This window comes from Sorlinia euscelidii (genome assembly GCF_036452135.1).
Taxonomy (GTDB): domain Bacteria; phylum Pseudomonadota; class Alphaproteobacteria; order Acetobacterales; family Acetobacteraceae; genus Sorlinia; species Sorlinia euscelidii.
The window spans coordinates 630086-745428 of the sequence record NZ_JAWJZZ010000001.1 but is presented as its reverse complement, the minus strand read 5'-3'; the positions used below and the strand labels follow the sequence as shown (position 1 = coordinate 745428).

The 115343-nt window shown below is 57.8% G+C and carries 101 protein-coding genes, 1 tRNA gene, 3 pseudogenes and 1 riboswitch (2 of these 106 running past the window's edge); of the genes and pseudogenes, 46 read left to right on the top strand and 59 right to left on the bottom strand.

Annotated features, from left to right (window positions below):
- Positions 1-139, top strand: partial view of a double-strand break repair helicase AddA gene (gene addA, locus CGLAMM_RS03505; RefSeq protein WP_418115346.1) — the end only. It extends 3464 nt beyond the left edge of the window; the window shows 139 of its 3603 coding nt (coding positions 3465-3603); the start codon falls outside the window, past its left edge; its stop codon occupies positions 137-139.
- Between the two features lie 39 nt (positions 140-178).
- On the opposite strand, the gene CGLAMM_RS03500 is transcribed toward addA, so the two are convergent.
- Positions 179-343: a hypothetical protein gene (locus tag CGLAMM_RS03500; protein ID WP_394819291.1), complete on the bottom strand. Its 165-nt coding sequence runs from the start codon at positions 341-343 to the stop codon at positions 179-181.
- Here CGLAMM_RS03500 and CGLAMM_RS03495 point away from each other — a divergent pair.
- Complete coding sequence (locus CGLAMM_RS03495; protein WP_394819292.1) at positions 342-494, top strand: hypothetical protein; 153 nt, start codon at positions 342-344, stop codon at positions 492-494. The genes CGLAMM_RS03500 and CGLAMM_RS03495 overlap by 2 nt on opposite strands.
- Positions 495-533: 39 nt before the next feature.
- Here CGLAMM_RS03495 and CGLAMM_RS03490 read toward each other — a convergent pair whose 3' ends face one another.
- A complete protein-coding gene (locus CGLAMM_RS03490; protein ID WP_418115345.1) occupies positions 534-662 on the bottom strand; it encodes a hypothetical protein in 129 nt (42 codons plus the stop codon).
- Positions 663-806: 144 nt separating this feature from the next.
- Between CGLAMM_RS03490 and trxA the strand changes: the two genes are divergently transcribed.
- Positions 807-1133 (top strand): thioredoxin TrxA, encoded by a 327-nt coding sequence (trxA, locus tag CGLAMM_RS03485; RefSeq protein WP_394819722.1) that lies wholly within the window; start codon positions 807-809, stop codon positions 1131-1133.
- Positions 1134-1199: 66 nt separating this feature from the next.
- Here the strand turns inward: trxA and hpnK are convergent, their stop codons facing one another.
- From hpnK to CGLAMM_RS03465, 4 genes are all read right to left on the bottom strand, one after another.
- Positions 1200-2084, bottom strand: a complete 885-nt coding sequence (gene hpnK / locus CGLAMM_RS03480; RefSeq protein WP_394819293.1) for a hopanoid biosynthesis-associated protein HpnK — start codon at positions 2082-2084, stop codon at positions 1200-1202.
- A gap of 6 nt (positions 2085-2090) precedes the next feature.
- Complete coding sequence (gene hpnJ, locus CGLAMM_RS03475; RefSeq protein ID WP_394819294.1) at positions 2091-3518, bottom strand: hopanoid biosynthesis associated radical SAM protein HpnJ; 1428 nt, start codon at positions 3516-3518, stop codon at positions 2091-2093.
- Positions 3519-3641: 123 nt separating this feature from the next.
- A complete protein-coding gene (hpnI, locus tag CGLAMM_RS03470) occupies positions 3642-4814 on the bottom strand; it encodes a bacteriohopanetetrol glucosamine biosynthesis glycosyltransferase HpnI (protein WP_394819295.1) in 1173 nt (390 codons plus the stop codon).
- Positions 4815-4892: 78 nt separating this feature from the next.
- Positions 4893-5792 carry an ABC transporter substrate-binding protein gene (locus CGLAMM_RS03465; protein ID WP_418115344.1) on the bottom strand — a complete coding sequence of 300 codons (900 nt, stop codon included), beginning with the start codon at positions 5790-5792 and terminating at the stop codon, positions 4893-4895.
- A gap of 19 nt (positions 5793-5811) precedes the next feature.
- Here CGLAMM_RS03465 and CGLAMM_RS03460 point away from each other — a divergent pair, with 19 nt between their 5' ends.
- Complete coding sequence (locus tag CGLAMM_RS03460; protein ID WP_418115343.1) at positions 5812-5934, top strand: hypothetical protein; 123 nt, start codon at positions 5812-5814, stop codon at positions 5932-5934.
- Positions 5935-5966: 32 nt separating this feature from the next.
- Here CGLAMM_RS03460 and CGLAMM_RS03455 read toward each other — a convergent pair whose 3' ends face one another.
- On the bottom strand, positions 5967-6128 hold the full coding sequence (locus CGLAMM_RS03455; protein WP_418115342.1) for a hypothetical protein: 162 nt from the start codon (positions 6126-6128) through the stop codon (positions 5967-5969).
- On the opposite strand from CGLAMM_RS03455, the gene hpnH reads away from it, so the two are divergent.
- From hpnH to CGLAMM_RS03440, 3 genes are read left to right on the top strand one after another with little or no spacing between them, the layout of a single operon-like run.
- Positions 6127-7317, top strand: coding sequence for an adenosyl-hopene transferase HpnH (hpnH, locus tag CGLAMM_RS03450; RefSeq protein ID WP_394819297.1), 1191 nt, complete (start codon positions 6127-6129; stop codon positions 7315-7317). The genes CGLAMM_RS03455 and hpnH overlap by 2 nt on opposite strands.
- 17 nt (positions 7318-7334) lie before the next feature.
- Positions 7335-7523 (top strand): hypothetical protein, encoded by a 189-nt coding sequence (locus CGLAMM_RS03445; RefSeq protein ID WP_418115341.1) that lies wholly within the window; start codon positions 7335-7337, stop codon positions 7521-7523.
- Positions 7520-8812, top strand: a complete 1293-nt coding sequence (locus CGLAMM_RS03440) for a hemolysin family protein (RefSeq protein ID WP_394819299.1) — start codon at positions 7520-7522, stop codon at positions 8810-8812. The genes CGLAMM_RS03445 and CGLAMM_RS03440 overlap by 4 nt, the downstream gene beginning before the upstream one ends.
- 163 nt (positions 8813-8975) lie before the next feature.
- Here the strand turns inward: CGLAMM_RS03440 and CGLAMM_RS03435 are convergent, their stop codons facing one another.
- From CGLAMM_RS03435 to CGLAMM_RS03415, 5 genes are all read right to left on the bottom strand, one after another.
- A complete protein-coding gene (locus CGLAMM_RS03435) occupies positions 8976-10760 on the bottom strand; it encodes a GH39 family glycosyl hydrolase (protein WP_394819300.1) in 1785 nt (594 codons plus the stop codon).
- 119 nt (positions 10761-10879) lie between these two features.
- Complete coding sequence (locus CGLAMM_RS03430; protein WP_394819301.1) at positions 10880-12652, bottom strand: GH39 family glycosyl hydrolase; 1773 nt, start codon at positions 12650-12652, stop codon at positions 10880-10882.
- Positions 12653-13097: 445 nt separating this feature from the next.
- A complete protein-coding gene (locus tag CGLAMM_RS03425) occupies positions 13098-14756 on the bottom strand; it encodes a GH39 family glycosyl hydrolase (protein WP_418115340.1) in 1659 nt (552 codons plus the stop codon).
- A 370-nt stretch (positions 14757-15126) separates the two neighbouring features.
- On the bottom strand, positions 15127-16983 hold the full coding sequence (locus CGLAMM_RS03420) for a lytic transglycosylase domain-containing protein (protein ID WP_394819303.1): 1857 nt from the start codon (positions 16981-16983) through the stop codon (positions 15127-15129).
- 301 nt (positions 16984-17284) lie between these two features.
- Positions 17285-17773, bottom strand: a complete 489-nt coding sequence (locus CGLAMM_RS03415) for a uracil-DNA glycosylase (RefSeq protein WP_418115339.1) — start codon at positions 17771-17773, stop codon at positions 17285-17287.
- A 473-nt stretch (positions 17774-18246) separates the two neighbouring features.
- On the opposite strand from CGLAMM_RS03415, the gene CGLAMM_RS03410 reads away from it, so the two are divergent.
- Together CGLAMM_RS03410 and CGLAMM_RS03405 are read left to right on the top strand one after the other, a co-directional pair.
- On the top strand, positions 18247-20070 hold the full coding sequence (locus CGLAMM_RS03410) for a tetratricopeptide repeat protein (protein ID WP_394819305.1): 1824 nt from the start codon (positions 18247-18249) through the stop codon (positions 20068-20070).
- Positions 20067-20945, top strand: coding sequence for a 4-(cytidine 5'-diphospho)-2-C-methyl-D-erythritol kinase (locus CGLAMM_RS03405; RefSeq protein WP_394819306.1), 879 nt, complete (start codon positions 20067-20069; stop codon positions 20943-20945). Before CGLAMM_RS03410 ends, CGLAMM_RS03405 begins: the two co-directional genes overlap by 4 nt.
- Before the next feature lie 53 nt (positions 20946-20998).
- Here CGLAMM_RS03405 and CGLAMM_RS03400 read toward each other — a convergent pair whose 3' ends face one another.
- The 7 genes from CGLAMM_RS03400 to CGLAMM_RS03370 form a co-directional block, all read right to left on the bottom strand.
- Complete coding sequence (locus CGLAMM_RS03400) at positions 20999-22024, bottom strand: SDR family oxidoreductase (RefSeq protein WP_394819307.1); 1026 nt, start codon at positions 22022-22024, stop codon at positions 20999-21001.
- 15 nt (positions 22025-22039) lie between these two features.
- Complete coding sequence (locus CGLAMM_RS03395; protein WP_394819308.1) at positions 22040-22618, bottom strand: YqaA family protein; 579 nt, start codon at positions 22616-22618, stop codon at positions 22040-22042.
- Between the two features lie 8 nt (positions 22619-22626).
- Positions 22627-24327 (bottom strand): ATP-binding protein, encoded by a 1701-nt coding sequence (locus CGLAMM_RS03390; protein ID WP_418115338.1) that lies wholly within the window; start codon positions 24325-24327, stop codon positions 22627-22629.
- Positions 24324-25067, bottom strand: a complete 744-nt coding sequence (locus CGLAMM_RS03385) for a response regulator (RefSeq protein WP_394819310.1) — start codon at positions 25065-25067, stop codon at positions 24324-24326. Before CGLAMM_RS03385 ends, CGLAMM_RS03390 begins: the two co-directional genes overlap by 4 nt.
- Before the next feature lie 53 nt (positions 25068-25120).
- Positions 25121-26113, bottom strand: a complete 993-nt coding sequence (locus CGLAMM_RS03380; protein ID WP_394819311.1) for a cysteine synthase A — start codon at positions 26111-26113, stop codon at positions 25121-25123.
- A 185-nt stretch (positions 26114-26298) separates the two neighbouring features.
- Positions 26299-27177 carry a DUF2272 domain-containing protein gene (locus CGLAMM_RS03375; RefSeq protein ID WP_418115337.1) on the bottom strand — a complete coding sequence of 293 codons (879 nt, stop codon included), beginning with the start codon at positions 27175-27177 and terminating at the stop codon, positions 26299-26301.
- A complete protein-coding gene (locus CGLAMM_RS03370; protein WP_418115336.1) occupies positions 27092-27376 on the bottom strand; it encodes a hypothetical protein in 285 nt (94 codons plus the stop codon). The genes CGLAMM_RS03375 and CGLAMM_RS03370 overlap by 86 nt, the downstream gene beginning before the upstream one ends.
- 161 nt (positions 27377-27537) lie before the next feature.
- Between CGLAMM_RS03370 and CGLAMM_RS03365 the strand changes: the two genes are divergently transcribed.
- The 3 genes from CGLAMM_RS03365 to CGLAMM_RS03355 are packed head-to-tail and all read left to right on the top strand — an operon-like array spanning position 27538 to position 29856.
- A complete protein-coding gene (locus CGLAMM_RS03365) occupies positions 27538-28170 on the top strand; it encodes an NUDIX hydrolase (RefSeq protein WP_394819314.1) in 633 nt (210 codons plus the stop codon).
- A gap of 41 nt (positions 28171-28211) precedes the next feature.
- The gene (locus CGLAMM_RS03360) at positions 28212-29342 is read left to right on the top strand and encodes a glycosyltransferase family 4 protein (protein ID WP_394819315.1); all 1131 of its coding nucleotides are present in this window, start codon (positions 28212-28214) and stop codon (positions 29340-29342) included.
- Positions 29343-29361: 19 nt separating this feature from the next.
- Positions 29362-29856 carry a hypothetical protein gene (locus CGLAMM_RS03355; protein ID WP_394819316.1) on the top strand — a complete coding sequence of 165 codons (495 nt, stop codon included), beginning with the start codon at positions 29362-29364 and terminating at the stop codon, positions 29854-29856.
- A gap of 21 nt (positions 29857-29877) precedes the next feature.
- On the opposite strand, the gene bioD is transcribed toward CGLAMM_RS03355, so the two are convergent.
- The 4 genes and pseudogenes from bioD to CGLAMM_RS03335 form a co-directional block, all read right to left on the bottom strand.
- Positions 29878-30549 carry a dethiobiotin synthase gene (bioD, locus tag CGLAMM_RS03350; protein ID WP_394819317.1) on the bottom strand — a complete coding sequence of 224 codons (672 nt, stop codon included), beginning with the start codon at positions 30547-30549 and terminating at the stop codon, positions 29878-29880.
- Complete coding sequence (locus CGLAMM_RS03345; RefSeq protein WP_418115335.1) at positions 30539-31327, bottom strand: L-histidine N(alpha)-methyltransferase; 789 nt, start codon at positions 31325-31327, stop codon at positions 30539-30541. Before CGLAMM_RS03345 ends, bioD begins: the two co-directional genes overlap by 11 nt.
- Positions 31324-32007 carry an alpha/beta fold hydrolase gene (locus CGLAMM_RS03340; protein WP_418115334.1) on the bottom strand — a complete coding sequence of 228 codons (684 nt, stop codon included), beginning with the start codon at positions 32005-32007 and terminating at the stop codon, positions 31324-31326. Before CGLAMM_RS03340 ends, CGLAMM_RS03345 begins: the two co-directional genes overlap by 4 nt.
- Positions 32004-33184 (bottom strand): annotated as a pseudogene (locus CGLAMM_RS03335) (aminotransferase class I/II-fold pyridoxal phosphate-dependent enzyme). The gene CGLAMM_RS03340 and the pseudogene CGLAMM_RS03335 overlap by 4 nt, the downstream one beginning before the upstream one ends.
- 116 nt (positions 33185-33300) lie before the next feature.
- Here CGLAMM_RS03335 and CGLAMM_RS03330 point away from each other — a divergent pair.
- Positions 33301-34584: an adenosylmethionine--8-amino-7-oxononanoate transaminase gene (locus tag CGLAMM_RS03330; protein WP_418115333.1), complete on the top strand. Its 1284-nt coding sequence runs from the start codon at positions 33301-33303 to the stop codon at positions 34582-34584.
- Between the two features lie 89 nt (positions 34585-34673).
- On the opposite strand, the gene CGLAMM_RS03325 is transcribed toward CGLAMM_RS03330, so the two are convergent.
- Positions 34674-35135 (bottom strand): hypothetical protein, encoded by a 462-nt coding sequence (locus CGLAMM_RS03325; RefSeq protein WP_418115332.1) that lies wholly within the window; start codon positions 35133-35135, stop codon positions 34674-34676.
- A gap of 961 nt (positions 35136-36096) precedes the next feature.
- Here CGLAMM_RS03325 and CGLAMM_RS03320 point away from each other — a divergent pair.
- Positions 36097-36258: a hypothetical protein gene (locus tag CGLAMM_RS03320; protein ID WP_394819322.1), complete on the top strand. Its 162-nt coding sequence runs from the start codon at positions 36097-36099 to the stop codon at positions 36256-36258.
- A 203-nt stretch (positions 36259-36461) separates the two neighbouring features.
- On the opposite strand, the gene CGLAMM_RS03315 is transcribed toward CGLAMM_RS03320, so the two are convergent.
- The 4 genes from CGLAMM_RS03315 to CGLAMM_RS03300 form a co-directional block, all read right to left on the bottom strand.
- Complete coding sequence (locus CGLAMM_RS03315; protein ID WP_394819323.1) at positions 36462-37016, bottom strand: 6-pyruvoyl trahydropterin synthase family protein; 555 nt, start codon at positions 37014-37016, stop codon at positions 36462-36464.
- Complete coding sequence (gene queC, locus CGLAMM_RS03310) at positions 37009-37710, bottom strand: 7-cyano-7-deazaguanine synthase QueC (RefSeq protein WP_394819324.1); 702 nt, start codon at positions 37708-37710, stop codon at positions 37009-37011. The genes CGLAMM_RS03315 and queC overlap by 8 nt, the downstream gene beginning before the upstream one ends.
- A complete protein-coding gene (gene queE / locus CGLAMM_RS03305) occupies positions 37710-38351 on the bottom strand; it encodes a 7-carboxy-7-deazaguanine synthase (RefSeq protein WP_394819325.1) in 642 nt (213 codons plus the stop codon). Before queE ends, queC begins: the two co-directional genes overlap by 1 nt.
- Before the next feature lie 114 nt (positions 38352-38465).
- Positions 38466-39494 (bottom strand): aminotransferase class I/II-fold pyridoxal phosphate-dependent enzyme, encoded by a 1029-nt coding sequence (locus tag CGLAMM_RS03300; RefSeq protein WP_394819326.1) that lies wholly within the window; start codon positions 39492-39494, stop codon positions 38466-38468.
- A gap of 22 nt (positions 39495-39516) precedes the next feature.
- Between CGLAMM_RS03300 and cbiB the strand changes: the two genes are divergently transcribed.
- On the top strand, positions 39517-40497 hold the full coding sequence (cbiB, locus tag CGLAMM_RS03295; protein ID WP_394819327.1) for an adenosylcobinamide-phosphate synthase CbiB: 981 nt from the start codon (positions 39517-39519) through the stop codon (positions 40495-40497).
- A gap of 61 nt (positions 40498-40558) precedes the next feature.
- Positions 40559-41197, top strand: a complete 639-nt coding sequence (bluB, locus tag CGLAMM_RS03290; RefSeq protein WP_394819328.1) for a 5,6-dimethylbenzimidazole synthase — start codon at positions 40559-40561, stop codon at positions 41195-41197.
- An 18-nt stretch (positions 41198-41215) separates the two neighbouring features.
- Here bluB and CGLAMM_RS03285 read toward each other — a convergent pair whose 3' ends face one another.
- The 3 genes from CGLAMM_RS03285 to cobU are packed head-to-tail and all read right to left on the bottom strand — an operon-like array spanning position 41216 to position 43857.
- The gene (locus CGLAMM_RS03285; protein WP_394819723.1) at positions 41216-42682 is read right to left on the bottom strand and encodes a cobyric acid synthase; all 1467 of its coding nucleotides are present in this window, start codon (positions 42680-42682) and stop codon (positions 41216-41218) included.
- Between the two features lie 56 nt (positions 42683-42738).
- Positions 42739-43341, bottom strand: coding sequence for a cob(I)yrinic acid a,c-diamide adenosyltransferase (gene cobO / locus CGLAMM_RS03280; protein WP_394819329.1), 603 nt, complete (start codon positions 43339-43341; stop codon positions 42739-42741).
- A 21-nt stretch (positions 43342-43362) separates the two neighbouring features.
- Positions 43363-43857, bottom strand: a complete 495-nt coding sequence (cobU, locus tag CGLAMM_RS03275; RefSeq protein ID WP_394819330.1) for a bifunctional adenosylcobinamide kinase/adenosylcobinamide-phosphate guanylyltransferase — start codon at positions 43855-43857, stop codon at positions 43363-43365.
- 96 nt (positions 43858-43953) lie between these two features.
- Here cobU and cobT point away from each other — a divergent pair, with 96 nt between their 5' ends.
- Positions 43954-44964 (top strand): nicotinate-nucleotide--dimethylbenzimidazole phosphoribosyltransferase, encoded by a 1011-nt coding sequence (gene cobT / locus CGLAMM_RS03270; protein WP_418115331.1) that lies wholly within the window; start codon positions 43954-43956, stop codon positions 44962-44964.
- Positions 44961-45788 carry an adenosylcobinamide-GDP ribazoletransferase gene (locus tag CGLAMM_RS03265; RefSeq protein WP_394819331.1) on the top strand — a complete coding sequence of 276 codons (828 nt, stop codon included), beginning with the start codon at positions 44961-44963 and terminating at the stop codon, positions 45786-45788. Before cobT ends, CGLAMM_RS03265 begins: the two co-directional genes overlap by 4 nt.
- A gap of 12 nt (positions 45789-45800) precedes the next feature.
- On the opposite strand, the gene CGLAMM_RS03260 is transcribed toward CGLAMM_RS03265, so the two are convergent.
- The 3 genes from CGLAMM_RS03260 to CGLAMM_RS03250 are packed head-to-tail and all read right to left on the bottom strand — an operon-like array spanning position 45801 to position 49165.
- On the bottom strand, positions 45801-46862 hold the full coding sequence (locus CGLAMM_RS03260; protein ID WP_408906687.1) for a WD40 repeat domain-containing protein: 1062 nt from the start codon (positions 46860-46862) through the stop codon (positions 45801-45803).
- On the bottom strand, positions 46862-47824 hold the full coding sequence (locus tag CGLAMM_RS03255) for a CobW family GTP-binding protein (protein WP_394819333.1): 963 nt from the start codon (positions 47822-47824) through the stop codon (positions 46862-46864). The genes CGLAMM_RS03260 and CGLAMM_RS03255 overlap by 1 nt, the downstream gene beginning before the upstream one ends.
- Before the next feature lie 9 nt (positions 47825-47833).
- On the bottom strand, positions 47834-49165 hold the full coding sequence (locus tag CGLAMM_RS03250) for an O-antigen ligase family protein (RefSeq protein WP_394819334.1): 1332 nt from the start codon (positions 49163-49165) through the stop codon (positions 47834-47836).
- Positions 49166-49495: 330 nt separating this feature from the next.
- Here CGLAMM_RS03250 and CGLAMM_RS03245 point away from each other — a divergent pair, with 330 nt between their 5' ends.
- From CGLAMM_RS03245 to CGLAMM_RS03235, 3 genes are read left to right on the top strand one after another with little or no spacing between them, the layout of a single operon-like run.
- A complete protein-coding gene (locus CGLAMM_RS03245; protein ID WP_418115330.1) occupies positions 49496-49855 on the top strand; it encodes a hypothetical protein in 360 nt (119 codons plus the stop codon).
- The gene (locus tag CGLAMM_RS03240) at positions 49852-50364 is read left to right on the top strand and encodes an ABC transporter permease (protein WP_418115329.1); all 513 of its coding nucleotides are present in this window, start codon (positions 49852-49854) and stop codon (positions 50362-50364) included. Before CGLAMM_RS03245 ends, CGLAMM_RS03240 begins: the two co-directional genes overlap by 4 nt.
- A gap of 2 nt (positions 50365-50366) precedes the next feature.
- Positions 50367-51134, top strand: a complete 768-nt coding sequence (locus CGLAMM_RS03235) for an ABC transporter ATP-binding protein (RefSeq protein WP_394819336.1) — start codon at positions 50367-50369, stop codon at positions 51132-51134.
- 97 nt (positions 51135-51231) lie between these two features.
- Here CGLAMM_RS03235 and CGLAMM_RS03230 read toward each other — a convergent pair.
- The 3 genes and pseudogenes from CGLAMM_RS03230 to CGLAMM_RS03220 form a co-directional block, all read right to left on the bottom strand.
- A tRNA-Asp gene (locus CGLAMM_RS03230) sits at positions 51232-51308 on the bottom strand.
- A 259-nt stretch (positions 51309-51567) separates the two neighbouring features.
- Positions 51568-52176 (bottom strand): DUF1643 domain-containing protein, encoded by a 609-nt coding sequence (locus tag CGLAMM_RS03225; protein ID WP_394819337.1) that lies wholly within the window; start codon positions 52174-52176, stop codon positions 51568-51570.
- A gap of 533 nt (positions 52177-52709) precedes the next feature.
- Positions 52710-53376, bottom strand: a pseudogene (locus CGLAMM_RS03220) (lytic transglycosylase domain-containing protein); the annotation flags it as partial.
- A 217-nt stretch (positions 53377-53593) separates the two neighbouring features.
- Here CGLAMM_RS03220 and CGLAMM_RS03215 point away from each other — a divergent pair.
- Together CGLAMM_RS03215 and CGLAMM_RS03210 are read left to right on the top strand one after the other, a co-directional pair.
- On the top strand, positions 53594-54415 hold the full coding sequence (locus CGLAMM_RS03215; RefSeq protein ID WP_394819338.1) for an ABC transporter permease: 822 nt from the start codon (positions 53594-53596) through the stop codon (positions 54413-54415).
- 5 nt (positions 54416-54420) lie between these two features.
- Positions 54421-55203: an ABC transporter ATP-binding protein gene (locus CGLAMM_RS03210; RefSeq protein ID WP_394819339.1), complete on the top strand. Its 783-nt coding sequence runs from the start codon at positions 54421-54423 to the stop codon at positions 55201-55203.
- A 93-nt stretch (positions 55204-55296) separates the two neighbouring features.
- Here CGLAMM_RS03210 and CGLAMM_RS03205 read toward each other — a convergent pair whose 3' ends face one another.
- From CGLAMM_RS03205 to CGLAMM_RS03190, 4 genes are all read right to left on the bottom strand, one after another.
- Complete coding sequence (locus CGLAMM_RS03205; protein ID WP_394819340.1) at positions 55297-56211, bottom strand: class I fructose-bisphosphate aldolase; 915 nt, start codon at positions 56209-56211, stop codon at positions 55297-55299.
- Positions 56212-56280: 69 nt separating this feature from the next.
- Positions 56281-56733, bottom strand: a complete 453-nt coding sequence (locus tag CGLAMM_RS03200) for a nitrate reductase associated protein (RefSeq protein WP_394819341.1) — start codon at positions 56731-56733, stop codon at positions 56281-56283.
- A gap of 219 nt (positions 56734-56952) precedes the next feature.
- Positions 56953-59244, bottom strand: a complete 2292-nt coding sequence (locus CGLAMM_RS03195; protein WP_418115328.1) for a TonB-dependent receptor — start codon at positions 59242-59244, stop codon at positions 56953-56955.
- A 28-nt stretch (positions 59245-59272) separates the two neighbouring features.
- On the bottom strand, positions 59273-60610 hold the full coding sequence (locus tag CGLAMM_RS03190) for an Nramp family divalent metal transporter (protein ID WP_394819344.1): 1338 nt from the start codon (positions 60608-60610) through the stop codon (positions 59273-59275).
- Positions 60611-60949: 339 nt separating this feature from the next.
- On the opposite strand from CGLAMM_RS03190, the gene CGLAMM_RS03185 reads away from it, so the two are divergent.
- Positions 60950-61897, top strand: a complete 948-nt coding sequence (locus tag CGLAMM_RS03185) for a glutaminase (RefSeq protein ID WP_394819345.1) — start codon at positions 60950-60952, stop codon at positions 61895-61897.
- Between the two features lie 32 nt (positions 61898-61929).
- Here the strand turns inward: CGLAMM_RS03185 and CGLAMM_RS03180 are convergent, their stop codons facing one another.
- A complete protein-coding gene (locus CGLAMM_RS03180) occupies positions 61930-63015 on the bottom strand; it encodes a cobalt-precorrin-5B (C(1))-methyltransferase (RefSeq protein WP_394819346.1) in 1086 nt (361 codons plus the stop codon).
- Between the two features lie 194 nt (positions 63016-63209).
- Positions 63210-63440, top strand: a riboswitch (cobalamin riboswitch).
- Between the two features lie 132 nt (positions 63441-63572).
- On the opposite strand from CGLAMM_RS03180, the gene CGLAMM_RS03175 reads away from it, so the two are divergent.
- The 6 genes and pseudogenes from CGLAMM_RS03175 to CGLAMM_RS03150 all read left to right on the top strand — a co-directional run bounded on the left by CGLAMM_RS03175 (position 63573) and on the right by CGLAMM_RS03150 (position 71994).
- On the top strand, positions 63573-63944 hold the full coding sequence (locus tag CGLAMM_RS03175) for a DUF1636 domain-containing protein (protein WP_418115327.1): 372 nt from the start codon (positions 63573-63575) through the stop codon (positions 63942-63944).
- Entirely contained in the window at positions 63941-64987 is a 1047-nt protein-coding gene (gene cobW, locus CGLAMM_RS03170) for a cobalamin biosynthesis protein CobW (protein WP_394819348.1), read from the top strand. Before CGLAMM_RS03175 ends, cobW begins: the two co-directional genes overlap by 4 nt.
- A gap of 3 nt (positions 64988-64990) precedes the next feature.
- Positions 64991-68319 (top strand): annotated as a pseudogene (gene cobN / locus CGLAMM_RS03165) (cobaltochelatase subunit CobN).
- Positions 68316-69641, top strand: coding sequence for a cobyrinate a,c-diamide synthase (locus tag CGLAMM_RS03160; RefSeq protein WP_394819724.1), 1326 nt, complete (start codon positions 68316-68318; stop codon positions 69639-69641). The pseudogene cobN and the gene CGLAMM_RS03160 overlap by 4 nt, the downstream one beginning before the upstream one ends.
- A 57-nt stretch (positions 69642-69698) precedes the next feature.
- Positions 69699-70220 carry a histidine phosphatase family protein gene (locus CGLAMM_RS03155; protein WP_394819349.1) on the top strand — a complete coding sequence of 174 codons (522 nt, stop codon included), beginning with the start codon at positions 69699-69701 and terminating at the stop codon, positions 70218-70220.
- 283 nt (positions 70221-70503) lie between these two features.
- Positions 70504-71994 (top strand): carbohydrate porin, encoded by a 1491-nt coding sequence (locus CGLAMM_RS03150; RefSeq protein WP_394819350.1) that lies wholly within the window; start codon positions 70504-70506, stop codon positions 71992-71994.
- A gap of 83 nt (positions 71995-72077) precedes the next feature.
- Here the strand turns inward: CGLAMM_RS03150 and CGLAMM_RS03145 are convergent, their stop codons facing one another.
- The 3 genes from CGLAMM_RS03145 to CGLAMM_RS03135 form a co-directional block, all read right to left on the bottom strand.
- Positions 72078-73511, bottom strand: coding sequence for a chloride channel protein (locus tag CGLAMM_RS03145; protein WP_394819351.1), 1434 nt, complete (start codon positions 73509-73511; stop codon positions 72078-72080).
- 139 nt (positions 73512-73650) lie between these two features.
- Positions 73651-74568: a cation diffusion facilitator family transporter gene (locus tag CGLAMM_RS03140; RefSeq protein ID WP_394819352.1), complete on the bottom strand. Its 918-nt coding sequence runs from the start codon at positions 74566-74568 to the stop codon at positions 73651-73653.
- Positions 74565-75605, bottom strand: a complete 1041-nt coding sequence (locus CGLAMM_RS03135; protein ID WP_394819353.1) for a cation diffusion facilitator family transporter — start codon at positions 75603-75605, stop codon at positions 74565-74567. The genes CGLAMM_RS03140 and CGLAMM_RS03135 overlap by 4 nt, the downstream gene beginning before the upstream one ends.
- 218 nt (positions 75606-75823) lie before the next feature.
- Here CGLAMM_RS03135 and CGLAMM_RS03130 point away from each other — a divergent pair, with 218 nt between their 5' ends.
- The 4 genes from CGLAMM_RS03130 to feoB all read left to right on the top strand — a co-directional run bounded on the left by CGLAMM_RS03130 (position 75824) and on the right by feoB (position 81964).
- On the top strand, positions 75824-77449 hold the full coding sequence (locus CGLAMM_RS03130; protein ID WP_394819354.1) for an NAD(P)/FAD-dependent oxidoreductase: 1626 nt from the start codon (positions 75824-75826) through the stop codon (positions 77447-77449).
- Between the two features lie 162 nt (positions 77450-77611).
- Positions 77612-79450, top strand: coding sequence for a dihydroxyacetone kinase subunit DhaL (dhaL, locus tag CGLAMM_RS03125; RefSeq protein WP_394819355.1), 1839 nt, complete (start codon positions 77612-77614; stop codon positions 79448-79450).
- Between the two features lie 376 nt (positions 79451-79826).
- Positions 79827-80111, top strand: a complete 285-nt coding sequence (locus CGLAMM_RS03120) for a FeoA family protein (RefSeq protein ID WP_394819356.1) — start codon at positions 79827-79829, stop codon at positions 80109-80111.
- On the top strand, positions 80108-81964 hold the full coding sequence (gene feoB, locus CGLAMM_RS03115) for a ferrous iron transporter B (RefSeq protein WP_394819357.1): 1857 nt from the start codon (positions 80108-80110) through the stop codon (positions 81962-81964). The genes CGLAMM_RS03120 and feoB overlap by 4 nt, the downstream gene beginning before the upstream one ends.
- A 351-nt stretch (positions 81965-82315) precedes the next feature.
- Here feoB and CGLAMM_RS03110 read toward each other — a convergent pair whose 3' ends face one another.
- The gene (locus tag CGLAMM_RS03110; RefSeq protein ID WP_394819358.1) at positions 82316-82600 is read right to left on the bottom strand and encodes an HU family DNA-binding protein; all 285 of its coding nucleotides are present in this window, start codon (positions 82598-82600) and stop codon (positions 82316-82318) included.
- A gap of 907 nt (positions 82601-83507) precedes the next feature.
- Here CGLAMM_RS03110 and hemA point away from each other — a divergent pair.
- From hemA to CGLAMM_RS03085, 5 genes are all read left to right on the top strand, one after another.
- Positions 83508-84731, top strand: coding sequence for a 5-aminolevulinate synthase (hemA, locus tag CGLAMM_RS03105; RefSeq protein WP_418115326.1), 1224 nt, complete (start codon positions 83508-83510; stop codon positions 84729-84731).
- 176 nt (positions 84732-84907) lie between these two features.
- The gene (locus CGLAMM_RS03100; RefSeq protein ID WP_394819359.1) at positions 84908-87502 is read left to right on the top strand and encodes a PAS domain-containing protein; all 2595 of its coding nucleotides are present in this window, start codon (positions 84908-84910) and stop codon (positions 87500-87502) included.
- Complete coding sequence (locus CGLAMM_RS03095; protein WP_418115325.1) at positions 87412-88470, top strand: ATP-binding protein; 1059 nt, start codon at positions 87412-87414, stop codon at positions 88468-88470. Before CGLAMM_RS03100 ends, CGLAMM_RS03095 begins: the two co-directional genes overlap by 91 nt.
- Positions 88471-88567: 97 nt before the next feature.
- Positions 88568-89362 carry an acid phosphatase gene (locus tag CGLAMM_RS03090; RefSeq protein ID WP_394819361.1) on the top strand — a complete coding sequence of 265 codons (795 nt, stop codon included), beginning with the start codon at positions 88568-88570 and terminating at the stop codon, positions 89360-89362.
- 333 nt (positions 89363-89695) lie between these two features.
- Positions 89696-90502: an acid phosphatase gene (locus CGLAMM_RS03085; protein WP_394819362.1), complete on the top strand. Its 807-nt coding sequence runs from the start codon at positions 89696-89698 to the stop codon at positions 90500-90502.
- A 105-nt stretch (positions 90503-90607) separates the two neighbouring features.
- Here the strand turns inward: CGLAMM_RS03085 and cysC are convergent, their stop codons facing one another.
- From cysC to CGLAMM_RS03060, 5 genes are all read right to left on the bottom strand, one after another.
- Positions 90608-92482 carry an adenylyl-sulfate kinase gene (cysC, locus tag CGLAMM_RS03080; protein ID WP_394819363.1) on the bottom strand — a complete coding sequence of 625 codons (1875 nt, stop codon included), beginning with the start codon at positions 92480-92482 and terminating at the stop codon, positions 90608-90610.
- 2 nt (positions 92483-92484) lie between these two features.
- Entirely contained in the window at positions 92485-93279 is a 795-nt protein-coding gene (gene cysD / locus CGLAMM_RS03075) for a sulfate adenylyltransferase subunit CysD (RefSeq protein ID WP_394819726.1), read from the bottom strand.
- A 23-nt stretch (positions 93280-93302) separates the two neighbouring features.
- Complete coding sequence (locus tag CGLAMM_RS03070; protein ID WP_394819364.1) at positions 93303-94001, bottom strand: phosphoadenylyl-sulfate reductase; 699 nt, start codon at positions 93999-94001, stop codon at positions 93303-93305.
- A gap of 95 nt (positions 94002-94096) precedes the next feature.
- Positions 94097-95506 carry a siroheme synthase CysG gene (cysG, locus tag CGLAMM_RS03065; RefSeq protein WP_394819365.1) on the bottom strand — a complete coding sequence of 470 codons (1410 nt, stop codon included), beginning with the start codon at positions 95504-95506 and terminating at the stop codon, positions 94097-94099.
- Between the two features lie 137 nt (positions 95507-95643).
- Positions 95644-97119, bottom strand: coding sequence for an NCS1 family nucleobase:cation symporter-1 (locus CGLAMM_RS03060; protein ID WP_418115324.1), 1476 nt, complete (start codon positions 97117-97119; stop codon positions 95644-95646).
- 293 nt (positions 97120-97412) lie between these two features.
- Between CGLAMM_RS03060 and puuE the strand changes: the two genes are divergently transcribed.
- The gene (gene puuE, locus CGLAMM_RS03055) at positions 97413-98321 is read left to right on the top strand and encodes an allantoinase PuuE (protein ID WP_394819367.1); all 909 of its coding nucleotides are present in this window, start codon (positions 97413-97415) and stop codon (positions 98319-98321) included.
- 17 nt (positions 98322-98338) lie between these two features.
- Here puuE and acs read toward each other — a convergent pair whose 3' ends face one another.
- Both acs and CGLAMM_RS03045 read right to left on the bottom strand, forming a co-directional pair.
- A complete protein-coding gene (acs, locus tag CGLAMM_RS03050) occupies positions 98339-100249 on the bottom strand; it encodes an acetate--CoA ligase (protein WP_394819368.1) in 1911 nt (636 codons plus the stop codon).
- On the bottom strand, positions 100227-100478 hold the full coding sequence (locus tag CGLAMM_RS03045; protein ID WP_394819369.1) for a hypothetical protein: 252 nt from the start codon (positions 100476-100478) through the stop codon (positions 100227-100229). Before CGLAMM_RS03045 ends, acs begins: the two co-directional genes overlap by 23 nt.
- 94 nt (positions 100479-100572) lie before the next feature.
- Here CGLAMM_RS03045 and CGLAMM_RS03040 point away from each other — a divergent pair, with 94 nt between their 5' ends.
- Together CGLAMM_RS03040 and CGLAMM_RS03035 are read left to right on the top strand one after the other, a co-directional pair.
- Complete coding sequence (locus tag CGLAMM_RS03040) at positions 100573-101496, top strand: MBL fold metallo-hydrolase (protein ID WP_394819370.1); 924 nt, start codon at positions 100573-100575, stop codon at positions 101494-101496.
- Positions 101497-101532: 36 nt separating this feature from the next.
- Entirely contained in the window at positions 101533-103125 is a 1593-nt protein-coding gene (locus tag CGLAMM_RS03035) for a bifunctional protein tyrosine phosphatase family protein/NAD(P)/FAD-dependent oxidoreductase (protein ID WP_394819371.1), read from the top strand.
- 81 nt (positions 103126-103206) lie between these two features.
- On the opposite strand, the gene CGLAMM_RS03030 is transcribed toward CGLAMM_RS03035, so the two are convergent.
- Positions 103207-103524 (bottom strand): hypothetical protein, encoded by a 318-nt coding sequence (locus CGLAMM_RS03030; protein WP_394819372.1) that lies wholly within the window; start codon positions 103522-103524, stop codon positions 103207-103209.
- A 244-nt stretch (positions 103525-103768) separates the two neighbouring features.
- Between CGLAMM_RS03030 and CGLAMM_RS03025 the strand changes: the two genes are divergently transcribed.
- From CGLAMM_RS03025 to exaC, 3 genes are all read left to right on the top strand, one after another.
- Complete coding sequence (locus tag CGLAMM_RS03025; RefSeq protein WP_418115323.1) at positions 103769-104578, top strand: cupin domain-containing protein; 810 nt, start codon at positions 103769-103771, stop codon at positions 104576-104578.
- On the top strand, positions 104557-104976 hold the full coding sequence (locus CGLAMM_RS03020; protein WP_418115322.1) for a cupin domain-containing protein: 420 nt from the start codon (positions 104557-104559) through the stop codon (positions 104974-104976). Before CGLAMM_RS03025 ends, CGLAMM_RS03020 begins: the two co-directional genes overlap by 22 nt.
- Positions 104977-105269: 293 nt before the next feature.
- Positions 105270-106778 carry an acetaldehyde dehydrogenase ExaC gene (gene exaC, locus CGLAMM_RS03015; protein ID WP_418115321.1) on the top strand — a complete coding sequence of 503 codons (1509 nt, stop codon included), beginning with the start codon at positions 105270-105272 and terminating at the stop codon, positions 106776-106778.
- A 163-nt stretch (positions 106779-106941) separates the two neighbouring features.
- On the opposite strand, the gene CGLAMM_RS03010 is transcribed toward exaC, so the two are convergent.
- Genes CGLAMM_RS03010 through CGLAMM_RS02990 form a run of 5 tightly spaced genes read right to left on the bottom strand, consistent with a single transcriptional unit; the run spans position 106942 to position 113932 of the window.
- A complete protein-coding gene (locus CGLAMM_RS03010) occupies positions 106942-108345 on the bottom strand; it encodes a class II fumarate hydratase (RefSeq protein ID WP_394819374.1) in 1404 nt (467 codons plus the stop codon).
- Positions 108345-110006 (bottom strand): NAD-dependent malic enzyme, encoded by a 1662-nt coding sequence (locus CGLAMM_RS03005; RefSeq protein ID WP_394819375.1) that lies wholly within the window; start codon positions 110004-110006, stop codon positions 108345-108347. The genes CGLAMM_RS03010 and CGLAMM_RS03005 overlap by 1 nt, the downstream gene beginning before the upstream one ends.
- 25 nt (positions 110007-110031) lie before the next feature.
- Positions 110032-110472 carry a hypothetical protein gene (locus tag CGLAMM_RS03000; protein WP_418115320.1) on the bottom strand — a complete coding sequence of 147 codons (441 nt, stop codon included), beginning with the start codon at positions 110470-110472 and terminating at the stop codon, positions 110032-110034.
- Positions 110469-111425: a sodium:solute symporter family transporter gene (locus tag CGLAMM_RS02995; protein ID WP_418115319.1), complete on the bottom strand. Its 957-nt coding sequence runs from the start codon at positions 111423-111425 to the stop codon at positions 110469-110471. The genes CGLAMM_RS03000 and CGLAMM_RS02995 overlap by 4 nt, the downstream gene beginning before the upstream one ends.
- Positions 111419-113932, bottom strand: a complete 2514-nt coding sequence (locus CGLAMM_RS02990) for a TonB-dependent receptor (RefSeq protein ID WP_418115318.1) — start codon at positions 113930-113932, stop codon at positions 111419-111421. The genes CGLAMM_RS02995 and CGLAMM_RS02990 overlap by 7 nt, the downstream gene beginning before the upstream one ends.
- 480 nt (positions 113933-114412) lie before the next feature.
- On the opposite strand from CGLAMM_RS02990, the gene CGLAMM_RS02985 reads away from it, so the two are divergent.
- Positions 114413-115343, top strand: partial view of a YihY/virulence factor BrkB family protein gene (locus tag CGLAMM_RS02985; RefSeq protein ID WP_394819380.1) — the 5' portion only. 125 nt of this gene lie beyond the right edge of the window; only the first 931 of its 1056 coding nucleotides appear in the window; its start codon is at positions 114413-114415; its stop codon lies off the right edge, out of view.

The window sequence follows — 115343 nt, the reverse complement described above, 5'->3', positions numbered from 1 at the left end:
TGAAACCTATCGCAGGCAAATGGCCGCCTATGCGGCGATATTGCAGCAGATCTATGATCCTGCGGAGATCGTGGCCTCCCTCGTTTGGACGGAAGGGGCGCGCGTGACAATTTTACCGCCTGAAATGCTTCATTTCTGAGTGACATTCCGTAGCGCCCTTGCCCGATTGAAAAAGGACCTAGAGGCGGGAGCGGGGGCGTCGGCTGGTCGTTTTGACAGCCCACCAGAGGAGTGCCGGGATGATGAGGAAATTGCCTAGAACGACAATCATCATCACGCCGAGACTATGCGTCAGAATGATCGGGATGAGCGAAAAAATCGGGAAGAAGAGGAGAAGCAGCATGACAGCCCGACCCTTGGTGCTTTCGGGCAGCCACATGATGAATCGTTCAATCGGAAACCAGTCGCGCAAAGCCGTCATCCCGGAGCATAAAACCGCTTGTCACTCATCCCAAACGCCTGTCTGGCTTGAGACAGGCGATTTACAGGCATGAAGCCCGTATTTTAGAGAAGCTAAAAATGTCATAAGAGTTTTACATGTAAATGTCCATGATCTCACCCGCCATGACCCCCAAGGCGGCGTCGAGGTGGATCGGTAATGCGCAAGCCTGAACCTGTACCGAGACCCGTTGAGACGTTGACGGTGATGTGATTTCCATCATCGTGGATGCATAATGCCGCGATTTGAGGCGTTAGGGTATGAGGTGCTCAGGGCCCTGACCCTGCGTGGGCTTGAACTCCTCTGCCGGATTACCCATAGTCGAGGCATTGATTTTCTTTTGGAAGTAACTTTTGGAGACGCCGTTATGAGTGCCCATACCCGATCTGTTGACGATAAAAAATTTGAGGCTGACGTGTTAAAGGCGGAAGGGCCGGTCCTCGTGGATTTTTGGGCCGAATGGTGCGGGCCATGCAAAATGATTGCCCCGGCTCTCGAAGAGATCGCTTCGGAATATGGCGGGAAACTGACCGTCGCCAAGCTTAATATCGATGATAATCCGGAAGCTCCGACACGTTTCGGCGTGCGCAGCATCCCGACTTTAATCCTCTTCAATAAAGGTGAAGTCGTCGGTCAGAAGACCGGTGCGCTCCCGAAGAGCCAGCTTAAAGCCTGGGTTGAATCCCTTCTCTGAACCGGCTTCCAGGATAAAATCAGGGCGGGCGCGGGGCACCCGATGTCGCCGGGCCGTCCAGCCGGGTCACGCGCGCATCGTGGCCTGCTGGATGGCGGCGTGACCGCTCCATGTTGTTAAATTGATCCGTTCGGCCCGGACGGCATCACGAAATGCAGGTGCGAGTAGGGCATCAAGCTCTGCCGCGTGCTGGTAGTCCGGCATGGTTGAAGAAATCAGCGTGTTTTTGCCCGTCGCGGGATGAAAGTAAATCTCGGAAAGTCCCGGCGGGAGATGTGGCATCAAGGCCGCCACGCGCGATGGCGTCATGGCGCCGCTCCAGGCGAGCCCGAAGCACCAGTCATTCGTCGTCATACCTGCGCGGCGGATCTGCCAGCGCAGAACGCGACACCATTGACGCATGGCCTTCGCGCCGAACCCATCCTGATGCGGGGTAACAGCGCCAATGGGGGAAGCGGGTTCAATCGGTAAGCGAATGTGGCGCAGCCCGTATTCCGCCCCGATCCGAATCATCAATCGGCCGATTGTGGGGTGGAGGTGCATATGTTTATGCGCATTAGCATGGTCCAGCCTCAAGCCGGACGCTGTGAAAGCCCGGAACTGGGCGCGGATTTCCCGACGTAGCTCCCGCCTTGCCGCGGGGTGGAAAAAATAGCGCACACCGAGGGCTGCCTGCCGACCGTGAAATCTGGCACGCCCATCCCCCATCTCTTCCGCAATGTGGGAGACGTCCCGATAGGGGCTCATCGCATCACCTTCAACAAGGACGCAATGCAACCCGACCTGCAAGTCAGGCAGGCGGCGTGCCCGCTTGATGGCGTCAGACGCGGCAGGCCCCGCGACCATCAGGCTGGCGGTTGAAAGCAGGCCCTCCCGATGGGCGCGTTCAACCGCTTCATTGACCTCCTCGCTCAGCCCGAAATCATCAGCCGAGACAATGAGCTTCCGCATAAAGCGTTATGCCGCCCGATTACGGTCCCGCAGAAACTGGAAGAATTCCAGACCCTCCCGCAGGCGACGCTTCATCATTTGCGGGCTACGCACCATTTCATTAACGATGGAGGCGATTTTCGGCGCGCGGAAATAGAACTTCCGATAAAATTCCTCAACAGAGTTAAAAATCTCTGTGTGTGAAAGATGCGGATATTCCAGCGGTGCGATCTGCACGCCGTTTTCATCGATAAGCTCAGCCTCGGACTCATTGAACCAGCCATTTTCCGTCGCCTGCTTGTGCAGGAATGTCCCCGGATAGGGCGCGGCGAGGGAGACTTGCAAAGTGTGCGGATTAATGTCCTTGGCGAAGTTGATGGTCTCGCGAATAGTCTCTTTTGTTTCACCCGGCAGGCCGACAATGAAGGTGCCATGCACTTTGATGCCCAGCTTATGGCAATTTTTCGTGAATTCACGGGCGGTTTCGACGCGCATACCCTTCTTGATGTTATGCAGGATCTGCTGATTGCCACTCTCATACCCGACGAGGAGAAGGCGTAAACCGTTTTCCTTCATGACCTTCAACGTCTCGTAAGGGACATTGGCCTTGGCATTGCATGACCATGTGACGCCGAGTTTGCCCATTTCCCGCGCGATGGCTTCCGCCCGCGGCAGGTCGTCCGTAAACGTGTCGTCATCGAACATGAATTCCCGCACTTGCGGAAAATATTGCTTGGCCAGGCGAATCTCCGCCGCCACATGCGCCGGGCTGCGCGTGCGGTAACGATGCCCACCGACTGTTTGCGGCCAGAGGCAGAAGGTGCAGCGCGATTTGCAGCCGCGCCCTGTATAAATCGAGATGTAAGGGTGCATGAGGTAACCGATGAAGTAATCCTCAATGCGCAGGTCACGCTTATAGACTTCCGTCACGAAGGGCAGGCTGTCCATGTCCTCAATCATGGCGCGATCACGATTTGCGGTGATGACACCGTTTTTGTCGCGCCAGGTGATGCCATCCACATCCTTGAAATCACGCCCCTCGGCGATTTCCTTGATCGTGAAATCAAATTCGTTGCGCGCTACGAAGTCAATCGGCGTGCCCTTGGCCATGCTCTCATCCGGCTGGACAGCGACTTTCGCCCCGACCATGCCGATCTTGAGGTTGGGATTGACATCCTTGAGCATCTGCGCAACCCGCACGTCCGATGCGAAAGACGGGGTCGAGGTGTGCATCACGACGAGATCGCGGTTTTTCACATCCTTAAGAATAGGCTCGATACCCATGCGTGCGGGCGGCGCATCGATGAGGCGCGAATTTTCAACCATCGCCGCGGGTTGCGCCAGCCATGTCGGGAACCAGAAGGACCGAATCTCCCTTTTCGCCTGGTAGCGGGAGCCAGCACCTCCGTCAAACCCGTCAAATGATGGTGGTTGAAGAAAAAGCGTGCGCATCATGGGACAGCCAACCTCTCGAAGTCACAAAGTTGCGGTGGAGTTTTAAGCGGACCCGCCAGAAAACCGTCTAGAACCGTTCATCTAAGCATGCAGGGCGTCCGAGACAAGTCTCTTCACCCACGATCAGCCTTTCGGCCGCGCTGATGTTGCACGAACATGACGGCGTATATGCAGGTGCTTCCCGCGCCAGGCCACGCGTCTGCCGCGGAGGCTACATAGCATGATCAGCGCCGAAAACCAGTCCCGTAAGGGTAAGGTGGCGCACAGATATATGTCAGGCCGGCCCAGGGCGCGGTTGATAGCATGGGCAGCCAGCGCCCGGACCAGCCAGGTTGCAAGGAGGAACAAAACGGCACCCCATGCCAGGCCGCTCGTCACGACACACAACATCGCCCAGAAAAGGGAAAGCTGTGTTGAAGAGAGGGCATAACCTAAAGGTTCGAGGTTTTTAATGGTCCGGCCCCAACGCAATTCATGATGGAAAAGCGCGGCCCAATCCGCCTCAGCAACGGTCGTTTCCGTCAGACGGGGGGCAAGGGCGACATGCAGGCCCGCATCCTGCACCTTATGGCCCAGCACGGCGTCATCAGCGACATGCCGGACAAGCGCCTCAAGTCCGCCGACCTGCGCCAACGTCTCCCGATGCAAGGCCATTGTCGCCCCCAGGCAATCCTCCCGCCCCAATTGGCGCGATAGCAGGACGCCGGGCATGAAGAACTGGTTGATCTGCGCCGCACCGAAACGGCGTACGTAAGTTGGTGAAGCGGGCAGACCGGCATAAAGCGTGGTGACGAGGCCGGTGCCTTTGACCTGAAGAAGCTGCACGAGGGCGCGGAGATAATCGCGGCCCGCGTGAATGTCCGAGTCGGCCATGACAATGATATCGTGACGCGCGGCCGGATACATATTGATCAAATTACTGACCTTGTGATTGACCCCATGGGCGGCGGGGTTGATCACGAGGTCGATCTCAATGGCGGGAAACCGCGCCTGAAGCCTGTGCACAATGGAAATGGCGCTGTCATCATGCCCGTGCACGCCAAATACAATCTGGTAACGCGGATAATCCTGCATGCAGAATGACGTCAGAGCCGTTTCCAACATGGGTTCATCACCATGTAACGGCTTGAGAATCGTCACCCCGGGTAGATCCGCCGTTGGGATTTCGGCCCCCGTCAGATCCCGGCTTCCGATGATGAAGCGGCGCGTCAAGGCGGCACCCATCGTGGCTTGAAGCGTGCCAACGCCCGATATGGCCGCACACGCCCAGGCGAGGCTTTGCAATATCATGACCATTGACGTTGCGCCCTGCGCTCACGCAGCCTGGCGTTATGATCGGAAGGGGACATCATTGAAAAATCGTGAAATAACAGCTCAGTTTCCGAGAAAAGTCTCAGTCTTGCGGTCAAGAAGAGTCTTCAACCCTTCTGCGCCGCCACTTGCCAGACCTGCTGAAAAATCTGCCCTTTGTGCCGCAACCTGGCTGATATGTCCGTTGAGAAGCACGTCTGTGATGCGATAACCATGGGGAAGATGCTGCACGACATAATCGATTTCCGTACTGTTATCAGGTCCGGCAATCGTTGAACGGATGATCTCACCATTTCCGTAAGACGTCGCCGTACTTTGTGGCTTGATGACAAAACTTGTTTTTTTACCCTTACCGAAACTGGACACGTAGCGCGCGACGGTGAAACGTCGGAATGAGTCGAGAAGACGTTGCTGGTCCTGCGCATTGAGATTGGCGAAGCGCATCCCGACGGAATTCCGCAGAATTGTAGGCAGATCAAAAGCCGCATCGATAACGGGTGTCATGGTTTTGACACGCTGCGCGGCGCTAGAGTCCGCATTGGCCTCCAGCTTGCGCAGGCCCGCATATAGGGCTTCAACAGGTTGGGCGGCCGCGTTGGGCGCGGCAAGTTCCGCGCGGGTCGGTGTTTGCGCCACGGCGCTATTCAGGCCCGATGATACCGTCATGACGGCAGCGGCGCTCAGGAGGATATGACGGACCCACGCGCGCGCCGACGCGCTGGAACGCACGTCTTCACCGCTTGCCGTGCTCAGCTTTCGCACCGTCCCCTGTCGGATAAGGGAAGACGGGAAAAGCGCATATTTCAGCATGTCGTGTCCTCTACTTAGCACGCCATCGGCCCAAATTCTCACCTGTGGCGCGGACTGGCCAAAAATTGTTACAGGTCGCCCCAGCCAATATGGCGGGCCCTGTCCCTGATCGCGCATGCGTAACGCGTCAGGGTCGAAACTGCAATCAATCATTATCAAACTCAGGCGTAACATGAGAAAGCAGAAACCGCTTTACAATCCCGGCCATCATGTCGAGACTATCGCCATCAGGATCGCGACATGCGACTGTTACCCTAAAACCACAATCGCAACCGACCGAAAAAGGGGACGTTGAGGGACGGGTGGACCACGTTATATAGTGCAGGGTTAAATGCCAGCAGCAATGGCCTGCCATCCCGGCGGGACAGGACCCGGCGTCAAAGTGACGGCACATGTTGCAGGCGAGACATTATTTAAGAGCACCGGGGCGACGCGGCGAACCCTGACAGCGGAGATGCAGAGTCGCGGTGCAGGAGTAGAAAGTTTCATGGCCGTTCCGATAATGCAAGCTGTCCGAGTCGGGCATTACGTTGTGAAGCAGCATTTGCTGGGGCGTAAGCGCTACCCGCTCGTTTTGATGCTGGAACCGCTATTTCGGTGCAATCTGGCCTGTGCGGGGTGCGGCAAGATCGACTACCCGGCGCAAATCCTGAATCAGCGCATGAGCGTGCAGGAATGTCTTGATGCTGATGCAGAGGCCGATGCACCCGTCATCGCGATTGCGGGCGGTGAGCCCCTTCTGCATAAGGAAATGCCGCAGATCGTCAAAGGGCTGATTGGCCGTAAAAAATACGTCTATCTTTGCACCAATGCGCTCCTGCTTGAAAAAAAGCTCGACGATTATACCCCATCGCCTTTCTTTTCCTTCGATGTGCATCTTGATGGCGACGCCAACATGCATGATGCCTCCGTTTGTCAGGACGGCGTCTATGAGCGCGCCGTCGCCGCCATTCTCAACGCGAAGGCACGTGGTTTCCGCGTCTCGATCAATTGCACCTTGTTTGATGGCGCAGACCCGAAGCGCGTGGCCAGCTTCTTTGATGAAGTCATGGCCATGGGCGTGGACGGTATTATGACGGCCCCCGGTTACGCTTATGAGCGTGCGCCTGATCAGGAGCATTTCCTGAACCGGCAGAAAACCAAACAGCTTTTCAGGGATATCTTCCGGCTCGGTAAGGGCAAGAAATGGCGTTTTACGCAGTCGCCTCTCTTCCTGAACTTCCTGGCCGGTAATGAGACGTATCATTGCACGCCCTGGGGCAAGCCCCTGCGGACAGTGTTCGGTTGGCAGCGCCCCTGCTATCTGCTGGGTGAAGGCTATGCCAAAACCTACCAGGAACTGATGGATGACACAGCCTGGGAAAAATATGGCACGGGCGCCTATGAGAAATGCGCTGACTGCATGGTGCATTCCGGTTACGAGTCGACCGCCGTCATGGATGCGGTGCGTCGCCCCTGGCATATTATGAAGGTCGCGCTTTTCGGCCCTGAAACCGAGAAGCCTATGGCGCCTGAGATCTCTCTCGAAAACCAGCGTCCGGCTGAATATCGTTATGAGGAACAGGTCCACGCCCAGATTCAAAATATCGAGGCGCAGAAACCGGCGCGCGCACCGCGCGTGCGCTTCCATCGTGCTGAGACAGCGCCGGCTGAAGAAAAATCAGCGGCAACCGCCTGAAAGCAACGCGGAATCGCGTGATGCAGCCGATGGGATTTGTCATAAGCGGTCAGGGCCTGAATGGATGCGGATCATCCTTATCCATTCGGGGTGGCCCGCATCAGGGTGGCGGGCGGCCTGATCCGACCTCGGTAAAGCTGGTTGATCGCGGTGGCTGGGCGGATGATGGCCGCATGCGTCATTGGGGGCATTGCCTGTCATCATGACGGCGCCGATAATGATCGTCTGCCTTCTTATCCTCATCAATGCGATTTTCGCGATGGGGGAAATGGCGCTCGTCTCCTCCAAACGGCTGCGCCTCGCTGAAATGGCGAAGGCCAAAGTGCGCGGTGCAGCCCGCGCCCTGCAACTGGCGGATGACCCGCAATCTTTTCTGCCGACCGTTCAGGTGGGCATGACGGTGGTCTCTATTCTTGAAGGTGCTTTCGGCGGGAGTGAGATCGAGCACCATCTCGCCCGGGAAATCGCGCGTGTCGAGAGCCTGAAAAATTACGCCAACGATATCTCGATTTTCATTGTCGTGCTCATCATCACGTTGGGGATGCTGATTTTCGGAGAGCTTGTCCCCAAGCAACTCGCACTTTACCACCCTGAGCGCTACGCCGCACGCCTCTCCACCATCCTGTCCGTGACATCGGCCATTATGCGGCCCATCGTCAAGACATTGAGCGCTGCATCATCACTCATCATTCGTCTGCTCGGCGCGCGCGGGGCGGAACGCGCCTCCCTGACAGAGGAGGAATTGCGTGCCGTCCTCGTTGAAGGTGCGCGCGCCGGCGTGCTGGAGGCGGAAGAGCGCGTCATGATTGAACGGCTTCTCCGCCTTGCGGATCGGCCTGTCCGCGCCATCATGACACCGCGAAATGAGTTATTCTGGGTGGATCGCCACTCAAGCCGGGAGGCGTTAATCGTCAAACTGCGTGACTCGAAATTTACGCGTATTGTCGTTTGCGAAGGCGATGTTGACCATCCCGTTGGCATCGTTTTGGCAAAAGATCTGATGGATCGCCTGCTTCAGGGCTTGCCTCTTTCCATCGAAGCGGCGCTGAAAACGCCGGTTGTTGTTCCGGACAGTCTGAGTGCGCAGGATATGATCGAACTCATGCGCCAGAACAGCTCAGGGATTGCTTTTGTCCTTGATGAATATGGCTCGTTTGAAGGTGTCGTGACGCCGTCCGACATTTTTGAGGCCATTGTTGGTGATGAGCATCTGGAACAGAATAAGACGAAAAATGAGAAATCCGCCCTCTCCGGGGAATATGTGCTGGATGGCTTCATGCCGGCAGATGAGGTGCGGTCGCTTCTTGATCTGCCTGAACTCCCCGCTCAGGGAAGCTATCACACGCTGGGGGGGTTAATCCTGACTCTTTTGCGGCGGGTACCGTCGCAGGGTGATAAAATCATTTTCGGGCGATGGATGTTTGAAGTCACAAAAATGGATAAGAGGCGCGTTATCGAAGCCCGCGCGAGCCGTCAGGTACTCGCCGAAAATTGAGTTGATAAGACGTTCCGCCATGGGTGCGGCGAGATCGGGGTGTTGTGACGTTTCGCGCCCCGTTTTACCCCTCTCCCTCGGTACCCGTATCCCTTGTCTTGATGTGATGCGCGACGGAAGGTGTCACGTTTGACCGTGACACCCTCAAACCTTTCTCCAACAATTATCTCTTATGAGTAGGCGGCAAAGGCTGAAAACGGTGCCAGTCCCTTAAAGTGATCGTGTAAAGCGTCACCGTGCTTTCCTTCGCATTCCCGTCCTCAATGATGTAGTCATTACCGTCATACCAATAGGCCAATTCCTGTGAAACATCGGGCGGCATAACGCCACTCAGATCGCCGCCTTCATAGAGGCGATGCGCTTTTATCCCGTCGACACGCCCGGCCAGATCATTGATCACCAGATGCACGCCGCCGGCGCTTTGCGCGTAATCGCGGGTCCGGATGGGATAGGGTGATGAGGATGGCAAAGTCGGTGCCCAGGCCTGCTGGGGCACCTCGTTGTTGTTATGAAGGGTGGTTGGATCCTGGCCGCCGAACCAATGCTCCCGTGACCAATCATCGGTGATCTCCGCGAGGCTTCGACCCGTATCGACGTAATGCTGATTGTAATAAATATTGCCGACCGGGGGCGTATACATTTGCGGCAGCGACTTGTCGATGCGGTAATTTGCGACGAGGATGTTGATTTTGCCGCTGGACGACCCTGCGAGAATGCTGACACCTGTGCGTCCCGCATCTGACGTTGAGAGAAGCTGCGGCGTATCAAACATTTCATTATATAATTTGAAAGTCTGCGCGACATAGGAGCAGAATGCTTTCGCGTTCGGGATCGCAGGGTTGAATGCATCGTTAAACAGCCCGAATGCACCACCGTCACCGCGATAATAATGGGCATGGTCGACCCGGCACTTATTCATGCCGATCAACGTGGAGGCGACGAAAGCGGCGTTCTGCGCGCTCTGCACTTTGCTGTACATCAGGTAGGATGCGTAAGGGCTGACATTCCACTCTGAGCAGATACTTTCCACTTCGCTGTAGCCGTAAGCATCAAGTGCAGCGGCGACACCGTCAGCCGCGTCCAGAATATTTTGCGGATCGGCTGTCTCGCTCGGGTAAAAGTGCCAGGAGAGAAAATCGATCGGGACATTCTTTGCGCGGCAATAAGCGAGGAGCCCGTCAAGGAAGGCGCCCCCTATATTCAGCCCGAACGCGGCCCCCGCGCCCCCGATTTTGACATCGGCGTCAATGGATCTGATCTTCCGTGCGACCGTGGCGTAAAATTCGTAGTAGCGTGACACATCGTCCGTGTTCCAGAAGAAAGGAAGATCCGGCTCATTCCAGATTTCCCAGTATTTGACCTTGCGCGGAAGGCCCGATTTTGAAAGATCGCTGGAATAACGTTTGACAAGTTCACCGACGAGTTCGGCATAGATTTTGAAATTGGATGGTAATTCCCACCCACCATCATTTGAGCGCCCGATGCGGAACATGATTTCGCCGCCTGAGGCGCTGCTCGCCGCGGTATCAATGTTATCGATCGTCTGCTTCAGGTAATAATCGGTGGGTGCGTAATTTGCATCTTTCTTCGCGAGACTGCTGCTGAACTTCTTCATGCCTTTCACAGCATTCGGAAAAATAACGCGCGCATTATTGAAATCGGCAATAAAATTTCTTGCGCGGTCCTGCTGATCCTGCGGTACGTTGGGAAGGAGCTGGTTCGTATTCGCCGCGCGATTGGCGTCGAAATAGGGTTCAATGTCACAGACGCCATAAATATCGTGCATCCGAATGTGAATGAGGCCCAATTGTCTGAATTGATCCTGGAGATCGGGAAAACCCGGCATGAAGGAAATGGGCGAACCATTCACGCCATTGACCTGCCTGACCTCCGCGGACCTATTGCCGCTCGAAAGGGGTGTTTTAGGGTCAATCTGAATTCTGAACATGATGGGAATCCTCTTATTTTTCTTTTTCTGTCACGCTTTTGACAATGTTCGAGATGGTCCGACCCGCGAAGATAATTGGCGGTTGGGCCATTGAGTCTAAATGGGTACTCGAGTAATATTTACCAAATGATCGAGTAATGCGTTACCGTGTACGGAACGGCTAATGGATCGTAAATCGTGATGTTATTGCCATTATATTGTGCATTCACGCCCCCATTATTTACCGGGGGGAGCACCGCGCCGAGATCACCGCCTTGAACGATGCGACGGACCTCAAGCCTGGGCGTAAAGGTCGGCAGGCCACTGACATTCAGGACGATACCATCATTGACGGCCATGACGGCGGGGGCCGGGGCCGGGGCCGTATCCAAAGGGGGCTTTGAGGCTACCGGATCCGCGCCATCCTCATCGGTTTCCGGCGCGTCCTGATGTGCGTCGTGCGATGGCGGATGGTATTGCGTCTGGCGCAGGAGGCTGGGTTTGGACCCGCCGAACCAGTGTTCAATGCTCCAATCATCATCAATGGCGAAGAGGAGGCGGCCTGAATCCACGTAATGTTGCTGATTAAGGCCGCCGCTCGGCGTTTTTGCGCCTGCTGCCAGCCGCAAATCGGGCGTGAAATTCGAGACGAGCACGTTGACGGCATTTGTGCCGCGTCCCGCCAGAACATAGATGTCGTTGCCGGAGAGTTCAGGGGTTGCCAGAAGTTGCGGCGTGCCGAACATTTGCTTGTAAAGCCCGAAAGCCTGCGCTGCATAAGTGCAGAAAGCCTTGCTGGAGGGATCTCTCGGATTGGGGGCGTCATTGAAAAGGCCAAGGAAACCTGCATCGCCCCGGTAATAATAGGCTTTATCAACGGCAGATTTGTTCATCGTGATAAAGCTTGCGGTTATATAGGCCGCATTTTCGGCGGATTGGACCGCTGACGCGGTAACGGCTGAGGAGAGGGGCGTGATGTTCCATTCCGTGCAGATACTCTCCGCGGATGTGAAGCCAGCGCGATCCAGATTTTGTCTTTGAAGGGCGGCGCACGTCGCGAAGCGACGGGGGTCCGACGAGTTCTGGGCGTAATAATGCCAGGACAGGAAATCGAGCGGCACGCCATTATTTCGGCAATAATTGACCAGGCCGCGCGTATAGGGACCGGAACCATCATCGCCATTGGCAACGCCACTCCCACCTACTTTGGCAGAAGGGTCAATCGATTTGATTTTGCGCGCAATTTTTTCATACATGGAGTAAAATTGCGCTGGCGTTCCGGTCCAGAACAGGCCGAGATCGGGCTCATTCCAGATTTCCCAATACAGGACCTTTCGCGGGATGCCGGACATGGAAATATTCGCCGAATAACGTTCCACGGCCTGACCTACCAGATCAGCATAAATATCGAAATTCGCGGGGACCGAGCTGTCGCCTCCGTTTGAGCGTCCGATGCGAAACATCACATTGCGCTCAATATGTCCGGGATTGAGACTCTCGATATTCTCCATTGTCTTGCGAATGTAGTAATCGGTTGGCGCCCAATTGGGCGTCGAACTTGCCAGAGACTGACTGAATACGCGCATTCCCGCATTTGCATGCGGGAATATGGCGCGATCCTTCGTGATGGCAGCAACGAAAGCTGCCGCGCGCACTTTTTGTAGCGTCGGAACGGCAATCATGAGCTGGGAATTTAATTGCAGCGGGAAGACGACGTCTTCAATGTCGCCAGGCCCGAAAATATCATGGAAACGCACATGGCTGATGCCGATCTGATTAAACTGGTCCTGTAAGTCTGGATATCCCGGCATGAACGAGATCGGCGCGCCATTAACGCCGTTAATGTCTTTGACTTGACCGTTTTTACCTTGACCAAACGCAGGTTGATTTGCGTTAATACTGATCTGCTGCATGATGTACTCTTTTTCTTATTATCTCAATTGTAACCGATGTATTCGTCGTCCTCAACAATTGATTTTCGTATTTTCAGAAGGTTAGAGGGCAATCAGAGTCTATTAAGGTTTCTCCCGAAACGCACTGCACAATGCTGAGAGACTTAGGACGGCCCGTCATTGTCGATAAAGGCGTGGGATCAGATCGGTAAAAATGCCGTTATCGACATCATTCTCTGGATGACATTTCTGTTCTTTTCACGAGTTTCACGGTGGTGCGCCGTCCCGTAAGAAGGCGCACCGGGCTAAATCCAGAGAGTTCCGACCGGTCAGACATCCGGCAGGGCTGGCCAACCTTACGATCACCGCAGAAATGACCCGCTTATTTCTGTTGTGGCGGTTTGCCGTTCTTCAAGGTCGTTTCGATGGAGACGCCTTCAAGTCACGCCCCGCCCGGCAATAGAAGTCACCAGATGATTGAATAATGCGAGACTGTATAATCGGTCGCATTTGGATCGGTGATCGTGATCGTCGTTCCGCTGGTTTTCACTGTCACGCCCCGATTATCAACGACGGGAAGGATTACCCCAAGATTACCTTTATCCTTCACCCTTCTGACTTCGAGAAGGGGCGTTCTTGTCGGCAGGTTTTTCACGGTGACAACCACGCCGTTACTCGTCGCCTTGACAAAAGGTGATGCAGATACGGGGGCGGCGGGTTCGGACGCGGGATCGTCAGTCGGGGCCGCGCTGCTTGGCGTATCTCCCGACGAGGGCGGCGTGCTGTCGGCATTGTCCGCGTTCTCATCCGCTTTGACCTCGCCGAGCCAGTGCTCACGGCTCCAATCATCTGTGATCTCTTCATATTTTCGCCCGGAATCAACGTAATATTGCCGGTAATATTTCTTGTTCGGCGGCGGGGAGGCCGCTGCTGCGAGGGAAACGTCTTTACGAAAGTGCGCGACGAGCACATTGACCGCATTCGTGCCGCGACCGGACAGGATGTAAAAATCCTTGTTTGAATAATCCGGGGAGGCGAGGAGGTTTGGCGTGCCAAACATCTCCTTATAAAGTCCGAAGGCCTGGGCCGCATACGTGCTGAAACCATTATATTTGGGATTGAGATAATTGGGCTCTTCATTGAAAAGGCCCAGAAAACCTGCATCACCGCGATAATAATACGCCTTATCGACGCTGCATCTGTTCATTGTGATGAAGCTGGCCGCGATAAAAGCCGCGTTCTGCGACGTCTGGACTTTCGTGGCGTTCTCGATGGATGCAAAGGGGGTGATGTTCCATTCAGAGCAGATGCTCTCCGCCGACTTGAAGCCATATCTGTCGAGCAGGGTGCGTTGGACCTTTGCGCAGGTTGCAAACTTCCCCGGGTCTGTCGTCAAATGCGCGTAGTAATGCCAGGACAGGAAGTCGAGCGGCACGTTATTTTTCTGACAATAGGTTACAAGGCCCTTTGTATAGGCGCCCGTGCCGTTCTCGCCATCAGCGACGCCGGGGCCACCGACCTTCGCAGTCGGGTCGATCGATTTGATCTTCCTTGCGACCTTCTCATACATTTCGTAAAATGTAGCGGCGTTCCCGCCCCAGAAAATCAGAAGATCAGGCTCATTCCAGATTTCCCAATAAGCTATTTTCCGGGGTATGCCGGAAAGCGAAATATCCGCAGAATATCGTTTTACCGCCTCGCCAATCAAATCAGCATATATGTCAATATCTGCCGGAGCATTGGCCCCGCCACCGAAGGAGCGCCCGATGCGGAACATGACATCGCGCCGAATATGTCCCGGATTGAGGCTCTCGATATTTTGCATCGTTTTAGTGATGTAATAATCAGTGGGCTGCCAGTTCGGGTTCGACGCTGCAAGCGTCCCGTCATGTTTACGCATGCCCTCATGAGCATGGGGGAAAATGGCGCGTTTATTCATCATGTCAGCGATGAAGGTCGCAGCCCGTTTCTTTTCTGAGGATGGCACTGCCAGAAGTAACTGGCTGGTAGTGTCAGTTGTGGACGCGTCATTTTCAATATCGCCCGGACCGAAAATGTCATGTAACCTGACGTGGCTGACCCCGAGCTGGTTGAATTGATCCTGAAGATCGGGAAAGCCAGGCATAAAGGAAATTGGCGTGCCGTTGACGCCATTAATGTCTTTAATAAGACCGTTTCTTCCTAAATTTTTATCGGTAACATTTGCATCAATGTTTATTTGTTGCATCTATTTCTCTTTTTATTATTTTTATACTGATATTATAGTTTTATTTATAATTTATTTCAACCGCCTGATTCACTTTTTTTTAACATGTGGCGGTTTTTTTTAATCATCGGTGGGCACAGCGTGCTTCATCCGCAATCACGTCGATGACGTGCCGATCTGCAGGGGGGGGTGCGCTTCAGCGCGCCGCCCGCATCCTCCGCTGCGTGGGGATGGCGGGTTTCAAAGCGGACGGGAAATTGTCAGATCCACGCGGGACCGGGTTGCGACATCAATGAAGGGTCGGCGCAGCGAACGCGAGTTGCTGTTCCTTGGCGAATTCCGGCCAGCGTGCCTGCGCCAGAGCATTCAGGGACGGCATGGGCAGGTTCATCTTATCGGCGTAGATCCACAGATAGGTCAAAGCGTTGCGCACGTAATTCCGCGTTTCCTTGAAAGGAATGGTCTCAAGGAAAAGCAGGGGGTCCCGGGCGATGTCATCATTATGCGTGTTGTTTTCCCACCGCGCGATGGCGCCCGGCCCCGCATTATATGAGGCCAGAGTGTGCAACAGGTCTCCCCCTTCCGGCGCGGATTCGGTGCGGGCAGTCAGGGCGGCGAGATAAGTCAGGTACTTCTGCCCGATATCGAGATTAATGGCGGGGTTGCGCAACTGCCCGACCATATCAGACGGGACTTTGATGATGGCGACACCATTCGCATTGAGCGAGGGCTTTGGCCCGACGACAAAACTCGCTGTCTGGGGCTTGATCTGCATCAAACCATGTGCGCCGCCGCTTGATGCGGCTTTCGGGTTGAAATTCGATTCGATTTTCGTCAGCGCATAAATCAGCGCCGGGTCCATCCGAAAACCGTGTCGCGGCGCAAGATGGGGCATCGGAAAGCCGGGGAGCGCCGCAGGCTGCGCTTCACTCGCGGCGAGGATTGTCGCCACCTGACTCGCGAAACGCTGCAAACCAGCTGCTGAAGCGACAAGTTGCACGGAGTGGCACATCGCGCGGTCATGCTCAATGTCGCGCCACATGCGTCGCAAAACCGCTTCAGCACGGGCCGTCTCGCCAATCTGCAGCAGGGCGAATAATTGGCGTCCCTGCGGTGTGGCTTCCACGGCCTGAATATCCACTTCACCCATGACCGGCACGGGGTTGCTCATCGCCGCCCGGCCTGCATTGGAGACGATCTGATGGGGGCGGGGTGATGGGCGCTGTTTGCTCGTCTGACGCGCCAGGATACCGTAAAACGTGTCAGGCATGGCGGCGGCACGGCGCAGCCAGGCACGGGCATTTACGACGTGGCCCAGGCGTTTCTCGACGCGCGCGGCCCAGTAAGAGGCGCCTGCCTTGACCGTCACCTGAGAGAGCGGCGCATCGGCCGCCAGGTTGAAGAGCACCAGCGCATCCCGATAGCGATTATCCTGCCACGCCGCCAGTCCGGCGACGAAGGCGGCGTAACCTAACTGGTTCTTCGACGCGGCAAACCCCGCGACAGCGGTCGATAACGCGAAATCATTCTGGCCCGCACTCAAGGCGCCCAGCGCAATTTCCGCATAAAGCTGCGCACGGTAGACAGAGCTGATCCATTTTGTGGTGTCGACAATATGTCGCGCGCGCTCAAGGGCTGGTTCCGTTTTCGTGAGGCAGTCGGCAATCATCCGATCCAAAGCGGCATTGCGCCGCAGAGAGGCAGCGACCGGGTCAGGCTCCGGCATGGCGTCAATCGTGGCTTCCGTGTCGGACGGGAGGAGGGGCGAGACAAAATGTTGTAACCTGACCGTGCCTGGCGGGCTGATCTCAATCAGCCGTCCCTGAATGGCCTCCGCATCCGCGTAATTGCCGTAAGTCGCCAGCCAGAGCTTGAGCTGCGGCGCATTGGGATGAAAATCCGGGTTGAGATAGCGTGCGGCCAGCAAGTCACCCAGCAGGACCGGGTCATGCGTTGCTTCGCTATAGCGGATCGCGGAGATGAAATCACCCTGCCGCTGGGCCTGAAACGCCTTGCGCAGCGCGGCGGCATCCGCCGCCGAAAGGGGGCGCGGCAACTCATGCCCTGATCCGTGAGGACCGAAGGATTGCGGGATGGCGAAGGCGGTTTCTTCGACCTGGGATGGAACTTTGATACCGGTTTGCATCGAGGTTCTGGACGTTTGGGCCCGTGAAGGTGCAGCTGAGAAGCCCGCCAGAAATGCGACGCTCAGCACGAAGGCGCGCGCGCTATTACTCGATGCGAAAAGAGAGGTTTCTCGCATAGTGGAGCGGGGAATACGGGCTCACAGAGAAAATTGCAAGTCTAAATTTGTGGCTCAAAAGCCCCAGTCTGAGCATCTAGCCGGATTTTCTCATATATACTAGTGCGCTGATCGGTATTAAATATTTATTTCCCAATCGGGATTGCGCCATTAATAAATGATGCTTAAGGCGCTAAATTTGCGGCTATTTTCTGCTATCGACAAGCGTGAGGAGATCCCGCCAGAAATCCTGGCGCGCGCGGCTGCTTGTCAAAATCTGCAAAGGGTGACGCATGGGGAGCAGGGCATAAGTCCTGCCGAGAATATCAACGTCCATCCACTTTCCCCGCACGCTGGTCAGGGGCGTCGATTCGGCCTGGACAAGCTGCAAGGGGGTGCTGCCCATCGTCACAATCTGGCGCGGACGGATCTGGTCAATCAGGGCTTGCAACTCAGCACGGGCTGGCACGATTTCAGCGGGGTTGAGATGTCGCCCGCCGGGGGGGCGCCAGGGCAAAGCCGGCGCAAGCGAAATCTCGGCGCGTGATAAATTGACGCTGGCCAGCATTTTATCCAGAATTTCCCCTGTCTTCCCGGAGAAGACGATGCCACTTCGGTCCTCATCGGCATTTGGCACCTCGCCGATCACAAGCAGTGACGCGGAAGGCACGATCAGGGGAGTGACGACAGACATCGCCGTGCGCGCCAGACCTGCCAGAACCGGGTGACGCGCCTCATCCGAAGGCGGCCCCGTCTGCCCACTGCGCGGCGTTGGCGCCTTATGTCGGGTCTTCGCGGTCGTCGCTGTCGCAGGCTCCGGGCGCGATGTGCGATCCGGGTCCGATGGAGGGATGAACGTCGCGGACGATTCGTTCGGAGGCGCAGGGCTTTCCTGGATGGTGGCGGCAAACGGTTGTTGCGCGACCGGCTCATCCTGTAACCAGCAGGTTACGCCCCAATTTTTGTAAAAATCAAGAAGCGCCCGTATCGCCGCCGCGGAAGGGGGGGAAGCGCGGCCGCCGGGTGTGGTGACGTGTCGTGATCATCTTGCGACATGCGCGTGCTAACGACTCCCGAATTCAAGCATGGTGACGGCCTCGCGAGACGCCTCGGCAAGGGCGATCGCAGGATTTAAGTTTATCGCGTTTCAGTTTAAGATGTCTGCTTATGCAAACCAAGCTTCTTTTCCTGCGGCGGTCTCTGGCGTCTTTTCTGCTTGTCCTGCCGACCGCGTGTCATGCGGTGGGTCAGTCGGCGCAGGCGGGCCGCGCGGTCAAGCCCGGCCTGTCGCAGTCGGGCGCGCTCCTTGGTGCTTTGATCTCGATCCGCCGCAATGATGTCGCGACGGCCAGCAAAGCACTGATGGCGGCCACCCGCTCCGGCGCGCCAGAGCCATTGCGGGAACTGGCCCTGCTATACGCCCTGATTGACGCCAAGCCGGAAGCCGCGCGCGATGTGCATCGAATCGCCACGATGCAGCGAAACTCGCCGCTCGCGCATTTTACGCTGGGGACGGAAGAAATCGCGCAGGGGCAATGGCCGGGCGCGCGTGCGCAATTCACGCCACTTATGAAGGGGCCGCATTCCGTCTTTAATAATCTTGCGGCGAGCCTCGTCGCGCTGACCTGGTATGGACAGGGTGAACGCGCCAAAGCTGTAGCATCATTGCAGGAATCAGGTCGCAAGCCGGATGACTGGCTCTCGCGATTTTTGCTGATGCGCGTGATGGCGGCGGATAATCCGTCCAACCCCAAGCTTAAACCCATGTTCCAGGCGGCTGCGCGCCAGATAGACGCGGCACCGACCGTCATTCAGATCTGGTTTATCCAGTTTGAGGCCGCGTGGCAGAATGCCAATGAACATAGTGACAAGGCGCTCTCATTATTGTCACGCCTGCGTCAGCGTGATGCTTCTAAAATTTTCGCGGCAGGCTTGACGCCGGAATATCTCACCCTCCGGCCTACCGGGCAGGAAATGGCGGCGGAGATCCTGATGCTTTATGCCAGCGCCCTGAGTGAGGCGACATCTCTCGCCGCGTCCGGCGCGCAAGGCCCGTCAATTGACCCTGAGGCGCTGCAACTCGCTAAACGCTATCAGAGCGCTGTGCTCGGACGGGCGCTTTATCTTTCTCCGCATTTGACGCTCGCGCGGTTACAACTCGCCCAATTGCAACGTGACGATGCCCATCTTGGTGATGCGTCGGTAACCCTCTCCGCCGTCACGCATGATGATCCTTTTTACATCGCGGTGGCGCTGCAGAAGCTTGACCTCGCCTTAAGACGGGAAGATACGGGCGCCGCGCTGAATGAGCTGAAAGAAGTCAGCGCTGCCTTCCCGAAAGATGTGGATTTCCTCACCATGCGGGCGACGCTTGAAATGTCCCTGTCTCAATTCGGGAATGCCTTGCAGCACTGCAACATGGCGCTTCAACGCATCTCACCGACAGATCGCCGTCAGGGGGAGCTGCTTTATTGCCGCGGTGCTGCCCGGGAGAAATTAGGGGACCGTGATGCGGCAGGACGCGATTACAATCTGGCCCTTGAGCATGACCCGGATAATGCCGGCCTTCTGAATAATATTGGTTATGGCGGCATTCTGCGCCAGGAGGCGCCGGAGAAATCCCTCGCCCTCGTCAGGCGCGCGCATGAGCTGAACCCGGAGAGTTCGGAAGCAAATGACTCCTATGGTTGGGGGCTGATGATGGTGCACGGCGATGTCGCCACCGCCCTTCCCCTGCTGACAAAGGCCATTGAGAAACACCCGGATGATCCTGAGATCGGCTATCATCTTGGTGTCGCCTACTGGTATCATGGCATGGAGGATGAAGCGCGCACGGAATGGACCCGCGCGCTTGACGCCAAACCGGATGTTGCGACTCATGATGCCCTCACTGCCGCTTTGAAAGGCGCGCCGCCACCTTTGGGCACGCGCATCATCACGCCGCATCATGCTGGGCGGGATGCTCGTAAATCGGACCCATCCAAACCATGAAGCGGGAAAAAGCGCACGCTAAAATCAATCTCTATCTCCATATCACAGGCCGCCGGGATGATGGCTACCACCTGCTCGACAGCCTCGCGATATTCGCGGCTTCCGGCGATGAACTGACGGCTTCGGCCGCCCCTCTGCATAAATCGCACCCCGACGACGTGACGTTGGAAATCGACGGGCCTTTTGCAGATGGTCTGGCAGATTGTGACGATAATCTCATTTTGCGGGCCGCGCGCAGCGTTAAGCGGGTTCGGACATCCGGGTTGGCGTCAGGTTTGCTCCTGACACTCACAAAAAATCTTCCCGTCGCTTCCGGCATTGGGGGTGGGTCTGCGGATGCCGCCGCGGCGCTTCGGATCATGGCGGCGCATTGGGAGGTCGATGAAGCGCAGATTCCCGCGCTCGCGCGGGAATTGGGGGCGGATGTGCCGGTCTGCCTTAAGCAGCGCCCGGCGCGGATGCGCGGCATTGGGGAAGATCTATCCGCGGTACCCGCCATGCCGCCTTTCCATCTCTTACTGGTCAATCCGGGGATCGCTGTATCCACCCCGGCGATTTTCACATCCTGGAAGGCCGATCACGGGCGCTTCCGTCAGGAGGTGGAACTCCCTCCCGCATGGCCGGACCTCGACGCGCTGATCTCATTTCTGAATCGAACGACGAACGACCTGCAGGACCCGGCGCGGGCGAATTATCCGGTCATTGACCAGGTCCTCACCCTTACGGCGTCATTGCCGGGGTGCCGGATGGCGCGCATGAGTGGTTCCGGCGCGACCTGTTTTGGTATCTTCGCAGCGGCTGAGGAAGCCGCGCAGGCGGCGCGACAATGTCGTGCAAAAGGATGGTGGGCGGAGGCTGGCCCGGCTCTGACCTGAACCGCATCACGCTGCGCCTGAAGCGCGCCAGATCGGCCGCCATGACGGCCATGTCATTTCTTGCGGGGAAAGCGCGGGGGCGCGACATAGCCGAAGGCATAGAACAATGCCAAAGTAACAATAGTCCCCAATATGTAGCGCAGGCGATGGGTCAGCAGCACAGGCTTGCGCCCGCGAGGGCGAAAAGGCCTGGCCTCATGCGGCCCATGCGCCGCAAACGCACCCTCGACGCTTTGTTCAAGATTATCCTGATGAGAAGCTTCCGAAGGATGATTTGCTTTGCCCAGCCCTCTCTGCCGGGCGACGCCGCGACACGCATGAAAAGCGTCGCGGAGCTGCGGTAAAAACGCACTGAGAAATTGCGGAATAATGGAGGATGCCCCCACCGTCACGTCGCGCTGTCGGCTGAAAATCGCCCGCGTGATCGCGTGAGCTGCGACTTCCGGCTCATAAATCGGGCCGATCGGCTTCAATTGGTGGCCTGACCGATTGCGGCCCCATGTCCAGCGCGGCGTGTTGATCCAGGGAAGATTGACCATCGTCAGGGTGATGCGGTCGGAGAGGGCGCGTATTTCAGGCCGAACGCAATCACAGAACGCATTGAGACCGGCATGGGCGCCATTATTCGCGCTCTGAAGGGGGAGACCGCGCAGGCGCGGGGCGAGGCCGATATTGACGATCTGCCCTTCACCACGGCGGCGCATGACGCGCAGGGCGGCGCGCGTGCCATTAACGGCCCCGAGATAATTCACCCGCATGACCTGCGCGTAAGCCGACGCTTCCAGAGACAAAACGGGGCCGGTGGCGGACACGCCGGCTGCATTGATCCAGACCGTGATCGCGCCAAGCTTCTCCTCAATCTGGTCGGCCGCCGCCTCCAGTGCCTCGCCATCCGCGACATCAACCGGCACGACGAGGGTTTTGACATCGGACGGCGCAAGCTCCGCCGCCGCAGCCTTGAGGCGTTTTACATCGCGCCCCATCAGCGCGATGTCAAAACCATATTCTGCCAGCAGGCGGGTCGTGGCGCGCCCGATGCCACTTCCCGCTCCGGTGATAACGGCAACTTGTTGCGGCATGGCGAGCCTCCTGTTTCAGAAATAGAAAACGACCGCGGCACCACCGATAATCAATACGAGCGCAGCGAGAAGGACCAAAGTGAGGCGCTTCTCGATGAAATCACGGATCGGTGCGCCGAACAGACGCAATAAACCGGCGACGAGAAAGAAACGACCCCCCCGCGTCACGATACATGCGAGAAGGAACGGCCATATCGGGTAATGCGCCGCCCCGGCCGCGATCGTGACGATCTTGAACGGTATCGGTGTCAGCCCCTTCAAGAGGATGATCGCCATGCCGTATCGCAGGAATTTCTCCTGCATTGTCAATAACGTATGGGTCGCGTGGTAAAATTCTGCAATGGGCAGGGCAACGTAACTGAACAGGAAGGCCCCGATACACCACCCCATCAAACCGCCAAGGACGCTCCCGACCGTGCACATCGTGGCCAGCCGCCAGGCTTTGCGGGGTTGCGCGAGCACCATCGGGATCAGCAACACATCGACCGGGATCGGGAAAAAAGACGCCTCCGCAAAAGCGACGGCGAAAAGCCACCATTTTGCGTTGGGTGCGGCGGAAAGGGCGAGAATTTTATGGTAAAGACGTTGAAGCATGACCTCAATCACGTCAGTTGCGTTGACCTGTCATGGCAGAACTGTCCATTTCTGTCGAGGGCGCAACCAGGTCGGATCGTGTTACGGCCTCTGGGAAAAGAGCGAGGCGGGTTGCACCGGGTGGTCATCCGCATCGCATGGCAAAATGAGTGTCGCGCGCAGGCCCCCTCCGCGCGGTTGGCAAGGGTGATGGTGCCGCGATGGGTCTGCATGGCGGAGCGCGCAATCGCCAGGCCCAGACCATGCCCGCCCGTCTCCCGGTTGCGACTTTTCTCTCCGCGCGTAAAGGGCTCAAACATGTGATCACGCTGGTCCTCCGGCACGCCGGGGCCATTATCCTCAATAGTGATGACGGCCTGGCGACCTCCCTTCCGGGTCGCCTCCAATCGAAGGGCGATTTGAGCGCGGTCACCATAGATCAGCGCGTTGAGAATAATATTGCTGAGGGCGCGCTTCAGCAGCAGGGTTTGCGCGCGGATCGTGACGGCGACTTCCTGCGACGAGAAATCAATCTTCTCGACATCCTCCGGTCGACTTGCCTTGATGTCTGCCACGACATCCTGAATGAGCCGCGTCAGGTCAATCGGGATCAGCGGGTCATGGTGCGTCGGATCACGGCCGAGCGCCAAGGTCGTTGCGACCATTTTCTCCATTTCCGCGAGGTCAGCCGTGAAGCGCTCACGCAATTCCGGGTCTTCAATGAATTCCGTCCGCAATTTCATGCGCGTTAACGGTGTACGAAGGTCATGGCTGAGAGCGGTGAGGATCAAGGTGCGATCACGCAGGAAACGCCGGATACGTTCAGCCATGAGGTTGAATATGTGCGCGGCGCGCCGGATCTCTGTTGCGCCTTTCTCCGGCAAAGGCGGGGTGAAGACATCCGTGCCGAGTTTCTCCGCTGCGGATGACAGCGTGCCAATCGGCGTGATGAGACGTTGCGTGCCAAGGGCGATCACGACTCCGCCGCCAACGGCCATCGTCAGAAGCGCCGCGAAAAACGTCCAGGAGCCGAATGGATTGGGGGGCGGCACATGAAACCGAACGACAAGCCAACGATCCTCATCGCTGCATCGCATCGACATGGAGAAGAGGTGAGAACGTGTCCGGCGTTCAAACACGATGGCGCGCGGCCGTTTATCGCCCGCCAGCATCATCAGTCCGACGAGATCATGCGCTTCAGCGACGCTGTCAACTCGTTCCCCGTCGCGGTCATAGATCAAAAAGACGCGCGGGGCGGATGGGTGATCCTGCCCCGCATATGTCGGGTTCCGATCGCCTTTCGTGACTTCCGGCACGAGCTGAAGGGACCCGCTGCGTGGCGTGGAGGGCAACATGGAAAGATATTGCGGCGGGAGGGGGCCTGAGAATTTTTCATCAGGTCGGTCGGACAATTTGACTGAGAAGCTTGGCGGCAGGCGCAAATTCGCCACGGCCTGCGTACGCTCCCGGATCGGCAGCGATGTAATCACTTGATAAATCGACAGGGCCCGGTGTTTGCTTTCCTGCATGACGGCGCGATCTGTCAGCCAAAACCGATCCAGTGCATAAATGCCGAAGCTGAGACATTGCACGCAGGCGATACCGAAAAGCAGAAGGAGGTTGGTCCGGGCTTTAAGAGATTTCGGGACCAGCCAGTTGAAGAGAGATGCGGGTCGGAAGGCACGGTTTCGCGGGTCTTCGGGCGCACGGTCAGGCTCGGGCGATGTCATGCGTCGGGCACCGCATGCACTGTTGCGGCCAGAACGTAACCGCCGCTGCGCACCGTCTTGATGATGTGTGATGCCGCGCCATTCCCCGGCGGAAGGCCCTGCTCAAGCTTTCGACGCAAACGCCCGACAGCGACATCAATCGCCCGGTCAAAAGCGCCGCTTTGCCGCCCGCGCAACAGGTCTGAAAGCATGTCGCGCGTCAGGACGCGGTTGGGACGTTGCAGGAAAAGGCGGAGAAGATCATATTCCCCGCCTGTCAGGGAGATTTCTCCCCCCTGCGGGGAGAGGAGATGACGCCGGTCAAGATCCAGTCGGTAATCGGCGAAGGTGATGATGCCCTCATTCAGGGCAAGCGGTTTTTCCGGCGGGTTGCTGCGTCTCAGGACAGCGCGGATGCGCGCGAGAAGCTCCCGCGGGTTGAAGGGTTTGGCAAGGTAATCATCCGCGCCCAGTTCCAGCCCCAATATACGGTTGGTCTCATCTCCCATCGCGGTAAGGAAGATAATGGGCAGAGAGTCATCTTCCCCGCGCAACCATCGCGCGATGTCGAGACCACTCTCACCGGGGAGCATGAGATCAAGCACGGCGAGTTGGTAATGTCCGCGTTCCCAGACCTGACGCGCCTCAACACAGTCACGCGCTGTGGAAACGCGGAAATCGTTTCTCTCAAGATACCGCGCCAGCAAGGCGCGGATCTCGCGATCATCATCAACGACGAGAAGGTGGGGGCGCGTGGACATCGTGGTGAAGATGGACGGGATGGGCGACGAAATACAAGTATCGTTACCTATCGTTACATTTCGTCCTGCAGCCATGACGGCACGGGGAGGTTCTTCTGACGCAGAAATGCCGGATTGAAGAGCTTCGACTGATAGCGTGCACCCCCGTCGCAAAGGATCGTCACGATATTGTGGCCCGGGCCCAATTTCCGTGCTGTGCGGGCCGCGGCGGCGACATTAATGCCCGATGAGCCGCCAAGGCTGAGACCCTCTTGCATCTGCAGCGCGAAAATCAACTCAAGCGCTTCCGCATCCGGGATTTTTTCCGCATCGTCAAATGTGACGCCCTCGAGATTTCCCGTCACGCGGGATTGGCCAATCCCTTCCGTGATCGAACTGCCCGACGGGGTGAGATCACCATTTTTGACCCAGCCCGCCAGGCCGGAACCTTCCGGATCCGCCAGGACGATGCGCGGCCGCGCGCGACCTGCCGCGCGTGACGCGTCTGCCAGACCCAAAGCGACGCCTGCCAATGTGCCGCCCGTGCCGCACGCGCAGGTAAATGCATCAATCCGGCCATCCAGTTGCGACCAGATTTCCGGGGCGGTCGTGCGTCGATGACCCTCACGATTAGCAATATTGTCGAACTGATTGGCCCAGACCGCGCCGGGCGTTTCTTCAGCAATGCGCCGGGAGACATGGACGTAATTACCCGCATCGCGATAGGGTTTTGCGGGGACAAGGCGCAGGTCCGCGCCGATCATCCTCAGAAAATCGATTTTTTCACGGCTCTGCGTTTCGGGCATGACGATGATCGTGCGATAACCGCGTGCAAGGGCGACAAGGGTCAAGCCAATGCCAGTATTGCCCGCTGTCCCCTCCACAATGACACCGCCCGGCTTCAATTGACCGCGTGCTTCTGCGTCAGAGATGATTGCCAGCGCGGCACGATCCTTGACCGAACCACCGGGATTCATGAATTCCGCTTTGCCGTAGATTTTGCATCCTGTCGCTTCGGAGATGCCGCGCAAAAGGATGAGCGGTGTGCCACCGATGGCGTCAGACATGGAGTCAGATGTCCGGGGCCAGCCCTTGATGTTAAATTTTTTGGTCGCTGCGCCCGTTATATCTGACATACTGCCTTCCATCTTGTCGTGACTTCCTCAAATTTATGGGAAGCTGTTGAGATGGGAAGCCAGCGTCACGGTTTCAATGCGCGCCGCGTCAATACTGCGTTACGCCGATGGACAAGTCACATCCCGGCATCCGGCTCCTGCTCCGCATCATATCTGACTTGCAGGACAGTCAGCCAGTTATAACGACTGTCATAACTTTGCCCGGAGCTGTCCGCCAGCCTTCCGGCGGCGTCCGTCGGGACGTGCGTGAGGGCGACAGCGTCCATGACATTGCCCCCGATCATACTGATCTGTCGGCCGAACGGCGCCCCGCTCTGACCGGTGGCGACGATGATGCCACAATGGGACGGGAAATTCCGCGCGGTGGGAAGCATCGCGTAGGTGATATCGCGGCTGCGCCCGCGCCCGACACAGATGAGATCACCCAATTGGGGCGCGTATTCGGAGGGTCGACGCGCGATCAGGCCCGATGTCTGGCCTGAAACGGCAGCATTGATGTAGGTCGCGTGATTGGGAGAATAGGGAAAGCGGCTATTCGCGCCATCGATCCGCATGACATAGGAGATAAAAGCTGCAGACCACGCATAATTACCATCATCCCGCGCCGGAAAGCGCCGCCCCGAGCCATCCTGCTTGCCCGTCCAGCCAACCTGATGGGCGCCCGCATTTTGCCCGATCCACCAATACTCGCCCACGCGCTGCCACAATCCGGGCATACGTTCCGGCTTGAGGCTGGGGTCCGCATTATCGGGCCGGGATTCCGGGTCATCATCCACGACGGGGCTGCCAAACAGGCGCCATTCTCGCAGGGCGATGGCGACCGCATCCTGCCGGTTGAAGGGCTCATAATTTAGTGTCGCAAAGTCCGGCGCGTGATTGTAGCTGGACCAGCTTGCGCGGCCATCCGCGTCATACACCACGCCGCCGGATGCCCCGGCGGGGCGGGGCGGGGCGCTGCATGCGGACATCATCAACAGGGCGCTGACCACGGTCATGACAGGCAGAGCGTGCCTCCGTGACGGGGTTTTGCTGCGCATTGAGGGCAAAAAACTGGCCGACAATGGTGAATCGGTTTTCAAAAGAAGCTCCCGGATCGGCGATGCGTGTGATCAGATCATTCACCTTCACGCGGTCAGAACCCACAGCGTCGCGGTCGAGACCGAATTCCAGAGTCGAAGAATGCTCACGATTCAACGACGCTGTAAAGTCCGAGGAGTTGCCTTTCCGGGGGGTTTCACACCCTGTGACCAATGCTTCCGAAGTCGCCGGATGATCCTGCAAAATACGCGTGTTGAGTGGTTTTTAAGTGATTCAGCCCGGTTTATATTGCAGAAACAGAGAGTGGGAGACATGGGATGACGGAACCGGACTGGTTGACCCTCGGTCGAGAAGTACAGGCTATCGCCCAGAACGGGCTGACCTTCACGACGAATCCTTACGATATTGAACGTTATCACCGACTGCGTGACATCGCTTCGGACCTTCTCGCCATTCAATCGGATGAGGATGCGACGGTCCTGCGTCGCCTGCACGCGCGGGAGAGCGGTTACGCCACGCCCAAAATTGATGTTCGGGTCGCTGTTTTTGATAAAGAGGGACGTATCCTCCTGGTGCGGGAGACATGTGACGCGGGTCGCTGGACGCTTCCGGGCGGGTGGGCCGACGTCAATCTCACAACCGCTGAAAACGCCGTCAAGGAAGCGCGGGAGGAAAGCGGCTATGACGTCGCCCCCGTCAAGCTTGCCGCTTTGTGGGACCGCGCCCGCCAGGGCCATCGACCGGAGGTCTTCAGTTGTGCCAAAATATTCTACATATGTCGCCTTCTGGGTGGGGTCGCGCTGCAGAATACGGATGAAACGTGCGGGACGGGCTGGTTCACACGGGATGAGATTTCGACTGACCTCTCTTTCGATCGTGTCCGGATGCACCAGATAGAACGTATGTTTGACCATCATCAACAGCCGGATTTGATGACGGATTTTGAATAAGGCAGCAACGGGGCGTCACCGCTTGCGAGAGGGGCTGAATCATGCGGAAGGCACAGGTCAACGGGTCAATGGATGCGTCACCCCGGGCGATGATCGTCCTCCCGCGTCGGGAAGGGTATGCATCTGACCAGGCGGGGGCCATCGCGTTGCTGGTCTCCCGACTGGCGCAGGCGGATGATATCGTTGTGGGTATGCCGATCAACGGGCCTGTCCTGCCCGGCGGGCAGTTTGAAGCGGTGCCGGAACTGGGTCTACCCTGGCGATGGGCGCGGGAAGGGGTCCGCTACCGCATGGGCGTGCAGCAACTGATCAAAAAATTCCGCCCCGACCTCATTGAGGTGCATAACCGTCCGGCCATGGCCCACGCTTTGGCGCGGAGTGGCCTGCCCGTCAGTCTCTTCCTGCATAACGACCCTCAGGGCATGAAGGGCGCGCGCACCCCGGCACATCGTGAGGCCCTGATACGAAAAGTACGGGTTGTGACAGTCTCACGCTGGTTGCGGAAACGTTACCTTGAGGATGTTTATACCGGGGATGTCGAGGTCCTCCCCAATTCGCTTGATCTCGGGGCCCTGCCGCCGCGCCCGGCGGAGAAAGCGCCGATCGTGCTTTTTGTGGGGCGTGTCGTGGCGGATAAGGGGGCGGACCGATTTGTGCAGGCCTGGGGCCATGTGCGCAAGCAGGTGCCGAACTGGCGCGCCGTCATGGTCGGCGCTGACCGATTCCGCTTTAATGCCCCGCGCACCAGTTTTGTAGACCGGGTGGAGCGTGAAGCGGAGGATTGCGGCATCACGATTGCGGGTTACCAGATGCATCAACAGGTGCTGGATATTATGGCCATGGCCGCCATTGTGGTTGTTCCCAGTCGATGGCCGGAGCCTTTCGGGCTGACCGCGCTGGAGGCCATGGCGAGCGGTGCGGCCGTGATTTCCTCCGGCAGTGGTGGCTTGCCGGAGGTGGTGGGTGATGCAGCCCTCACCGCCGCGGTGGATGCACCGGAAGAGCTGGAGGCGGCGCTGCTCAGCCTCATGCAGGATTCTCACAAACGCGCGAATTACGCGGCACGTGGGCTTAAGCGCGCCCAGTTATTTGATACACATCCCGCCATTCGCCGCTTGCAGGCGCTGCGACTTAAAATGGTCAACAGGGCAGGGACGCCTGCCACACCCTGACAGATGGGAGTGTCAAAAATTGAAAACCGCCTCCAAAATCCTCAGAACAGGTCTCGCTTCCGCCATGGCGATGGGGATGATCTTCGCTTATCCGCAGCATGGCCGGGCGCAGTCCGATGCTGCGTCAGCTTCATCATCCAGTGATCACGGCCAGGATTTGCTCGACCGTATGGACGCGGCTGAGACGCGCTTCCATGACAAGGCTTCAAGCTGGAAGAAATCCAATCACGATTGGAAATCAAAAGGTGCTGACTGGCAGAAAGCGCAGAAACAGCGCCTTAAGGAGGCGGGCGACCGCCTGAAATCGAAATGGTCCTCAGATAAGGAAAAGCTTGTCGGAGATGCGGACCGTCTGAAGGAGAAGTCCGCCGCCTTGTCTGAAGCGCGGAAGAAAAGAGTCGAGGCAGGGCGTCAGCGCATCAAGGATTGGCAGAAATCCCGTCAGCGCCATGACCGGAAACTCAGCAATTTCGTGTCAAAAACAAAGAAGGATTTCAAAGATCTGTCGCATTAACCTGACGCAGATCCCGGAAATTCAAGGTCGCGTGGTTTCAGTGTCCTGACGGGCGGAGAAGATTTCTCGAAGCCGCGCGGCCTGTGTCCTTAACGTTTCTTCTGTCAGATCCGGCAAATGCGGGATGGCGGCGCAGGGAAGGGCCCCGCCAAAATGCAGGATAAGTTCCGCATCATCGGCGTGGGGCGTGCCATTCATCACGATCCCGGCAATCGGGAGCTTCCGCCTGCGCAGGGCTTCCAGACTCAAAAGCGCGTGATTGATGCTGCCTAGCCCCGTCCCGACCACAAGGATGACGGGCAATTGGCATATCGCGATGAGATCGATCATGAGCTGCCCGGCATTGAGCGGCACCATAAGTCCCCCAGCCCCTTCAATCACGAGAGGGCGTTTCGTGGCTGGCAGGGAGATGCGGGTTAAATCGACATGTGCCCCCGTGCGCCGCGCCGCGCTCCAGGGCGATAAAAGGGCATCAAATTGATAAAGGGGCGCGTGACAGCGTTCAGGCGGTAATCCTGTCAGGGCGGCCACGTCGGCTGTGTCGCCAACATCCTCGGCAAGGCCGGTTTGCAAAGGCTTCCAGTAATCGCCATCAAAGGCCAGCGTCATCAGGGCCGAGACGAGCGTTTTGCCCACACCCGTACCCGTACCAGTGATAAAAAACCCGGTTCTTCCGTTTTCATCAGCTTTCATACCGCGCCTCCTGCGCATGGAAGATGCCGATCGCGACATCATAGGTCATGGATGCACCCGCCTGATCGAATAATGTCAGGATATGCGACAGCGCCTGGGGGGAGAGAGGGCGCTTCGCAATGCCGGAGGGTGCCGCGCCGATACGTCTGATATCCCGCAAAAACTGCCGCCCGCTCCTGACAGGGTCGGTCAGGCAATAAGCGGTCCACGTCGCCTCGCCATCCTGCGGAAATTCCGCTTGCAAACTCGGCAGTGACGGCCATGGGCCGAAACCCGCGGAGATGCCAGCGGCGGCGCAGGCTTCGTGCCATTCCCGAAAGCTACCTTCGGCAAGCGTCGAGAATGCCATGACTCCCCCATCTCCCAGAAGGCGGCGAAGTTGCCGGAAACTCTCCCGTCGATTTTGAAACCATTGCACGCAGAAATTGGAGCAGATCAGGTCGAAAGACGGGGCCAGGCTGGGGCGTTCACCATCCATTGCGATGCAGGTGACCCGTTTAGAAGGATATTGCGTGCGCAGCTTCTCGCGGCATCGCGCCAGCATATCCCGGGAGAGATCCGTCACAATCAGCTCAGATTGCGGGAAGAGGTCAAGCAGCGCCGTCGTCATCAGCCCCGTACCGCTGCCAATTTCGAGAATGCGCCGCGGAACTGCGCGTGCGGCGTAAATCCCGGCGAGCTGGTCGCGCAATAATATCGCGGTCCGCGCCTGAACGCGCGCGGCTTCATCGTAAAGTGTGGCGCGGCTAAAACCCCGCGCAATGTCAGACGGGTTCATGGATGTAAATCGTCAAGAATATTTCTGATAAAACGGGCGCATAAATGTGGCTGGGTGCGGGGGAGCACATGGTCCCCCTCCGCCCATGCAAGATGATGGAGATTTTCAAAACACGCGCGAGACAGGGGGGGCGGCACGAGCGGATCATCCGATCCGGCGAGCGCATAAAGGGGCGGCGTCATGATGCGCGCCTGATATCTGGCGTCACAGGCGGCGAGGTCGGCGAGGCCCGACATTAATCGATCCGAAACTGGATCATTGAAGGTGCCAGTGTCGCCAATATTTTTCCGAAACAGGGTGATGACATCGTTTGGCGCGGTGGCGAGGCGACGTGACATGCGCGCAAGAATGGCGGGCGCCTGACCAAGCGGGAAGTCTTCGCCGCGTGTGAAGCGGGTGAAGCTGTTGATCAGAATGACGGCCTGGCAAAGGGTCAGGTTCTGTTTCAGAAACCACAGCCCGCCGGCGGAATGCCCGATGGCGATAAAAGGGCGGGTCGGTAGGGCCAGGCAGGGCGCAGCGCCAAAATAACCGGCTTCAAGCTTTCTGACGGTGCGTGGCGTCAGAAGGGAGGCGACATCATCCCATAAGGTGGCGTCATAGCCCCAACCATGCATCAGGACCAATTCAGGCGCTTCACCTGCATTTTCTTTTGTGCGATCAGAATGGTGGCCTGTCATCGGGTGCCGATCACATCATGATGGATGTCGATCAGTTTCTCGGCGCAGATGCGCACATCCTCCCGCGTCATTCCGGCATGAAGGGCCAATCTCAGTCGAGCCGTGTGGCTGGGAACGGTCGGTGGTCGGATGGCGGTGGCGTAGATATTCTCCTTCCTGAGTCGGGCCGCGATTTCGAGGGCCGCCTCATTATCGCCGATCATGAAAGGAACGATTTGCGTTAATGAGTCCCCTGTCGCCATTCCGGCTTCGTGAAGCTTCTGTCGCAGAAATGCCGCCATGGCGGCCACATTTTCCCGTTCCGCCGTCAGGTCTGGCAGGAGATCAAGCGCCGCGTCGATGGCGCCGAGGATCGGGGGGCAATGGCCGTGCTGTAGATAAAAGAGGCGCAATGATTGATGAGCCAGTCACGCAGGGTTTGGGACGAAGCGATGAACGCCCCCATTGATCCCATCGCCTTGCCACATGTACCGAGGATGAGGTCAGGCTTGACCGCACTGGCGAGGCCGCATCCCGCCTCCCCGAGAATGCCGGTCGCGTGGGCGTCGTCAATGTAGAGAAAAGCGTCGTAACGATCCGCCAGCAGACGCAAATCCGCCAATGGCGCGCGGTCGCCATCCATGGAGAAGACGCTTTCCGTCACGATGAAACGCAGCCCCTTTGAGATGGTGTCGCGTTTCAAAAGATCCTGAAGGTGATTGACGTCATTATGACGAAACCGCTTTTGCCTCACCCCCGCCGCATTGCACGCCAGATGGAGGCTGGCGTGATTGAGCCGGTCCATATAGACGGAAGGTGCCTCGCCGGTCGCTTCCATCGACAGGCTGAGTAAGGCCGATAACACGCCGATATTTGCCTGAAATCCGGATGGAAACAGCAAGGCGCTCTCGGTGGATTTGAGCGTGGCAAGTTTCGACTCAACCTGCTCATGCGCGGCGAGTGTGCCGGAAACGAGGCGGGACGCGCCCGCGCCACTGCCATATTCGTGCGCCCACAAAGCCGCGCGGGATGCCAGCGCCTCGTGGTGGGACAGGCTGAGATAATCATTGCTGCGGAAATCACATAGCCGCGCCGCATTTGTGACGGGAGCGGGGTGCGCTGGCAGCGCCTGCCGAAAGAGCCCCGATTTTTTCCGCTGCGCAAGCGATTTCTGGAAGATAGGGTCGAAACGAGACATGTGCCCTCGTGACGCTAACCGCCCCTCTTGTCAATTCCCGCCCCGGAAATGGCGAAGGTGCGGCGTTTTGACCTCATTTCCGTACGGCGGTAAAGGGGTTGTCAGTTCCCCCTGATATGGAAGTGACTCGGCTTATGGCGCGTCCCGGCGGCAATCACCTCTGGTTGCCTTATACGCAGATGCAAACCACCGCACCGCCTCTGACGGCCGCACGCACGGCGGGCACGTCGATTACCCTGGATGATGGGCGCCAGCTGGATGACGGTGTCGCCTCCTGGTGGACGGCGTGCCACGGTTATAACCACCCGGAAATCGCCGCTGCCGTACGCCGCCAACTGGACGAGATGCCGCATATCATGCTGGGCGGGATGGTCCATCGCCCGGCATTGGAATTGTCAGAGGCGCTTGCGACGTGCCTGCCCGGCGATCTGGATCACGTTTTCTTCTCCGAATCCGGTTCCGTCGCGGTGGAAGTCGCCTTGAAAATGGCGATTCAATATTGGCTCAATAAAGGGCAAATGGGTAAAACGCACATTCTCTCTTTCACCGGGGGCTATCATGGCGACACCCAGGCCACGATGGCGATTTGTGACCCTGAGGAGGGCATGCACCATCTCTTCACGGGGGTTCTGCCGCGCCAATATGTACAGCCCCTTCCCGTCACGGCTGAGGATGAGGCGGCTTTAGAGCATTTACTTCAGCAATCATCCAATGACATGGCGGCCATGATTGTGGAGCCGTTGGTACAGGGGGCGGGGGGCATGATTTTCCATCCGCCTTCCATTCTCCGAAAATTGCGTGACCTCGCCGATCGCTATCATGTCCTGCTGATTTTTGATGAGGTCTTCACCGGGTTCGGCCGGACGGGCACGATGTTCGCCTGTGAGCAGGCGGGCGTGATCCCGGACATTATCACTTTATCCAAAGCCTTAACGGGTGGTACCATGGCGCTCGCCGCGACGGTGGCGCGGAAGCATGTCTTCGAGGCCTTCCTCTCGGATGACCCGAAAGCGGCATTGATGCATGGCCCGACTTTTATGGGTAATCCACTCGCCTGCGCCGCTGCCTGTGCGTCGCTCGCACTTTTCCGCCATCAGCCCCGTCTGGTGCAGGTGCGGCGGATCGCAGAAATCATGCAGCGTGAATTGGAAAAATGCCGGGATTTACCCTTCGTACGCGATGTCCGGGTCCTCGGGGCTATCGGCGTCGTTGAAATTGAGACGATTGAGGATATGAACCGGCTTAAAGCAGCATTCATTGCGTCAGGCGTATGGATACGTCCGTTCCGCAATATTATTTATCTGACGCCAGCCTTCACCATGGATGAGGCCACATTATGCCGCCTGACCGACGCGGTTTATGATGTGGTGCGGGCGGGGGCCTTCAGGAAATTGCCGTGACGTGTCGACGGCGCGTAAATCACACGCTATCGACGCGACCAGGGCGCGCATAAAAGGCGGGTCACCCCGCCTTTTATAACGTCAGATACTTATTTTTCCCGGATCTGGAAGGAAAGTCCCTGCGCGCCCGCAGCCAGATGCGCGCCGCGTGTGGCTGAAGTGAATTTGACTTTGACGCCGTTACTATTGCTCATGACCGCGCCGCCAATGCCGCGGTCAAGTGTGGCATCACCATCGAGCGCGGCATAGCCGCCGTCGAAATCATGCAGATTTTTGAGGTTATAAACTGTGCCTGCCGCGGTAATTTTTGAGAACCCGACAGCTGCGATGTTTCCGCCAGAAACTTTGAAGCGATAGGTGCGCCCCTTATAGGTCAGCTTACCTTCGCCCCAGGTGAAGCCAATCCCGATATCCGCGGATTTCGCCTCGAGTGAAAAATGACCCACCGGCTTCCCGAGAGCATCCGGGGCCGCATGGGCGGGTGATGAAAATGCGACAATTGATGTCGCTGCGATGGCGCAAATGGAAGAGCTGAATAAACGGCGTGACATTGAGCGCATGATGAATGTTCCCTTCAGAAACATGACATGATGAATGGCTTAACACGGCGTGATACGATATATTTTACGATACGGCGTGTTGCCGTGATAAAATAAGATAACAGGGTCCGCCGATCAGGGCGTTACATCGTCCCCTCCATTCCCGGTGAGAGACCCATGCTGACACGCCCCCTCGACGCATGACGGAAAATCTATCACGATGTTTGACCGGGCGGAAGTCTCATCCCGTTCGGTCCACAATGGGTAGTCAAGTCACAAATTGAAAAATGGACTGAGGGGCGCGGCTTTGCCCGACATGCCACAATGTCAAAGCCTTGTTGGCCCAGCTACCATCAGTGATCCGATGATCATTCAACAATCACGGAATATTGATCACATTGCGAAGGACTCCTGATGACAGGTCGCCTTCCACCCTTCGCCCGAATCGGGATTTTGATTTTACTTCCCGGCACTTCTCAAACGTTGCCTGCCACCATCGGTCATCCGGGCGCCGAAGGAGGGGGGCGACGCGATTCACCATTTTACGCTCTGTCAATCAACTGGCGCGCGACGCGCCTGAGCTCGACAATCGTCGGGACGGTCATAACCTTTGAAGCACCACGCGCACCATCTGACGACTGTCGCGCTCGGAAATGATGGGAAGTAATATCCTCTGCGCACATTATGTCCACTCGCAATTAAGCAGGGTGGTCATCTGTCGAGAGAACGAGTCCTAACGGCTTCGTTATTTTACGAAAACAAATTTTAAGAAGCGAATCGGATTGGTATCCAAAGCGTATATAAGAAAGACATTGAGGTTCAACAGCTTAGGGAAAAACCGGATTCTAAAAAAACCATCCGTTAGGAAACTGAGTCCTTAATGGGCTGTTGATGACTCCTCCATATGCTGTCGAAGACGCTGGGACGTGTCGACAGACAACCCATTTGCAACCGCTTTAACCGGATGACCGCCATGACTATTTCGACTGACCGCTTTAGGAAGCAGGACGAGCCGACGACATCGCGTCAGAATGACGCGCCCGCCCAGACGGATCATCACGAGCCGGAAAGTCCTTTCCGCGTTTCGGTGGAACTCCATGGCGAAGCCTGGAATGAGTTGGATCAGGTTTTATGATCCGGGCCGTCAGATCTCTTGATCACGGTCGCCTCCACCAGACATGCATCGATTATGTGCGCCGCGCTTATATTACCGCCAATATAGTGGTAAACTGGGCGCGCGTCTTCTCATCGCTCTGAAACCGACTGAACCTCTTCCTCACGCTGTGTCGTGATTTGCCTGAAGGTTGTCGCTACCCTCTTATAACGGGCCAAGCGTCTTCAGCCTGCGTCCCGGGAGACGAGATGCGCGTTGGAGATCGTGTCATCTGCACGCCACCACCAGCATTGTGACCGGGCACGGTCAAGCTGCGGCAGAACGTCCTCAACCGGGCCGGAAATCGTCACGGCATTCGTCTCTGTCTCACGCAAGGTCAGTTGATGGCAGATCAAATCCGGCATGTCGGCTTCGAGGAAGCTATTGAGTTTGGCCATCAGGAGAGCGGCCATCAGCTCCGTCGTCGGGTCACCGGGTGTTACGACGATCCGTTGGTAATTTTCCGGCTCGTGCGTTGCAAACCAATCAAGAAGTTTATCGCCCTGACCCAATTGAAGCGCGTGGTCAAGCCGTGTGTCGATAAAATGGTGCCAGCGGCGCTTCACATCCGCGAACGCCGCCATCATATTGCGCTGACCATCCAACGCGGTGGCGTTGCGTGCGCGGATTGAGACCGTCACAAATTCATTATGGCCGTGCGGGATGGCGCACCGAGGCGCGGCATCACTCAGTAGACGGTGCCCCATGGAGAAACGTCGGGTGAATTGCAGCTCAAGCATCGACGTAATCCTGCCATCCGCGTGCCCGTAATTCACATGCCGGGCAGGTGCCGCATCCGTAACCCCACGGGTGATGATGATCGCGATCCCCTAAATAACAGGAATGGCTTTCCTCTCGGATCAGCGACACGAGCGCATCGCCCCCGAGCTCCCGTGTGAGGGTCCAGCTTTCCGCCTTATTGATCCACATCAAAGGAGTGTGGAGGACGAACCGCGTTTCCATACCGAGATTCAGGGCGACCTGTAACGCCTTGATGGTGTCGTCGCGGCAATCCGGATAGCCGGAATAATCCGTCTCACAAACACCGGTGACGATATGGCGCATGTCACGCCGCACAGCCAGCGCCGCGGCGTAAGTAAGGAAGAGAAGGTTGCGGCCCGGGACAAATGTGCTGGGCAGGCCGGATTGCGTCATCCTGATTTCTGCCTCTCGCGTCAGGGCCGTCTCTGACAGCGCGCCCAATGTTCGGATATCCAGCACATGATCCGGTCCGAGGCGGGCGGCCCATTCCGGCTTCAGGTGCGGCATGCGTTCTCGCAATTTCAGGCGGCATGACATCTCAACAGCATGTCGCTGGCCGTAATCAAATCCCACCGTTTCAACACGGTCATAGTGGTGCAACGCCCAGGCAAGACATGTCGCGGAATCCTGCCCGCCTGAAAATAAAATGAGAGCGGCATTATCAGAAAGCATCAGGGGATACCGATCAGCTTATGCGTCTGAAGGGAGAGGCGCCATTGAGGATGCGTCCGACAATAGGTAATTGTTTCCGCAAGATGCTCTTCATAATGCGGTCCATCCATCGGCTGAAGAAAGAAATGCCGGAACGCCCAGTCGGTAAAACGCGCAGGGTCCATATTTTCCTGGGGGAAGATCAGCTTCAACTCATCCCCACATGTTTGGATTGTCTCAGGACCGGGTTTCGGGCTGATGCAGATCCAGTCAATTCCGTCAGGCGCGAGGATCGTGCCATTACTTTCGATGGCGATCTCAAATTGTGCGCGGTGCATGGCGTCGATCAAATGGCGGTCGAGTTGTAGGAGCGGTTCCCCACCCGTGAAGACGACGTAACGTTGCGCGCGACCGGCCCCCGTTTCATCCCAGATTTGCGAGATGACACGGACCAGATTTTCCGCATCCGCGTAGCGCCCACCATTGACACCATCCGTGCCGACAAAGTCCGTGTCACAGAATGTGCAATCTGCCTGAGGACGTTGCGATTCAAGCCCGGACCATAAATTGCAGCCCGTAAAACGGCAGAAGACGGCCGCGCGTCCCGAATGCGCACCTTCCCCCTGCAACGTCGCAAAAATTTCCTTAACAATGTAGGCCATGCACGCCATGTCGGTGAGGCGCGCGCAATATGCAAGAAAAAAATCAGTTGCGAGGTGCGGAATTCGCGTCGCAAGCGTGCACGAGCTCCTCGTGCATGGAGATTTCGAGCATCGTCAGGACGCCGCCGCGGCGAGAGCGGTTTCCAGGCGATCAAACATGGCCGCATCGCCGGGCGTGCCCAGACGAAGCCATTCGGGCCTGTTGCGGAAACGTCGCGTCGCCACACCCTGCGCGGCGCAGCAGCGCCAGAAATGCCCCGCGCGCGGATGTGAGAAGAGCGAAAAGAGCGGCGTGCCACCGACAAAGCTGAATCCGACCCGTGCCATCATCTCGCGCAATTTCTCGGCATGGATCTTGAGTTTATCCGCCATTTTCAAGCGCCATGCCGCGTCTTCCAGCGCGGTGATACCAATGTGCAGGGCTAGACCATGGATCGGCCACGGCCCCAAAGCTGTGGCGAGACGGGACAATACAGGGTGCCGGCCCAACGCGAAGCCAAGACGCAGCCCCGCCAGCCCATAGGCCTTACCGAATGAGCGGAGCATCACAACCGCCGGATTTTCCAGAAGTGTCGCGAAGGGCGTCGTTTCGAAATCCGCGAAAGAGGCATCAATGATCAGCGTGCCGCGACGCTGTTCAATCCGCGCAGCATATTCCTGCAATTCGTTGAGGGTGCTTCGGCGACCATCAGGGTTGTTGGGACGGCACAGGATAGAGGCGCATCCGGGCTCGATAGAGCTTGTCAATAGGTCCGCACGGGCCGTGCAGGCAATACCCGCGCCGCGCCAGCTTTCCTCATGCCCGGTATAAGTCGGTGTTTCCATATAGACGCACGGCGGGCGCAGGAGGTAGGGGAGGAGGCCGATAATGGCCTGCGTGCCCGGCGCGGCGACAATCAGGCTGGCGTCACATCCATAGGCTTTGGCGGCGGCTTGGCGCAGTCGTGCGAGGCTCTCTGCCTCCGGCAGGGCGCAGAGCGCTTCCTCAGGAAGGTCGTGAAGCGGATAATGAAACGGATTGACCCCCGTCGATAAATCGTACCACGGTAAGGGCGCTTCGGGAAAAGCACGCTGAAAGGCCAGCACGGACCCGCCATGCGCGCCGAAAGCGCTGATATCAGGAATGTCCGCATCATGATGCATGTGACGCCACCGCACGACCTCTATGTTTGACGGCCAGGTCACACTCTGGGCCGCGCTGATCGCCTGTTTCCTGGACGCGATGTGGGGCTATCCGCAAGCTTTATTTTGTCGCATCGGGCACCCCGTCACGTGGGTCGGGGCGCTGATCACCTTCCTGGAGGCGCGGCTCAACACCCAGCCCGTCTCGGAAAAAAAAGGGCGGTGGCGGGGCATGATGTGTCTCGTCGCCATCATCATGCCAGCCGGGTTTCTCGCCAGCCTGTTGGAATGGGGGATTGTGCATCTCTTCCCCGTGATGGCGCAGCCCGTGCTGCTCGGACTCTGCGCGGCGCCTTTTATCGCGCAGAAAAGTCTTTGGCGCCATGTATCGGATGTCGTACAGGCGCTGTCGCACCAGGGGCCCGCGGCGGGGCGTCGCGCTGTGTCGCACATTGTGGGGCGAGACGTGCGCGCGTTGGATGAAAGCGGCGTCGCGCGCGCCGCGATTGAAAGTCTTGCCGAGAATTTTTCCGATGGTGTCATTGCGCCGCTTTTCTGGTTTCTTATGGCCGGGCTGCCGGGCCTGGTCATCTATAAGGCCGTGAATACGGCGGATAGCATGATCGGCCATCTTAATGATCGATATCGGGATTTTGGTCGGGCTGCCGCGCTGACAGATGACGTCCTGAATGCCATCCCCGCGCGTCTGACGGCCATTTTCATGGTTCTCGTCGCAGGGAATTATACGGCGTCATGCCGTGCCTTGCAGGTTGCGCGGCGGGAGGGGCCGCGCCATCGGTCCTTTAATGCCGGATGGCCGGAGGGCGCGATGGCGGGGGCGCTCGACATCCGCCTCGCCGGGCCGCGCTGCTATGACGGCGTGATGACGGATGATCCTTTCCTCAATTCGGCCGGGCGGCATCCCGCGGCGCATGATGTTTCCCGGGCCTTGCGCCTCTACGGGCGCGCCTGTGTCCTCTTCGTCACGATAATTGGATTGCTGTGCGCCGCCGCCACACGTTAAATATGCCCGCCCCGTTGTCTGGATTTCCAAAAGGGGACTGAATTTTTGACGTGAGGGTTATATGTCGTCCGTGGCGTTTTCTGCCGATTTCATAGGGGAGCTTGATCAATTGCTCCGGTGGCGGCGGGATGTGCGGCATTTCAAGCAACAAGCTGTGCCCGAACCCATTCTTCAGGACCTCCTGCATCGCGCCTCGATGGCGCCCTCCGTCGGGCTTTCACAACCATGGCGGTTTATCCGTGTCGAAGATAATGACCGCCGCCTGGCAATCCACCGGGAGTTTGAACGTTGCAATCGCGCCGCCCACGCGGAATTTCCCGCGCGTGATGCAGAGGAATATGCGCGCCTCAAATTAAGCGGTTTACAGGACGCACCCCATCATATTGCCGTTTTTTTTGTCCCGGAACCGGCACAGGGGCGAGGATTGGGGCGCCGCACCATGCCGCAGACGGTTGAATGGTCCACGGTTATGGCGATTTATAATTTCTGGCTGGCGGCGACGGCGCGGGGCATTGGCGTCGGCTGGGTGTCCATCCTTGACCCCGTCATGACAGGGCAGATCCTGGATGTTGACCCTGATTGGGAAATGATGGCGTATCTTTGCGTCGGATATCCAACGTCACCTTCTGAAATGCCGGAGCTGGAAAAGAAAAACTGGGCGGCCCGACATCCGGACCGGTCTCGATGGATTTACCGGTAGGTTGGATGGGCCTGCTGCCTAGCGCGCCCGGCGAAGCAGATCATCAAGGTTGAGATGCGCCTCAAGGTGATCCGCAAATCTGTCCAATATATCATCCATCACAACCGATTTATCCGGCTGCGTCGCCGCCCGCCCGATGCGCGCGAGGAGGGATTGCCGGGCGACGTGCGTGTCAAAGAGCCCGTGCACATATGTTCCGAAGACGCGTCCATCGTCCGTTTGCGCGCTGCTTGCTGAAGAGGCAGGGGCGGCGATCAGTTTCTTATGGCGGCCTGTCGGGGATGTTGTGCCACAATGGATTTCGTACCCCTCAAAAACCCCCGATTTACGGCCCTTTCCATCCAGAATATCGCCCTGCACGGCGATGAGCGATTTTTCCCGCCGGATCACCGTGTCGACATCCAGCAACCCAATGCCGGACGCCTCTGCAACCGGCGACTCCACGTGGTCCGGGTCACAAATGGTGCGACCTAACATTTGATACCCACCGCACAAACCCCATACATGCCCGCCGGCGGCAACATGACGGCGGATGATTTCATCCCATCCGGCCCGTTTTAGCGTGGTCAGATCCTGAATCACGGATTTGGAGCCCGGCAGGATGATAAGGTGGGATCGCGGCACATGCGGCGCGATTTGGGTGCTTCCATCAACCCGGACGAGGCGTATATCGAGATCCGGCTCATCCAGCAGCGGATCAAGGTCATCGAAATTGGCGATATGCGGCAGGATGAGCACAATGATATCCGCGACGCCCGCGCGGTGTGAAATCGATTCGAGGGAAAGACTGTCTTCCGCAGGAAGACGGCGCAAATCGGGGAAATAGGGCACGATCCCCAATCCATCCCACCCCGTATGGTGTGAAATGGTCGCCATCCCCGCAGCGAAAAGCGACGTGTCGCCCCGCATTTTATTGACGATAAAGCCGCATATCTGCGCGGCATCATCCGGGGCCATGACGATTTTGGTGCCGACGAGGTTCGCGATGACGCCGCCGCGATCAATATCCCCGGCAAGGATCACCGGCAGATCCGCCGCGCGGGCAAAACCCATATTGGCGATGTCGTGTGCCCTGAGATTGACTTCTGACGCGGCGCCCGCCCCTTCCACCAGAATGAGGTCACATTTCTCGGCCAGGCGGTTGTAGCTCTCCATAACAGGCCCAAGCAGATCGCGTTTGACATGTTGATAATCCCGGGCGCTCATCTGCCGCCAGATCTTTCCTTGCAGGATGATCTGCGCCCCCGTCTCCGCCGTGGGTTTGAGGAGGACGGGATTCATATCTGTTTCAGGCAGGGCGCGGCAGGCAAAGGCCTGCAGGGCCTGAGCGCGGCCAATCTCCCCGCCATCGAAGGTGACCGCCGCATTATTTGACATATTTTGCGGTTTGAAAGGCAGGACTCGCAGCCCCCGCCGCGTATAGGCGCGCGCCAGTCCCGCAACAAGTGACGACTTGCCGACATTGGACCCTGTGCCCTGTATCATGAGCCCGCGCGCACGGGTGGGGCGGCCCGATCCCGACCTTTTGCCGGTGGGTGCGCTCAATATTCGATTCCCTCCTGCGCTTTGATCCCCGCATGGAAAGGATGTTTGACAAGGGTCATTTCAGTGACGAGATCGGCCGCCTCGATCAGGTCAGCCGGTGCGTTGCGCCCGGTGGCCACGACGTGCTGCATGGCCGGACGTTTGGCCAATCCGCTCAGGACGTCCTGGCAGGTAAGGTATTTATAGCGCAACGCGATATTGATCTCGTCAAGGATGACAAGGCTGATCTCGGGGTTGGACATCGCATCCTGCGCCAGTTTCCAGGCGCGTGCACAGGCGGCGATGTCACGCGCCTTGTCCTGCGTGTCCCATGTGAAGCCTTCCCCCATCGGGTAAAAAGCGATCTGCTCCCCGAATTTCTGGAAGGCGCGGTGCTCCCCCGTATCCCACGCACCTTTGATAAACTGAATGATCGCCACGCGCCGCCCATATCCGGCGCTGCGCAGGGCCATGCCGAAGGCGGCGGTGGATTTGCCTTTCCCATTGCCCGTATGGACGATCAGCAGGCCCTTCTCCCGATCATTTTCCGCGACCATACGGTCCTGCATGGCTTTGCGTTTCTGCATCTTGGCGCGGTAATGCTCTGCCTCATCTGACATGAATTTCTCCTGATGATGGATCTATTTGATTTTTAAGGGGTGGCCCGCGACCAGCATGTAAAGATGATTGGCCATGCGGGCGAGTTTCTGATTCATCTCGCCCGCTTCATCCGCGAAGCGGCGCGCGAGCGCGTTTTCGGGCGTGATGCCGAGTCCAACCTCGGAGGACACAATAAAGGTGGGCGCTACCCGCCTGCTGAGCATCTCACAAAGTTGCGTTGTTTCATTTGTAATATGACGGTCTGCATGGAGGAGGTTGCTGAGCCAGAGAGTCAGGCAATCCAGCAGGACGGGCTCATCCGTTTGAAGGGCGCTTTCCAGCGATAAAGGCGCCTCGATGGTCTCCCATCCCGCGCCCCGCCGCGCCTGATGCCGGGCGATGCGCGCGCGCATGGACGCGTCGAGGGCCTCCGCCGTGGCGATATAGCGCCAGGGTGGGGGGGCGCGCATGATTAAACTTTCAGCAAAGGCACTCTTGCCGGAACGCGTGCCGCCAATTACCAAAGTAAATGTCATGGAAGTTAAAGCTCTGCTTTCTGTGACGTGAAATGACGCCGCGCGTCCGGCGGGGGCTGTATCACAAATATATCTTTCAAAAGCGTCTGAGGTGCGATGTCCATTTTTCCTTCTCTCGCTTCTGTTCAGGACGCGCTGAATAATCTTTCCCGAGCTGATGATGCGGCGATGTCTGCCACTGATCAACGGGAGTCCAGATTGATTAAACCGCCAGGTAGTCTCGGACGTCTTGAGGATCTGACGCAATGGTATAGTGGCTGGCGCGGGACAAAACTCAATCGCCGTCATATCATTGTTTTCGTCGGTAATCACGGTGTCGTCGCGCAGGGCGTGACGCGCTGGCCCTCCGACGTGACAGCGGCAATGGTTGATGCAGCGCGTCAAGGGCGCGCCGCGATTAATCAGCTCGCTACCAGCGTGGATGCCACGTTGGATGTCGCACCGGTGCATGCATTAGAATCCACCGCGGATATGACATCGGCACCCGCCATGACGGAAGAGGCATTCCTCTCCGCCATTGACGAGGGGTTCCAAGCCGTCTCGCCACGATGTGACCTGCTTGTCTTTGGGGAAATGGGTATCGGCAACACGACCGTCGCGGCGGCTTTATCCGCCGCCATGTTCGGGGGGGAAGTCGCATCCTGGGTCGGGCGTGGCGCGGGCGTTGATGATGCGGGTCTCTCGCTTAAAATCGACGCGGTGCGACGTGCGCTTGACCTGCATTTGCCGCGTATCGGAACACCACTTGATTGTGCCCGTCGATTGGGAGGGTATGAAACGGCGGCTGTCCTGGGGGCGACCCTGGCGGCGCGGCAATATCGCATCCCCGTCATTCTCGATGGTTACGTCGTCACGAGTGCTGTTGCGCCCCTTTATCAGATGAATCCCAAGGCGCTGGATCATTGCCGCCTTGGCCATATATCGGCAGAGCCGGGACATCAGCGCCTCGCAAAGGCTTTGAACCTGGACCCGCTCCTTGATCTCGGCCTGAGGCTGGGGGAGGGGACCGGGGCGGCTTTGGCAATACCGCTTTTGCGGGCAGCGCTGGCCTGCCATACAGGGATGGCGACGTTTGATGAAATGGGCATTAAGGATGAGTCAGTGTGAGTAAACGCACGGAGGAATTCAGGTCAGCTTGGATGCTCTTGACGCGCATTCCCCTTGCACGCGACCGGTATGGCCGCGAGGAGGCCGGGGGAAACGCCGCGCAAAAGACCGTAACCGCATCACCTGCCGAGCGCGTGCCTTTGGCGAAGACGGTCTGGGCCTGGCCGGTCATAGGCGGGCTGATTGGGGCGTTCTCCGCCCTGCTGATTTTAGTGCTCGTGCTGGCGGGTGTTGATCTGTCTCTGGCGGTGCTCTGGGTCGTCGCGGCGCAATTCCTTATAACGGGCGCGCTTCATGAAGATGGGTTGATGGACGCGGCGGATGGTCTGTTCGGCGGGCGAAACCCTGAGCGCCGTCTAGCCATCATGCGGGACAGCCGGGTCGGGAGTTTCGGCGTCCTTGCCGGTGTCCTCGCAAGTTTGGGCAAATGGTCCGCTTATCTCGCGATCTGCCGGACAGCGTCCTTCGACATGGTCCAGACCGTGCTTGCCCTGGCCGCTGCGGCGGCATTCGGGCGTCTTGGGATGGTGCAGGTTCTGTCCCTGTCGAGACCAGCCCGGTCAAATGGCATGGCCAGCGGGATCATCGTCGCGAAAGATAAATGCGTTCCGCCCATACTGATTTCCCTGGTCATCGGACTTGGCGTCGGGGTGATACCGACCGCGATGGCCCTTTTGGCAAGCGGGCTCCTGGCGATGGGGGTCGCGCGTTACGCGCAACAAAAAATTGGCGGTTATACAGGTGATATCCTTGGTGCGACCGCCATCATCATTGAGCTCGCCACCCTCACAATCTACAGCGCCACAGGGGGCGACTGTCTATGAGGGGGCGCGGCGTCACGTCACGATTTGATGATTGAGGATCAGAACGCCGACCAAGCCCCCCTCTGTGCCGAAAGCCATGGCACCGCCTTTCGGCGTGAAGGTGATTTGCGTGATGGCGTCGTTCTGGCCGTTTCCGTAACGAATGGGCAAAATCTGCTCGGATGAGAGATCAATCAGAAGAATCGTGCCATCCTCAAACCCTGCCGCGATAGCGTCATGACACGGATGGGATTTGACGGACGTGCAGAAAATCCCATTCAGCCGCGCGAGTTCCCGCGGTGCTTTGCCCATCGGTCCACCCCCGAAAAACGGCCATAAAACGAGCGCATCCGCACCGGATGTCGCAAGCCAGCGCCCATTGCGGCTGAAATCAAGCGATGTGACCTTCTTGGGGTAACCGCTCATCCGCATATTATGGCCGTCTGAAAGGCGCCACCCATGCAGGTCATTCTCCTGCATCGTCGTCACGATGGCGTCGCCTTTGGGATGAATAGCGATGCCGGTATGACTGCCTTTCCAGAACAGGCTGCGCACATTATCGGCATCCGAGTTCACGAACCATGCCGAGGCGCCATTATAATGCGCGGTGAAAACACGCTTGCCCTTGGCGTCAAAGACGATACCTGTCACGGAGGAAGGGTGATCCAGCACCTTTAATGTTCTCTCGCCGGAGGCGTCTCGCAGTTCCATCGACTTCCCGTAGGAAAAAGCGATGTGCGTCGGTGTGACCGCAAGATTTTCAACCCACCGTCGCCCCTTATAAAGAGCGGTTATGTCGCCGGAGGTCCGGGTGCGAGTCAGGCAGCAATCCTCACTCCCTGATAATACGGCATCACGCTGCAGCGGATCGGGGGCGAGGCAGGTAATGGCCGCGTCATGCGCGCGGACGACGTGCCAGCTTTCCGGTGCGCGGGATGCGGCGAGCGGGGCGAAGATGAGGTCGCCATCCAGCGTGCCGACGGCGAAAGCCAACCCGTCCGCCGTGGCTGCCAGGGCCGTGATCGGGCCTTCAAATGCGCGCTCGGCTCCATGAGTTGTGATGAGAGGCTGGGGGCGTTGCTGGATGTCGGCCATCATGATTGACAGGCTTCAAAACCGCGCCGCAATTGCGGTCGATTGAGATTGCGCCCGATGAAGACAATGCGTGACTCACGCTTTTCCCCCGGTTTGGACGGGCCGATATAATCGCCATCCGCCAGCATATGCACAGCCTGGAAGGCGAAGCGCTCTTCCTTGCCATCGAAGTAAAGAATGCCTTTGGCACGGAGGATATCCGGCCCCTGAGTCTGCAGAATCGGCCCGATCCATGCATTGAATTTCTGCTCATCAAGGGGGGCCTGCGTGGCGAATGACATGCTGGTTACGCCCTCTTCATGCCCATGCGAGTCATCGGTGAGGAAAGTCGGCATGGTTTCAAGCGCGCGGTTCAGGTCAAACCCACCCCGATCAAGCACCTCATCCAGCGCCACTTCACTTCGGGACGCGCGGTGGATGGCGACATGCGCGTTGATCTGCCGGATACGGGTTGTCACGGTCTCAAGATGGGCCTCGTCGACCAGATCCGTCTTGTTGAGAATGATGACGTCCGCGAAGGCGATCTGACGGACAGATTCGGGGCTTTCCTCGAGGGTGGTCAGGACGTTGACGGCGTCAACGACCGTGATGACCGCGTCCAGCCGGGCTTTTTCCCGAAGGTTTTCATCGAGGAAGAATGTCTGCGCGACGGGGGCCGGGTCCGCAAGCCCGGTGGTTTCAACGATGATACCGTCAAACTTCTGACGCCGCCGCAAAAGGCTGCCCAGAATACGGATCAGATCGCCACGGACCGTGCAGCAGATACAGCCATTATTGGTTTCGAAAACTTCCTCATCCGCATCCACGACGAGGTCATTATCAACGCCAAGCTCGCCGAACTCATTGATCAGCACGGCAAATTTGCGGCCATGCTGCGCTGAGAGAATATGGTTGAGCAATGTGGTTTTGCCTGCACCGAGGAAGCCGGTCAAAACCGTGACGGGTACTTTTTCTGATGACATATTGTCGCCTTAACTCTTTTCAGCCCTGACCTGATGATGGGGCCTTGCATCATTTTCAAGAGGGGGCCGCGATTGATTTCTGTCGGGCCTGATGGCGCGCGCTTCCGCCAACCCGACGCCGATCAATAAAAACGCCCAGCCTCCCAGGGGGAGATTCAGGAAGTCACTGGTGGAGGCGATCGGCCATTCCTGCACAATAAATGCCACGAACAGCCCCACCCGCCAAGCATGGTGACGCCCTTCTCGTGGCCATAATGCCACCATTAGCGCGATGACCATCATCACAAAAAGGATCAATCCCGGCCACCCGCCATTGCTGAGCGCCTGGAGGTAATGATTGTGCGCATGTTGTACGCAGATGGCCGCGCCACCCCCATCCGGGCGCTGCCCCAATGCGGTGAAACCATGGAAATAGGCGGGCTGAGGGCACCCGTGACGAAATGCATCGAATCCGAGGCCGGCCCATGGGTGTTGTGCGACGATCATCCAGACGCGGGTAAAAATCAGTCCGTAATGCGATTGCGCGAAATGCGCCAATTGCTGATGGGCGAGGGTGATCAGATGATCCGTGCTGCGATGGGAGAAGATTTTGACGCCCAGCATAATCACCGGCGTCGTCATCAGCCCGATCAGGCCCACCCATCGATAAGGACGGTAGAGAAGCGAGCAGAGCATGATGCCGAGTAGCATCAACGCTGTTGGCATGCGTTGACCTGCCAATATCAGAGCGGTCAGGGACAAGGCGGTCAGGACGACGCCCAGAAAAACGCCGCGCCGCGCACCCAGCCGCGCGTAGAGAGCGGCAAAGACCAGCATGAGCGTGGGTGGCGCGAGTCGAGACAAAGGCGCCGCGGCGCGGGAGTGGGTATAGGGCCCTGTCAAAGTGCCATCCGCCGCGCGCGGCACCCCGAAAAGATTATGACCAAAGAGAGCCTGCATGAAAATCTGGATGGCGATGTAACATGCGCAGGCGCAGATGAGTCCCGTCATCCATTGACGCGCCCACCCCTCACGCAGCGTCCAGCATTGCAGGGCGGCGGCAAACAGGGCGAAACGTATGGAGAGGATGGCCTGGGTGAGGCCTGACCTCCCGACTCCATCAAGGACGGGGAGGGAACAGAAAATCTGCCACGCCCACCATAATAAGGCCCATTTCATCCAGTTTTCCGACAGCCAGGACCAATCTGCCGCGGCGACACTCCGGATGAGAAAGAGAACGCTCAGGGCGCTGATCGAAAATTCCGCTAAACCACGCCCATGGGTGAGGAAGAGGGGCAGCAAGATCGTCAGGAAGGTCGCTGTCGGCGTAAGTCGTGACAGGATGGCGGAAGAACGTGTCATGAGGTGGTGGCAGCTCCGAAACAAGACGCGCGATGCGGGGAGCATCCTCCCGTGACGCCTTGGAGAAAATGGCTTACCGGGTTTTGTTGATGTTGCGTAGCACGAAAAATGTCACAATCGGCGCCAGGAGATACCCGGTCGTGACAAAGGCGATCATGAAGATCGAAATCGCGGACAATTTGTTGACGCCTTCCCTCTGGTGACGGCCCGCGCGATGATCAGTGCGCAAAATATCTCGCCGCAACGGCAAGGTGGGCGAAGCCGCATTTTACGGGAGATTTCCCCCCCGAAAGGCGGTAAACATCGCACTTAGACATGTGCCGGGGGATTATGCAGCAAATGGAAGCCGCAGCGCAACGGACAACGCGGTCGGACGGTCCTGAAGAACGGCGTGTCTATCAGCCGACAAACGGGCGCGCGCGCCTGATGGCTGTGCTGGATGATGTGCGGCGCGGCCTTGAATTATCCCGCCTCAGCGTGGCGCTGGGTTGGCTGGATATCAAGCTGCGATACAGGGGGTCCATTCTCGGCCCCTTCTGGCTGACATTATCCACTGCCGTCATGATCGCCGCGCTGGGTGTACTATATGCGCGCCTGTTTCATATGCCGTTCGGGGAGTATCTACCCTTCCTGTCCATCTCCCTCGTGATGTGGAGTTTCATCAGCACTGTCTGGGGGAGGGCGCGATGATTTTTGTTGATAATGCCGGCCTCATCCTGTCGTCGGACGTGCCTTTTACCGTTTACATCACCCGCGCCGTTATCCGTAACTTCATTGTCATGGCGCATAACGTCGTCGTCATCGCCATTGTCTTTTATCTCTGCGATGTCACGCCGCGCCATGACCCTCTCATTCTGGCAGGATTCGCGCTCTGGTTTGTCGACAGCCTCGCTGTTATGACGCTGCTAGGCGTGCTGGGCGCGCGGTTCCGAGATGTGGGGCCAACCATTGCGACGGTGCTTCAAATTTTCTTCTTCATCACGCCGGTCATGTGGAAGCCCGAACTGGCGCACTCCATGGAGCCCTGGCTGATCTATAATCCTTTTTATCCTCTGATCGAGATCGTCCGGCTCCCTGCCATGGGGCAGGCGCTTCCGATAAAAATCTGGGAAGCCGCCTTGATCCATAGTGCCATTCTGATGGTCGTGGCTTTCCTCATTTTCGCCCGTTTCCGCGCGCGGCTCGCTTATTGGGTGTAAATATGACATCGCTTCTTGTTGAAAAGCTGAGCCTGTCTTTTCCCATCTACCATGCGGACAGCCGCAATCTGCGTCGTTGGCTGGGTGCGCGCGTGCAGGGTGCGCAGCGTAGCGCCACAGGGGGTGTCCTTGCGGAGGATGAGCGTCATCGCCTCTCCGTTCAGGTGTTGCGGGATCTTTCCTTCTCAGTAAGGTCGGGAGAGCGCCTGGGCCTCGTCGGTCGCAATGGTGCGGGTAAGACATCTCTCATGCGGGCGCTGGCGGGAATCTACGCGCCGCTTTCAGGCCGGATCACCATTGAGGGCCGTTTCAGCGCATTGCTGGATGCGCAATTGGGGATGAATCCGGAATTAACCGGGGCGGAGAATATCCACCTACGCTGTCTTTTTTCGGGTTGCTCGCGGAAGGCCTATCGCCGCGTGCTGGAGGATGTGGCCCAATTTGCTGAGCTGGGCTCCTTCATCGACCTGCCTGTCAAAACCTATAGTTCCGGCATGGCGCTGCGTCTGGCTTTCGGTCTTGCTTCCGCGATCACGCCGCAGATCCTTCTGATGGATGAGTGGATGATGGCGGGGGATGCCCGTTTTATGGAGCGCGCCCGCCTGCGGCTGGAGCGCCTGGTGGATTCAAGCGAGATTATGGTGCTGTCTTCCCATGTGGAGGATGTTTTGCGGCAATGGTGCACCCGGATCATCTGGCTTGAAGGGGGTGAGATCCGGCAGGATGGACCGCCCGGCGCTGTACTGGATGCTTACGCCGCGTCCATCTGACCTGAATTTGCTTTCAGGGCGTTGGGCACACCGCATCTTACTGCGGGCACTGCTGACGAAAAACCGCGTCACGATGAGGGAAATGGGAAGAAGATAATGGCGCGAGTGACGGGGCTCGAACCCGCGACCTCCGGCGTGACAGGCCGGCGCTCTAACCAACTGAGCTACACCCGCGAAGCATCGTCAAACGATGCTGGCTGATTGAGCGGGAAGCGCTTTAAACGTCCGCTTCAAACAGTGAGAGGGGAACTACCAGCACTTTCAGGGAATGGCAACAGGGTTAAGAAAGAAAATGCAGTTTTTTTGGCATTGAGTGGCCCGTGATTTACCGGCGCAAGCGCGTCGCCCTCGGGACTTTTCGGGTCAGTTTCATACCATTCTGGAAAAGGTCTGGTCAGCCATATTCCAACCGTCGGGCAGAATGTGATCGGCCTTAAGCGATATCTTCGAGCTGGATGGGGACAGGTTGCAGGGCGAGGGGCAGATAAAGGGGATGTTCCGGCCGTCCAGATGCGGTGAGGCGCATGACATGAAGCTGATGCCCCGCCGCGGCAAGCTTCCGGGCAACATCGCGCCCGCGCTGTCGCAATGCGGGGTTGGTGGGGGATCCATAAGCGAGAATGAGTTTGTCCGCTTCCCGCGCCATTGTCAGGAGGGCTTCGTCATTGCCTGGCCCGACCGGGTCATTGACTTCCATCAGGCGCTTCTGATCCGTGCAGCGATAGGCGAAGCTATTGCCGACATAAATGGCACCATAACCCCATGATCGCGCCCATTTCTGGCATTTTGCGACGGTGCGATCATCACCATACTCTGTCGCGACAGACGGATTCATCATGATCCAGAGCAGGCTAGGCCGGGCAGCGTCCCAGACTCGATGGAGTTGATAACGGTAGCAGGATTTCGGGCCGTCATAGATGGCGGTGCTTTTGACATCGTCTTTCAGGCGGAGGGGGGTCGATGACCCGACAAGATGCTGCTCTGGCGCTTTCTCTTCACGGAAAAGCGGCAATAAGCCGGCGCGGCGATCCTCATTACTCATACGGAACCCTTGCAATGGCCTGGCGGCGAGGTCTGATGAATAGTGGTTTTTAAGCGGCGTTCGGCATTTTGGAAAGGTGGATCTTAAGTTTTGCGGCCTTTATGCAGGCCGTCGCGTCAAGAGGCGCGGAGATGTCAAAGCAGCTTCAGGCAGGGCGCGGGCCTACTTGGCCGCTTTGCGCTTAGAATTCTTGCGATGAGACGGGAGCGCTTTCGGCGTGACACGGGCTTTCGACCGGACGGTACGCTTTTTGACAGGTGTCGCCTTGAGATGATGCCCGATCGGTATCGGCTTCGCCGCCGTCGTGCCTGTCCAACCCCGCGTTCTGACATGCGTCCGGTATGTGGCGCGTTTGATATTGGCCTTAAGGACATGCTTTACGCCGGTTCTGACCCGTCCGCCTGACGCGCGGACAGGCGCCTGCGCCACCTGAATGTCGCGGGACTTGTAAGCGCGTCGTTTCTGGCTGTTCCGCCGCCATTTATTGCGGACAGCGATGCGCGACGCGGAGGGCGGCGGCGATGCCTCATAACGCGCAACCATGAGATCAGCCGCCGACCGATTGACAGGTGTTACGCCTTTGATGCGCCGACCGATATTTGCGACATATTGACGCGTTTCCCGCGGGAGGGCGCGCCCGGTTTTGAGATAATTATCAAGGCTGCCCGGACCGTAATTATAGGCGGCGAGAAAGCCGGGGGAGCCGTAAATTTCATACATCTGCCGGATGTAAGCCGTGCCTGCCAGGATATTATCGTGCGGATCATACGGGTCGGGGCCAAGGCGATATTGTGCTTTCAACTCATCGTAAGTGGGCGGCATGAGCTGCATGAGCCCCATCGCCCCCGGGACGGAAGTGATAAGCTGACCGCTGCGATCATAAAGATGGCCGCCGGATTCCTGATGGATTACGGCGCGAATCCATGTTTCAGGCACGTCGAAACGTGATGAGGCTTCCCTTATATACGGCCCCCAGGGGTCGGAAGGTGGCCCGGGTGGCGCGTAATAGCGCTTCGCATGGCTGCGATAGGCAGCTTCCTCCTGCGAAACCGGCATGCCGGGCCGGTGCGGTCCCCCGGCGCAGGCCGCAAGGTAAATTGCGAGAAAAACGGGTAAAACCGCCCGCGTCAGGGCTCGGCAGATCTGCCTGCAAACCGAGATACGGTTTAAGCGCGCATAAGATACATGGTAACGCGGCATGGCGGCGGGCCTGACTGCTTTAAAATGAGTCCCCCTCCGGCAGAACCATGAGGAACTTCGATGACACTGTCGCCGATCATAATGCCATAAAACCGGGAAGGTTCATAGAGATCTTGCCGCGCCGGCCTGAAAGCGACGTGTTTGACGCGCATTATCGGTTGTGACGCAGGGTCTGATCGGGTAGGGCAGGAATATGCAGACATCCGCGCCCGCCAACATGTCAGAGAATGAACCCAACCTCCCTGTGCGCGGCCTCAGCCTTATGATGATGCGCGACATTTCGGGCGGTTTGAGCATGTCCCGCTACGCGGCGAAGCTGGCCTGGACGGATATCCGCCTGCGTTACAAGGGGTCTCTGTTGGGGCCGTTATGGCTGACCCTGTCATTCGCTGTCATGGTTGTGGCGATGGGGATCGTCTATGCCCGATTATTTCAGATCGATCTCGTCGGCTATCTGCCTTATACAGCGATTTCTTTCGCCATATGGTTCTCGTGGTTTTCCCCGGTCGTTATGGAATCATGCGGGTGTTTCACTGCGGCACGCGCGCAGATCTTCGCCGCCAAACTACCCCTTACCGTGCAGATTTTACGCACATTGATACGCAACAGCCTTGTTCTCGCGCATGTCATCCTGGTCCCGATTGCCGTTTTCATCTGGTTTGGCATCACCTTGAAGCCAATGGCGCTTTGGAGCCTGGTCGGCATGGCTGTGTGGGTTGCTGATGGTTTCGCTGTCTGTATGGTTTTTGGTAGTATCTGCGCGCGTTACCGGGATATTCCCCAGATTATCGGCGCTGTTATGCAGATCGCCTTCTACGTCACGCCGATCATCTGGCAGCCGGAGCAAATCGGGGAGGATAGTCGCTGGCTGCGGCTCAATCCGCTCTTCAGCCTTCTGACGATCGTGCGGGCACCTTTACTCGGGTCGATGCCGCGTGCGGAAAATTACTTTGTTGCGATCCTGTTCAGTCTCGTGCTGATTGGCCTCGCCCTGATCGTGTTCCGCGCCACACGTTCAAAAATTCCTTATTGGATATAAGCCCCGTGACGCAGATCCGTTTGACCCGATTCGGCCTGTCCTACCCGATTTACAGCGGCAATGCGCGGTCGCTTAAAAAAACGCTTTTCAGAAATGTGCGACAGAACATCAAAAAAATCTCACCCGTCGGGGGTGAAGTGGTGATGGAAAACAACGTCGCTGTCGTGCGCGCCTTACATGAGATCACCTTTACCATCCATGCGGGTGAACGTGTCGGCCTTATCGGGCATAATGGTGCCGGTAAATCGACCTTGTTACGGGCCATTGCCGGTATTTTTGAATCCTCGCAGGGAGATCTGCATATCCAAGGCGATGTGCACTCACTTTTAGATGCAGGTGCGGGGATGAATCCGGACCTCACAGGGCGCGAAAATATCCGGCTTTATGCCGCCTCTCTGGGCTATTCGCGTCAGGTTTCCCAATCGCTGGAGCAGGATGTTGAAGCCTTTGCGGAATTAGGGGCCTTTCTGGACATGCCGGTCCGCCTTTATTCCGCCGGTATGGGTGTCAGGCTGGGTTTCGCGCTGGCGACAGCACCACGTCCGGATATTTTATTGATGGATGAGTGGTTCATGGCGGGTGATCAAGGCTTTCATGAGCGCGCGGAGCAGCGTCTCCACAGCCTTGTCGATCACGCGGATATACTCGTCCTGACATCCCATGAGCTTCACGTATTGCGCAAATGGTGCACGCGAATCATCTGGCTGGAGCATGGCCGCATGCGCATGGATGGCCCGGCGAAAGATATTCTGGACGCCTACGAGGCCGCCGCTTCCAACGGGAATTAACCGGGAGGCACCGCTGCGATTTTCAGCCCGGCGCCGATGCGCTCCCAGACTCAGGCCGCGCCGACCGATATCGGGGCGACGCGGCGTCCGGCGTCAGCCTTTGAAAATATCGGTGATTTGGGAAAGCAGGGCGAGCGCTTCCTTCTTAGGGCGTTGGAAACTGTTACGCCCGATGATGGACCCATTCGCCCCACCCGCCTTGATAGCACGAATGGTTGAAAGCAGACTTTCTGTGTCCGCATGTTCCCCACCTGAGAAAATCAGAATGCGGCGCCCCGCAAAGCTGCTTTGCACAATATGTTTGATTCGCGCTTCCATTGAGGTGATGTCAATCTTCTGCGCCTCATAGACTTTTTTAGCCGCGGGGAGAGAAAGCGCATCAGTGGGTGGCTTGACCTTGATGATATGCGCACCGGCCTCCGCCGCCATATGCGCCGCGTAGGCGCAGATATCAACGGCTGTTTCCCCCGCTTTATCCAACATCGGCCCTCGCGGATAGCTCCAGACCACGACGACAAGCCCGGCCGCTTTGGCCTCCTCCGCGAGCTCGCGCAATTCATTCATTTGTTTGAAGCAATATTCGGAACCAGGATAAATCGTGAAGCCGATGGCTGAACATCCGAGGCGCAGCGCATCCGGCACCGTGCCGGTCACGGCCTGGTCCTTCTCCGTCGCGAGGGAGTTGGAGCTGTTACATTTCAGGATCAGCGGGATCTGACCCGCGAAACTTGAGGCTCCGGCCTCCAACATGCCGATGGGCGCTGCAAATGCATTGAGCCCGGCTTCAATCGCGAGTGAGAAATGATAATGCGGGTCATATCCGGCCGGGTTGGCGGCGAAAGAGCGTGCGGGCCCGTGTTCAAAGCCCTGGTCAACCGGAAGAATAACGAGCTTCCCCGTCCCGGCCAGCTTTCCGGTATTCAGAAGGCGAACAAGATTGGCTTTGGTGCCCGGATTGTCAGATTCGTAATTTTTGAGGATGTCGCTGACTTGAGGGGTTAAAGACATGGAGTCCTCCTGATCGGTTCAACTTGCGCAGGCGAGGTGCGCTTCAATGGTGAGATGGGTGGAGTTTACTCACTCGCCTGCACGAAATTCCCGGAGTGCTGGGGCAAGATATTCCTGCAAGTCCGGTGTTCTGGCGAGCGTGATGAGGGTGAAACGCTGAAGGGGACTCAGGTCATTCCATTGCGGCTCCGTGAGCGGCGGAATTTTCTCAGCTTCCAGGCGGGCAGTGACGGCGGCATCAGGTTTACCCGGATGGGACCATGATGCGTTGTCAGCGCTTTGAGTCGTTTCAGAGGAATTTAAGTGATGCTGCCCCAATACTTCATGGACGCGCGCGGCGAAAGCTGCGTGATCCTCCGTTTTGATGCCGGGGAAGATGAGGAGTTCGGCTTTTTCATGCGGGGTGAGACGTTCCCATTGCGCTGGCGCGAGGGCGGAGGATGTCAGCGCCAGCTTCATACGCAGGAACATCGGAATATATTGCGGGGATTTCAGCAGGCCCTGTTCAAACGCAAGCAGCACGTCAATCTGACTCCTCAAGGCCGAATTTACTCGCCTGATTGTTCGGAGCGCCGGGGGCGCCCGGAAACATGTCGTGACGAGTTTACGCACTGTCCTGACAATATTGCAATCGCCTCAACCGAAACACGAGGAATCGTGAATTGTTTCCTAAATCTACGCTTAACCTCCGCAGGGGGGGCAGCGTCATTTCCAACGCTGCCTCCCAGATCATGTGACGTATTAGAAAGATGTGATGAGCGTCATATAAGCGGCCCGTCTGCGACCATATTGCGCCTGGAAAACGCCAACACCCTCGCCATCACGGATCTGATAACGACGGTCAAAGAGGTTGGCGATGTCGAGCCGCATTTTGATCGGGTGATGGGTAGGCGTATTCAGGAAGCTATGCTGATAGCCGATATTGAAAACCGCATATTGCGGCTGCGTCCCCTGATTGGCGAAGCCGGATCGTAAGCCACTACTGTAGACGAAATCGAGATAAGCCATATCGTGACGCGTTTCATAAGAGGCGCCGGCTGACGCGGCGATGGAAGCCTGATGGTCCAACGCGATAGCGTGTTGTTTGATGTAGGCGAGCTCCTTCGCTTCAAACTGATATTCCGCCGAGTTGATGTCGCGTGCGCGTGTGTGCACGTAGGACACATTGCCAAAGAGTGACCAGCCGCCCTTGCGCCAGCTATTTGACAGTTCGGCGCCGTAAACCTGTCCCGTGCGATAGCTGAAGGGCGTATTGATGACCGCCCGGCCGAACTGCCCGATATCGCCGAGGTTTTTCGCCCATTTATTGAACGCATCCAATGTAATCTGATAATGCGGCGTCACCTTATAGAGGATACCGGCGTCGATATAATGGCTATGCTCAACCTTCAAAGGCGATTCAATCAGGCTTTCCGGCGCTGAGCTGGTATTGACGAATTTCTGCAAGGTGGCCAAGCCGATATATTGCGGGCTTGGCGGCGTGAAATAACGCGCATAGCCGATATGGGCCGAGAGCTTCGGCGTCACTTTCCAGACAAAATTGGCGCGCGGGCTGATCTGATGATCATTCACGAAATTTGATGCGAATTGATCCCAGCGAAGCCCGTAATTGAAAGTCAGCTTGCGCGTCACGCGATATTCATCCTGAAGGTAAGCGGCCGCCTGCACGGCCCAGTTACCGGATGCATCATAAATCGACATGGGAATACGCGAGAGTTGCTCACCCTCATCCGACGTGGCGAAGGCCAGGCTCTGCGTCCTCAGACGCTCAGAGGTATATTGCCCGATCAACCCGAAACGCAATGTGTGATCGGATGTCAGGCGGTAGGAATTATCAAATTGCGCGCCGCCCGTAATGTAATCATTCATTTCCTGCTGGGCGATGCCCTGAAATGACAGGTCTCGCAGACGGTCAGGATTATAATTGATGCGCCCGTAGCTGACATAAGGGGAGAGCTGCATATTATAGCGATCCGCCGTGTGCTGCCATGATAGAACGCCGTAATAATCCTGTTCAAGCTGTGTATCCCTCAAAAGACGGGACTGGATGGTTCGATCACCGGGGGGAATCAGGCCGTTATCAAACTTGATGGGCAGAGCTGTCGTGTTCGGCAGTTGGAAGTGCTGGTACGACGCACTGCCAAGGAGGGAGATCCGGTTCTGATCGTCTACGCGATAGGAGAGATAGGTGAAGCCTTTCCCCTGTCGCGTCCGGTCATGTGTGGGGCGGAATGACGCTGTCGGATTGTCGATACCGATATCATCTTGATTATAGGATGTGACAAAAAACCAGTCCCACTTCCCTTTACTACCACCCATTTGCAGGGAGGGGTTGATAGTATTATAGCTCCCGCCGTAAATGCCCAGTTGATTTTCTTTGAGGCTCGCGCCCGTCTTCGTCGTGACGTCAATGACGCCTGCCGTACGAAAGCCGAATTGCGCCGGCAAAGTGCCGGTCAGCAGAGAAACGGACTGAATGATGCGGCTGTCGAGATCCTGCGCGTAACCATTAAGGCTTTCAGGGAGGAGGATGCCATTGACGCGATAAGTGAGGTTATTATGGTCACCGCGCACATGGATCTGGCCGTTCCCGTCCTGCACCACCCCGGGTACGCGCAGCAGATATTGGCTGATCGACGCATTTTGGCCCCCTGGCGTGACGTTAATCTGGCGTTCATCAATTTTATAGGAAACGGCACCGAGGCTGGGGAAAATCCGAGCCCGCGCGTGGTCCAGCTTCGCTGAAACGGTGATCGACTCTTCTTCCGACGATTGATAGGCGCGGGACGCGGTGCGGGCCTGCGATGGGGTCTTTTGAGCGGAAGCAGGACGTTGGGACGTCCCGGACGCATCTTTGCGCAACGTGTCACCCTGCGCCTGGGCGAGGCAGGGGGCCGTCGAAAGGAAGCAGGCGGCGCAGCAAAGCCCTGTCCTGCGACTCAACATCAAACCTGACCGTAACAAATCTGACTGATGGGAAATAAGAGCATGACGAGAGGCGCGTGCAGCTCGATTTTCAGGTCGTCGAATCATTTTTTATGCCTCTGTTGAACAAAAATTTTTAGAAAAGAGTGTCGATAAGCAGCTTCACATTCAGTGCCAGGATGATCCCCGCGACGCCCCAGCTCGCGACGGCAAAACTTTTCCGAAGCTGAAATGGCCCCATGATTTTGCGGCTTGAGACGAAGAGGATGAGCGGTATCACCGCGAAAGGCAGTTGCAGCGACAGCACGACCTGACTTGCGATCAGAAGCGTGTTGACGCTGCCATCGCCGTAGAAAGCGACGGTGAAAATCACCGGGATGATGGCGATGCCACGTGTCAGAAGCCGCCGCGCCCAGGGCGCGATGCGGAGATGGAGAAACCCCTCCATGACAATCTGACCGGCCAGCGTCCCGGTAATGGTGGAATTTGTGCCCGCAGCAAGCAGCGCGATCGCAAAAAGCGTTGAGGCCAGTCCAAAGCCCAGAACGGGGGACAGCAGGCGATAAGCGTCCTCAATTTCCGCCACATTCTGATAGGCCGTGTTGTGAAAGGCCGCGGCGGCCACAATCAGAATGGCGGCATTGATGAAGAGGGCGAGCATAAGGGCGACGGAACTGTCCGTGACACTCCAGCGCAGGGCGTCGCGACGTTCAGCGATCGAGGCGCCATAAGCGCGGGTCTGGACGATGGCGGAATGGAGGTACAGATTATGCGGCATCACCGTCGCGCCAATGACGCCGATGGCGATGTAAAGCATACCGGGATGCGTCACCACGTCGCGATGCGGGATGAAACCGCGCAGCAATTCAGCGACAGGTGGCGCAGCGGCAATGATCTGGAGGGTGAAGCAGAGCGCAATCACCCCCAGCAGCGCGGCGATGAACGCTTCGAGAAACCGGAAGCCCCGCCGCATAAAAAATAAAACGAGCAGCGCATCGAGGACAGAGATAATTGTCCCGATCAGGAACGGGATATGGAACAAAAGCTGCAGGGCGATCGCCGTGCCGATCACTTCTGCGACATCACATGCGATGATGGCGATTTCACAGGCAGTCCAAAGCGGGAAGCTCAGCCAGCGTGGGCACCATTCCCGACATGCCTGCGCGAGGTCCCGACCCGTTGCGATGCCAAGGCGCGCGCTCAGCGCCTGTAACAAAATTGCCATGAAATTGGACAGAAGGATTACACAAAGCAGGCGGTAACCATATTGCGCGCCCCCTTGCAGATCTGTCGCCCAGTTGCCCGGGTCCATATAGCCGACAGCAACAAGATAGCCCGGGCCCATATAGGAAAATAATTTGCGTGCCCAGTTCTGGTCCGGTGATGCCACACGAACGGTGGAAAAAACCTCAGGGAGGCTGGCCCTGTCGCGATTTCGCGCCGAAGCCGTTGATGGGGAAACGTCGCCTTGCATTATCTTCCTATCCCATTTTCAAGACGCGTCACCATGCCACGAAATGCACTCTCTGCGACAAAACATTGCCTGTTCCCAACGAGAAGGTTAATGTACATTATAACGTGTTGTTGACAATAACTCTCATTTGAAACGAGACCGTTTCGTGTCACTCCGCCCGCGTCTGTTGCATAATAGCCACTCTCGTTGACGCACACCGTCAGAGGGGGACTTTCGATGAAACTCATGCGATCTCTGCAAGATGCGTCTATTCATCTCAAGGCCCGGGCCACCCCATTTACGTTGAGACTCAACGCACGGTAAAAGGCGCGCGCCGAAGGCGGGGGGGTCAGAACTCAGGTGGCGAAGCTTGATTTAGATGAGATGCTGGCGCAGATCGCATCCGAAATTGCGAAAATCACCTATCGTGGGCGGGTGGCGGACTATATTCCGCCCCTTGCCGATGTGTCCTTGGACAAGTTCGGTATGGCAGTGTGTACGGCGGACGGTACGTGCGCCCGGACGGGAGATGCGGAGGAAGGATTTTCAATCCAGAGCGTGTCGAAAATCTTCGCCCTGACACTGGCGCTTCAACATGATGCAGCTGAAATCTGGCAGCGCGTTGGGCGCGAGCCCTCTGGCACGCCATTTAACTCCATCGTGCAGCTTGAGAGCGAGCACGGCATCCCCCGCAATCCGTTTATCAATGCGGGCGCCATTGTCATCGCCGATATTCTGACCGCACGATATGGCGCGAAAGGTGTTCAGGCAAAATTGCTGGCCCTCGTGCGGGATCTTTCAGGAAGGGACGTAACGGGGGAAGCGCCTGTCAGCATCAATGAAGCGACCGCCAGGGCGGAAAAATCTTCCGGGCATCGCAATGTGGCGCTGGCCCAGTATATGCGGGTCTTCGGCAATATACGTCATGACGTTGAAGAAACGCTGGATGCGTATTTTCATCAATGCGCCCTGACGATGAGTTGCACCCAGCTCGCGCGGGCGGGGCGCTACCTCATGATGGAAGGCGTGAACCCGGTTTCGCGACACGTCATCGCAACAGCCGCGCATAACCGCCTGATCCTCGCCCTGATGATGATGTGCGGACATTATGATGCATCCGGCAATTTCGCTATCAAAGTGGGTTTGCCGGGTAAATCCGGCGTCGGGGGCGGCATATTGGCGATTGCACCCAGGATTGCGTCCGTCGCTGTCTGGTCCCCCGGTTTATGCGCCGCAGGGAATTCCTTGCTTGGGACTTATGCGCTTGAGCGCCTTGTGCAGATGACGGGCTGGACCGTTTTCAGTTAGGCGGTGGCGTGTTCCTCTTACGGTACGCTGTTTCATGCGGGGCGCGGGGCCGATCGGCCGACAATCCGCCCTTCACGGTCCGTCACGATGACATCGACCGCGATATCGGATGGGGCGAGGCAGGCGCGCGTGACGGAAGCGGCTTCCGCCGCGATCAGATCGCCCAGGGCAGGGTGATTTGCGCGTTGGAACGCCTCCAGCACCGTGTTGGCGCGGCGCATCCCCTCCCTGATCTCCGACGTGACGCCGAGTCTTTCCGCCATGATGGCGAGGCTGCCCGGATCGGCGAGGGTGCGGCTTGAATGGAGGTCCAGATGGCCCTGCGCCAGCTTGGTCATTTTTGCGATTCCCCCCGCGATGGTGAGATGGGGGACAGGGTGCTGACGAAGATATTTCAGCATTCCCCCGACAAAATCACCCATCTCAATCAGGGCCGCGTCAGGGAGATCGTAGAGAGCTTTGACACAGGCTTCCGACGTGCTGCCCGTGCTGCCCGCAATGTGGGTGAGGCCGCTGGCGCGCGCCACATCAATGCCGCGATGAATCGTGTCGATCCATGCGGAGCAGGAAAATGGCACGACAATGCCGGTCGTCCCCAATATGGAGAGGCCACCCATTATCCCCAACCTCGGATTGAGTGTCTGGCGGGCAAGGGCTTCACCATTTTCGATACTGATGGTCACGATGGCGTCGGCACCTTGAGGGGTGACTTCCATGAGGGCGTTCGTGATCATTCGGCGTGGCACTGGATTGATGGCCGGGGCCCCGGGCGGGAGGGGCAGGCCCGGGCGGGTGACAACGCCCACACCGTCACCCGCCATGAAAGTCACGCCTTCTCCGGCCACGCCGCGCCTGACTGACGCGGTGATAAGCGCGCCATGCGTCACATCCGGATCATCACCCGCATCTTTGACGACGCGCGCCCAGGCTGATTCACCGACCTGACCGCATCCATCCAGCGCGAAGCTGACCTGACGCTGGTTTGGCAGTGAGATGGTGACAGGGTCGGGGAATTGACCTGTCTGAAGCCAGCTCCAGGCGGATTTTGCGGCGGCGGTGGCGCAACTGCCGGTTGTCCAGCCGCGCCTTAAAGGCGGGCGTTCCCTGTCCTTCTTCATGGTTCGGCGTGGATCATCGGGTCAGGCCATCGACACATGATGAGATGGAGAGAAATTGATTATCTTGCAGATCCGCTTGCCTCCGGCAGGTCACCGTCACTGGATGCTGACGGAGAGTAGACTTTCCGGGGGTGATAAAGCAATGAGATCAAGCTTGACCCCGCGTCTTGCCTCCGCCCGTCATTAAGATATAGTGATTTTCTGTCACCGAGGTGCCCTCACGGGCTTAAAGGGGAAGGCGGTGCGCCCAGACTCTGATGATATTCAGGGAAAGTGGGTCAGGCCGGCGCTGCCCCCGCAACTGTAAGTGGTTTGATATCAGGGCGATAAAGCCACTGGGCGTCTCATGTCGATGTCCGGGAAGGTGCCCTGAAGGAGTGATCCGCGCCACGAGCCAGGAGACCTGCCTCGCAAGATTTGAGTCGACGATACTGGCTGGCGGGGTGCCCGGTCAGTGTGGAATGCTGCGGGGCTTGATGCCTGACGTGGTTTTTTGCCGGTGCACGATGCGTGCGTTGGCCGTTATGTCGCGCTTCTTTCCCGCCTCAAGGGCGTCCATGATGAATGAAAATGCTGCGACCCGCCCGCATCTGAGCATATGCCTCACCTGCGCCGCGCCTGATGAAAAAATTTCCGGCCGGAAACTTTATGACGCTGTCACGGCGGCTAGTGATGGACGTGTCGATGTCATTGGCGTCCACTGCCTCGCATCCTGCCGGAACACATGTTCCGCCACGATTTCCATGCCCGGGAAGTGGGGGTGGCTGATGGGCCATCTCCATGCCGGACTCGCGCAGGACCTGCTGACATATATTGCCGCCTATCGACGCTCCGCGCGGGGCGTCGTCATGCCATCCAAACGGCCTGCCAGTCTTGAGAAAGTCATGATCGGTCGTTTCCCGACCTTTATGCAAAGGGATCTCACATGAATGACCAACTTTCGAAAATTCCGGTCACCATTATCACCGGCTTTCTCGGAGCGGGTAAAACGACTTTGCTGCGCCATCTTATTGAACATGCCAATGGGCGCCGCATCGCGATTATCGTCAATGAATTCGGCGCGGTCGGGGTGGATGGCGATACGCTCAGAAGCTGCGGCGTGACAGGTTGCGCGGAATCCGGCGTCATTGAGCTGACGAATGGCTGCCTCTGCTGCACCGTGGCAGATGATTTCATCCCGACAATGCAAAGCCTTCTGGACCGTGACAACCCGCCTGAACATGTGGTGATCGAGACATCCGGGCTGGCCCTGCCAAAGCCCCTGCTGAAGGCGTTCAACTGGCCTTCCATCCGGACGCGTATGACGGTGGATGGCGTGATTACCGTCGTTGACGTCCCTGCCGTTGCGGAGGGGCGCTTCGCGGATGACCCTCAGGCCGTGGCAGCTCAAAGGGCGGAAGATCCATCCCTCGACCATGATAATCCCCTTGCCGAGGTGTTTGAGGATCAGCTCGATTCCGCGGATCTCGTTATCCTCAATAAATCGGACCTCGTCTCTTCATCACAATTGCGCGCTGTCATTGCCCAGCTTGATGCGCGCGCGCGACGGGTCGGGGTGGTTGTGGCGCGCCATGGACGAGTTGACCCGACCGTCGTACTCGGCATCGCCGCCGCCGCGGAAGATGACCTCGCGTCACGACCCTCGCATCATGATGATGCAGAGGCGCATGAGCATGATGATTTCGTGTCATTTGTGATGGATCTGCCGTTGCAGGACAGTGTCGAGGCTTTTATCGCCAAGGCTGAGCGCGCCGCTTCCGGACAGAATATCCTGCGTATGAAAGGTTACGCCCATATTCAAAACCGGGATCTGCCTTTAGGGATACAGGCGGTCGGTCAACGCATCCAGCATGGATTTGCCCCGATGGCCCTTCGATCCGCGCAAGATAGGTCGGGGGCTGCCGGCAAGATCGTTGTTATCGCGCAAAAGGGACTGGATGAGGACGCGGTGCGCCGCGCCTTCACCGGGTAGGGCATGCATCTCCTCCTGCGCGAGCAGCATAATATCGAGGCGCAGGATGTGGCGGAGGATCTGGACCATCCGGCGGCGCCGCTTCTGCTCATGTCCTTTACCGATAGTGACCTCCTCGGCCTTTCAGCCGCCGCGCGCGCGCAAAGTGCCGAGGGCGAGGGTGCGCTGCAACTTGTGAATCTGCAAAGACTGCGCCACCCCATGTCCGTCGATCTTTATCTTGAAAAAACGGCGGCAGGTGCGCGCGTCATTGTGGTGCGCCTGCTCGGTGGGCTGGAATATTGGCGTTACGGTGTTGAAGAGCTGATGGCCTTGTGCCGCGCCCGGAAGATCCCTCTGGCCCTGCTGCCGGGTGCCTGTCAGGGCACGGATACATTGCGGGAAAAATCAACCGTCTCCCCGGAAATATGGTCTCGCCTGAATGGATTTTTTCAGGAGGGGGGCCAGCGTAACTGGTCAGGCGCTTACCACCTGATGCGCAGCCTTGCGGGGCTGGCGGAAGATGATGGCGCGTCCGCCGAGAGCCTTCCATCCTGTGGTATTTACCGCACGGCTGCGGCGAAGTCGGATGCGGGCCATGCCGGTGGGACGCCGCGCAAGGCATGGGTGATTTTTTACCGCGCCCATCTGGCGGCGGGCGATCTGGAAGGTATCGACGCGTTGATCGCGGCCCTGGCCGCGGCTGGTCTGGACGTGAAGGCGCTTTTCGTCGCCTCCCTGAAAAATGACGCGGTTGCGGCATGGCTGGCGCAGATGATGGACAGCACCCCCCGAACATCATCCTGAATGCCACGTTTTTCTCCGCCCGTCGGGAGGGGGGGAGGGACGATCCTTCTGAGGATGGCAGTATTCTTGACCGCGCGGAGGTTCCGGTCATTCAGCTTCTTCAGCCGGGCGCAACGCGCGCGCAGTGGATGAAGGCCGCGCGCGGTCTTTCCCAATCTGATATTGCCATGCAGATCGCCTTGCCGGAACTGGACGGGCGCCTTGACGGGCCGCCCATCTCCTTCCGCAAAGAGGCGCCGCCCGGCCTGCCCTCCCGACGGGAGGCTTTCCCCGACGGTGTGGCGCAGGCTGTTTCCATGGCGGAAGGCTGGACCCGACTGGCGGCGACCCCGCCCGCGCAGCGCCAATTGGCGCTGATCCTTTCCGATTACCCCGGTGCGGAAGGCCAGATGGCGCATGCTGTCGGGCTGGATGGTTTCGCGAGTATCGCCTCCATCCTCCAATTGCTTGCCGAGTCCAGCTATGACACATGTTCGGATGACCCGATTGCGATTGCCGGGCAGATAACCAGGGCGCAACCCATCCCCATCCTGTCCGCTGCAGAATATCAGCGGCTTTTCATGACCCTTCCCCATCAGGTGCGTGAGGCGGTCACTGCTGTGTGGGGCGCGCCGGGTCGGGCGATTTCGGCGCGTTTCCACCTCTATGGAAAAGTGCGCGTCGCCGTGCAGCCGCGGCGCAGTCAGGTGAGGGACCATAAGGCGCATTATCATGACCCTGATGCGGTGCCGAACCATGATTATCTTGGTTTTTATCTTTGGCTGCATCATGTTGAGTCACCTCATGCCATGATCCATCTTGGCACGCATGGCACGATGGAGTGGCTGCCGGGCAAGGCTGTGGCGCTGTCGCGCGCCTGTCTGCCGCAGTCACTTTGCCAAGGGCTGCCCGTTATCTACCCCTTCATCGTCAATAATCCCGGAGAGGCCGCGGCGGCAAAGCGGCGACTCGGCGCGGTGACCATCGGGCACATGACGCCCCCCATGCGCAAGGCCGGGCATGATCACCATCTCGCAGCGCTTGAGCGCCTGATCGATGAATATGCGGAAGCCGAAGGAATGGACCGACGACGCGGCAAGACGCTGCGGCGGGACATCATCCTCAAGGCGCAGTTCTGCGGATTATGGGACGAATGCCGCCTTTCCGATACGCAACTCAATGATGACGAGGCCCTGGCGCGGCTTGATGCCTGGCTGTGCGACGTTAAAGACCTTCAGATCCGCGACGGGCTGCATATTTTCGGGCAGACGCCTCCCGGTGAGAAGCTGCTGACGGCGACGATCGCATCAAGCTGCCATGCCGACGCGGACAAGGTCGCAGAACGCGTGGCGCAATGCCCTTCCTCCGAGCGCCGTGCGTTGCTTGCGGCTTTGGACGGGCGTTTCATTGCTCCCGGGCCTTCCGGTGCGCCTACGCGCGGGCGGCTGGATGTCCTGCCGACAGGGCGCAATCTGACCACCCTGGACCCACGCCATCTCCCGACGCGCGCAGCCTGTGACCTGGCGTGCCAGACGAGTCGCGATCTCCTCACCCGGCATCTTCAGGAGGAAGGGCGGCATTTGCGGCAGATGGTCTTAGATGTGTGGGGCAGCGCGACATTCCGCACGGGCGGGGAGGATATGGCGCTGGCCTTCGCCCTGATGGGCGTCGTGCCCCGATGGGCCGATGAGAGCGGGCGCGTGGAAGGTTTTGAGGTGACGCCCCTCGCGCTGCTGGATCGCCCGCGCGTGGACGTGACGTTGCGCGTCTCCGGCATGTTCCGTGATGGTTTCCCTGGATTGATCGCGCTTTTCAATCAGGCCGTCGCGGCGCTTTCCCAGCGTGAGGAGCCAGCGGATTGGAACGGCCTCGTCGCCGCGTCCGCGCCGTTGCGCGTTTTCGGCGCCGCGCCGCAGCATTATGGCGCGGGGGTGGAAGCCCTACTTTCTCATTGGGATGGCGCGGATGTGGCGCAGATCGGCGCAGCCTATCTGGCGGCCTCAAGCTGGGCCTATAAGGATGAAGGTGCTGAAGCGGAAAGCGCGGCCTTTCAAACGCAATTACGCCAATCGGAACTCATCCTGCACGTGCAGGATCATGCGGAGACGGATCTGCTCGAGACGCCGGATTGGGCCGCGCATGAGGGTGGGCTGGCGGCTGCGGCCGCGGTTTCAGGCGGGCAGCCGCGCCTTTGGCATGGCGATACAGGTGACGGGCAAAAAATGCGCCTGCGCAGGTTGGAGGATGAAATTGCCCGGATCACGCGCGGACGGCTGACCAACCCTGACTGGATTACCGCAATGCAACGCCACCATTATCGTGGCGCGGCTGAAATTGCCCGCGCTGTGGCTGCTTTATGTGGATTTGCCGTGACCCTGCCTTCAGAATTCAACACGCAATTTGACCTCGTTTTTGCAGCGACGCTCGGCGACACGCAATGCGATCAGTTTCTGCGTGATGCCAATCCTGAAGCGCGGGAGGATATAAGGCAGCGTCTGGAAATGATGTGGCGGCATGGGAAGTGGAAGCCACGCAGCAACAGCGTCGCCCTGACGCTTGCCCCATGACGCGCGCCCTCATCATCGCCGCGCCGCAATCCGGTGCGGGCAAAACCACTGTGACGCTCGCTTTGCTTCTGGCCTTCAAAAATGCAGGGCTGCGGGTGCGGGCGGCTAAATGCGGGCCTGATTATATCGACCCGCAATTCCACGCCGCCATTACAGAAGCGCCATGCCCGAACCTGGATGGCTGGGCCATGTCACCCGCTCATCTGCGTCAACAACTCGCGCGTCTCGCGAAGGACGCGGACCTCGTGCTGATTGAAGCGTCGATGGGGCTCTATGACGGTTTTAACGCGGAGCAGGGATGTCGCGGCAGCGCCGCAGACCTGGCAGCATTATTGCAGGTTCCGGTGATGCTGGTGATGGATGTGCGCGGGCAGGGTCAGTCCGCTGCGATGATTGCACGCGGCTTCGCGCGGTGGCGCGATGATGTCCGACTGGCTGGGGTCTGGTTTAACCATATTGCTTCGGACCGCCATAAAACGCTTTGTGCGGCTGATCTTGATGTGAAGTTACTGGGCGTGTCGCGGCGAACCGCCTCTCTGAGCATGCCACGCCGCCATCTCGGCCTTATCCAACCATCCGAATATGCGGCGTGGCGGGCCGGGATTGAGGAGGTGGCCCACCATATGGCTTGCGAGAATGATCTCAATGACTGTCTCGACGCCGCCTGCACATTGGATATGGAGAGGTTACGCCACACGGCGTCGTCAGCTTCGCGCTTCATGCCGCTTCCGCCGCCGGGCCAGAATATCGCTGTCGCGCGTGATGCCGCCTTCACATTCATTTACCCGCATTTGCTTGAAGCCTGGCGTGACCAGGGGGCGAACATCAGATTTTTCTCACCCCTCATGGATGAAGGGCCATCTGAGGATTGCGATGCATGTTGGCTACCGGGAGGTTATCCCGAACTTCATGCTGGCCGCCTGTCCCAATCCGATCAATTCAGGCGGTCGGTCCACGCATTCGCCCGCACGCGGCCCGTCCATGGGGAATGTGGTGGCTATATGGTGCTGGGAGAAACGTTGGAGGACGCGTCGGGCCACACACATAAAATGTTGGGACTGCTTTCCCACCAAACGAGTTTTGCGCGTCGCAAAATGACACTTGGTTATCGGGAAGCCCATCTGGAGGCTGCTTCCGTCCTGGGACCGGAAGGGACGGTTTGCAGGGGGCATGAATTTCATTATGCGCGCGTTGTCACTCCCGGTCACGACGATGCTCTTGCGACGATTCACGATGGTGCGGGGAGGCTGATCGGGAAGGCTGGCGGTAAGCGCGGTCAAGTCACCGGCAGCTTTTTCCATGTGATGTCACGGCGAATGTAACATGCTGCCGCAAATTTCTCCCGCCGAGCGCGGTCAGATGCGTGAGGTTGTCTCACCATGCGCCTGACCCTCATTCGTCATCCCCCGATCGAGAACCCGCGTCACGTTTGCTACGGCAGGTCGGCGCGCCCTCTCGCACCAGGATGGCAGCGTATTGCACGTGCATGGCCCATGAGGGGGCGGATTTACTGCTCACCCTCCGCACGCTGTCTGACACCCGCGCGATTCGCTGTTGGCACTATCTGTCACCTCCAGGTCGATTCCCGCCTTGCCGAGATTGATTTCGGCGCGTGGGAGGAAGTGCCCTGGGATGTGATCCCGCGATGTGAACTCGATGCTTGGGCGCGCGATCCTGAAAATTTCCGTCCGGGTGGTGGCGAATCGGTTTCGATGTTGCAAAAGCGACTCGCGCCACTCTGGCAGGAGGTAACAGGTCAGGAAATTGATGCGACGGTGGTGACGCATGGTGGGCCAAGCAAAATTTTGATGGCATGGGCCGAAGGGCGGAGATGGCGCCTGAGTGACCCGCCCCTGTTGCCAGGATGTATTGCGACGTTTAACATTACAACGCCGACATAAATTAAGTTTTCATAAATAAAGTTGCGTCTTACCCCTTGACCTCAAGAGCTGATGGAGCCCTGACAAAACATGCGTTTTCATCGGCCTTCGCGCGGTGTAATTCTCCGGTATCACCGCTCACATTTTCGAGCGGTGGCTTGGGGGTCACTTTACATTAAACAAACTTCACGTTAGTCACGTGATTTCAATGTGTTGAATGTAACATTTCCTGGTCATAAGGGAATTTTTTACCTTAATCGGGAAGTGAAGTGGGAAACGACATCTCCGCAAAGAAGGCGAATTGATGACGACGCAAAAAAGAGTTCCGATAATCGGTGCCCTCATCGCTTTAATTTTCGGCCTTCATGCCAGTGCTTATGCAGCTGGCGCGCCACCCGCCTCCCCCAGGGTGGCGGGAGACTTCCCGACACAGGCGTCACAGCTTCAGTCGCAGCTCACGCAGGAGAAGGCAAAGCGCCGCCCGCAAGGTTACGTCGCTAAAACTGGCGTGCCTCAACTTCCGCAGCCGGAAGCCATTCTGGTGGATCCAGGCGGCGTCAATACCTGGCTTCGGGCGCGGGGTATCGCCATTCTTCTTGATAATACCAATGAAATGTCGGGGATGCTGCATCGGCCGACTTCCGGGTTGGGCCTGAAACAGGGTGCAAGTAATGCCGGGCAATACTCCCTCGAAAACGACATTGACTGGGAGCGCCTGGCCGGGATCAAGGGTCTCGCGACACATGCCATTATCGTCGGACGTTACGGCATTCCGGCAAGTCGGATGTTCGGTGATAATCTCAACCCAAGTCAGGAAATTTACGGCAGTGGTGGCAATGTCTTCGTCCACCTTGTCTTTGCTTATGCGGAGGAAAGTCTTTTCAGTGATCGCCTTGCCTTTGCGGCAGGACGTATGTCTTTCCTCTCTGACTTCTCGGCCAATCCGCTCTACTGTAACTTTATGAATAACGCTTTCTGCGGTAACCCGAAAGCATCAAGCGATAATACGGCGCATGCCTCCTACCCAGATGCGAACTGGGCTTTCAGGGTGCGGACGCGGCCATCAAAGGACACGATCCTTTCTTTCGGCGTATATCTTACGCAAACCAAGGCGATTTACGGCAATGCCCAGATGCGCACCGGGTTCAAATTCAACGGCGCGACAATTGATGGCGCGGCTATGCCGGTGGAAATCGCCTGGACGCCCAGTTTCGGGCGGCACCATCAGCTTCCCGGTCACTACAAGATCGGCATGGCTTATGACACGGCGGATCACAAAGATAACTTCTTTGACGGGATGAACACGCCAGCCGCTTTATCGGGCCTGCCCGTGCGATATGATCACGGTGCCTGGGCGGCCTGGGGCCTTGTGGATCAGATGGTCTATCATTATCCGGGTGGTGCGCCGGATGCGGGTATCACGCTGCTGGGCGTCACTTATTTCAATCAGCCCGAAACCTCGACACGGTGGCAGCAATATTCCATCGGTATGTTGAATCGAGGGTTCTGGAAATCCCGCCCTCTGGATGCGATGGGCTTGAACTTCACTTACATGCGCGTGTCACCCGACCTTTATCGCTCGCAGCTTCTTTACCAGCAGCAAGGCATGAAACTGCCGAATGGCTCGCTCTTCCCTCAGAAAAACGCTTATGTTTTTGAGGCGATGTATCAGATCCATGTTTTCCGGGGGATCACCTTCGCGCCGGACTTCCAGTATTTTTTCAATCCAGGCGGCATGAAGCCTTTGAAAAACCAGGCCATGCTGGGTTTCAAAAGCCATATCGAACTCTTCTGAACCGAGTCAGGGCGGTCTGCACGCCCGACCGCCGCGATAGCTGACGTCAATGCCGAACGCCGCCACGACGTTGCGCGGCGACGTCAGTGCGATGGCGGGCTCTGTTCCTCTGGCGAGGGGAGAGCCTCATCCGATGCCGGGGCGACATCCTGCGGATGGGTCGCGGTTTCGTTTGACGGCGATGATGGTGAGAAGCTGGTCATGAAACGTTCTGCCAGCGCGCCGTAGAGGCTTTTCTTGCAGATGACGCGCGACACGCCGAAAGCAAGGAAGGAAGTCGCCATAAAGGCCAACGTCACTTGCTGATTATCGGACATTTCCATCACGATGACGGTGGCTGTCAGCGGCGCCTGCACCACTGCTGAGAAATACCCCACCACGCCCAGCAGGACGACCGCGCCAGCCGACGTGTGCGGCAAAAACTGGCTGATCCAACCGCCAATCCCCGCCCCCACCGAAAGGGAAGGGGCAAAAATACCGCCTGGAATACCGGACCAGTAGGAGACAACGGTGGCGGAAAGTTTATAAAGGAAGAACGATGCGGGATAATGCTCCCGCCCATCAATGATCGCGCGTGCCTGCGCATATCCGGTGCCATAAGTCGCGCCATGTGAAATCAGGCCGATCACGGCGAGCACCAATCCGCACAACATGGCGAACTTGATGGGACGCGCCTGGGCGTAAGCGCTGATGAAGCGTGGCCGCCCCTGTGAAAACTGCACAAGCGTGGCTGAAAAACAACCGCCCGCAATCCCGCCGAAAATACCGCATCCGAGTACAGCGGCCCAGGCCGTGCCGACGGGCACTTCCACATTTGTATGGCCGAAATAACTGTAATTTCCGACCAGGGCGAGCGCCGTAACGCCGGAGATAATGACAGAGGTCAGCATGGTGCCGGATGTGCGTTGCTCAAAGGAATGGGTTAATTCCTCAATCGCGAAGACGATCCCGGCGAGAGGCGTATTGAACGCGGCCGATATGCCTGCGGCCCCACCGGCGAGAATGGCGCCGCGCCGCATCGTGACATTGACCGTGCCCGTCAGGCGAGAGAAAGCATGCATGATGGCGGCGCCGATCTGCACGGTCGGGCCTTCACGCCCGATCGACGCTCCGACGGCGATGCCGAAAACGGTCATGAAGATTTTCGCGAGAGCGACGCGCAGGGACAGAATACGGCCGACCAGCGTGAAATCTTCCGTATTAAGGGTGGCGATGGTCTGCGGTATGCCGCTCCCCTGTGCGCTGCGGAAAAACCGCCGCGTCAGCCAGGTGGCAAGACCCAACCCGAACGGCATGACGAGGATCATGACTCGCGGATCCCACGAGAGGACGTTCGTGCGTAATTGTGCCGCTGCATCGGCGAGCGCCGCAAAACTGACGGCGGCAATGCCGACGAGAATGGCGCCCACCCAATAGGGCAGGGTGCGCCGCCATTGCGTCGTCGTCACCCAGGCGGAACGCCTGATAAGGCGTATGTGTGTCGAGGCGTTAGGAAGGGGGGGCTTGCCTTGTCTCATATCGCCTCAATATGTTCCGAAGTCGAAAACATAGTTATTATATCGAGCTATGGGCCCGACAAGAAGCGTATTCGACGATATGCTGACGGGAAGTGACAAATTATGTCGCGCATTGCCCGTCCCTGTTCAGCGCCATCCGTTAAGGGATTGGGATGCCCTCCGGCAGAAGGTGGCTCTCCGGTTCAATATGGACGTGAATAGTCGTCACGTCCGGCCCGAAATGCGCCTTGAGTGCGTTTTCAATGCAATCACAAACGGCATGGGCTTCTGAGACGCGGGTGGCGCCCGGCACGACGAGGTGGAAATCGATAAAATAATGTGTGCCGGATCGGCGTGCCCTGATATCATGGGCCTGCAAGGCACCGCCGCCATGGGACGCGATGACCTCAGCGATTTTTTGCAACGTCGCCGGGTCGGGTACTTCATCCATCAGCCCGGCTATGGAGGCGCGCACAACGCTGAACCCGACGCGCAGCACATTTAAAGCAATCAAGGCGGAGAGGATCGCGTCAAGCCGGTAAAAGCCGGTGAGGGGGATCAGGGAGACGCCGATAATAAGAATGAGCGTCGTCCAGACATCCGCGATAATGTGGTGGCCGCTGGCGGTCACGGTCGGGGAGTTGATCCGCCGCCCTTGTCGCAGCAGCGTCAGTCCCCAGATGAGATTGACGAGACCACCAAGGGCATTGAGAGTAACGCCCTGCCACGCTGCCAAATCCGTGTTCGGCGCTCTCCAATGTGTCCAGGCAGCGTAGAAAATGCCGAAGGCCGTCACGACAACCAGGACACCTTCAATCACGGTTGATAGATACTCAACCTTTCCGTGCCCGTAAGTGTGATTATGGTCCGGCGGAAGGTTGGAAATATGCAAGGCAGCGAGGGCGAAGGATGCGGCGACGACATTAATAACCGTCTCCAACGCATCGGAGAGGAGCGCCATGCTGCCGCTGAGCCACCAGGCAAGCATTTTCAGAGTGAGGGCGACCAGGCTGACGGCAAGTGTATAGAGGCCGAGACGGATCTTCTGTTTCTCCATGGTCAGAGTCAGAAGTGTCATGGTGATGCGGGGGCCTGTCTGACATGCCCACAAGGGGGCGCGTCTGTGTCATCCTCCAGTTGGAAGGTCGCATGGCCGATCCGGAAGCGCGTGCGCAGCAAACCGGCTGCGGATTGCAGCAGCTCATCCCGGGAGGCAATGTCGGCACTGACGACAAGATGCACGGTCAGGGCCGTTTCCGTCGTGCTCAGGGACCATATATGCATGTGATGTATCTGCCGAACCCCCGGCAGAGCCCGCAGCGCCGCGCCAACAGCGCTGCTATCGATATTCCGCGGCACCGCATCGAGCGTCATATCCAGCGAGGCGCGCAAGAGGCCCCAGCTTGAAATAACGATCAGGACCGAAATGACCAGACTCACAATCGGGTCAAATATGGACCAGCCTGTAAGGAGAATGGCGATGCCGGTGACCGCAACGCCAGCGGAGATCGCGGCATCCGATACCATATGCAGGAAGGCGCCACGCATATTCAGGTCATCATGACTCCCCCGCATCAGCAAAAGAGCCGTGCTGCCATTGACAATGAGGCCGATCAGCGCGGTGATGATGACGCCCCAACCGGGCACTTCCTGAGGATGCAGGATGCGCATGATTGCACCAACGACGATCCCGCCCGTCACAAAGAGCAAGAGCATGGCATTACCGAGGGCGGAGAGGATGGTGGACCGCTTCAACCCGTAAGTGAAGCGCTCCGAAGGTTCACGTCGTGCGAGGTGGTAAGCCAGCCACGCGCCGCCGAGCCCGAGCAGGTCGGAAAGATTGTGCCCCGCATCTGAGATGAGGGAGAGGGAGTTGATCCACAACCCGCAAATCGCCTCTCCAAACACGAAAATCGTATTAATGGTGAGGCAGATGAAAAATATCCGGCCAAAATTGCTTGGCGTGTGATGATGATGACCGCCGCCTTCCCCATGATGGTGGGCTGCGTGATCATGATGGCCGTGATGATCGTGCGCGGCAATGTCTTCGCCGCAGGACCGGGACACATTGGACATAGCCGGAGATGATTTTTCCGGGTCAAGTGATTCAGACATGTGTCACCTTCAGGAATATCTTACGAAAGTCACGTTGCAGTAACGTGGGAAATTTTCAAGAGGCATGGGGCAGGCGGGCGCATCTGCCGACCGCGCTGCGGCGTCGGGACAATCCACTGACCAGCATATGAAAACAACGCGATCACCTTTCACCCCCCTTGGCCGGAATGTGTTAAAGAGCGCGTGAGTTACCCATTACCGAGAGTTTTGCACGCACTATGATTCGTGTCACTGAAATCCGCCTTCCGCTCGAGCACGGTGAGGACGCTATCAGAAAAATCGTGGCGACACGGCTGGGCGTTGATGAACAGAATGTGCGCGATATCACGATCGCGCGCCGTGGCTATGATGCGCGCCATAAAAACCGGATCATGCTCGTTTACCATATTGACTGTTCGGTTGATGACGAAGCCGGGATTCTTCAAAAATGTCAGAGTGATGAGCGCGCCACGATGCGCGTGATGCCGACGCCCGCGCATCGATATGAGGTGCCTCGCGCACCGCATCCCGCGCAGCCTCCCGTCGTGATCGGCGCCGGGCCTTGCGGGTTGATGGCGGCGCTTGTTCTCGCAAAGGCAGGTCTCAGGCCCGTCATTCTCGAGCGGGGTAAAAAAGTCCGTGAACGGACGGTGGACACGTTTGCCTTCTGGCGGAAAGCCGAATTGACGCTGGAGAGCAATGTCCAGTTCGGGGAAGGCGGGGCCGGGACATTTTCAGATGGCAAGCTTTATAGCGGCGTCAGCGACCCGCGGCAGCTTGGTCGCTTCGTGCTTGAGACGTTCGTCAAAGCCGGTGCGCCGGACGAGATCCTCTATCTTTCAAAACCGCATATCGGCACGTTCCGGCTTGTCACGATGGTTGAAAATATCAGGGCGGAGATTGAGAGGCTGGGCGGCACTTACCAATTCAAAAGCCGCGTTGACGGACTCAGGGTGGATGCGCAGAAATGCCTGACAGGGCTTGACCTCGCCGATGGCAGCCACATCGCGACGCGCCACGCTGTTTTCGCTTTGGGCCATAGTGCGCGGGATAGCTTTGATATGCTTCACGCCGCCGGCCTGGCCATGCAGGCCAAACCTTTTTCCATCGGGGTGCGCATTGAGCATCCGCAATCCGTCATTGATGCGGCGCGGTTCGGCCCCTCAGCGGGTCATCATCTCCTGGGTGCGGCCAATTACAAGCTCGTTCATCGTGCGTCCAACGGGCGGTCTGTCTATTCCTTCTGTATGTGTCCCGGTGGGACCGTCGTGGCGGCCACGTCGGAGAAGGGGGCGGTGGCGACGAATGGGATGAGTCAATATTCCCGCGCTGAACGAAACGCCAATGCGGGGATTGTCGTCGAAGTCAAACCTGACATTGACTTCCCGAATGATGTTCTCGGCGGGATCGCCTTTCAACGCCGGTGGGAGCAGGCCGCGTTCGACGCGGGCGGGCGCAATTATGCGGCGCCCGCCCAGAAAGTCGGGGATTTCCTCGCAGGTCGTGCCTCGACCGACCTTGGCGCGGTGATCCCCTCTTATAAACCAGCTGTGACGCCGGCTGATCTGCGGGATTGCCTCCCGGCGTTCGCGATTGACGCCATCAAGGAGGCACTGCCTGTATTTGACGCAAAAATCCCCGGCTTTTCGATGGATGATGCCGTCCTGACCGGAGTCGAGACGCGTACGTCCTCTCCGCTCCGGCTGGATCGGGACAGGACCGGGCAGAGCCCGTCCATCCGGGGGGTTTTCCCGGCCGGGGAAGGGGCGGGCTATGCCGGTGGCATTCTCTCCGCAGGGATTGACGGCATACGTGCGGCTGAATTTCTCGCGGCGGCGTTGCGGGATGAAGCTCCCCCTCCCTGACTTGGGGTGCCTTTGAAAGTCACATATGTGATTGAAAATAACACTAAAACATCACATCACCGACTTAAAAAACTTAAAATTTGTGAAATCTGTTACTTTACAGGAAAGATTTCCTTCTTTATCTGGCGAGATACGATATTTTCTCATTGATTGAGGCCAGATATGAGCGCAAATGCCCCATCCGCCGATGTAACCAACGCTTCCACGAAGCCGGAGGACGCCACGCATGGCGCGTTGCGGTCGCGGTTGGATCGCATTTTCAATGACCCGGATCAGGTGGTCGAAGATGGTGTGCGCGGTGTTCTGCTCGCCTACCCGGACCTTATTGCGGCAACATCAAACCCGCGCGTGCTGAAGCGCGCCCGTCCGGCGGCGCGTCGCAAGGTCGGGATCGTCACAGGGGGTGGATCGGGGCATGAACCGGCTTTCCTCGGCTATGTCGGCCCTGGAATGCTGGATGCTGTGGCGGTGGGTGAGATTTTCTCCTCCCCGACGGCGCTCAGTTTTCTGGACGCGATGCGAGAAGCGGATAATGGGGCGGGCGTGGCCTGCCTCTTCGGTAATTATGCTGGCGATACCATGAATGTGCGCATGGCGGTGCGCGATGCTCAAAATGCGGGCATTAGTGTGAAGACAGTTGTCGCCACGGATGATGTGGCCTCCGCACCGGCCAATGAAGCTGATCGTCGCCGTGGCGTGGCGGGTGAAATCCTGATGTGGAAGGTTGCGGGCGCGCGCGCAGAGGAAGGGGCCTCCCTCGATGAGGTGATTGCTGTTGCGGAAAAGGTGATCCGCCACACGCGTTCCATCGGGGTGGGGCTGACGCCCTGCACCATTGTCGCGAATGGTCACCCCAATTTTTCGATTGCACTCGGCACGATGGAAGTCGGGATCGGCCATCATGGGGAGCCGGGTGTTTCCGTGCAGAAACTGGGCAGCGCGCGGGAAATCGCGCAGTTGATGATCGACCACCTTCTCCCCGATCTGCCTTTCGCGAAAGGGGACCGGGTGACAGTGCTCCTCTCCGGCCTCGGCGCCACGCCCGTCATCGAGCTTTACACAATCTACGCGGACGTTGCCGATATTCTCGCTGAGAAGGGCATCGTGATTGCGCATCGCTTCGTCGGAAATTACTTCACGTCGCTTGAAATGAAGGGCGTGACGCTGACGCTTATGAAGATGGATGAAGAGCTTGAGCGCCTCGTCAAGGCATCGGCGGAGACCATCGGCTTGAGTCAGATCGGCCCTGAATCGTACGACGGTGACGCGGCGCGCCACGCGGTGGAAGCCCCAGTTGCCACGTTGACCCCGGACCATCCGCGGGCTGCGGCGGTGAAAGAAACCGCGCATTATCTGCCGGAAACCGGTATTGACCTGGCGGCGACAACCGGAATAGTGCCGGCTCTCGTTAAGGCGGTCGTCGATGCACGGGAGTGGCTGAGCGAGATTGATGGAAAAATCGGGGATGGTGATCACGGCATCAATATGGCCAAAGGTTTTGCGCGGTGCGGGGATCGTCTCGGCGCAACGCCGCCCCCGATGGGTAAAGGGCTCGCCATCCTCTCTGACAGTCTGATGGCGGGGATTGGCGGCTCCATGGGGCCGCTTTACGGGCGGTTTTTTGAGGGGATGGCGCAATGTCTGGATGGTGCGCGTTTCCTGGATGCCAGATTATTTGGTGAAATGTTGGGGGCGGCGCTGGCGGGCATTAATAGTCTGGGCAATGCGCGTGTCGGTGATAAGACCCTCATCGATACGTTGCAGCCCGCTGTTGAGAGTTTCGACGCGGCATTGCAGCAGGGTCAGGATTTCGGCCAGGCTTTGGACGCCATGTCGGCGGCTGCTGAAAAAGGGCGTGACTCGACGATCGACCTTGTCGCGCGCATCGGACGCGCCAGCCGTCTGGGAGAGCGCTCACGCGGTGTGCTGGATGCGGGCGCAACATCCTGCTGTCTGATTTTGCAGACGATGGCGAAGACAATAAAGCCGTTGACAGCCTGAAAGGATCAGCCGAGTCGCAGGTCGCGTCACGCTTCTCCCTTCGGGTGATGATGGCGAAATTCACCACCTGACGTTTCAGCATGATTTTCCGCCGACCAGCGGACACACATCCGATCGCGTGAACGGGTGAGAGCCCTTTCATGCAGGCGGGGCGTGGTTTTTGGGACGTCCTGATCGCCTCTCTGACTTTTCAGAGTGGGACGCGTTTGCGCCCGCCCTGTCAGGCACGCCGCGCCTGAGGGGACGAATTTCCTGTCAAGCGTCTGGACGTTTCAAAGGTGAATATTTAATTACGGGCAGAACATTTCAATTTTGACGCGCGCGCATTATCTCATAATGAATATCGTTTGCAATTCGCGCGCGGGGTCGTCGTCCTATGCTCACCTTAGACAATCTGCTGCCCGGCCATTCCGGTAAAATCGTCAAAGTTCAGGAAGTCGGGCAGGAAGATGTCGTTTCACGCCGATTGGGGGAGCTTGGCTTTATCCCTGGCGCCGTGGTGAAGATATTGGCGGTCGGACCTTTCGGCCGTGACCCCATTGCCCTCCGGGTGGGGGCCTCCCGCTTCGCATTGCGCAGAAGTGAGGCACGGCGTGTGACGATGGAAAGCCAGGATGCACCCTTAAGCGGACTGGATGAGAAAAAGAGTGCCGCGCTTTGAGCAGCGCTCTCCCTGCGTCCAGCCCCTCGCCGCGACGCGTCGCGCTCGTCGGCAATCCGAATAGCGGCAAAACATCTCTTTTCAATCAATTGACGGGAAGCCGCCAGAAAGTCGCCAATTACGCGGGCGTGACGGTGGAGCGGAAGGAAGGGTGCGTCACCCTGCCGGATGGCAGCCATGTCCGACTCCTCGATCTACCCGGCGCTTATAGTCTTCAGGCCACCTCGCCTGATGAGGCGATCACCCGCGATGTCTGCCTCGGTCAGCATGCGAAAGAGGCGAAGCCGGAACTCATTATCTGCGTCGTTTCCGCAAGTAACCTACGCCTGCATCTTCGCTTTTTACTTGAGCTGATGCAGATTGGCTGCCCGATCCTTGTCGCGCTCAACATGATGGATGAGGCGCGACGCCAGAATTTCGACATTGACGTCCCCGGGCTTGAAGCGGCGCTCGGCGTCAAAATCGTCCCGACTGTCAGCCTGCGGAAATCCGGTGTGTCAGCACTGCGTCACGCTTTGGCCGCGCCGCCGGAGGTCCCTCCAGCGCGTCCGGCAACCTCGATCTACGCGCAGGTTGACGCGCTGATGTCGCAATACACCAACGAGTCTGTCGCAGGGGATAATCACCTGACAGACCGCATTGATCGCGTTGTTCTCCATCCTGTCTGGGGGATGGCGCTGCTCTTCATTGTTCTTTTCATCATGTTTCAGTCGGTCTTCACGCTGGCCCAGCCGGCGATGGATTTTCTGGAAAATGCTTTTTCCCGCCTTGGCGCGGCGGTGGTGTCACCGCTCCCTGATGGGTCGCTGCACAGTCTGCTGCAAAATGGCGTGATCGCCGGGGCAGGGAGTGTCGCCGTTTTTCTCCCGCAGATCCTGGTGCTTTTCTTCTGGATCATTGTGCTGGAGGAAAGCGGTTACCTGCCCCGCGCCGCCTTTATGCTGGACCGCCTCATGGCGTCGGCCGGGCTGAGTGGGCGGTCCTTCATCCCGCTCCTCTCCAGCTTCGCCTGCGCGATCCCGGGGATTATGGCGGCGCGGACGGTGCAGCACCCGCGGGATCGCATCGTGACGATCATGATCGCGCCTCTCATGACCTGTTCTGCGCGTCTACCAATTTACGCTCTGCTGATCGCTGCTTTCATCCCGCGTCACGTTTATTTCGGCTTTATCGGCTTGCAGGGCCTCGTATTATTCGGGCTTTACGCTCTTGCCATCCTCAGCGGAATCATCGCCGCGCGCGTTTTGACGCGCGGTGCGGCGGCGGAAGAGCACATTTTGATGCTTGAACTCCCGCCTTATCGCTGGCCGAACCCGCGCGCCGTCCTTATCGGGTTGCTTCAGCGCGCTCGCATTTTCCTCGCCCGTGTCGGCACGGTGATTGTCTCCCTCAATGTGCTTTTATGGGCGCTTTCCTGCTTTCCGCCCCCGCCGCTGCACGCGTCGCAGCCCGCCATTTCTTATTCGCTTGCGGGTAAGATCGGTCACTGGATGCTTCCGGTCTTTGCGCCGATCGGGTTCAACTGGCAGATCTGCGTATCGCTCATTCCGGGCCTGGCGGCGCGCGAAGTTGCGGTTTCAGCCCTCGCAACGGTTTATGCGCTTAATGCCACGGAGGACACCGCGGCCACTGTTCTTGGGCCGCTTCTCTCGGCACAATGGAGCCTTGCCACAGCGTTAAGCCTGCTGGCATGGTATGTCTATGCGCCGCAATGTTTTTCCACGCTCGCCGTCATGCGTCGAGAAACAAATTCCTCGAAAATTGTCGTGAAAACGGCGTTCAGCCTTTTTGCACTTGCTTATATGGCCTCGCTTCTTACCTATCATATGACACGCTTTTTAGGGGGCGCATAAAATATGTGGGAAGATCTGGCGGTTGGCGCCGTGCTCTTCGGGGCTGCATTTTATTGGGTGAAAAAAGTGATCCCCAGCTTTATCTGCCGACGTGTCGCGCGTCCCGCAGTGACGTCTGACGCGCAGAGCATGTGTTCGGGATGTTCCGGCTGTGGGTCAAATTCCGGCGGGTGTCACTGACCTCGCCGCATGGAAGAAATTCTGAAAAGGGGGCGCCTTAAGGGGCGACCTTTTTCAAGGGCGGGCACCCAGCCAATGGCCGCCTGATTTTGCTCATAAAAAAGCACGGATGAAGGCGGACTTGGGGTCACGCTTCAACCGCACTTCTCAGAACTTCATGTTATACGACTTTTATCGGTGCTTGGCAGCCAGGGCGTCCTTGACGTTTTTAGCTGAAGAATAGGAAAGCTTCTTGGATGCGGCGATATTGATGGTTTCGCCTGTCTTAGGATTACGACCCTGACGCGCAGCCGTCGTGCGAACCTGGAACTTGCCGAAACCCGGGATAGAGACTTCTTCACCCTTCCGGGCGGCTTCGATGATGCTGGACCATACTGTATCAAGGGCCTTTTTGGCGTCGGCTTTAGTGCCGCCGGTCGCGGAGGCAATGCGGTCAATCAGATCGGTGGACTTCATAGCTATCCTCTTTCGTTAAAATCGGTCTCTTGAGCCATAATCCGTGTGGCGCGAGTAAACAAGGTGGGAATCAGTCGTCCACGCGCCCAAGCTTCGGATAAACTTTGTTCGCGTAACGCGATAAGGCAACGCGGTATTTTGAGGGGGGTTCAAGGGTGAGGTGGGAAAACTTCACGTGCCCCCATATTTTACGCTGCAACGTCTCTATTTTGCCCCGACAGGTGCTGGATTGTAAGAAATCGTAAGGATTTGGCCATTCCTGCATCGTGAGGTGACGTTTATAAACTAAGCTGTCAGAATTTAACTAAACTCCCCGGAAACCTGTCACCGGCGCAGTCAAAGTCGTCACTTTGCAGCAACATCGTCAAATTAATTGAGACGCGTTTCGCGGGATATCATTTTCGAAGTTTCAATCTACACGCTACGGTTGAACGGCCCTTTGCTCTTCCCGCGTAACGTTATTAACCCCACGAAATATGACATTGTGGGGCGCCGATATCAGCATGGTCGTCCCGAGCTGATTTTCTGGCACGCGTAGAGTCGTCACGCCACGTTGAAACATCATGAAATAATGAGGCTTCTCCCTTCATGCGTTTCATATTGAGTGTTGCGTATATTTCATTGAAAAATTGGACTCGAGTTTACATTTTCAGCGTCGAAGCGACTGCTTGAAATCGCTCACGTGATGTGTGGAGCGTAATATTTATTCATTAAGAAAAAGATACTGCGTTGATGGGATTGCGTTGAATTAAAAACCGCATCTGGCGCGATCCCCCGGTTGGATTGGCGGAAGGACTCGCTTTTCCTGAAAAGGTGATCCCATTGATTTTATGAAGAAATCCTCTCGGATCTGGGTTAGATTGCGTCCGCAGGGGGCGGCAGGCGCCTTTCGGGAAGGACAGATGAAATGTCAAAAATGGATGCCGCATTCGATGCGCAGTTCCGCGCCGCGCTGGACGGTCTGAAGGCCGATGGCAGCTACCGTATCTTCGCGGAGCTGGAGCGGCGGGTTGGCCAGTTCCCAAAAGCCTATCATCATGGGCTGAAGCGCGACGTGACAATCTGGTGCTCAAATGATTATCTCGGGATGGGTGAGCATAAAAATGTGCTGGCGGCGATGCATGCGGCGCTGGATCAATCCGGCGCAGGGGCAGGTGGCACGCGGAACATTTCCGGCACCTGTCATGAGCATGTCCTGCTGGAGCAGGAACTCGCCTCCTTGCACGGCAAGGAAGCGGCGCTTCTATTCAATTCCGGCTATCTCTCCAACTGGGCGACACTCGGCACGATCGCGGCGCGCCTCAAAGACTGTGTGGTGCTTTCCGATGCGCAGAACCACGCTTCCATGATCGAAGGCATTCGCCATTCACGGGCGGATAAGCGAATTTTCCGCCATAATGATGTAGCCGACCTTGAGCGTCACCTGAGTGAACTCCCCGCCAATGTGCCGAAAATCGTCGCCTTTGAGTCCGTCTATTCAATGGATGGTGACATCGCCCCGATTGCGGAGATCTGTGATGTCGCGGAACGTTACGGCGCGCTGACCTATCTTGATGAGGTCCATGCGGTGGGCATGTATGGTCCTCAGGGTGGCGGCGTCGCGGAAGAACGCGGCCTGTCCCACCGCATCTCCGTCATTGAAGGCACGTTGGGGAAGGGCTTCGGCGTCGTGGGGGGGTATATCACCGGCTCCGCCGCATTATGTGATTTTGTGCGCTCTTTCGCTTCCGGCTTCATCTTCTCCACCGCGTTGCCGCCTATGATTGCCGCAGGCGCGCGCGCCAGTGTCCGACATCTGCGTCAAAGTTCGGTTGAGCGAGAGGGACAGAGGGCGGCGGTGCGTTACCTTCGGCAATGTCTTGATGATGCCGGACTGCCGCACCTTGCCAATCCGTCTCACATTATCCCGGTGATGGTTTGCGATGCGAAGGAATGCCGCGCGATTTCCGATGCGCTCCTGACGCGCTACGGCCATTACATTCAGCCAATCAATTATCCTACCGTGCCGCGCGGGCTTGAACGGTTGCGGATCACGCCAGGCCCACTTCATCGGAAATCAGATATTGACGGATTGGTCGCCGCGTTAAAGCAATTATGGTCTGAACGTGCCGGGCTCTCTCAGGCAGGCTAAAGCGTAAGACAAGGCTGGAAAAGGTCAGGGACCCGTCATTTCACCGCGGAGAAAGGTCAGAAAACTTTAAAATCGCGCTCTGCTAATGGGAACATGTTAAAAACTCGATTGTATTGCTCTTATAGATAACCAAGTCGGGACTCGCCCGTGATTTCGTGGGCGGGGAAGGATGGCCGATGAACGCACGACGCCATGAGCAAACATTGGACGAAACGCGGGTCCACCGAGAGATTTCACATCTGGTGGCGACGTTGCGCGCATCGTTTCCCGAAACGACTTTCCTGATCGCCGTGCGTGGCGCGGATACTGAGATTATTGAAACGAGCACGGCACGCCATGTCGGCGTCGGCGCGGGTAAAAAAATCAGGGCGCTGCTCCAATCCGGCCCGCAAGGTCCGTCAGGTGTGGAAAATGTTATTTCAGATGTCCATACCGAAATGCTCGACCGCGTGGAAAATCGCATCTTCCGTGCATCTCGGGGTTCTATCGTCGCGCTGATGGCTGTCCCTGTTGAAACTGCGGCAGGCCAGTCCGTGTCGGATGATGCGTTAGGCACTCACATGCGGGACTTCGTCGCCAGTCTGGGCCATCACGATGTAAAGCTGCCAGCCAAAGTCAGGCAAATATCGCACATTGCTTTCGGGTGCCTTGCATGGGACGAAGCACGCCAATGCGTGCGCGGCGATGACGCGGCGGCGTCCATGCTCGGCGTGACAGCGCAGTTCCTTTATGACGGCATGACGCTGAATAAATTCTCCCGCATTTTGACGCTTCCGGATGCTTTGATGGCGGCGGGGGCGGCGGGGAGCGCAACCACCCATCATCTGAAACTCGACGCGGCGGGAGGAGATGTTTTTCATGTCTTCGCGTCAAAACATGCAGGCGGCTGGAATGCAATTTTCTGCCGTCGGGAGGCGACGCGCGCGGCCCGTGATATGGAGGATGCCCTCCTCACGCAATTGATGCAGGGCGTCAGTGACGGGTTTTGTCTTCTGGATCGACAGGGTCGGGTCGTCTTTACTTACGGCGATCGCATTGCCACGCTATCGCGCTTTCCCGGCACGCAGCAATTCGGGACGGATTGGTCCGGTCTCTGGATGGGGCAGGGTCGTGCCTCCGCACGCCGCGTCCTCGATAAAGCGCTTGAAAATCACCCCGGGCAGATCGAGGAATATGCGTTCTCAGCCGATGGCACATTACATCGCTGGCGCGCGCGGGTCGTACCGATATCCCTCCCGGAAGGCGGGCATCGCAGCAACGTCGTCTACCTTATGTGCAGCTCTCGCGACATGACAGCCTCCACTCAGGACCATGAGCGCCTCGAACTCGCGTCCTATGCTGGCGCGATTTCAGGCGGGTGGATCTGGGATATCAAAGCCCGCTTGCTGCATGGTGATCCGCGTATGGCGGCGACCCTGGCCTTTCCGGTTGGGGAGATGTCTTCCGGCGTCAGGCTGCGGCAAATATTACGACGTGTGGCAGGTGATGACCAAGCCGTGCTCCTTTCCGCGTTACGGAAAAGTCTGTCATCGCGCGGCAGGCTTCAATGCGAATTCCGGGTCCGCGCGGCGGATGGGCAGGGCTGGATCTGGGTTGAGGCGGATGGCAGATGGGAGATAAGTGGCGACGGGCAGGTTGTCGGACTTCCCGGCATTCTGCTGAATATTGATGAGAAGAAACGCCAGGCCCTGAAGCGGGAGGCCCTTCTTAAACTGATCGACAATCTGCGCGCGATCAAGGACGAAAAGGAAATCCTCAATGTCGCCAGCCGCGTCATGGGTGAAACGATCGAGGCCGATCGTGCCGCTTTCGCCGACATTGATGATCATCGCGATTTTGTGCTCGTCACCGCCCTCTGGAGCCGGACGCCGCATTTTGCGCAATTGACGCGCATGGGGACTTTTCAGCCTTTCAAGGCGCTTTTCGATACGTTGCGTCGTGGTGAGGCGGTTGCCGTGCCGGATGTCACCACCCACCCCATGACACGGAAACATGCGGATATTTTTCTGCGTGAAAAAATACGGGCTTTTTATTACGTGCCGCTGATGGCGGAGGGGGCTTTCTGCGCATTGGCGATGGTCCATTACGCGGAGCCGCACCGTTGGGACCGGATCAATATGAGCTTCATCTTGACGGTCGCTGATCGCGGTTGGGCGGCCATTCGGCAGAACCGGGCGCAGGAGGATCTCCGTCGTATTAATGGGACATTGGAGGAGCAGGTTGACCGCCGCACACGGGAGCGGGACAGTATCTGGGCAATCACGGATGACCTTCTGGCCTCTGTGGGGCTGGATGGCCGCTTGCGTCACGTCAACCCGAGCTGGTCGCGCTGCGCTGATCTGGACCGTGCGCAATATAAAGGGGAAATGCTGGCCAGTTTCGTCCACCCTCAGGACCGGCAGAAAATCGCCGAGATGTTACAGGCGCTGGCTGCCAATCAGGGGGAGCGCAGCGCGGATCTGCGTCTGAGGTTTGAAGATAATTCCTGGCATACATTCAACTGGACGGGCTTCCGTGACGATGATGAAATCTTCCTCATCGGGCGCGATATCACCGAGCGTATTATCCTTGAAGACCAGCTTCGCCAGTCGCAGAAAATGGAAGCTGTCGGCCAGCTGACGGGCGGGCTTGCCCATGATTTCAATAATATCCTCGGGGGATCAGCGGCGCGCTCGGCCTCATGCGGCGGCGAATGGCGCGCGGGCAGCTTGAGGGGCTCGACCGCTATATCAATGCAGCGCAGGAAGCGACCGACCGTGCGGCGGGGCTGACCCATCGCCTGCTGGCCTTCTCACGGCGGCAGACGCTTGACCCGACTGTGACGGATGTAAATGAGCTGGTCAGCGGGCTGGCTGAATTCCTCCGCCGTACGATCGGCCCGGCTGTGCGCCTCAAGCTGCGTCTTGACGCGAAATTGGGGCCTATCCTGATCGACCGTAACCAGCTTGAAAACGCCATCCTTAATCTGGGCATTAATGCGCGGGATGCGATGCCGGACGGGGGGACGGTTACCATATCAACCCGCTCTGACCCGCCGCCCAAAGAGGGGAAAGACGCAGTGCGCTTCATGTGCCTGACGGTTGCCGATACAGGCATGGGCATGACGCCGGAGGTCATGGCCCGGGCCTTCGACCCGTTTTTTACAACCAAGCCGATCGGCAAAGGCACCGGATTGGGGCTCAGCATGATATATGGGTTCGCCTCGCAATCGGGCGGGAGGGTAGAGATCGAGTCCGCTCCAGGGGCCGGAACGAAAGTGCATATCTGGCTTCCCCTATATATCGGTGAGAAACGACCTGCCGCGCAGGGCGCCGCGCGTCGACGGAGCCCCACCGAGGTTGATCTATCCCATCTGCGCCTTCTCCTCGTAGAGGATGACGTGACATTGCGCTTCACGCTGGAGGAAACGCTCCGTGACCGGGGGATCCATGTTGAGACGGCGGCAACGGGAAGTGAGGCGATGGCGCTACTGGCGGATGAAGACCGTCGCTACGATGTGTTGATGACCGATGTGGGTCTTCCGGGCGGCGTCAATGGACGGCAATTGGCCGATGAGGCGCGCGCCCGCAAGCAGCATCTCTCCGTTCTTTTCATGACAGGTTACGCGGAGCAGACTGTTTTTTCAGACCAAAGCTTTGATGAATCCATGCAAATTCTCTTCAAACCCTTTACGACGGAAATGCTGGATGAAAAATTGAACCGCATCGTTGATTATGTGAATCGCCGGCTGAATAATTAATCAAAATTTGACCGCTTTCGGAGTGGACGAGGCCTTAAAGCTCCCGCATGGTAAGGATCTTTAACGTTTTCGACGTCATATTTCCGAGGATATCACCATGCGCCGCCGTTACTTAATGCAACGATTTGCCTTGCCCGCTCTGGCCAGTCTCACGCTCGTCGCCTGTCAGAAGGCCACTGACACGTCTCAGCTCGCGCCTCTGCCCAATGGCCTCCTTTCTGTCCCGCCACCACCGGCGCCGGGCAGCCTGGCGCAACTTCAGGATCAGCAGATTTTCACCGCGACCCGTCAATGGAAAGACTCTCCACGTTGGAAGCTCGCCGTCAATGATGATGATTACACGTTGGATCACGCTCTCCGGAATTTTTCATGCGCGGCCGGGTTTGAGATTGACACGGCTAAAGCGCCGCATCTGCGTCAACTGGCACGGGACGTTTTGAAGCTTGAAGCACCGACGATGGTCTCGTTGAAGCGCCACTTCGCCCGCCAGCGACCCTTTGTCGGCAATGATGCGCCGACCTGTATGGTGCATAAAGCGGCGCTTGGCCCTTTCCGCTCCTACCCGTCCGGCCATACGATGATGGGGACCACGCTCGGCTTCCTGCTCGCATCCCTGATGCCGGATCACGCTGATGCACTCTATATGCGTGCCCGCATCTACGGGGAAAGCCGTATCGTCTGCGGCGCACATTGGGCCTCAGACGTTGAAGCCGGCTTTCGCATCGCCGCGCAGCAGACCTTCCTCATTCTGATGCGGCCTGAAATCAAGGCGCAACTTCCCGCTGTCAGGAAGGAACTCGACGCCCTCCGTGCAGAAAACGGGAAGCCGGATGCGGCTCAATGCGCGTTGGAAAAAGAGGCAAACGCGCATTCTCCCAACCGTTTGCCGTGAAGTTACGGGCTTTCCTGCCCTGATGATGATTCGCGTGCTGCATAATGGGGGTGCGGCATGCGGATCATTTTCCCTACCTTCCGCGATCGATACGAGCTGACCCGCTCTCGCCGCATGCCCGTATAGACGCGGCGGTCGGTCGGACTGGAGTGCGCGTCTCCTATCCAGGAGATGAGATATCGGGTCGCTTGGCGGGCGCAACGACCTTACTCTGCCAGCAAACGGCCTCGAGCCGCGAAAAGCAAATCATTAAAATTTGTAATCAGCGCGTTAGACAAAAATATTAAAGAAAATTTATAATATCCCTGCAACAACAATAAGAAAGGGAAAAAAATGCCTCTCTTCACAAAAAAGTTCCTGCTATCGGCGTCGGCTTTGACGGTCCTGGCCGTTGGGGTCAGTCAGCCCTTGCGCGCTGACACCTCAAACCGCTCAGATAATGCGGCGCCGAATGGCTATCTGATTATCCCGGCGCCGCCTGCTCCAAAAACGGAGGCCCTCCGACGCGATCAGCAAATCTTCAACGAAACGCGAAAATGGAAAGGCTCACCACGATGGGAGCTGGCCACCGTTGATGATGATTTTTCCCTTCCTGCCGTCATCAACGATTTTTCCTGTGCGCTTGGGTTGCGGCTTGACCTTACGAAGACACCGAAGCTGAACAAATTGATGAATGACGTCATCGCCATTGAACAGCCGAGGACGGACGCGGTCAAAGAACGCTGGGCGCGCGTGCGGCCTTATGTCGGGCACGATGAAGCGCCTCTATGCATTAAGGATCGTGCAACGAAAGACCATAACCGCTCCTACCCCTCAGGGCATACGGTCCGCGGTAATATCGTGGCCTTTGTGCTGTCCGTTATCATGCCGGAGCGGGCAGAGGAAATCCTCGCGCGGGGGCGCATTTACGGGGAAAGCCGTATCGTTTGCGGCGCGCATTGGTCGACAGATGTGGTGGCAGGTTACAGCCTTGCAGCGGGCCTCGCCCCCGCAATCTTAAGCCGACCCGAAATTCAGGCGCAGATCCCGGCTGTGCGGGAGGAATTATTAGCGCTGAAGCAACGTCTCAACGCGCCAGAACAGCGCGTCTGCGAATTGGAGAAAACCGGTAATGCGGTGAGCCCTTTCCGCGTCCCTTGATTGCGGGACGCGTGTGATGTGAAATTGGCTTCCTCTCACACGCGCCCCCTCCTGCTCTGCGCCGTCGCACCTGTGAAAGATTTATCGCCGGTGCGGGGCGCAGGGTCAGACCTTGGCTCGGATGTAATCGATGAGCGTTTTGGCGGCGCGTTCCGGGCCGCAATCCGAGGAAAGCGAGAGTGACGGATGGTCCGAACTTTCAAACGGGGCATCGACACCGGTGAAATGCGAGATTTTCCCGGCACGGGCGGCGGCGTAGAGCCCCTTCGGATCGCGTGACTCACAGATGTCAGCTGATGTATCGACAAAAATTTCCGAGAAAGCTCTGCCGATAATCTCCGCAGCGAGGGCGCGATCGGATTTCATGGGCGTGACAAGCGCGACCAGCACAATATGGCCCGCCTCGGCAAACATCCGTGCCACATGGGCCGTGCGACGGATATTTTCCCGACGATCCTCCTGCGAAAAACCGAGATCGCTATTGAGCCCGGCACGCAGACTGTCACCATCAAGCACGATGCAACGCTGCCCATCGCGGAATAAGCGGGCCTCGACTTCCCGCGCGATCGTGCTTTTACCGGCAGCGGGGCGACCGAAAAGCCAGAAAACATGTCCCTGACGCTCTCCCGCAGCGCGACGCGCCTCGGAGGAGATCACGCTTTCTGTCGGGTGAATCGTGTGAGAGGGGTCGGAAATTTCTGCCGCACCAATCAGAGGCGCGCCGCCGACGATCTGTTGATATTGGTCGACCAGCACGCCACGCCCATCATTGAGGCCGGGGGTGAAAATATCGAAAAGTACCGCATGGGCGGTCGTCAGCGTAATGGTCGCAAAGCCCTCCGGCCCGACCATATCGGCCTTCTGAAGGGTCATGTCCTCAAGATTGACGACGGAATCAATGGAGGCGACCGTCACTGGATATTCCGCAGGCCCGAGGCGCAGGGTCAGGCGCTCACCGCGTCTAAGGCCCTCTTGACGCAACCAGAAGACACGCGCCTGTATCCGTGCTGACCGCACCGGGCGCGGCGTGTCCTCATCCGGGTTGAACAGCAGATCGCCGCGATCCGGCACGATATCCGGTTCCAGGCGCAACGCAATGGATTCCCCAGGCCCGGCAACGGGCAGGGCTGACGCGTGCCAGCGTGCGATTTCAGCGACACGGGCCGTCTGGCCCTGTGTGCCGATGGAAATCATCGCCCCTTCGCGGATGATGCCACGATCAACCCGGCCGACAACATATCGCTTCTCGTCGAAGCGATAAACATCCTGCACCACCATGCGAAAGCCCAGGCGTGCACGTGGTGCGGGCGGGGGGACATCGGCCAGAGCCTGCACCAGGGTCGGGCCTTTATACCACGGGCTGCGATCAGACGGCGCCGCGATATTATCCCCATCCCGCGCAGAGGCCGGGATGACGGCATCGACGGACACATTCAACTGCGCCAGAAGCGCACGGATCGCCTGCTCAGCCGCTTCAAGGCGCGCGGCATCAAATGCGAGCACATCCGCTTTATTCATCAGAACAATCACATGGCGGATGCCGATCAGATGCAGCAACATGGCATGGCGACGCGTCTGATCCTGCGCGCCTTCCGCCGCGTCGACAACGAGGACGGCGGCTTCAGCATCCGCCGCGCCGGTAATCATATTGCGCAGAAATTGCCGGTGGCCGGGCGCGTCGACAATGACGAAATCGCGCCCCTTGAACTGGAACGGAATACGCGTTGAATCGACTGTGACACCCTGGTCACGTTCAATCTGGAGGGAGTCGAGAAGGAAGCTCCATTCGACCGGTCGCCCGCGCTTCTGGCTGCTTTCAACAATCTGTCCCAGCCGCCCCTCGGGGAGGCTGTCCGTGTCGTGCAGAAGCCGCCCGATCAACGTGGATTTGCCATGATCAACATGGCCGACGATCACAATGGGCGTCGCCGCATTGCGGGCGGCATTTTCCGCGGGGTGAGGCGCTGTCATCATTGTCATTCTTAGAGATACCCTGCGACGCGGAGACGCTCAAACGCGTCCTCAGACTCATGATCCATCGCGCGGCCTGCACGCTCGGATGTTCGGCTTGATTGGAGTTCGGCGATGATGTCTTCAAGCGTGGCAGCATCGCTTTCTACCGGATTGGTGATGTCCTGATCACCAAGGGACCGGTAGCGCCTGCCATTTTTGGAGAAATACAGATCAACAACCGGGATGTTCTCCCGCTGAATATATCGCCAGATATCAATCTCACGCCAGGAGAGGAGCGGATGCACACGGATATGCATGCCCTCTTCATGCGGCGTCGCATATTGGTCCCAGAATTCGGGCGGTTGGTTGCGGACATCCCATTGGTGCCCGGCGCCCCGAGGGCTGAACACGCGCTCCTTGGCGCGGGTGGCCTGCTCATCCCGGCGGATGCCGGCAATAACGCCGCGAAATTTTTGCTCTTCAATCAAAGCTGCGAGACCAGCCGTCTTCCGCGCGGCAGAGCGTGCGGCCGGGGGCAGGCTCGGATCAATTTCCTCAACGGGCGGACAATCTCTGACAACCAGATCGAGATTCCATTTTTTGGCGTATTCATCCCGGAAAGCGTACATTTCGGGAAATTTCTTGCCCGTATCGACATGAAGGGCGGGGAAGGGCACACGACCCATGAAGGCCTTACGCGCCAGCCAGATCATCACATTGCTGTCTTTACCCAGGGACCATAACATGCCCAACGGGCGCAGTTTGCGATAAGCCTCACGCAGGATAAAAATGCTTTGCGCCTCTAACTGGTCAAGATCATCCAGTGCGCGCGGCGCCATGTCAGAAGTCATACGGTGCTCCGGTCTGCGGGGGTGAGGTGGATGCCGCATTCTGTTTTGACATGCCCGGCCCAACGGCCTGCGCGCGGGTCTTCCCCCGGGCGGACAGCGCGCGTGCAGGGCGCGCAGCCGATGGAGGCAAAACCAAATCCGGTCAAAGGATGTCGCGGCAGATTGCGCCGACGGATTTCCTGCTCAATATCTGCGCGGGACCACTCACTGAGCGGGTTGATGCGCGCTCTTCCATCTGGTTGCGGTTCGACAACTTCCATGTCGTTGCGTGTCGCGGCCTGGCCGCGTTTGCGCCCCGTCACCCACGCATCATAATGTGAAAGCGTGTCAAAAAGCGGTTCCGTCTTACGCAGGGCGCAGCACGCGTCCGGGTCGAAAGCGGCCAGCTGATCCTGCGGGTCACGCTGCGCCAGCATCTCTGACCGGGGCATCACGTCATGCACATCTTTCAGGCCAAGATGCGCGACCAGCTCATCCCGGTAACGCAGCGTTTCGGGAAAGTGGCGCAACGTATTGAGGAAAAGGACCGGCGTCGACGGGTCAATCTCCGCGACCATACTGAGGAGAAGGGCGGACTCCGCGCCGAAGGATGACGTCACGGCCAAGCGGCCGCGCAGCATCCGGATCGCCGTTTCAAGCACGGTATCGTTCGGCACTTCCCGCAATGCGGAAATTTCTTCGAGAGAGAGTGGCATGGCCGCCTCATTAGAATTTATAAACTTTATGTCAGCAAAAGCTAATCACTCACGGCAAAACGTTCAATAGGTAAAATGCATCAAATAACGGCTTCTTATCGTTGAATAGGCCGCAATTTCACGACTTCACCGATTATTGTCATGGTGGGTGAGGTGATCCCGTTTTGTGTCACGATTTCGGGAAGCGCTTCAAGCGTTGTCATAAAGACGCGTTGCGTTTCCCATGTTCCCTTTTCAATAATGGCGGCCGGCCAATCCGGCGGCAGCCCATGTTCCACAAGTTTCCGTGCTAATGTGGCAAGGGGGGTCAGGCCCATATAAATGGCAAGGGTTTGGCCTCTTTTCGCAAGTGCGGCCCAGTCCAGCGCAAGTTCCTGCCCTGATTTGGCGTGACCCGTGACAAAAATGCAGCTTTGCGCATAGTCACGATGTGTCAGGGGGATACCGGCAGACGCGCCGCATCCACTCGCCGCGGTGATGCCTGGTATGATACGCACAGGGATGTCCTGCCGCATCAAAGCATCCATTTCCTCCCCACCCCGCCCGAAGATAAATGGATCACCCCCTTTGAGTCGCAGGACGCGCAGGCCCTGCCGTGCCTTCTCCGCGAGGATCTGCGTGATCTCCGTTTGCGGCAAAGTGTGGTGACTGCGTTTTTTGCCCACAAAAATACGCTCGGCATCGCGGCGGAGGCGGTCAAGGATGGCATCGGGGATCAATTGGTCATAGAGGACGCAATCGGCATTCTGCATCGCGTTGAGGGCGGCGAGTGTCAGCAGGTCCGGGTCACCCGGGCCGGCACCGACGAGCCAGACTTCGCCCATCTTGCCGGTCCCGGCGGTCTCTTTGGCGACAGAATTTTCAAGCGCCATCCGGGCGGCTTTCCGATCGTCTCTTTCCGCAGCGCCACGCCCGCCGGAATCAAGGAAGCGCTCCCACGCGTGACGGCGTTGCGTGATGTCGGGCAGGGCATCGCGTACCCAAGCGCGCTGGCGTTTCATGAATTGCGCGAGGCGCGCCACGCCGTGGGGGAGGCTGGCTTCAATCTGCGTGCGCAGCCGTCGCGCCAGAACCGGGGCGGCACCCCCGGAGATAATCGCGACCTGAATGGGGGAGCGGTCAATAATGGCGGGGGTAATGAAGCTTGAGGGCGGTATGTCATCCACCACGCAGCAGGGCACGCGGCAAACACCCGCCCATAAAGCGAGCTGCCGGTTATAAGCCGCATCCTCTGTCGCGATAAAGATCAGCCGCGCTTCCTTCAGGGTAGCACGGATAGACGTTTCATCGCGCTCATCACCGGCGCGATAAATCTGCCCTTCATCAATACGGGTGCGGAGTTCCGAAACGGGATGGGTGGTGAAAATCCGGATATCCCGGGCGCGTGAAACGAGAAGGCGCGTTTTATTGGCGGCGGCCATACCGCTACCGACCACAATGCAAGGCGCGTCATCGACGCGCAGCGCTACGGGCAGATATTGGGGTCCGTCAAAATCCGAATGCAACTGTGCCTGTATCCTGTCTTTCTCTTCTGACGCATAAAATCACGTCAGAACCACTGCGGACACAGATAGGATGGATAGGCCTGAGAAAAAAGGCGCTTTAGCAATAAAGCGTGATGAAGCGGCTCTCGGCGTGTGCCTCACTCCGTCACATATTCCCCCTGCTCATGCCTGACGCGCGGGACGTTCGGCAGAAGACGACGCTTATCGATTGAACCACTCTGTGAAAAAACAAGATAAAGCGTGAAGCTGACACCACACCCGACAAACCAGGATAATTTATTGAGCAAAGCGAGGGTCGGCACGAAGGCGCCGATGACGGCGAGGAAACCGCCAATGATGAAAGCGAGAATGGCCGCGACGCCCCAGCCATAAAGCCCCTCATAGAGCCCGTCACGACGATAAAGATCGGGCAGGGAAAGAAGCTGGCGCCGTCTGACGAAGTAATCCGCCAGCATCACCCCGGTCACCGGCCCGAGAAGACCGCTGATAATGTTGAGCAGTGCAAACACACTCGTCGCCTGGGTGAACCAGAGCCAGGGCATGAAAGCGAGGCCGAGAATAAGGACGAGATAGGCGCTACGGTGGAAATCAAGCCGACGCGGCATGAGATTGATGAGGTCGTAACAGGCGGGCATGATATTGGCGACGACATTGACGGATAATGTTGCGATGACGATCGTTGCGCCGCCTAACAGGGTGACTGTCGTGTTATTCAGTGCGAGAAGCAGATCGACCGGATTCCAGATCGCATGGCCAAAAACAATGACCGTTGCGGAGGTCGTCACAATCGCCATCGGGGTAAAAATCAGCGCCGTCACAGGCAGGCCGATAAACTGCCCGATAATTTGATCGCGCTGGGATCGGACAAAGCGGGAGAGATCGGGCACATTGACCGCGAATGATGCCCACATTCCCATAATGCCGGTGACGCCCCCCGCAAACGTGCCGGCAAAAGCCCAGCCATGAAGGTGTGAGGGCAGGGCGAAGAGCGGGCCGATGCCATGCCCGACCGATAACCCCCAGAGGGCCGCGCCCGCGCCCATAATGATGACAAGGGGGCCCGCCACCAGTTCAAACCGCCCGATGCTCTGGATGCCGTGATTCATGATCCAGCCATGAAGCGCCCAGATGAGCGCCAGGGCGCACCAGCCATGCATTGTCATGCCAAGCCAGGTAATGGACAGCGTTTGCCACGCGGGCCAGACCGTCATCATGATGGCATCGACTGCCTGAGACGCGGCATAAGCCTGCACGGAAAACCAGAAGATGGCGCAGAAACCGCGCAAAAGGACTGGTAATTGCGCACCGACAGGGCCGAAGGCACTGCGGATCAGGACACAGAAGGGCAGGCCATAACGCGTGCCGGAGACGGCATTGAGGCACATGGCGATGAAGAGCACGGCATAGGCGACCGCCACGACCTCCAGACATTCCACCGCTGAAAAGCCGAGGGCCATCAAGCCCGCAGCAGCCTCATACACGACGATATTATGCACCATGCCCATCCAGATCGTGGCGAGGTTCAGCCAGTTCCAAGGGCGTCTGTCATGCGGGACAGGGGCAAGATCGTCATTATAAAGCTTCGGGTCAGGCGCGAGGGGAAGTGTCGTCAAAATCTTTCCTCCGGCAGGTCGCGACAGGATGCGGGGCCATCCCGCGCCCGGTGGCAGGGCGCGGACGGCGCGTCACGACAATTGCAGGCTTCATGCTGACATAGAATCTCGTTTCGAAAAAGAAATAATATGGTCAATTTAATGACGATGTTTTAACTTACCGTTTCGGGTGGGAAATGAGGGCGTCGCCATGAAGGCGGCACGCCCATTCTGCGCGATAAATCCCGGATTCTGCCCCGTTTCTGTGAGCAGGATTTGGCCGATCGACAAAATAACATGAAGATGGTGGCCGTATGATGCCCAACTCCCTGAAGGATTATTGTCGAGACCTTACCGGTTATGGCGCGAAACCGCCTGACCCGCATTGGCCTGGGGGCGCCCGCACGGCGGTGCAGTTTGTCATCAATTACGAGGAGGGCGCGGAAAATGCCATTCTTCATGGGGACAGCCAGGCTGAGGCGTTTCTCTCTGAGCTCGTCGGAGCGAAGAACATCCCGGGGATGCGCAATATGCAGATGGAGAGCGTCTATGAATATGGCGCGCGTGCCGGGTTCTGGCGGCTTTATCGCATTTTCACGGATGCAGCTGCACCGGTCACGGTTTTCGGGGTTGCCATGGCGTTGGCGCGTCACCGGGAAGCCGTTGCGGCCATGCGCGCGGCATCGTGGGAAATCGCCTCACATGGTTATCGATGGATTGATTATCAGAATGTGCCGGAAAGCGTTGAACGAGAGCATCTGCGTGCGGCGATCGAGATCCACAAGGAGGTGACCGGCGCCGCGCCAGAGGGGTGGTATCAGGGCCGCACCAGCCCGAATACAGCACGCCTCGTGGCGGAGGAAGGTTGTTTCACTTATGACGCCGATTCCTATGCGGATGACCTGCCATATTATGATCACCGTCATGGACGCGCCCAGTTGATTGTGCCCTATAGTTTCGACACGAATGACATGAAGTTTGTCGGATATAATGGCTTTACGGAAGGGGCGCAATTTTACCGCTATTTGCGGGACAGTTTCGAGATGCTGCACCAGGAGGGCGGAAGAATGATGTCCGTCGGACTCCATTGCCGCATTGCAGGTCGCCCCGGGCGGGCGCTGGCTGTCCGGCAATTTCTGGACGACCTCAAATCGCGACCCGATGTCTGGATCGCGCGGCGCATCGATATCGCCCATCACTGGCTACGGAACTTCCCGCCGTGACGGGCGCGCAAACCGCGTCACATCGGCGTTGCCTCGAGAAGGCGTTCGATGCATTCCGGGTCACTCAACGTTGATAAATCTCCGAACCCATCTTTCTCGCCACTTGCAATTTTCCGAAGAAGGCGGCGAACATTTTTACCGGAACGCGTTTTGGGTAGATCATGCACGACATAAATATGCTCCGGCACCGCATAGCGCCCGATCCGCCGGGAGACGATCTGGCGTGCATGTTCCGGCAGCATGTCGGCCCGCGCCGTGTCTCTCGGCACGATGAACACCACCACGGCCTGTCCTTTCATCGGATGCGGTATCCCGATGGCGGCACACTCCGCAATGTCACGATCATCGGCCAGAACATCCTCGATTTCGGCTGAGCCGATGCGGTGTCCGGAGACATTGATCACGTCATCAACACGCCCTGTAATCCAGTAATGGCCATTTCCGTCGCGCCGCGCCCCATCGCCGGTAAAGTAGTAGCCGGGATAAGGGGCCAGATAGATTTTCTGGAATAACGCATCATTTTTCCAGATGGAGAGGGCGCGTCCGGGCCATGGGCGACGCATACATAATACGCCCTCGCCTTCACCTTTGATTTCCCGGCCGTCCGCTCCCAGAAGTACAGCGTCAATGCCGGGCAGGGGTAAGGTGGCGGCGCTCGGCTCACCTTCAACAATGCCGGGGACGGGGGAGATCATGATGCCTCCCGTTTCTGTCTGCCACCATGTATCCACAACATGGCATCGGTTGCGGCCAATGACCCGGTAAAACCACTCCCATGCCTCACGGCTGATCGGTTCACCGACGGAACCCAACACGCGCAGGGAGTTCAGATCGCACGCACCCGGCACGTCATCACCCTCCCGCATCAGGGCGCGGATCACGGTGGGGGAGGTATAAAAGCTCGTGACGCGATATTTCTCGATGACGCGCCACCATTGGCCAGGGTCGGGATAGGAGGGCATACCCTCATAAATCAGGATCGTCCCCCCATTGCAGAGCGGCCCGTAAGCCACATAACTATGCCCGGTAATCCAGCCGAGATCCGCCGTGCACCAGAAAATATCACCCTCACGATGGTCAAAAACCACATTCTGGGTAAAGCTTGCCCAGGTGAGGTAACCTCCCGTGCCATGAATGACGCCTTTCGGCTTCCCCGTACTCCCTGAAGTATAAAGCAGAAAAAGGGGATCATTTGCATCGCGCGTAACGCAGGGAAGCGTATCCGGTGCGGCGCTGATCAGGGGAGCGAGGAGATGGTCACGCCCTTCCTGCATCGGCACGTCTTCATGCGTCACAGACATGACGAGGATGGTGTCGATCTGGTCCGGTGGAAGGTGCGTCAACGCCGCGTCAATTGTTTTCTTGAACGGGACGCGCTTCGGGCCGCGTCGACCCACATCGGCGGTGATGATGAGTTTGGCATCCGCATCTGCGATACGGTCAGCGATGGCTTCGGCGGAGAAACCGCCGAAAAGCACCATATGAATTGCCCCGATCCGTGCACAGGCGAGCATCGCGATCACGCCCTCAGCAATCGCGGGGAGGTGAATCGCCACGCGATCACCCTCTTTGACGCCGAATCGCATAAGGACGTTTGCCATCCGGCAGACTTCCCGATGAAGCGCGCGGTAAGTCAGTTCCCGCTTTTCTTCAGGCGACTCTCCCTGCCAGATCAAAGCTAACTGGTCACCGCGCATCTCAAGATGACGATCCACGGCATTGTAGCAGGCATTCAATTTTCCACCGTCAAACCACCTGCCGGCAGCATTCAGGGCCTCAGTTGGCGCGGTGAACCATGCCAGGCGCATGGCAAGATCCATCCAGTGTGCGTCCGGGTCGAGTGCCGCTCTCTGCTGCATCTCGTGCCATCGGAATATCGGGGGGAGGTGCTCCGGCGCTTCGTGATTATGTGCCGCGGTGGATGTCATTCATGAAGCCCTTGATGATACGGGAAGACCAGCAATCCTGATTGGAAGTAACCGCCTGGAACGCGTATGACGCGGCGCAACGTGCCCGCATCCTCATCCAGCCGACCCCAATCCTTGCAATATTGCGCGCACCCTGTCCACTCGCGACCGGCAAGCGCTGCGCGTCAACACGTTCAATATGCGCTGTTTCCTTGATTAAGCTGCGTAAAGTAAAGCAAAGGCGTGCCAAAGGGATGCATCATCAGGTCGTTCAAGTTTCTGTCATTGTGCTGGAATGGATGATATAAATGAGTTTCTTTGAGGGCCTCACGGGAAGGCGTGTGATGACGGACGATCCTCTTCGTAACGCGACGGAAATCATCGAGAAATCGATTGAAAAAGATGTGATTCCCTCCGTGAAAAGCTTCTTTGATGAGGCGACATTCACGGCGAGCCATGTTGTTTATGATCCGACAACGCGTGAAGCGGCGATTATCGATTCCGTCATGGATTATGACCCCGCATCCGGCCGGACGGGGGAGGCCAGCGCCCGGAAGATCCTGGACTTCATTCATGCTGAAAGCCTCAATGTGGTCTGGCAGCTCGAGACCCACGCCCATGCCGACCATCTTTCAGCCGCCCCATGGTTGCAGGAGAAACTGGGCGGCAAGCTTGCAATCGGGGCGCGTATTATTGATGTGCAGAACGTCTTCGGGAAAATCTTTAACGTGGGCACAGACTTTGCCCGGGATGGCTCCCAATTCGACCATTTATTTGAAGATGGTGAAAAATTCCGCGTGGGAAAGCTGGAAGCCATGGCGCTTCACGTGCCAGGCCATACGCCAGCGGATATGGCTTATGTCATCGGGAACGTCGCTTTTATCGGTGACACGTTATTCATGCCCGATTTCGGCACGGCACGTGCCGATTTCCCCGGTGGTGATGCCAGGCAGCTTTTTCAGTCTATCCGCCGCCTTCTCTCCCTCCCGCGTGAGACGCGGCTTTATCTGTGCCATGATTATAAAGCGCCGGGACGGGACGCATTTTGTTTCGTCACATCGGTCGGGGCGGAGCGAGACGGGAATATCCATGTGCATGACGGCGTCTCGGAGGCGGCTTTTATCAAAATGCGCCAGGAACGGGATACGCATCTCACCATGCCTCACCTTCTCATGCCGTCCGTGCAGGTCAATATGCGCGGTGGTCATCTTCCAGAAGCGGAGGATGATGGGGTAAGTTACATCAAAATTCCGGTCAATCGCCTCTGAGGCAGTCGCAACCCGGCCAGGAAGCAGGAGAATAATATGAGCGTGGAACCCCTATCCGCCGACTTTACCGCCGCGGGGCAGGTCACAGTGGATGATATGCCGCGACTCGTCAAAGAGGGCTATACCGCCATCCTTTGCCTGCGACCGGATGATGAAGAGCCGGAACAGCCGAAAGCGGCTGAAATCGCCGCGGCTGCCGAAGCGGCTGGTTTGCAGTTCGGCCTTCTGCCCATGCGGTCGAGTGAGCGACCGCATGAGGACATGTTACGGCGGCTGCAGAACATCATCAATGACCTTAAAGGTGATGATGCGAAAGCCCGCATCTATGCTTATTGTCGCTCCGGCGGGCGGGTGCGCATTGCCTATGACCTGTTGCGAGCCCTTCCCGGCCGAAAGCATGTCGCGGCCCATAAATTCGATGTTGTCATCGTGGGGGGCGGTTCCGGCGGGATCGCCACCGCGGCGAGCCTCATCAAAAGGCGGCCGGAATTGACAATCGCGGTCATTGAACCGGCAGCCGCGCATTACTACCAGCCCGCCTGGACACTCGTCGGTGGCGGGGCTTACAGCAAGCACGCCACAAAGCGCACGGAAGCGTCCGTCATGCCAAAGGATGTGAATTGGGTGCACCATGCGGTCACGGCATTCCGTCCCGAAAATGACACGATCCTACTCGAGGATGAGACGGAAATCTCCTACAAGGCGCTGGTGGTCGCGACGGGCCTTAGGCTGAACTTTGACGCGATCCCGGGGCTTGAGGAGACGTTGGGCAAAAACGGCGTGACCTCAAATTACCGTTATGACCTCGCGCCTTATACGTGGGAGTTGGTGCAGGGCCTCAAAGCCGGCAAAGCCATTTTCACCCAGCCGCCCGCGCCGTTCAAATGCGCTGGCGCGCCGCAGAAGGCTGTCTATCTATCCTGCGATGCCTGGGCGAAACGCCGTGTCAATGACGCGATCTCGGTCGAGTTTGACGTGGCTGGGCCTGCTTTATTCGGCGTTAAGGATTTCGTTCCCGTGCTCATGTCGTATATTCAGCGATATAAAGTCGATCTACAGCTGAATTCAAAGCTCGTGCATGTTGATGGCGACGCGAAAACAGCGACATTTGAGCGACAGGTGGCTGGCAAGACGGAGATCGTTACGCAGCAATTTGACATGCTGCATGTCGTGCCACCCCAATCGGCCCCGAAAGTCGTGCGGGAGAGCGCGCTTGCCAATGCGGAGGGCTACCTCGCGGTTGATCCGCAGACTTTACAGCACATCACCTTCAAAAATGTTTTCGGTGTGGGGGACGTGATTGGCACGTCCAACGCCAAAACAGCGGCCGCCGCCCGGAAACAGGCCCCTATTATCGCGGAGAACCTGTTGGCGACGATGGACTCCCGGGATCTGCCTTACATTTACGATGGTTATGGCGGTTGTCCGCTTACCGTCGAGAACGGTAAGGTTGTCCTTGCGGAGTTCGGCTATGGTGGCAAATTGATGCCGAGTTTCCCGAAATGGATCATCAATGGTTTTAAGCCGTCCCGCGTTGCCTGGACCCTGAAAAAATACGGCCTGCCCTTTATATATTGGAATGCGATGCTCAAAGGGCGGGAAATCATGCTCGGGCTGAAGCGCCGTTAGACGCGCTGACGCCGCCCGTGCGCGATCATCTCAAAAATGTCAGCCGATTTGCGCCGTCGGATATAATCGCCCGACGGTTTCTTATCGTGTCTGCGTTGTCTGATGATAAGCTGGCGGCGATTGATTCTGACTTCCGGAGAAGAAATTCAGCGCATTCATCGGATTTATGTTGAGGGCGTAGGCTGCGGCGACCACAATGATGATGCCGACAATGCCAATCCTGCCTTTGGCATTAGACAATGTCGTCAACATGCCCGGCGCCGCCTGATTGTTGTAGCCGGCATTGTTGTTGCCCTGCTTGAAAAAATTACCAAACACACTCGAATCATGGTTCGGGGTGGGCGCGTCAACATTTTCTGGTTTCGGCGGCGTGTCCTGGTTGGGAAGCTGATCAGTCATTTAAAAATTCCTCGTTAACGATGTTCTCCGACAACGCAACAGGGCTTGACCCGTTGCAAACCGCTATCTTTTCGGCCCTCCGCGCCCTTGATCATCGTGGGCAATACCGGTTTTAAGCTTTAACGATTGAACGCCATTTGACGGTGAGGCCCAGTTGTGAGAAGTCGGAAGATCAGGCGCGCATCATGAATCGCGTCGCATCGCTCAGGGCCAAGCTTTTTCCGGGGAAGAGAAGGTCGAAGAAATGAGTCGTTTCCAACGTCGTGGCTTCCTCTCAATCGCGGGTTTGGCGGGTTTAGGCGGCGTCGCGCAGGCCATGCCCATGGGCGCTCCGCATTCCGGCAAGGAAAACGGACGCAAGATGGCCGGCACCTCGCCCGGTCCGTCCAAAGCTCATGCGCCACCCGCGCAGCAAAACCCGCATGCCGCCGCCATCCCTGACTTTGTCGCATCTCTTAATCGCGCTGAAATGCACAAGGTCGATGGCGGATGGGCGCGGGAACTCAATCACGCGCAGTTTCACGCCTTAAAAGACTTGGCCGTCGTCAATATGGGGCTTGAGGTCGGGTGTATGCGCGAGATGTTCTGGCGACAGCAGGCAGAGTGGGGCTACGTCGTCTCCGGCAGATGCCGCATCATGTCGCTGGATGAGCAGGGACGCTCCTCCGTCGATGATGTCGGGGCGGGCGATATATGGTCAGTCCCTGCCGGGACGCCGCACAGTATCATCGGGCTTGCGCCAACCGGTGCGGAAATTCTGATGTTTCTGGATGATGCAGACGGTTCGGAATTCCATACTAATTCGATTTCGGCGTGGGTAGCCGCGACACCGCCCGAATTGCTTGAGAAAAACTTCAACACGCCACAACAGGTTTTCGTCGCGTCGAAAAAAGAGCCGCGCTGGATCAGCCGCCTCTCCAACCCTGGCGACCTTGATACGGCACGCAAAAATGCGCGGATCAGGCCGGGGGCGGAGAAAATCGTCTATCTCTTCTCGCGCTCCAATTTTTATGCGCGCTCAGCGGGGGTTACATGCAGGTTGTCGACCCGATGAGCTTCCCCGCCAGCCGTCCTTTTTCAGCCGCGAGCGATGTCATTCACGTCAATGGCATGCGTGAGATGCACTGGCACCCTCATGCGGCGGAATTTGGCATTGTGCTTTCCGGCACGGCAGAATTGACCGTAATGTGCACGGATGGGCATCAAAAGACGGCGCGTCTCGATAAAAATGACGTCTGGAATATTCCGCGTGGGCAAGGTCATTGTGTCGTCAATCGCGGTTCACAGGATCTGCATATCCTGACGGTCTATAAGGCTGATCGATATGCTGGTTACGGCCTCTCCGACTGGTTGACACATGTGCCCGTGGAAGTCACGGCGGAGACACTCGGCCTTCCCGTTGATGTGATCGACCATTTCCCCATGGCGCGAAGGGGTTTCATGCCGCGCTGAGGCATGACGGGAAGATCCGGCATGGCGTCAACGTCCGAATGGCTGATCATCCCCGCGTCTATGACAGGGCCTGGCTCAAGTTTCGCCACGCTGTCACACGTCAGATTTCCTGCCAAACCTTAACAAAATATGAAAAATGTCGTCGTTCGCGGTTGTTTTTAACTTATGAACTATGATCTATAAACGGAAAATAAATTTTTAAGATGTCCTTGCGTCACCGGGGTGATTCATCCGCGTGACGCCAGCCTTGAAGGACATCTCTGTTGCATTTCACGATAAAAAGGCTATTTGATATGTCCTCTGCTTTTCCCGCAAAAACGCCTTTTAAGGCACGATATGAGAATTTCATCGGCGGAAAATGGGTGCCGCCGGTCAATGGCGCTTACATGACCAATCGTTCCCCGGTTGATGGCCGCGTCCTCTGTGAAGTGCCGCATTCATCTGATGCCGATGTTGAACTTGCTCTTGACGCGGCCCATGCGGCGCGCGCGGCATGGGGCCGGACGTCCACCACGGACCGCTCCCGTATTCTGCTGAAAATCGCTGATAAAATGGAGGCCAATCTCGACCTCATTGCGCAGGCGGAAACGTGGGATAACGGTAAGCCCATCCGTGAAACGACAAACGCCGATATTCCGCTGGCGATCGACCATTTCCGTTATTTTGCGGGCTGCATTCGCGCGCAGGAAGGCGGCATCAGTGAGATCGACGAAACGACCTACGCCTATCATTATCATGAGCCTCTCGGCGTGGTCGGGCAGATCATTCCCTGGAATTTCCCGATCCTTATGGCCGCCTGGAAGATCGCGCCGGCACTCGCCGCGGGGAACACGATTGTCCTGAAACCCGCGGAAACGACGCCCGCCAGCCTTCTTGTCGTGATGGATCTCATTGCCGATATTCTGCCCCCCGGCACGCTGAACATTGTGAATGGTCTGGGCAAGGAAGTCGGTTCGGCTCTAGCTGGCAATAAGCGCATTGCGAAGATCGCCTTTACAGGCTCGACGGCTGTCGGCCAGCGTATCGCGCATCAGGCGGCGGAAAACATCATTCCCGCAACGCTGGAACTGGGTGGCAAATCGCCGAATATCTTCTTTGCCGATATCATGGACAAGGATGATGCTTATTTCGATAAAGCCCTCGAAGGCTTTACGATGTTCGCGCTCAATCAGGGGCAGATCTGCTCCTGCCCCAGCCGTGCCCTCGTGCAGGAATCCATCTTCGACGCTTTCATGGAACGGGCCGTTGCGCGCGTCAAAGCCATTAAGCAGGGTAACCCGTTTGACCCTTCGACAATGATGGGGGCCCAGAATTCCACGATGCAGCAGGAGAAAATTCTCTCCTATATCAAGATTGGTCGTGAGGAAGGCGCTGAACTTCTCACGGGTGGCGACGCCGCGAAATTAGGCAACGGGTTGGATGATGGTTTCTACATTCAGCCGACGGTCTTCAAGGGTCATAACAAAATGCGAATCTTCCAGGAGGAGATTTTTGGCCCTGTCCTCGCCGTGACAACCTTTAAAACGGAAGAGGAAGCCCTCGCCATCGCCAATGACACGGAATATGGTCTGGGCGCTGGCGTGTGGAGCCGTGATGCGAACACATGCTTCCGTATGGGGCGTGGCATTCAGTCCGGACGCGTCTGGGTCAATTGCTATCACGCCTATCCCGCGCACTCTGCTTTTGGCGGATATAAAAAATCGGGCATTGGACGTGAGACGCATAAGATTATCCTCGACCATTACCAGCAAACAAAAAACATGCTGGTCAGCTACAGCGAGGATAAAGTCGGTTTCTTCTGAGTAATGGCCTGAAGGGTAGGGGTGACCCTGCCCGACCTCTCAGAAAAGGGCGCCCGTTAAAAGGCGCCCTTTCTTATGGCTTGGTCTCGTTTGAACGAGGTGCTTTCAAGGCCGTCCAAAACGCAAAAGGCCGTCCAACGCGCGTCGAAGATGGAACATCCCGTCAGGATATGACGACATTCGGCGCCAGCAATTTTTTCGGGTCAATGAGACGGTCATATTGCGCTTCCGTCAATTTTCCGGAAGCAAGCGCCGCCTCTTTCAGGGTGCAATCCCGCGCCATCGCCTCATGGGCGATTTTCGAGGCCGCGTCATATCCAATCTCCGGCGCCAAAGCAGTGACAAGCATCACCGATTCATCGACGTAACGCTGGATCCGTCCAGTGTTCAGTTCCGTCCCCTCAATCAGGAAGTGGCGGAAGTTTTCACAGCCATCATGGATCAGGGTGATGCTCTGCAGGATGTTATAGATCATCAGCGGCTTATAAACATTCATCTGCAACAGCCCGGACGCCCCGCCCATTCCGACGGCAACATCATTGCTCATCACCTGCAAGGCCAGCATCGCCAGGGCCTCTGCCTGTGTCGGGTTCACCTTGCCCGGCATGATGGATGATCCTGGCTCATTCTCCGGCAAATGAAGTTCAGCCAGCCCGGCGCGCGGCCCGCATGAGAGGAGGCGGATGTCATTGGCGATTTTAAACAGCACCCCGCCAAGCCCCCGGAATGTGCCGGAGAGATGAACAAGCGCATCATGCGCAGCCTGAAGGGCAAATTTATCATGCCCGCTGGTAAAAGCGTGACCTGTCAACGTCGCAATCCGGGCGCAGGCATGGGATGCGAAAGCCGCATCCGTATTAATGCCTGTGCCGAGCGCCGTGCCACCTAAAGCGAGGGGATAAAGCCCCTTCACCGCGTCCGCCACACGCGCGGCGGCCTCCCGCAATTGCGTTGCGAAGGCGGACCACTCCTGCCCGACACTCAAGGGGACGGCGTCCTGCATGTGGGTGCGACCGATTTTGACGATGTCGGCCCATTGATCCGCCTTCCGTTGGATAGCTGCTGCGAGCGCCTGCACCGCGGGCAGCACCTTACGCGTTGTCCCCAGCACAGCGGCGATATGCATCGCTGTCGGGAAGCTATCGTTGGAGGATTGCGACATATTAACATGGTCATTCGGGTGCACCGGCATTTTGCTGCCGAGCGCCGTCCCGGCAATCTGGCAGGCGCGGTTGGAAATCACCTCATTGACATTCATGTTAAATTGCGTGCCCGAGCCCGTCATCCAGACATGAAGGGGAAACATTTCCACATGTTGCCCGGCGAGAAGCTCATCACAGACTTGCGTGATCAGGTCATGTTGCGACTTACCGAGGCGTTGGCTGGCGGCATTGGCCTCGGCGCTGGCCTTTTTGATCATGGCGAAGGCCTCAATCATCTCTACCGGCATTCTCTCCCAACCGATGCTGAAATAATGGAGGGAGCGCTGCGTCTGCGCACCCCATAATTTATCGGCGGGAACATCGATATCGCCGAGCCCATCTCGTTCGGTCCGAAAATCCGTCATTATACGCGTGCCTTGCTGTAGCTTTTATATTGGGGGAACCAGATATGCTGGTTGATCATGCCGTCAAGCGCATCATCGGTGAAAGCCGCACACACACCATCCGCGCGTGCCTGAAGCGCCGTTGCAATGGCGATATCACGCGCGACATCCTTTAACTGCGTGACCGGGGGCAGCAAATTACCGTCCGGATCGTGACGCAGCGGAGAAAGCGCGGCGAGCTTTTTGGCGGCGGCCATAAACATCGCCTCCGTCACACGTGTTGCGCGACACGCTATAATGCCCAGACCCATGCCAGGGAAGATGTAAGAGTTGTTTGTCTGATCAACCCGACGCGTCTTGCCCTTATGGGGGAGAGGCGGGAAAGGGCTGCCTGTGCTGACGAGCGCCTTGCCGTCCGTCCAGCGCATAATGTCTTCCGGTGTTGCTTCAGCATGAGAGGTGGGATTGGAAAGGGGGAAGATAATCGGCCGTTCCGTCTTGCGGGCCATATTGCGGATGATCTCCTCCGAGAAGACGCCCGCCACGCCGGATACGCCGATCAGAATGGCGGCGTCGATTTTATCAATCAATGTGGCGAGATCACCTTTCGCGCCCGACCAGTCACCGCGCGCAAAGAGCTTCTGACCCTCATCCAGCGTTTCCAACCTTTGCGCTGTCAAAAGTCCGTCTTTATCCAGCATATAGAAGCGTTGACGGGCTTCCTCATGCGGTGTGCCTTCATCTTCCATCGCCGCCAGAAGCAGGCGCGCAATGCCGACACCTGCGGAACCCGCGCCGAGCATGACGATCTTCTGATCCGAGAGTTTTCTGCCGGAGGCCTGATTGGCGGCGAGTATCGCGCCCGCGGCAACGGAAGCCGTGCCCTGAATATCATCATTAAAGGTGCAAAGTTGATCCCGATATTGCGCGAGGAGGCGCGCAGCATTCACCCCGGCGAAATCCTCCCATTGCAGCAGGACATGCGGCCATCTCTTTATGACGCATTCAACAAATTGCGCGATAAACGCATCATATTCCGCGCCCCGAACCCGCTTGTGACGGCTACCAATATAAGACGGGTCCGCCAGCCGCGCCTCATTATCCGTGCCGGTATCGAGAAGGATCGGGAGGGTATGTTGCGGGGCAATGCCAGCACAGGCGGTGTAAAGCGATAATTTGCCGATCGGGATGCCCATCCCCCCTGCGCCCTGATCACCCAAACCGAGGATGCGTTCCCCATCACTGACGACAATCACCCGGACGTCATCAAGCGCGGGGTCTGCCAGGCGGGCTTCCATATTCTCCCGATCCTCGTAGGAGAGGAACAGGCCGCGCGGTCGTTGCCAGATGGAGGAGAATTTCTGACAGGCCTCCCCAACAGTCGGGGTGTAAATCAAGGGCAGCATTGTTTCGAGGTCAGACGCGATTAAGGCGTAAAACAGAGTTTCGTTACTATCCTGAATGCTGCGCAGGTAAATATGTCGGGCAAATGACGACTCCATATCATCAAGCAGCATCCGCGCTGTTTTTAACTGTTCGTCCAACGTTCTGACGGCAGGTGGCAGATGCGCATGGAGGCCAAACGCGTCGCGCTCCGCCTTGCTGAAAGCCAGACCCTTATTGAGAACGGGGTTCTCCAGGAGGCTTTTTGCGGAAAGGTGGAAAGCGAGGTTTTCTGTCATGGCGTTTTATTCTCCGAGGCACAATTTACTTATTTTTGCGCCCGGCCGCCCAGCAGCACAAACATAAATTGATGATGACAGCCATAAAGGCAGGGTTGACGCCGTAAAGATTGACTCCACCGAACCGCAGGACGCACCCGGAGACGAGCCCGCCCACCATGCCGCGCATCAGGTCGGCCGAAGAGACGCGCCAGTTAAAGATGATCGCCAGCACGCCGGGCAGGATCTGCGCCAGCCCGAGATAGAACATTGTATTAAGTGAGATCAGCAGATTTCTAGCGGTAAATGTGCCGGTAAAGGAGAGCGTCAGATAGGTGGCAATTGTCACCAGCCCGATGCGGATCTGCTGCCGGGCTGTTTTGTCCCGCACGACGCTCCGCGCCACGACGCCGCCAAGTGTGATGCTGCAACTGGCGAGGATAACGAAGGCGGCAAGACATGTCCCGGCAAGCACAACCCCCATCATCCATGCGGGCAGAAGCGCCTGCGCCGTCGCAAGGAAGATATCATCGGGACGTGCCGCGGCAACATGATGGTTATGGCCGTAGATCGCCACGATCCCAAGAAGCGGGAAGAGCAGCATGTAAAGGGGCATCCATATCTGGCCCCGTCGCACGGTCTCGACTTGGCGGGCCGAGAAAATCGCGGCCAGGGTCGGGGGGAGATGCAAAAGGCGCTGGCCTGCACGGCAATCGTGGTCAGGATGAAGAGATCGCCGCTGACACTGGGCGTAAAGGCTTTAAAAACTTCCGGCGGTCCGATGACCCCTTGATGGGGCGGGGAAAGCCACCTGGCCCCGGCCATCAGCGCCGCACCCGCCACCATCACAATGGTGGAAATGACCAGCACATCCTTCAGGATCGCCGCCCGCGCCGCGCCGCCCATACCCTGACCTGCCGCGATGAGGAAGGTCAACAGGCCAGAGAGGGTCAGGGCCGCCATCATGCCGCCGCGCGCGGTGTCGGGGCCGGCCACCACTTTGAAAGCGGATTGCAAACCGATAAATTGCGATGTCCCGAGCGGAATAAAGCAGAGGAAAAGCAGGGCCGCTAGGAGGAGGTCAAGGCGTCGGTCATTGAAACGGTATCGGAAGAGATCCGTCAAAGTCGCGGCGCCACATTCCTGACCGATCCGCCATAAGCGGGGATAGAGCATCGTCGCGATGGGGAAGGCGAGCATAATATAGCCGCAGAACCAGAGCGCCGCGAAGCCGCCATCTGCGAAGATGGACCCGGGAAATCCCAAAAGCGTACCGATACTGTAAGTGTCGCCGATGGCGAGCACAGCATACAGGACCAACCCGAACTGCCCGGCAGCGGCGAAAAAACGCGACGCATTCTGCCCGGCGCGCGCGCCCGATAAAGCGAGAAGTAACGCGACAATCCCGAGGGACGCGGCAACCCCGATGGTGATCAGCATGTCAGACAGCGTTCTGCCGCCCAGAGATAGAGGCTGGTCAGCGGGATGCTCACAAAAAGCCAGAGAAAGACGCTTTTAACGCCGAATAAGGTGAGCTCACGGTGCTCTAGAACCAGAAGTGGGAGTAACAGGCTGATGAAGGGCGCGATGAGAAAGAAAGCCCGCACGCGCCGCGCCCGCGACGAGATATCGGGTCGGGCCGGCGTGCCCTCAGAATTCACAGGCGATGCGTCCCCCCAACTGGCGGGCATTCCGGCAAGCGCGACATTGTCTCCAGCTACAAAAAAGTTACGGTCAACATCATATTGTTTATTGAAGATATTGTCGCCGAAAAACGCGAAAACCCAATGGGAATGCGGTGGGCGCACGCTGAGGGACGCGCCGAAAATCGTGTAGCCGTTCACATTATAGAGCGGGCCGAAAAGGGACCGGTAGGTGCTGCGGAGCGCATAATTCATGGCGGGGGTGACCTGCCAGTCAGCTAACTGGATCTGATAGGCGATGCTGCCTGTCAGGGTCAGTTTCGGTGCGGGCAGATGCGTGCCGCTTTTATCCTGATAAGTCCCGACAAAAACACCATTCTGTCGCTGGGCGGAAAATAGCGCAGTGAAATCGTCGAACCGCCCGACAGCCCAGCCGCCCCCCTGCGTAATCAGCACATGCTGCCAGGGTGACCAGCGCAGATTGAATTCACCGCCCGATATGTGGGCGCGCGGCGCGTTGACGATGGCGCCCAGCAGCCCGACAGTGGGGTCAAGGATCGCGGATTGGACCTGCTCATCATGCAGATCATCATAAAACGCACTCAGCTCCGCAGTGAGGTGCCAGGCGGGGAGCGTCGCGCGCGCGCCGGTTTCAAAGGCCCATAATTGCTCCGCCCTGAAAGGGGTGGTGGAGAGGGCGACATTCGTTGAATTATAGGCGGTAAACCCCCCGGATTTCATCCCGCGCCGGGCAGATGCATAAAATTGCAGGTGGGATGTCGGGTGATAATCCAGCCCGATCATGCCGGTTGGCAATGTGTATGTCAGGCTTCGGGATGAAAGAACATTGCCCGGATTGGTGATCATGCCGCCCAGCGTGTGCGTGTAGGCGCGATAATCATGCAAAGCGCGGTTTTCATGATCGACGCGCATCGCCGCATTGAGGGAAAGGGTCGGGGTCAGATCATAGCGCAACCTGCCGAAACCGGCGATGGTCATCCCCGTCTGACGATAAGTGACGGAGCGGTTGAAGCCATAGCTTGCGGCAAATCCAGTGAGATACTGGTCGGAAAGCGTCTGATGATTGAACCAGAGCCCTGTTTCCCAGTGTAAGCGCGATGATGATGTGGAGATCAGACGCAAACTCTGCACCAATGTGTTGGCGCGCGTGTTGAAGGCGACATTCGCCACGGGTTCCATCGCCGCGCCGAAATTATCATATTCCCGCCGGTTGCCCGCATCGAAACCTGTCGCAGCTTCAAGGCGCGCCCCGGCGAATTTCTCCTCCAACGAAAAAACGCCGCCCCCTGATGAGACATGATGAAAAGGTTTCTGGCCCGGCTGCAAGCCCGCCATGCGAGCGAAGCTGGGTGATGTGCCCCACCATGTCTGCCGACGATCCTGATCCGCCGGGAGGACAGGCCCCCGCTTATTGGTTTCCATCGTCGTCAGCGGTGTAAAACGGTGGAGACCCATCCCGTCTGAACGGTCATACAAGCCGTGAACATCCAAAGAGAGCGTCAAGGCGTCATGGAGCTGAATGCGGTTGATCAGCCGTGCGACAGACTGGTCACTCTTGCCGAAATCCGCGCCGGATGGCCCGACCTGCCATGCGCCACCCTGACGTGACTCAAAACTGATGCGGCTGACCCAGCGCGGTGCAACCTGCCCGGACGCATGTCCTTCCGCAACCATCGACCCGAACCGCCCATATTGAAAGCGCGCGCCGTAAGCAGGCACGGCTTCCGGCTGGTAAGTGCGGTAATCAATCAAACCGGCAGAGACGCTGCGCCCCCCTTCATAACCTTGCGGCCCGCGATGGATGGTCACCGTCGCGATATCCGCCATCAGCCCCCCGGTCAGAAAGGGGAGGGTCTGCGCAACGCCATTGATCGAGATGCCGACGGCGGCGGCGTTATTTGAGGCATAATCATTAAAGCCGAGACCGCGTATCGTGTATCCGGGCTGACCGGAGGCGAATTGCGGCGTCACCTGCAAAGAGGGGGTGAGATATTGCAGCCCGAATATCGACTGCACATTGCGCGCAATAAGGGTCTCTCCCTTGACGATATCTTCACTTTGCGCGGCGCGGGTTGTGATGCTTCGGCCGTGAATCGTGAGATGCTCGGTCGTCTTCCCCGAAGGGGCGGTGGCTTTCGGTGCGGGTGATCTATTTTCACGATCGTTGACAGCCCCCATCGCGCAGGAGACGGAAAGATAAGAAAATCCGATATAGCGCACATGGGTGACAATATGCGACTTCAGCAGCTTCGAGACATGTCGGCAGGTCAGGCGGCTGATCAAAAAGGGCCTCGTATGAAATGGGGGTCGATGACTTCGAGGGCTTAAAACTGACGACGTGGGCGCAAAGGTTAAAATGTAAATTTCGCTGCTGTCAATTATCGTGACTTTTATGCTGCATATCCGATGTCAGATGATGCTGATATCTGGCCAAGTCACGTCAGCGCCTGTTAAAAGCAGGATGAAAATCCTGGTCATCTCCGTGTGAACAACATGGCTGATGAGGACGACATTTTTGTACTATCGCTTGCGGCCCGCTCCCGGAAGGCGATGTGAGGCGCATGTGCAGACGTTCCCCTCAACCATCCTGATGGTTGATCCGAACGGCTTATCAGTCGACGTTAACATGATGAATCTGGGGAACATTTATGTAGCGGAAGCGTCACATTTCAGGGGTGACGTCATGTCCTGAGCACGGCCGGAACATCATAGAGGACAATTCACCAGTTACCACCTTTCTGACAAGACATAAAAGGCGTTAACGTGACCGAGCGACATCATCTCAAGAAGAAGAAAAAGCCCGTTGATGCCGGGCAGGACGCGCCGGGGACAGATGTCGGCAGCCCGCTCCGCATGCCTCTCGGGGGCTGGCTGCTTGTCCTGAAACAAACTTTTCTTAATCTGATCTCAACGCAATCATCTCTTTCCGCTTCAGGATGCGCGTTTTTCGCGACGTTATCGCTCTTCCCCGCCATGACGACGCTGCTCTCTCTTTATGGGCTTGTCTTCGACATCAACTCTGTCGAGCCGCAACTTCAGGTGCTGCGCAATCTGCTGCCGCCCGCCGCCTTTGACCTGATCTCCGACCAGATCCATCTGCTGATCCGCCGCCCCCATGTATCGCTGACCCTCGGCCTGATCCTGTCCCTCGCATTCGCACTGTGGACGACTTCCTCCAGCACTAAATCTGTGCTGGCCGCGCTGAATATCGCCCATAATGTCGATGAGACGCGCGGTTTCCTGCATTATCAGTTTGTCTCCCTTGGCATGACCTTGCTGGCCGTGCTCGGCGCGGCACTGACTTTGGCCCTGATGGTCGCGCTGCCCGCTTTCGTCGATTATCTCCCTCAAATTCTCGATCATTTCGGGATCTGGAATCTGACGCCGAAACTTCGGGGCTGGGCGCTTTACCTGATGAGTTACGGCATTAAGAACATCGTGCATTTCGGCGCACCGGCATTGATGTTGCTGTTCATCTTCGTCGCGGTGTCGCTTCTGTTCCGCTACGCGCCATGCCGGGAAGCGCCAGACTGGCGGTGGGTTTTGCCAGGGTCACTCGTAGCCACGATGCTCTGGGTGCTGACATCGCTCGGTTTCTCCTACTACGTCGCGCATTTCGCGAGTTACGGGGCGACATATGGGTCACTCGGCGCGGTGGCGGCGGTCATGATGTGGTTTTTCGTCAGCACCTATG

Bases quoted from the DNA above. Each gene is read 5' to 3' on its own strand.
- acs (WP_394819368.1), bottom strand. From the start codon at position 100,249: ATGACATCCACCGCGGCACATAATCACGAAGCGCCGGAGCACCTCCCC.
- CGLAMM_RS03030 (WP_394819372.1), bottom strand. From the start codon at position 103,524: ATGACTGATCAGCTTCCCAACCAGGACACGCCGCCGAAACCAGAAAAT.
- CGLAMM_RS03160 (WP_394819724.1), top strand. From the start codon at position 68,316: ATGACGCGCGCCCTCATCATCGCCGCGCCGCAATCCGGTGCGGGCAAA.
- CGLAMM_RS03240 (WP_418115329.1), top strand. From the start codon at position 49,852: ATGATTTTTGTTGATAATGCCGGCCTCATCCTGTCGTCGGACGTGCCT.
- CGLAMM_RS03425 (WP_418115340.1), bottom strand. From the start codon at position 14,756: ATGCCTGGCTTTCCCGATCTTCAGGATCAATTCAACCAGCTCGGGGTC.
- CGLAMM_RS03120 (WP_394819356.1), top strand. From the start codon at position 79,827: ATGCTCACCTTAGACAATCTGCTGCCCGGCCATTCCGGTAAAATCGTC.
- exaC (WP_418115321.1), top strand. From the start codon at position 105,270: ATGTCCTCTGCTTTTCCCGCAAAAACGCCTTTTAAGGCACGATATGAG.
- CGLAMM_RS03320 (WP_394819322.1), top strand. From the start codon at position 36,097: ATGACTATTTCGACTGACCGCTTTAGGAAGCAGGACGAGCCGACGACA.
- cobT (WP_418115331.1), top strand. From the start codon at position 43,954: ATGTCCATTTTTCCTTCTCTCGCTTCTGTTCAGGACGCGCTGAATAAT.
- trxA (WP_394819722.1), top strand. From the start codon at position 807: ATGAGTGCCCATACCCGATCTGTTGACGATAAAAAATTTGAGGCTGAC.
- CGLAMM_RS03405 (WP_394819306.1), top strand. From the start codon at position 20,067: ATGAAGCGGGAAAAAGCGCACGCTAAAATCAATCTCTATCTCCATATC.
- CGLAMM_RS03380 (WP_394819311.1), bottom strand. From the start codon at position 26,113: ATGTCTGACGCCATCGGTGGCACACCGCTCATCCTTTTGCGCGGCATC.
- hpnI (WP_394819295.1), bottom strand. From the start codon at position 4,814: ATGGTCATGATATTGCAAAGCCTCGCCTGGGCGTGTGCGGCCATATCG.
- CGLAMM_RS03005 (WP_394819375.1), bottom strand. From the start codon at position 110,006: ATGACAGAAAACCTCGCTTTCCACCTTTCCGCAAAAAGCCTCCTGGAG.
- CGLAMM_RS03400 (WP_394819307.1), bottom strand. From the start codon at position 22,024: ATGCCGCAACAAGTTGCCGTTATCACCGGAGCGGGAAGTGGCATCGGG.
- cysC (WP_394819363.1), bottom strand. From the start codon at position 92,482: ATGACAATGATGACAGCGCCTCACCCCGCGGAAAATGCCGCCCGCAAT.
- CGLAMM_RS03025 (WP_418115323.1), top strand. From the start codon at position 103,769: ATGAGTCGTTTCCAACGTCGTGGCTTCCTCTCAATCGCGGGTTTGGCG.
- CGLAMM_RS03465 (WP_418115344.1), bottom strand. From the start codon at position 5,792: ATGATTGATTGCAGTTTCGACCCTGACGCGTTACGCATGCGCGATCAG.
- CGLAMM_RS03365 (WP_394819314.1), top strand. From the start codon at position 27,538: ATGACGGAACCGGACTGGTTGACCCTCGGTCGAGAAGTACAGGCTATC.
- CGLAMM_RS03345 (WP_418115335.1), bottom strand. From the start codon at position 31,327: ATGAACCCGTCTGACATTGCGCGGGGTTTTAGCCGCGCCACACTTTAC.
- CGLAMM_RS03130 (WP_394819354.1), top strand. From the start codon at position 75,824: ATGATTCGTGTCACTGAAATCCGCCTTCCGCTCGAGCACGGTGAGGAC.
- CGLAMM_RS03285 (WP_394819723.1), bottom strand. From the start codon at position 42,682: ATGATACAGGGCACAGGGTCCAATGTCGGCAAGTCGTCACTTGTTGCG.
- CGLAMM_RS03000 (WP_418115320.1), bottom strand. From the start codon at position 110,472: ATGATGGGGGTTGTGCTTGCCGGGACATGTCTTGCCGCCTTCGTTATC.
- CGLAMM_RS03085 (WP_394819362.1), top strand. From the start codon at position 89,696: ATGCCTCTCTTCACAAAAAAGTTCCTGCTATCGGCGTCGGCTTTGACG.
- CGLAMM_RS03430 (WP_394819301.1), bottom strand. From the start codon at position 12,652: ATGCAGCAGATCAGTATTAACGCAAATCAACCTGCGTTTGGTCAAGGT.
- CGLAMM_RS03225 (WP_394819337.1), bottom strand. From the start codon at position 52,176: ATGAGTAATGAGGATCGCCGCGCCGGCTTATTGCCGCTTTTCCGTGAA.
- CGLAMM_RS03110 (WP_394819358.1), bottom strand. From the start codon at position 82,600: ATGAAGTCCACCGATCTGATTGACCGCATTGCCTCCGCGACCGGCGGC.
- CGLAMM_RS03215 (WP_394819338.1), top strand. From the start codon at position 53,594: ATGTCAGAGAATGAACCCAACCTCCCTGTGCGCGGCCTCAGCCTTATG.
- CGLAMM_RS03455 (WP_418115342.1), bottom strand. From the start codon at position 6,128: ATGAAACTTTCTACTCCTGCACCGCGACTCTGCATCTCCGCTGTCAGG.
- CGLAMM_RS03250 (WP_394819334.1), bottom strand. From the start codon at position 49,165: ATGACACGTTCTTCCGCCATCCTGTCACGACTTACGCCGACAGCGACC.
- CGLAMM_RS03300 (WP_394819326.1), bottom strand. From the start codon at position 39,494: ATGCATCATGATGCGGACATTCCTGATATCAGCGCTTTCGGCGCGCAT.
- CGLAMM_RS03100 (WP_394819359.1), top strand. From the start codon at position 84,908: ATGAACGCACGACGCCATGAGCAAACATTGGACGAAACGCGGGTCCAC.
- CGLAMM_RS03095 (WP_418115325.1), top strand. From the start codon at position 87,412: ATGCGGCGGCGAATGGCGCGCGGGCAGCTTGAGGGGCTCGACCGCTAT.
- CGLAMM_RS03010 (WP_394819374.1), bottom strand. From the start codon at position 108,345: ATGACGGATTTTCGGACCGAACGAGATGGGCTCGGCGATATCGATGTT.
- CGLAMM_RS03245 (WP_418115330.1), top strand. From the start codon at position 49,496: ATGCAGCAAATGGAAGCCGCAGCGCAACGGACAACGCGGTCGGACGGT.
- cobU (WP_394819330.1), bottom strand. From the start codon at position 43,857: ATGACATTTACTTTGGTAATTGGCGGCACGCGTTCCGGCAAGAGTGCC.
- queC (WP_394819324.1), bottom strand. From the start codon at position 37,710: ATGCTTTCTGATAATGCCGCTCTCATTTTATTTTCAGGCGGGCAGGAT.
- CGLAMM_RS03140 (WP_394819352.1), bottom strand. From the start codon at position 74,568: ATGACACTTCTGACTCTGACCATGGAGAAACAGAAGATCCGTCTCGGC.
- CGLAMM_RS03385 (WP_394819310.1), bottom strand. From the start codon at position 25,067: ATGTCCACGCGCCCCCACCTTCTCGTCGTTGATGATGATCGCGAGATC.
- CGLAMM_RS03135 (WP_394819353.1), bottom strand. From the start codon at position 75,605: ATGTCTGAATCACTTGACCCGGAAAAATCATCTCCGGCTATGTCCAAT.
- bluB (WP_394819328.1), top strand. From the start codon at position 40,559: ATGTCGTCCGTGGCGTTTTCTGCCGATTTCATAGGGGAGCTTGATCAA.
- hpnJ (WP_394819294.1), bottom strand. From the start codon at position 3,518: ATGATGCGCACGCTTTTTCTTCAACCACCATCATTTGACGGGTTTGAC.
- puuE (WP_394819367.1), top strand. From the start codon at position 97,413: ATGATGCCCAACTCCCTGAAGGATTATTGTCGAGACCTTACCGGTTAT.
- CGLAMM_RS03330 (WP_418115333.1), top strand. From the start codon at position 33,301: ATGGAAGTGACTCGGCTTATGGCGCGTCCCGGCGGCAATCACCTCTGG.
- hemA (WP_418115326.1), top strand. From the start codon at position 83,508: ATGTCAAAAATGGATGCCGCATTCGATGCGCAGTTCCGCGCCGCGCTG.
- CGLAMM_RS03460 (WP_418115343.1), top strand. From the start codon at position 5,812: ATGAGAAAGCAGAAACCGCTTTACAATCCCGGCCATCATGTCGAGACT.
- hpnK (WP_394819293.1), bottom strand. From the start codon at position 2,084: ATGCGGAAGCTCATTGTCTCGGCTGATGATTTCGGGCTGAGCGAGGAG.
- CGLAMM_RS03415 (WP_418115339.1), bottom strand. From the start codon at position 17,773: ATGTCTGTCGTCACTCCCCTGATCGTGCCTTCCGCGTCACTGCTTGTG.
- CGLAMM_RS03040 (WP_394819370.1), top strand. From the start codon at position 100,573: ATGACGGACGATCCTCTTCGTAACGCGACGGAAATCATCGAGAAATCG.
- CGLAMM_RS03195 (WP_418115328.1), bottom strand. From the start codon at position 59,244: ATGATTCGACGACCTGAAAATCGAGCTGCACGCGCCTCTCGTCATGCT.
- CGLAMM_RS03395 (WP_394819308.1), bottom strand. From the start codon at position 22,618: ATGCTTCAACGTCTTTACCATAAAATTCTCGCCCTTTCCGCCGCACCC.
- CGLAMM_RS03090 (WP_394819361.1), top strand. From the start codon at position 88,568: ATGCGCCGCCGTTACTTAATGCAACGATTTGCCTTGCCCGCTCTGGCC.
- CGLAMM_RS03440 (WP_394819299.1), top strand. From the start codon at position 7,520: ATGACGGCGCCGATAATGATCGTCTGCCTTCTTATCCTCATCAATGCG.
- CGLAMM_RS03235 (WP_394819336.1), top strand. From the start codon at position 50,367: ATGACATCGCTTCTTGTTGAAAAGCTGAGCCTGTCTTTTCCCATCTAC.
- hpnH (WP_394819297.1), top strand. From the start codon at position 6,127: ATGGCCGTTCCGATAATGCAAGCTGTCCGAGTCGGGCATTACGTTGTG.
- dhaL (WP_394819355.1), top strand. From the start codon at position 77,612: ATGAGCGCAAATGCCCCATCCGCCGATGTAACCAACGCTTCCACGAAG.
- queE (WP_394819325.1), bottom strand. From the start codon at position 38,351: ATGGCCTACATTGTTAAGGAAATTTTTGCGACGTTGCAGGGGGAAGGT.
- CGLAMM_RS03435 (WP_394819300.1), bottom strand. From the start codon at position 10,760: ATGTTCAGAATTCAGATTGACCCTAAAACACCCCTTTCGAGCGGCAAT.
- bioD (WP_394819317.1), bottom strand. From the start codon at position 30,549: ATGAAAGCTGATGAAAACGGAAGAACCGGGTTTTTTATCACTGGTACG.
- CGLAMM_RS03145 (WP_394819351.1), bottom strand. From the start codon at position 73,511: ATGAGACAAGGCAAGCCCCCCCTTCCTAACGCCTCGACACACATACGC.
- cbiB (WP_394819327.1), top strand. From the start codon at position 39,517: ATGTTTGACGGCCAGGTCACACTCTGGGCCGCGCTGATCGCCTGTTTC.
- CGLAMM_RS03420 (WP_394819303.1), bottom strand. From the start codon at position 16,983: ATGCAAACCGGTATCAAAGTTCCATCCCAGGTCGAAGAAACCGCCTTC.
- CGLAMM_RS03255 (WP_394819333.1), bottom strand. From the start codon at position 47,824: ATGTCATCAGAAAAAGTACCCGTCACGGTTTTGACCGGCTTCCTCGGT.
- CGLAMM_RS03360 (WP_394819315.1), top strand. From the start codon at position 28,212: ATGCGGAAGGCACAGGTCAACGGGTCAATGGATGCGTCACCCCGGGCG.
- CGLAMM_RS03340 (WP_418115334.1), bottom strand. From the start codon at position 32,007: ATGACAGGCCACCATTCTGATCGCACAAAAGAAAATGCAGGTGAAGCG.
- CGLAMM_RS03260 (WP_408906687.1), bottom strand. From the start codon at position 46,862: ATGGCCGACATCCAGCAACGCCCCCAGCCTCTCATCACAACTCATGGA.
- cobO (WP_394819329.1), bottom strand. From the start codon at position 43,341: ATGTCAGATGAGGCAGAGCATTACCGCGCCAAGATGCAGAAACGCAAA.
- CGLAMM_RS03390 (WP_418115338.1), bottom strand. From the start codon at position 24,327: ATGACATCGCCCGAGCCTGACCGTGCGCCCGAAGACCCGCGAAACCGT.
- CGLAMM_RS03070 (WP_394819364.1), bottom strand. From the start codon at position 94,001: ATGCCACTCTCTCTCGAAGAAATTTCCGCATTGCGGGAAGTGCCGAAC.
- CGLAMM_RS03410 (WP_394819305.1), top strand. From the start codon at position 18,247: ATGCAAACCAAGCTTCTTTTCCTGCGGCGGTCTCTGGCGTCTTTTCTG.
- CGLAMM_RS03190 (WP_394819344.1), bottom strand. From the start codon at position 60,610: ATGCAAGGCGACGTTTCCCCATCAACGGCTTCGGCGCGAAATCGCGAC.
- CGLAMM_RS03375 (WP_418115337.1), bottom strand. From the start codon at position 27,177: ATGACCGTGGTCAGCGCCCTGTTGATGATGTCCGCATGCAGCGCCCCG.
- CGLAMM_RS03180 (WP_394819346.1), bottom strand. From the start codon at position 63,015: ATGAAGAAGGACAGGGAACGCCCGCCTTTAAGGCGCGGCTGGACAACC.
- CGLAMM_RS03490 (WP_418115345.1), bottom strand. From the start codon at position 662: ATGATGGAAATCACATCACCGTCAACGTCTCAACGGGTCTCGGTACAG.
- cobW (WP_394819348.1), top strand. From the start codon at position 63,941: ATGAATGACCAACTTTCGAAAATTCCGGTCACCATTATCACCGGCTTT.
- CGLAMM_RS03020 (WP_418115322.1), top strand. From the start codon at position 104,557: ATGCAGGTTGTCGACCCGATGAGCTTCCCCGCCAGCCGTCCTTTTTCA.
- CGLAMM_RS02995 (WP_418115319.1), bottom strand. From the start codon at position 111,425: ATGCTGATCACCATCGGGGTTGCCGCGTCCCTCGGGATTGTCGCGTTA.
- CGLAMM_RS03205 (WP_394819340.1), bottom strand. From the start codon at position 56,211: ATGTCTTTAACCCCTCAAGTCAGCGACATCCTCAAAAATTACGAATCT.
- CGLAMM_RS03035 (WP_394819371.1), top strand. From the start codon at position 101,533: ATGAGCGTGGAACCCCTATCCGCCGACTTTACCGCCGCGGGGCAGGTC.
- CGLAMM_RS03495 (WP_394819292.1), top strand. From the start codon at position 342: ATGACAGCCCGACCCTTGGTGCTTTCGGGCAGCCACATGATGAATCGT.
- CGLAMM_RS03500 (WP_394819291.1), bottom strand. From the start codon at position 343: ATGCTGCTTCTCCTCTTCTTCCCGATTTTTTCGCTCATCCCGATCATT.
- CGLAMM_RS03325 (WP_418115332.1), bottom strand. From the start codon at position 35,135: ATGTCACGCCGTTTATTCAGCTCTTCCATTTGCGCCATCGCAGCGACA.
- CGLAMM_RS03175 (WP_418115327.1), top strand. From the start codon at position 63,573: ATGATGAATGAAAATGCTGCGACCCGCCCGCATCTGAGCATATGCCTC.
- CGLAMM_RS03315 (WP_394819323.1), bottom strand. From the start codon at position 37,016: ATGCTTGAGCTGCAATTCACCCGACGTTTCTCCATGGGGCACCGTCTA.
- CGLAMM_RS03155 (WP_394819349.1), top strand. From the start codon at position 69,699: ATGCGCCTGACCCTCATTCGTCATCCCCCGATCGAGAACCCGCGTCAC.
- CGLAMM_RS03150 (WP_394819350.1), top strand. From the start codon at position 70,504: ATGACGACGCAAAAAAGAGTTCCGATAATCGGTGCCCTCATCGCTTTA.